Here is a 93942-nt window from a genome sequence, read left to right on the forward strand (position 1 = left end):
CATCTTCTGGTGGGCGAGGTCGGCGACGTTGCGGTGGGTGACCGCGACGCCCTTGGGGACACCGGTCGAGCCGGAGGTGAACATCGCGTACACCGGCTGATCGGCATGGACCCGCACCGCCGGATCGCTCGCGTCCGTGCCGTCGAGCAGCTCGGTGACGTGGAACAGGCGGGCGTCGGCCGGGAGTTGGAGGTCCGGGAGGTCGGTGTCGGTGAGAAAGTAGCCGATGCTCGACTGGGCGACGATCAGCTGGATGCGCTCGACGGGGTAGCGGGTGTCGAGCGGGACGTACACCGCGCCGGCCTTGACCACGGCGAGCGTGCTGACGACCGAGTGCACGGACCGCTCCTGGAAGAGGGCGACCCGGCTGCCGGGCCGCGCCCCCTCCGCGATCAGCCGGTGCGCCATCCGGTTCGCGCGCTCGTTCAGCTCGGTGTACGTCAGCTCCTCGCCGCCGTGGACGACGGCCACCGCGTCCGGGGTCCGGGCGGCCTGGGCGGCGAACAGCTCGCCGAGCCCCGCTGCCGCCGCCGTGTCGGTGACCGGGCCCGCCAGCTCCTCGAGAAGCAGCTTCCGCTCTACCGAGGACAGCAACTCCAGCTCGGCGACCGGCAGATCGGGCGCCTCGGCCGCCGCGACCAGCAGCCGTACGAGCCGCTCGGCGGTGGCCTCGACCGTGCGGGCGTCGTACAGGTCGGTGGCGTACTCGACCGTGATGTCCAGGCCGCCCGCCTCGCCGTCCGCCGTCCGGTGCTCGGCGAAGGAGAAGGTGAGGTCGAACTTGGCGGCCTGCAGCCAGGTGAACTCGGCGTGCGTGTCCAGGCCGTCCGAGACGAGGGTCGGCGTGGCCGCGTCCGTCAGCGTCAGCATGACCTGGAAGAGGGGGTGGCGGGCCGCCGACCGGTCCGGGTTGACGGCCTCGACCAGCCGGTCGAAGGGCAGGTCCTGGTGGGCCCAGGCGGCGAGGTCGGTCTCGCGCACCCGGGTCAGCAGCTCGCGGAAGCTCGGGGCACCGCTCAGATCGGTGCGCAGCACCAGGGTGTTGACGAAGAAGCCGACCAGGTCGTCGAGCTGCTGGTCCGTGCGGCCCGCTATCGGCGAGCCGAGCGGGATGTCCTGGCCGGCCCCGGAGCGCGAGAGCAGCGTCGACACGGCGGCCTGGGCGACCATGAACACCGAGGCGCCGGACTCGCGGGCCAGCCGCGCCAGCGCCGCGTGCACCTGGGGCGGGCAGTGCACGGTGTGGGTGGCGCCGCGGTAGGAGGCGACCGCCGGGCGCGGCCGGACCGCCGGCAGCGTGGCCTCCTCCGGGAGCTCCGCCAACGCCTGCTTCCAATAGGAGAGTTGAAGGGCGGCGACGCTCTGTTCGTCCGCCGCGTCGCCGAGCAGGTCGTGGTGCCACAGGGCGTAGTCGGCGTACTGGACCGGCAGCGGCTCCCAGGCCGGGCGCTGCCCGCGCGAGCGGGTGACGTAGGCGGTGCTCAGGTCGCGCATCAGCGGCTGGTAGGACCAGCCGTCGGAGACGATGTGGTGCATGACGACGAGCAGCACGTGGTCCTGTTCGTCGAGCTCGAACAGCCGGGCCCGCAGCGGGAGTTCGCCCGCCAGGTCGAAGGTCCGGGCGGCCTCGGCGGCGAGCAGGTCCGCCAGGGTCGCGTCGGTCGCGGGGGTGAGCGGCAGCTCGACGCGGACCGTGTCGGCGGGCAGCACCCGCTGCCAGGTCTGGCCCTCGGCCGTCCCGAAGACGGTGCGCAGGCTCTCGTGGCGGCCCGCCACATCGGTGAACGCGGTCGCCAGGGCGCCGGTGTCGAGGGAGCCGCGCACGCGCACGGCCAGCGGGATGTTGTACGTCGCCGACGGGCCCTCCAGCTGGTCCAGGAACCACAGCCGCTGCTGGGCCGCCGACAGCGGGAGCAGCCGCGGGCGCTCCTCGGTCGCCGTCAGCTCGGGGCGAGCCGACTCGCCGCCGTCCGCGGCGATGTACTCGGCGAGCAGGGCCGCGGTCGGGTACTTGAAGAACTCCCGCAGCGAGAGCTGGGCCTTCAGTGAGGTGCGGACGCGGCTGACCAGGCGGGTGGCGAGCAGCGAGTGGCCGCCGAGGGCGAAGAAGTCGTCGTCGATGCCGACCGAGGGCAGGCCGAGCGCGTGCGCGAACAGACCGCACAGCACCTCCTCGACGCCGTTGCGCGGTGCCCGGCCGTTCGCCGTCGCGCCGGCCCGGGGGGCGGGCAGCGCGCGCCGGTCCAGCTTGCCGTTCGGGGTCAGCGGCAGTGTGCCCAGCGGGACGAGCGCCGAGGGGACCATGTACTCGACGAGCTCCTGGCCGGCGTACCGCAGCAGTTCGGCGGCGTCGATGACACCCTCGACGGCCGGGACGACATAGGCGACCAGGCGCTTGTCGCCGGGGCGGTCCTCGCGGACGATCACGGCGGCCTGGGCGACCGAGGGATGGGAGGTGAGGACCGACTCGATCTCGCCGGGCTCGATGCGGTTGCCGCGCAGCTTGATCTGCTGGTCGGCGCGGCCCCCGAAGACGATCTCGCCGTGCTCGTTCCAGGCGGCCAGGTCGCCGGTGCGGTACATGCGGCTGCCGGCCGGGCCGTACGGGTCGGCGGTGAAGCGCTCGGCGGTCAGGTCGGGGCGGCGGCTGTAGCCCTGCGCCAAGTGCGGGCCCGCTACGTAGAGTTCGCCGGTCTCGCCGGGGGCGGTGTGGCGCAGCTCGCCGTCGAGGACGTACATCGCGGTGTTGGCCATCGGAATGCCCAGGTGCAGCCGCTCCAGGGTGCGCACCTCGGGGGTGAAGGCCTGGTAGCTGCAGAAGACGGTGGCCTCGGTGGGGCCGTAGACGTGCATGACCGTGGTGTCCGGGCACCGGTCGAGGACGTTCTGCAGGGCGGTCGCGGAGAGCACGTCGCCGCCGGTCCAGATCTCCCGCAGCCGGGCGAGGCCCTCGATGGCCTCGCTGGCCATGGCGTCGAAGAGGGCGGTGGTGAAGTACGCGGCGGTGATGTCGTGCCGGGCGATCGCCTCGCCCAGCTCACCGATGTCGATCTTCGGGGAGGACAGTACGACGGCGAGGCCGCCGCGCAGCAGCGGCACCCACAGCTCGTACGTCGAGGAGTCGAAGGCCAGCGGCGAGTAGGCGAGGACGCGTTCGTGGGCGGCGGTGCCGAAGCCGGGGTCGAGGGCCAGTTCGACGACGTTGCGGTGGGTGTTGACGACGCCCTTGGGGGTGCCGGTGGAGCCGGAGGTGAACATCACGTACAGCGCCTGGTCGGGGTGGACCGCGACGCCGGGCGCCTCGGCCGGGCCGTAGGCCGTGACGCTCTCGTCGTTCAGGCGGAGCGCGGGCAGGTGGGCCGCGAACTCCGTCTCGTCGGCCGGGCGGTCGGTGACCAGCAGTACGGCGGAGGTGTTGTCGAGGATCCACGACTGGCGCTCGGCACGCTGGCGCGGGTCCAGCGGCACGTACACGCCGCCGCTCTTGAGGACCGCGAGCACCGTGACGACGTAGGCGAGCGACCGGTCGAAGAGCAGCCCGACCGCGTCGCCGGGGCCGACGCCCGCGGCGATCAGCTCCCTCGCGAGGGCGTTGGCCGCGCCGTCGAGCTCCCGGTAGGTCAGCTCGCGCTCCCCGCGGACCAGGGCGGCCCTGTCGGGGGTGCGGGCGGCCTGGGCGGCGAACAGCTCGTGCAGCGGGCCGACGGGAAGGTCCACCGCCGTGTCGTTGTACGCGGTGACGCGGGCCGGCACGCCGTCGGCGCCGGGGGGCAGAGCGGGGCCGGCTTGCTGCTGGGACATCTCGACACCTTCTTGGAAGCTCGGTTGGCTGGTCTCGCGGCGTGCCGGGAGACCGACGGAGCCACGACGGGGAATGTGCGGGGTCTTGCCAAGTCGTAGGGAGCGGCCGGGAGTTCACCCGGCCTGGGCGGTCACCCGGCCCGCGCGGGCGGCGCCGCCTCCGGAGGGAGCAGCACGTCCTCGGCGTCCAGCGCGTCGACGCGGTACTTGCCGACGGCACTGATCAGCAGCCGCAGCTCCAGGGCGATGCTCTCGACGAGTCGGACGAGCCCGTCCTCGGCGTCCTCGTCGACGGCCAGCAGGGCGGCCCGGCCGAGCCCGACCGCATGGGCCCCCAGCGCGAGCGCCTTGACGGCCCGGGTGCCCTCCCAGATCCGCCCGCTGGCCAGCAGGCAGTTCCCGGTGCGGCCTATCCGGGTCAGGCACTCGCCGAGCTCCAGCCCGACCTGGCCGAGGAACCCGCTGGGCGCCCAGGCGGTGCCGCCCTCGGCGCCGTCGACCGTCACGGAGTCCGCGCCGGCCGCCCAGGCGGTGGCCGCCGCAAAGTCCACGTCCCGCCCGGGGTGGAGCTTCACCCACACCTTCACGCGCGGGAAGTTGTTGCGCATCAGCCGGATCTGCTGGCGCAGGATCTCCTCGGTGAACGTGCCGGGGCTGCTGATCCGCAGGACGCGGTCGCTGCCGGCGCCGAACACCGGGTCGGTGGCGTACTGTTCGGCGACCCGCGCGGCGGCGTCGCGGCCCAGCACGGTCAGTCCGCCGAGGCCCGGCTTGGCGCCCTGGCCGACCTTCAGCTCGAAGGCGAGGCGGCCGGAGGCCAGCAGCGGTTCGCAGACGGGGTCGCTGTAGAGGAGGTTCCACACCTCGGCGTCCGCGTCCTCGGTGGACTGCTGGACGACGACACCGCCGTACGCGTCCTTCGATGCCTGCGCGTACGCGGCGATCCGGCCCAGCAGCGGGGAGACACCGCCGTCGGAAGCGGCGCGGTAGCCGTTGACCGGCACCACGTTCTCGCCGATCACCATCGGGATGCCGAGCCGTCCCGCCTGCCGCCCGGCGGCCTCGCCGAGGTCGCGGCTGGCGACCTGGGTGGAGCCGAACGCCGACACGTACAGCGGCAGCCGGGAGGCGAACCCGCCCACCACGGTGTCGAGTTCGACGTCCGTGTAGAGCGGCTCGCGGGCCAGGTCGATGAGCTTCTTCAGCCGCTCCGGCATGAACACCGGCGGCACGATCCGGGCCCGCTCCAGCAGGTCGCCGGGGTCCGAGCCGGCGGGCTCGGCGCCCAGCAGGCCGCTGCCGTAGGCGTCCAGGGCGGGGAACGCGCCCGCCGCCCCGTGCCGGGCCCGGTGGCGCACCTGTTCCTCGGGGAACCCGGCGGCGCTCAGTACGGTGCTCACGCGGACACCACTCCCGGAAGCTTCGGGTAGGCGCTGGCCTCCCAGACGGCGGTGCGGCCGGTGACGTAGCGGGTGAGGCGCTCCAGGCCGATGCCGAAGCCGGAGCTGGCGGGGATGCCGCGGCGGGCCAGGTCCAGGTACCAGCCGTACTTGGCGGGGTTCTCGCCGGTCTCCCGCATCCGCGTCACGAGCGCCGCGTAGTCGTGCTCGCGCTCGCTGCCGCTGGCGAGTTCGCCGTAGCCCTCCGGGGCGATCAGGTCGAAGTTGCGCAGTACACCGGGCTGCTCGGGGTCCTCGCGGTCGTAGAAGCCGCGCGAGCCCTTCGGGTAGTCGGTGACGAAGAACGGGCGGCTGGTCTTGGCGGAGATGATCTCCTCGCCCTGCCAGTCGATCTCGGCGCCGGGGTCCTGCGGATGGCCGAGCGCGATCAGGTCGGCGGTGGCCTCCTTGTGGGTGGTGCGGGCGAACGCGCCCACCACCACCTCGCGGAAGGCGTCGCGGTCCCGGCCGAGCAGCTCCAGCTCGCCCGGCAGCTCCCGGACCACCTCGTCGACGACGTACGCCACCAGCCGCTCGGCGACCTCCATCGCGTCCTCGCGGCGGGCGTCGCGTATCTCCACGTCGATCTGGTGGAACTCGGCGAGATGGCGGTGCGTGACGGCCGTCTCCAGGGGCTCCAGACGGACGTTCGGCGCGATGTAGAAGATCTTGTCGAAGGCCAGCAGCGACGCCTGCTTGTAGAGGATCGCGCTGGTCATCAGCTTGTACTTGTGGCCGTAGAAGTCGACGTCGACCTGCTTGGAGCCGCGGATGCCCGGGTCGGTGACCGGCCCGATGACCGGCGGCAGCAGCTCCTGGAAGCCCTGCCCGGTCAGGAATGCGCGGGTGGCGGCCAGCATCCGGCTCTGCACACGCAGCGTGGCGCGCGTGCTCTCGTTCAGCAGGTGCTGGTCGGGCGAGGACGGGAACGAGGGCGGCGTGCGGCCGTCGAGTCCGGCGGACGTGCTGGTCATGGTGCTACCTCCTGGGTGTGCTGCCGTGAGTCCGACGGGCGCCGGGACGCCGCGGGAAGAGTGCTCCGGATGGGGGTCGAGGCGAGGGTGCGGTCGTGGCGGCGCTGCACGAACGACAGCGCGTCGTACAGCCCCGCCGCGGTCAGCCGACCCCCGCGCCGCGAGACATGGCCGATGGGCATCGCCCCGATCTCCGACCAGACGAGCCGGCCGGAGCGGTCGATACGGCTGCGGGTGCGGCCCGCGTTGTCGGGGTGAAGGCAGTAGGGGACATCGAGCAGACCGCGCGCGAACGCCTTCAAGAGCGCCTGCCCGATGTCCGCGTCGAGGGCGAGTACGGCCTCGACGAGCGCGCGGGCCTCGGCGTAGACGGGGTTGTCGGACACGTCGGCGAGCGCGGCGAGGCGGTCCGGTCCGGCGATCGGACGGGGGGCCGTGCCGCGTCGGACGAGCTGCGCCCGGTGCAGGGCCGCCGCCCGGGAGGCGGTGCGCAGGGCCTCGACGTTCTCCGCGACCGTCGGGATACGGTGCGACTCGGCGGTCGTCTTGACGATCAGCCGGGCCGCGCCGGTGTCCACGGCCAGCTCGGCGGAGCGTTCGAGGAGGTCCAGGGCGCCTTCGCGGGTCCGCGGGTACAGGCCCATGTAGGTGTAGAGGACGATGTGCCAGTCGGTGTCGGGGAGCAGGTCGCCGGCCAGCCGCCGCAGCGCGTGCACGGCCTCGCGGTCCTGCTCGGCATTGGTCTGCTGCGCGTAGCTGAGCGAGATGCTGCGCAGGCCCGCCCGGTGGAAGAACAGTGCTTCCAGCGCGCTGATCGCCACCAGCAGCCCCGGCGGGCACAGCTGGCCGAGCATGCAGCCGCCGAACGTCTCCAGGTGCGGTTCCGTGCCGTGGGCGCGCAGTGCGGCCAGTGCCTCGCAGCTCTCCTGCCAGTTGCGCACGGAGTCCAGCAGCGGGGTACGCCCGTAGGGCAGGCAGTACGAGACGGGGCCGCCCTCGGTGGCGTCGAGGCCGAGCTGCGCCAGTGCGGCGACGATGCCCTGGGGGCGCGCCGAGCCGTGCCGCACCTGCACCGGGAACCCTGCGTCGCGGACCCCGTCGAGGACCCAGCTCGCGGTGTGCGGGCTGTAGGAGGTGATCGGGAACCCGTTCAGCGGGACGCCCTCGTGCAGTGCCAGCACGGCTGACGGTTCGTCACCGACCCTGGTGTAGCTGTCGATCGTGACGGTGCCGACGACCGGGTCCGCCGCGTTCTTGGTGGCGACCAGGCCCGCCCGCATCAGCGAGGGGTCGGAGAATCCCATCCGCGGCTGCACCACGAGCGTGCCGCGTGCCTGCGCCTCGGCGACGAACCGGCCGAAGGACAGCGGGCGTCGGTGCACGGCGGTGCGCTCCGCGGGGCGGGGCTGGACCGGGGCGGTCATCGGGCCACCTCCTCGGCCAGGGCGCGGGCCCGGGGCAGCGGGGTCCGGGCCCCGGAGGTCCGCGGCAGTGAGCCGACGAAGGACTCGAAGGCGGCGAAGTCGACGCCCTCCTGGAAGACGGCGTCGAAGCCGGCCCGCATGAGCTCCGCGGCCTGCTCCTGCCGGCCACCACCCGACACCCCGAGCTTGCCGCCGATGACGGCGGGCAGGCCCGCCAGCTCCCAGCGCGACCGGACGGCCTCGATGAGCGGTCCCGCGTCGTTGAAGCCGTGCCCGTTGACACTGCTGACGACCAGCAGGTCGGGCTGGAACTTGCAGCAGGACTCGACGATTTCGTCCCGGGGAATGCACGGCCCCAGGTTGACGACGGTGTGCCCGAGGTCTTCGAGCAGCAACTGGATGAATACGAGGTTCCAGGTGTGCGCATCGGACGGCAGTCCCGTAACGACGACGTCCAGCGGCCCGGATCGAGGGCGAGCCGCCCATTCCACAGGCTTCATTGTTCGCTTCGTCCACATCATCGGATGACAGGGGAGAAGGAGTTTCCGGTGGGTCCGGAACTTCCTTTCGGACATCACCGTAGATTCGCGCCGTGGCCGTTTCCGGCGTCCCCGGCGGCAACCGGCAGGCAGGTAGGCAGCAGTTGTGCGCCGGCTGCCGCCGGGCCGCTCCTCGGCCGCGAATAGTGGGGTGCAGGAACCCGTCGGTGGGGTGCAGAACCCACCGGTACGACCGACCGAGGAGTCACGCCATGGCGGACACGGACACCCTGGAGTACGTGCTGGACCGGGCACGCGAGCGCATCGACCGCAACGAAGCGCTCGGCGAGGCTCAAGTAGCCGTCTTCGAAGCCGCGTTGACCCTCATACGGGCAGGTCAGCCGGGGCTCTCCGAGCTGCCTCAGGAGCGTACCGAGCTGCTGCGCGACGCGCTCGCGGCGGTCCGTGCGGCCACGGTGGCCACCGGTATCGCGGTCACCAGCGCCCATCGCGGCGGGGTTGCCGCCCAACTGCCTGGCTCGCTGCCCGGCGCGGCGGCCGTGCGGATCTAGCGTCTTCTCCACAACCCGACTTCGCACTTCGCAGAGGTGGACATCATGGCGACGAACCCGTTCGAGGACTCCAACGGCAGCTATGTCGTTCTGGTCAACGACGAGGGTCAGTACTCCCTTTGGCCGGCGCGGATCGAGCAGCCGGCGGGCTGGGAGACGGCCAAGGAGGAGAGCGGAAAGCAGGAGTGCATGGAATTCATCGAGGCGAACTGGACGGACATGCGCCCGCGTTCGGTGGTCGCCGCGCTGGCGGGCTGAATCCGCGCATTCACAAACGCCTGACGGGCTGGAGGAATCCAGCCCGTCAGGCGTTTGTGCGTGCTTTTGCTTCCTGCGTTTTCCGTCAGCCCTCGGAACCGACCACGCACCACTCCAGCACAGCCATCGCGGCCGTCATCTTGTGGTACGCCTGCCGCCAGGTGATGCTGCGCGGGCCGTCCAGCACCGCGTCGGTGACCTCCTGGCCGCGCACCGCGGGAAGGTCGTGCAGGAACACGGTGTCGGGGCCGCCGAAGCGGTCGAGGAACGCGTCGTCGATCCGGAACCCGGCGAAGTCGTCGAGCCAGTTCGGGTTCGCCTTGGGGACACCCATGGTCTGCCAGCGGCTGGTGTACACCGCGTCGGCCGTTCCCTCGACCTCGTCGAGGCTCGCGACCTGGGTCACCTGCGCCTTGCCGCCCGCGAGTTCGTCGGCGAGGTCCAGCTTGTCCTTGGGCACCTCGTAGCCGCTCGGGCACAGCAGGGTCAGGCGCAGGCCGGGGGTGAGGGCGGTGGCCAGCGCGAGGGCGGCGCCGGAGCTGTTGCCCTCGCCGACGGCGAGCAGATGCAGCCCGTCCAGCGAGCCGAACCGCTCGGTGAGCGTGGCGAGGTCGGCGATCGCCTGGGTGGGGTGCTCGTCCAGGCTCAGCGCGTTGACGACCGCGAGGTCCGGGCTGCTGCCCAGCCGGCGTATCTCCTCGACGTCGCCGTTGGTGCGCACCACGAGCGCGTCCAGGTACTGCCCGAGCACCCGCGAGGTGTCCTCCACGGTCTCGCCGGTGCTGAGCTGGAGCTCGTTCGGCCCGTACGTGATGGTGTCGGCGCCCAGCCGGGTGGCGCCGCTCCAGAAGGAACTGCGGGTGCGGGTGGAGGACTTGGCGAAGTAGATGCCGACCTGCTTGCCGTCGAGGGACCTGCGGTCGACGCCGTCCTTGCCGAAGGAGGCGGCCCGCCGCACGATCCGGTCCAGCTCGGCGGGCGTGAGGTCGGCCAGGGAGATCAGGTTGCGCATGGGTGAAGTGCCTTTCGTGGAGGAGGGGTTGAAGAGCTGGTGCGGTCTCTCAGTCGGCGGCGCCGACCAGGTCCGCCGTGGCGGGACGGTGGTCCTGGAGCAGTTCACGGACCAGGTTGAGGACGGCGAACCCGACGGGTCCGCCCGGCTCGGTGGGCAGTTGGCGTATCAGGCCGCGCAGCAGCAGGCAGTGCACGTCGCGGGCGGTCTCGGCGAGCGTCGCGGCGCTCGCGCGGGTGGCGGCGTCCACCGTCCACGGGTCGGGGAGCGCGGCGAGCCGGGTCAGCAGATCGGCCGCGCGGGGGTCCAGGCCGGCAAGGGCGGCGCCGAGCAGTTCGCTGAGCGCCGCGCCGCTCTCCGCGGTCTCCGGGGTGACCCCGTCGACCAGGAGGAGCGGGGTGGTCAGGGCGATGTCGAGGAGCTGCTCGGGGGAGTAGAGGAGCAGCCAGGAGGCGGCCGCCTCCAGTGCCTGCGGAATGCCGTCCAGGCAGTGGCAGATGTGGGCGAGGGTGGCGGTGACGGCGTCGGTGGGCAGGACGTCGGGGCGCATGTGGCTGACGTAGGACAGCATCAGCTCGGTGGCGGGGCGGCCCGGCAGGAGAGTGTCGCCCGGCCGGGCGGACGCGGTGTCGGGGAGCAGGGGCGCGGGCAGCGGGGCCAGCGGCAGCAGGCGTCCGCCCAGCGGCCGGCCGACCTGCCGGGTGGTGATGATGATCTTCAGCCGCTCGCAGGCGCGCAGCAGGTTCAGCAGCGCGGGTCCGGCGGCCGGTGACGCGTCGTGGCCGTCCAGCACGATCAGGGTGGGCTTGGAGCCGATGACGGAGGTCAGTTCCTCGTACCGCTCGCCGTCGCGGATCAGCGAGCGGACCCAGTCGGTCATCGTGGACTGCGGGCCGCGCTCGATGCCGGTGCCGGGTGCCTCGTCCAGGGCGACCCACAGGACGGGGATCCGGTCGCGGGTGTGCAGCAGCAGAGCCGCCTCCTGCGCGAGCCGGGACTTGCCCACGCCGGGCAGGCCGACCAGGGTCAGCAGCCGGTCGTGCTGTCCGTCCAACCGGCCGGTGAGCGCCTCCAGTTCGGCCCGCCGGCCGACCAGCGGGCGCAGCGGGGTGGGCGGCGCGGCCAGCTCCGCGCTGTAGAGGGACTGGAAGACGCGCCCCGCCGAGTGGGCGTCGGCGGCGAGTTCGAGTTCGACACGGCGGGCATCGCTCATGCGCATGGCATTTGCCAGCAATTTGAGAGTCTCTTTACGAGGGTTCCGCACCCGGCCCTGTTCCAGGTCGCGTATGGCGCGCACGCTGACCGTGGAAAGCCCGGCGAGCTGTTCCTGAGTGAGGCCCGCCCGCCGCCGTGCATTCTGCAGCAGTCCATCAAGAGCGAGACTGAGACCGGGCGCAGACTCGGAATTCATTGTTGTCTCCTTGGTCCCCAAATGTCGTGGAAATGTATGGGCAGGCGACCGAGCTGCCGGGACATCCGGAACGGATCGTGTCCGGCCGGAATTTTCCCGGCGTGCGCACCCTTTCGAGCCTGTCGGCGAGGTTGGTGGCCCGCTGACGGAGTTGAGCTTCCGGTAAGGGGTTCCCGAACGATTCCCGGTGCAGTACCGCACCGTTACGCATCCGGCTACCATCAGCTCCGACCAGGCCAGAGCTGTGTGGGGACGCGGCGTCGAAGGGGGAGCGGTCGGTGACGACGGCGGCAGGGGAACAACTTCGGTTCAATATCCTCGGTCCGATCGAGGGGTGGTCGAATGGGGCGAGGCTGAGACTCGGCGGAGTCATCCAGGAACGGGTTCTGGCCACTTTGCTACTGGAGCCGGGAAAGGTTCTTCCGGTTTCCCGGCTTGTCGAGGCCGCTTGGGACGACGAACCCCCGGCGACCGCATCGCATCAGGTCCGCAAGGCAGTTGCGGACCTGCGAAGACGTATCCCGGACGGTTCCGAAGTCCTGCAGACCGAGGGCCCCGGCTATCGCGTAGTGATCGAGGAATCCCAGAACGACCTGTCCGAATTCGGTCTTCTTGTGCGAGCGGCCAAGGCGGCCGTGGCCGAAAACCGTTTCACCGAAGCCGTTGAATCGCTGCGCGGTGCCCTCGCGTTGTGGCGCGGCCCGGTGCTTTCCGGCGTGGGCGGCCCGGTGATCGACGCCGCTGCCACCAGCATCGAGGAACGGCGGCTGACCGCCTCCGAACAGATGCTGGAGCTGCGCCTCGCGCTCGGTGAGGCCGTCGAGATCATTCCGGATCTCCGTGAGCTGGTCGGCCGGCACCCGCTGCGCGAGACCCTGCGCGGCCAGCTGATGATCGCCCTGTACCGCGCCGGGCGGCAGGCCGAGGCGCTGGAGGAGTACGGCAAGGTCCGTGAACTCCTCGTCGAGGAACTGGGCGTCGACCCCGGTCCGCAGCTCACCAAGCTGTACGAGGGGATCCTGCGCGAGAGCCCCGAACTGGCCGGACCCCCCGTGGCCGCGCCCGCCCCGCCACCGGCCCCGCTCCCGGCCGAGCCGCCCTGCACCCTGCCCTACGACCTCGCGGACTTCACCGGACGCGACCGCGAGCTGGGCGAACTGCTGCGCTGCGCCACGGAGAGAAGTGAGCAGGGGCCGCGGATCGTGGCCATCGACGGCATGGGCGGCAGCGGCAAGACCTCCCTCGCCGTACGGGCCGCGCACCGGCTCGCCGACGAGTACCCGGACGGTCAGCTCCACATCGACCTGCGCGGCTACACCCCGGGCGACCAGCCCGTCTCCGCCGGTACCGCGCTCGACAGCCTGCTGCGCGCGCTCGGTATCCCCGGGGACCGAATACCCGACGAGGTGGCCGGGCGCACCGCCCTGTGGCGTGCGACCTTGACCGGGAAGCGGCTCCTGATCCTCCTCGACAACGCGGCCGACGCGGACGGGATCCAGCCCCTGCTGCCCGTCTCCCCCGGCTGCCTGGTCCTGCTCACCAGCCGCGCCCGGCTGGTGGACCTCGACGGCGCGCAGTGGATCTCCATCGGCGTGATGCCCCCCGGGGAGAGCGCCGCGCTGGTCGCCGAGACGCTCGGCGCCGCCCGCGTCGCCGCCGAACCCGAGGCCGCCGCCGAACTCGCCCGGCTCTGCGACCACCTCCCGCTCGCCCTGCGGATCGCCACCGCCCGGCTGCGCAACCGGCCCCGCTGGACCCTGCAGTACCTGGCGGAACGTCTGCGCGACGAGACCCGCAGGCTCGACGAGCTCAGCTCCGGCGCCCGCAGCGTCTCCGCCACTCTCCGTCTGTCGTACCAGGCCCTGGACGAGGAGTGCCGTACGGCGTTCCGGACCCTCGCCCTGCATCCGGGCGGTGACATCAACGTCCACGCGGCGGGCGCCCTGCTCGGCTCCGGCATCTGGGACGCCGAGGACCTTCTCGAACGGCTGCTCGACGTCCATCTTGTCCAGCAGCCGGAGATCGGCCTCTACACCTTCCACGATCTGGTCCGCAGCTTCGCGCAGAGCCTCTTCGACCCGGCGGGCGACACCGCCGGCGAGGACGGCAGCGCGGTCGAGCGGCTGCTCGGCTACTACCTGACGGCGACCGAGACGGCCTGCGACGTCCTCTACCCCGGCCGCCGCCACCGCCCCACCGGCATCGACCTCTCCACCGCCGAACTGCCGGACCTGCGCGACGCCGAACGTGCTCAGGACTGGTTCACGCGGGAGCAGACGGCGTTGCTGGCGGCGGTCACCCTGGCGGAACGGCGAGGTCAGGACCGGTACGTGGTCTGCCTCGCCCGCAACCTCGTCTTCCAGCTCAACGCGCGTGGACAGCTGGAGGAGTTCGGGGCGCTCGGCCGGGTATCGGTGGCCGCGGCGCAACGACTCGGTGACCTCGCGTTGCTTGGCATGAGCCTGTCCAACCTGGGGGTCGCCTGCTGGCGGCTGGGCCGGTTCACCGAGGGGCTGGAGGCGGCCCGGGCCGGCCGCGACGTCGCCGCCCGGCTCGGCGACCGGCACACCGAGGCGCACAGCGAGAGCACGCTCGGCCAGTTCAACAGCCTGCTCGGCAACTTCCCCGAAGCCCTCGTCCACCTGGAACGGGCCACGGCCTACGAACGGGAGCTGGCCATTCCGCGCGCGGAGGCCGACAGTCTGACCCTCCTCAGCACGCTCTACGAACAGTGGGGGCGCTACGAGGAGGCCAAGGCGGCGGCCCTGCGCGCGGTGGAGCTGCGCAGCGGACTCGGCCAGTTCGAGAGCGTGTTCAGCGCACTCACCGACGTCGCCTTCGCGCAGATCGGCCTTGGTGAGTACGAGGACGCCGCCCGCAGCCTGGAGAAGGCCCGGGAACTGTCCGCGGACGAGGGCGACCCGGGCGACGTGGCGCTGATGCTGGCTCTGCTGGCCGACGTGGACGAGCATCTGGGCCGGCCGGTCCGCGTTCCCGACCTCGCCGAGCGAGCCCTCGGCCTGGTCGCGGCCAACGCCTCACCGCTGCGCCGGGCCAAGGTGGAGAACATCGTGGGCCGGCTGCGCCGCAGACAGGGCGACCGGCATGCCGCGCTCGCCCTGCACGCCCACGCCCACGAGCTCGCCTTCGGGATGAGCTACCGCATCGAGGAGGCCTACGCCCTGGCCGGTCTCGCCGACGGTACCGAGGATGCCGACGCCGCCGCCCGTCATCGTGCCGAGGCCGAGGAACTCTTCGCCAAGCTGGGGGTCGCGGCGGACCGCCGTCGGCGCTGACATCGCTCGCCGCATATGCCGGAACGATTCTGCACCGGCACTGTGCTGTGTGTCGGGAAGCGGAGCGCCGGAGGCGGTGTGCCGAGGCGGTGGGATCAGCCGGCGACGATGACCGTGGGGCCCTGGCTGTCGGCGAGGACGACGGTCGGACCCTGGCTGTCGGCGAGGACGCTCGTGGGGCCCTGGCTGTCGGCGAGCTGGTGCTGCATGCCCTGCTGGATCTGGGTGACGCCCGCCTCGACCGAACCGCCGAGACCGAGGACCAGCGTCGCCGCGACGAGACCGATGAACCCAGCAAGCTTGCGTCCCATGATGTCCGCCCCTAAGTGGTGTTTGTGGAGTTTGCGGTGTTTTCCGCTTCCCGACACCACTGATGTTGCTGGCGGCCGTTCCCGGGCCGTTCCCCGTGTGTTACCGCCCCGCGGGAACGCATGCGGGAACGGCCCGGGAACCCCCACGGGATCGCCCCAGGAACGCCTTTGACCTGCGGTTACTCGCCCAGGCTGCAGCCCACCACGCGCGGCCCCGCCGCGGTCATGACCACCCGGGTACGGGCCGGTCCCGACTCATGGCCCGCCAGATCGAGCAGGGATCTGACGAGGGAACGCACTGCGGCCCGCGCGGACTCGTCCAGCGCCACCGTGGCGCCCTCCTCGCCCGCCGCAGCGGCCTCCCCGCCCCCCGCGACGGCGTCCCCGTCCGCCGGATGCGCGGCGATACGGGCCACGCTGTGCATGCCGTTCACCGTCTCCGTCTCGACGCTGAACTCGGGCCCCTGCGGGGCCTCCTGATCCTGGGCGACGTCCGGCGGGGCCGGGACGTCACCGTTCGCACGCTCGGCCCACCGCTCCACGGTGGACAGGTCATGGAGCGCGTGCGACAGCTCCGCCCGGTCTTCCGCCCGATCCGGCGAACGGTCCCGTGTGTGCTTCACGGAAGTACTCCTTCTGCAGACAACGACCTCGCGACCGTGGCGCGCGAGCGTCCCGATCCCGTCCCGTTCCGTTCCCGCCGAATTCCCGTTCCGCCGTTCGCGATGGGAACGCGTCGGGAATCGACCGCCCCATCATGGCGCCCAATCGAACTCGGAAACGGACCACGACGGCCCGTATCCGACTGGCATGCGACCGTCCTGGGGGCAGCGCAGTGACAGCAACTCCACCCGTCGAACCTCCCGGCCGCTTCGCCGGCATGGGGCCGCTCATGCTGGTCTGGTCGGGGCAGGCGGTCTCGCTCGTGGGCAGCGCCGCGGTCCGGTTCGCCTTCGTCGTCGACGTCTGGTCCGCCGGTGAGCGGGCGAGCGCCGTCACCGTCCTGTCCCTGTGCGCCGTACTGCCGCAGGCCGTCCTCAGTCCCATTGCGGGTGCAATCGTCGATCGCATGCGCAAGCGGTCGGCGATGCAGTTGGCGGACGCCGGGGGCCTCCTCGTGGTGGGCCTGCTGGCGCTGCTCCACTACCTCGGTCAGCTGCAGTCGTGGCAGATCTACCCGGCCACCGTGCTGCTCGGCGCCTGCGCGGCCTTCCAGCTCCCGGCGCTCGCCTCGGCGGTGCCGCTGCTCGTTCGCAAGGACCAACTCGGCCGCGCCAACGGCCTGCTGGCCGGCGCCAAGAGCGCCGCGGGCATCTGCGGTCCCGCGCTCGGCGGGGTCCTGCTCGCCTTCTGCGGAATCGGCCCGACTCTCCTGATCGACCTGGTGAGTTACGCCTTCGCCCTGGTCGGCGTACGGCTGGTGCGGCTGACCGGGGACCGGCCCGCGCCGAAGCCGGAACCGGGCGCGCCGCGCCGCCGGATCACCGCCGAGGCCGGGGAAGGCCTGCGGTACCTCTTCCGGATGCCGAGCCTGCGCGACCTGATCGTCAACTTCTGCGTCGTCAACCTGGTCATGGTCTTCGGCTTCGCCCTCATCCAGCCCATGGTGCTGCTGCGCGCGGACAGCACGGCGCTCGCCGCGGTCAACACCGCGATCGGCGCCGGCGGGGTCGCGGGCGGTGTGCTGATGGCCGCCTGGGGAGGGCCGCGCAACCGGGGCCGCGGCATGATGCTCGGCATCGTCGGGATGTGCCTGTCCGCTCTGGTGGGCATGGCGTTCGCGGACGGTGTCGTCGCCTGGTCGATCGCGGTGCTGATCGGCGCGCTGCTGACGACCGTCGTCAACTCCCAGATGCACGCCATCGTGCAGACCAAGGTCCCCCAGGAGTGGCAGGGCCGGGTCTTCGGAGCGGTGATGTTCCTCGGGTACATCTCCGTCCCGCTCGCCACCGGCCTCGCGGGTCCGCTCGCCGACCACGTCTTCGAGCCGGCCGCAGCGCACGGCAGCGGACTGTTCACCGTCCTCGGCCCGCTCCTCGGCGACGGGCCCGGCAGCGGCATGGCGGGGATGTTCCTCCTCGCGGGCGTCGCCGGTATCGCGGTCGCCGTGTGGGGGCTGGCCAGCCGCTCGATCAGGGACATCGACGTGCTGCTGACGGACGCGGACACCCCCACGGATGACGAAGCCGAAGCCGCAACCGCCGCCGAAGCGACTCAGGAAGGAGACCGGCATGAAGTGCGTGCATGAGCTCGTCGAGGAGCGGGTGCGGGCCTTCCCGGACGCCACCGCCCTGATCGACGGCGACGACCACCTGAGCTACGCCGAACTCGACGTGCGGGCCGCCCGGTTCGCCGGTCTGCTCGCCGGGCACGGCGTACGGCACGGCGACACCGTCGGCGTGTACCTGGAACGCTCCGCCGAGCTGGTCGTGACCGTCCTCGGCATCCTCAAGGCGGGCGCCGCCTATGTGATCCTCGACCCCGGCTTCCCGGCGGCGCGGCTGCGCGCCATGGCGGCCGACGCGGCTGTCGGCGCGGTGGTGGCCCGCCGCGACACCCCCCTCGACGGGGTCGAGGCCCGCCCGGTGCACCCCGAGGACGCCCCGGCGGCGGCCCCGCTCCCGCCCGGCGCGGTACGGGTCCACCCCGACGACCTCGCCTGCGTGATGTTCACCTCCGGCTCGACCGGGCGCCCCAAGGGCATCGCCGCCCCGCACCGGGCGGTCGCCGCCACCCTCACCGGCCAGGACTTCGCCTCCTTCGGCCCCGGCGCCGTATGGCTCCAGTGCGCGCCGCTGTCCTGGGACGCGTTCGCCCTGGAGCTGTGGGGTCCCCTGATGAGCGGCGGCACCTGCGTCCTGCATCCCGGGCGCCGGCCCGAGCCGTTCGTGATGGCGCGGCTCGTCGCCGAGCACGGCGTCACGTCCATGTACCTGTCCTCGTCGCTGTTCAACGTGATCGTCGACGAGTACCCGACCGCCCTCGCCGGTCTGCGCGAACTCCTCGTCGGCGGCGAGGCATTGTCGCCCCCGCACGTGGCCCGCGCCCTCGAACGCCGCCCGGACCTGCGCCTCGGCAACGGCTACGGCCCCGTCGAGTGCATGGTCTTCCTCACCGTCCACCCGATCACCCCCGAGGACCTGCGCACCGGCGGCCCCCTGCCGATCGGCCGCCCGCTGGCCGGCAAGCGCCTGTACGTCCTCGACGAGAGCCTGCGCCCCGTCCCGGACGGCGAGCCGGGCGAGCTGTACGCGGCCGGCGCTGGCCTGGCCCGCGAGTACTGCGGCCGCCCCGGCCTGACGGCGGAACGCTTCGTCGCGGGAGGCGGTGAGACGCATCCGAGCTCGCCCCCGGCCTCCGCCTCGCCTGCGGCCTCCGCCTCCGCCTCCGCCTCCGCCTCCGCCTCGGCCGAGGGGCGTGGCGCGGCCACGGACTCCCGTTCGGCCTCCGTTCCGGATTCCGGACCCGGCTCGAGTTCGGGGTCGGGTTCGGGGTCGACTGGCGGCTCAGGTCGGGGCTCGGCCTCCCGCTCGGGCTCCGGCACCGGTCCGGCCCCCGCCCCGGCCTCGGCACGTGTCCCGGGCGAGCGCCTCTACCGCACCGGCGACCTCGTACGCCGGCGCCCCGACGGTGTGCTGGAGTATCTCGGCCGGGCCGACAGCCAGGTCAAGATCCGGGGCTTCCGGGTGGAGCCCGGTGAGGTGGAGAGTGTGCTCGCCCGGCACCCCGGCATCGACCGGGCCGCCGTCGTCGCGCACGACCACCCGGCCGGGGACCGCCAGCTCACGGCCTACGTCGTCCCGCGCGCCGACACCCAACGGCCGCCCACGGCCGACGAGTTGCGCACCTACGCGCAGACGGTCCTCGCCGACTACCTGGTCCCCGCCGCCTTCGTCGCCCTCGACGCGCTCCCGCTCACCCCGAGCGGCAAACTCGACCGCGCGGCCCTCCCCGCGCCCGTCGACACGGCACGCGGGCCTGGTGAGAAAGCCTCCGCCCCTGCCGTGGAGAGCGACACCGTACGCGCTCTGTGCGCCCTCTTCTCCCAGCTCCTGGACTCCGGCCGGGAGACAGACCCGGACGAGGACTTCTTCGAACTCGGCGGCCACTCCCTGCTGGCGGCCCGTCTGCTGGGCCGGGTCCGCTCGGTGTTCGGCGTCGAGATCGACATCCGTACGCTCTTCGAGGCGCGCACCCCCGCCCGGCTCGCCCCGCACGTCGACCGCGCACCCGCCGCCCTGCCCCCGCGGGCACCCGAGTCGGCGTCGGGCCCCCTGCCGGTCTCCGACGCCGAGCAGCGCCTGTGGTTCCTGGACCGGATCGGTGCGGGCGCCGCCTACAACCTGCCGATGCTGGTCCGGCTGCGCGGCGCCCTCGACCCGGTCGCCCTGAGTGACGCGCTGGCCGATGTCGCCGACCGCCACGAGGTCCTGCGCACGCTCTTCGACGAGGCCGACGGCGTGCCCGTACGGCGGGTGCTGACCGGGCCGGACGCCCGGCCGCCGTTCGCCCATCTGCACGTCGGGGTGGCCGAGTTGGACGACCGCGTCGAGCAGGCGGCACGCCGTCGTTTCGACCTGCGCACCGAACTCCCCCTGCGGGCCGTCCTCTTCACCGTCCGGGAACGCCCGGACGAGCACGCACTACTGGTGCTGGTGCACCACATCGCGGGCGACGGCTGGTCACTGCGCCCGCTGTTCGGCGACCTGTCACGCGCCTACGAGGCCCGGGCGCGGAGCAGCGGCCTCAGCGGCACCACTCTCGCGCCGCTCCCCGTCCCGTACGCAGAGCACGCTCGCCGCCGTCTCGACCGGCTCGGCTCACCGGCCGACCCCTACTCCCTGATCACCAGGCAACTCACCTACTGGAAAGACCAGTTGGCCAATCTGCCCGTCGACGGCCCGCTGCTGCCGCGCCGCCCGGAGCGGCCCGCCGTGCCCGGCCCGGACGCCGGCGTCGTCGTACGGCGGCTGGACGCGGCGGCCCACGCCCGGCTCGTGGACTTCGCCCGGACCCGCGGCGCCACGCTCTTCATGGCGCTGCACGCCGCGCTGGTCACCGCGCTGGTGAGGGCCGGGGCCGACCCGGACACGGCCATCGGCGCACCCGTCGCCGCCCGGGCCGCCGCGGAGAGCGGTGTGGAGGACGTGGTCGGGTTCTTCGTCAACCTGCTGACACTGCGCACCGACGCGTCCGGCGACCCCACCGCGGCCGAGCTGCTGCGCCGGGTCCGGGACGCCGACCTCGGCGCCTTCGCCCACCAGGACGTGCCGTTCGAGCACGTCGTCGGTGCGCTCAACCCGGTTCGGCTGCCCGGGCGGCAGCCGTTCACCGACGTGGTGCTCGCGCTGCAGAACAACGCCCGCGCCGAGGTCGCGCTGCCCGGCGCCGAGGGCGGCGTCGAGCTGGTGCGCACCGGCGCCGCACGCTTCGAACTCCTCGTGGACGTCTCGGAGTCGACAGGACCGGACGGTGCGCCCGGCGGTCTCACCCTCACCTTCGAGTACCGGGCCGACACCCTGGAGGAGTCCTTCGTCGACTGGCTGGCCGAGGCGCTTCCCCAGGCCCTGGAAGCCGCCGTCGCCGACCCTGACGCCCGTGTCTCCGGGCTGGCCCTGCCCGAGCCGCCCCGCCGGGCGGGCCCGGGCGACCGGATCACGGCCCGGGAGCGGCCCGCGCGGCCCGCCGCCCCCGGCGAGCCGCTCACCGCCCAGGAGAAGCGCACCGCCGCCGTGTGGTGCGACGTACTGGGCCTGCCGGAGGTCGGCCGGCACGACGACTTCTTCGCGCTCGGCGGCAACTCGCTGCGCGCGGTCCGGGTCGCGGCCCGGCTGAGCACCGACGGCCGGCCGGTCACCGCGGCGCAGATCTTCGCCGCGCCCACCGTCGCCGCCCTCGCCGCCGAACTGGAGCGGGCCGCCGCCGGCCCGGCACCCACCGCGGCCCCCATCCCCCGCCGGGCGCGCGTCCCGCGCAGGCCCGAGCAGCCGACACCCCACACGACACCCCACCGCGGCAACAGGAAGCAGGAGGACAGGCAGTGGACCTCAGCGTGATGTTCTTCGGTGCGGACAGCACCACCGCCGGGCAGACCAGCCACGAGCAGACCTACGAGGACATCCTCACCGTGGCCCGCGAGGCCGACCGGCTCGGTTTCCACGCCCTGTGGACGCCCGAACGGCACTTCCAGCAGGTCGGGCAGGTCTTCCCGAGCCCGCCGGTGCTCGGCGCGGCCCTCGCCGTCGCCACCGAGCGGATCGGTATCCGCGCGGGCAGCGTCGTCCTGCCGCTGCACCATCCGCTGAAGGTCGCCGAGGACTGGGCGGTCGTCGACAACCTCTCGCACGGCCGGGTCGGCCTGTCCGTCGCGACCGGCTGGCACTCCACCGACTTCACCCTCGCCCCCGGCACCTACGCCGACCGCCGCGCCCGCACCATGGACACCGTCCCCGCACTGCGGTCTCTGTGGGCGGGCGAGAGCGCCGAGTACCCGGACGGCACCGGGCGGCCCGTGAGCGTCGTGACGCAGCCGCGCCCCGTCCAGGACACCCTGCCGCTGTGGATCACCACCTCCGGCAACCCGGAGACCTGGGAGGCGGCCGGCCGGCTGCGCTGCGGGGTGCTCGGCGCGACCGTCGGACAGAGCCGCGACGAACTCGCCGACAAGATCGACCGCTACCGCGCGGCCTGTTCCGCCGCCCCCGACCAGCGGGGCACCGACGCGCACGGCCGCGTGACGCTCATGGCGCACACCTACGTCGGCGCCGACGACGCGGAGGTGCGCCGCCTGGCCGCCGCCCCCCTCAAGAGCTACCTCGCGTCCTACCTGCGCCAGACCGCCGCCAACCGCACCGCGGATGCCGGCACGGCCGCGCTCACCGAGGAGAAGACCGCGATGCTCGCCGAGTTCGCGTTCGAGCGCTATCTGAGCTGGGGCAGCCTGCTGGGCTCGCCCGGCCACTGCGCCAAGATGCTCGCCGACCTCGCCGAGCTGGGCGTCGACGAGATCGCCTGCTTCATCGACTTCGGCCTCGGCCGCGACGACGTACTCACCGGCCTGCGGCGGCTCGCCGAGCTGGCCGAGCTGAAAGAGGCCCTGCGATGACCGCCCCCGTTTCCACCGGCCCGCCCGCGTCCCTGCGCCCGCCGGCCCGCCCGTCCGCCGCCCCCTCCCTCGCCGACCGCTTCAGCGCGCTGGGCGGCGAGCAGCGCGTCCGGCTGCTGCGCCGCATGGTGGAGACCGGCCGCGTACGCGAGATACCCGCCGTCGTCCCGCCGCGCGACCCCGCCCGGCCCGTGCGGCTCAGCCCCGCGCAGCAGGACCTGTGGGTGTACGAGTCGCTGTATCCCGGCACCCCGGCGCTCAACCTGTGCTGCGCCTACCACTTCGACGAACCCGTCGATCCGGCCCACCTGGAGTCCGCGCTCTCCCTCATCCAGCGCCACCACGACATCCTGCGCACCCGCGTCACCGAAGGCCCGGACGACGAACTGCACGTCGACTTCCCCGACACCGGCGCGTTCGTCCTGGAACGCGAGGACCTGCGCGGCACCGGCACCACGGTCGGCCAGGCCTTCGACACCTTCCGGCGCCGTCCCTTCGACCTGGGGCAGGACCGGCTGATGCGCGGCCGCTTCGTGCGCGTCGACGAACGCCGTACGACGCTGATGCTGAGCGTGCACCACGTCATCGCCGACTGGTGGTCCTTCGACGTGCTCCAGACGGAGTTCGCCGAGGCCTACCGGGCCGTGCGCGAGGGCACCGCGCCGCGACTGACCCGGCCGGCCGTGCAGTACGCCGACTTCTCCTCCTGGCAGGGCGAGCTGGAGGAGGCCGGGGTCTTCCGCGAGCGGCTGGACTTCTGGCGCCGCTACCTGGCCGACCTGCCCGCACCGCTCACCGCCCCCGGCTACGGCGCCGCCGCGGACGACCCCGAGCGGGACCTCGACGGCATCGTGCACGTCGAGTTCGGCCTCGACGCGCCCACCGCGGCCGCGATCCGCGCCCTCGCCCGAAACTCGGGCACCACCGTCTACGTCGTCCTGATGGCCGCGTTCGCCGTGCTCGCGCACCGGGTGACCGGCGCCGAGGACATGGTCCTGGGCACGCCGGTCGCCAACCGTTCCGCCAAGGGTCTGGAACGGGTCATCGGGTACGTCATGAACGCCGTGCCGACCCGCTGGCGGGTGCGCCCCGACAGCGCGTTCGCCGATCTGCTCACGACGTTCGCCGCGGACTTCCCGGACCTCGTGGCCAACGCCGACCTGCCGGTCGGCCGGATCGTCGCGGCCACCGCTCCCGAGCGCAGCATCGGCCGTTCCCCGCTGTTCCAGTGGGTGTTCATGCACCTCAACCAGCAGCCGAGCGTGTCAGCGGTACGGGAGTTCGCCGAGCCGGAGCGCATCCACACCGGTGGCGAGCACGACCTCGTCGGCGTCGTGAAGGACGACGGCGACGTCATGATCGGCAGCTTCGAGATCCGTACCGACACCTTCTCGCCCGACGCGGTGACCCGCTGGGCCGAGTGCTACGTCGAACTTCTCCAGCGCATCACCGCCGAACCCGCCCTGCGCGTACGGGACATCGACCTGGTCCCGGCCGCACTGCGCGACCGTCTGCTCGACGCCTCGGCCGGACCCGCCGCCCCGGCACCCGCCTCCCTGCCCGAGCTGGTGGCCCGCCAGGCCGCCCGCACCCCCGACGCCCCGGCCCTCGACACCGGCACACAGATCCTCACGTACGCCCAACTGGCCGCCCGCGTCGACCGGTTGGCAGGCGAGCTCGCCCGGCGCGGCGCGGGACCCGGGCACCTCGTCGCGCTCGCGCTGCGCCGCGGCAGCGACTGGCCGGTGGCCGCGCTGGCCGTCCAGCGCACCGGCGCCGCCTATCTGCCGCTCGACCCCGACCATCCCGCGGAGCGGTTGCGCCGCGCCCTGGCCGACGCCGGGCCCGTGCTGCTGATCACCGAGGCCGGGTCCCCGCCTCCTGAGACGGATGTGCCGGTGCTGGTGCTGGACGACGCCGATGAGGGCGCTCCGTACGACGGCCCGTACCCGGACCCGGCCACCGCCGCCTACGTCATCCACACCTCCGGCTCGACCGGCGTACCCAAGGGCGTCGTCGTCCCGCACTCCGGGCTCGCCGCGCTCGCGGGGACCCTCGCCGGCCGCTTCGCCCTGGCGGCCGACAGCAGGGTGCTCCAACTCGGCCCGCCCACCTTCGACATCTCGGTCGCCGACCTGTGCATGGCCTTCGGCTCCGGCGGCACGCTGGTCCTGCCGCCCGACGGGGTCCTCGTCGGCGCCGACCTCGGGAGTGTGCTCACCCAGCGGCGCGTGTCCTGCGCGATGGTGACACCGTCCGTGCTGGCGACCGTGCCCGACGGGCCCTACCCCGACCTGCGGGTCCTCGCCGTCGGCGCGGAGGCCTGCCCGGCGGACCTGGTGGCCCGCTGGGCGGTCGGCGGACGCCGCTTCCACAACGCCTACGGGCCCACCGAGGCCACCGTCGCCGCCACCCTCTCCGGGCCGCTGGCCGCCGACGGCACACCCCCGCCGCTGGGCACCCCGGTGGCCGGCGCGGACGTACGCCTGCTCGACGCGCGGCTGCGCCCGGTGCCGCCCGGCGTGCGCGGCGAGCTCTACCTGTCGGGGCCGCTCGCCGACGGCTATCTGCACCGGCCCGGCCAGAGCGCCGAACGGTTCGTCGCCGACCCCTACGGGCCGCCCGGCAGCCGCATGTACCGCACCGGCGACCTCGCCTGGCGAGACGACGACGGCACCACCCACTACCTGGGCCGCACCGACGACCAGGTGAAACTGCGCGGCCTGCGCATCGAGCCCGCCGAGATCACCGCCGCGCTCGTCGAACACCCCGGCGTCAGCCGGGCGGTGGTCGTCGTCCGTGAGGGAGCGCGCGGCAGGCGCCGGCTCGTCGGGTACGTCGTCCCGGTCGCCGGGCACGTCCTGGACGCGGACGCGCTGCTCGGGTACGCCGCCGAACGGCTGCCCGCCGCGTTCGTCCCGGCCGACGTGGTGGTCCTCGGCGCCCTGCCGCTGACACCGCGCGGCAAGATCGACCGGGCCGCCCTGCCCGCACCCGCACCCCGGACCCCGGCCGCCGCGCCGAACGGTCGCAGCGCCTCCGCGGCCGCTCCCGCCGGTCCCGTGCGGACGCTGTGTGCGCTGTTCGCGGAGGTCCTCGGCGTCGAGCGGACCGACGCGGACGGCGACTTCTTCCGGCTCGGCGGCGACAGCATCATGGCCATCCAGCTCGCCGCCCGCGCCGCGGCCGCCGGTCTGGTCCTCGCCCCGCGCGACGTCTTCACCGCCCGCACCCCCGCCCGGCTGGCCGCCCTGGCCCGCCCGTCCGCCCCCGAACCGCACGCCGAACCCGACATCGCCGAGGGGCGCCTCCCGCTCACGCCGGTCATGCACTGGTGGCGCGAACAGGGCGGCCCGCTCGGCGCGTTCACCCAGTCCATGGTGGTTCCGGTCCCGGCGGGCACCGACCTGGAGCGGATCCGCTCCGCCGTGCGCGACCTCGCCGAACGGCATGCCGCCCTGCGCCTGCGGCTGCTGTGCCACGACCACGGCGGCTGGGAGCTGGAGGTGGGCCCCGGCGACGGCGGCGCGGCTGCTCGCACCTCGCGCCTGGCCGTCCCCGAAAGCGCGGAACCGGCCGTGACTGCCGCCGAGCTGGCGCGCACCGCCGTACTCGACCCGGAACAGGGGGAGATGCTGCGGGCGGTCTGGCTCGACGCCGGCCCCCGTCGTGCCGGGCTGCTGCTGCTCACCGTGCACCACCTGGCGGTGGACGGGGTGTCGTGGCGGGTGCTGGGGCCGGAGCTGGCCAAGGCGCTGGAGACCGGGGCCGGGGGGTCCGGCGCTTCGGCCGGGTCCTCGGCGGCCTCGTTCACCCGGTGGGCGCGGCTGCTGCCGGCCGAGGCGCACCGAGCGGTCGATGAACTGCCCTGGTGGAAGGAGCAGCTGGCCGACACAAGGGCAGGGATCGCCAAGGCGGTCGGGGCCGGTGCGCACCGGTCGACCGTCACCGTCGAGCTGGACGCCGAACTGACCAGGAACGCGCTCGTCACCCTTCCCGGAGCCTTCCACTGCGGTCCGGACGCCGTCCTGCTCACCGCGCTGGTGCGGGCGGCCGTCCGCCGGCGCGGGAACGGATCGGCGCTGCTCGTGCATCTGGAGGGCCACGGCCGCGAGGCGCTGTCGGCGCCCATTGACGTCTCCGGGACCGTCGGCTGGTTCACCACGCAGTACCCGGTGCGGCTCGACCCCGGTGCCGCGACGGACGGGCGCACGACGACCGACGCGCTCAAGCGGGTCAAGGAGCAGCTGCGGGCGGTACCGTCCGGCGGCCTCGGCTGGGGTCTGCTGCGCTACCTCCACCCCGAGGCGGGCCCCGAACTGGCCGCGCTCACCGCACCCGACGTCCGCTTCAACTACCTGGGCCGGTTCGCCGACGGAGACACCGCGGGCGGCCGGCTGCTCGACCCCGGCCCCGACGCGCTCCCGCTCGCGCACGCCCTGGAGATCGACGCCCTGGCCCGGGAGACGGACGGTGAACTCCGCCTGGAAGCCACCTTCTCCTACGCGGACGGCGTGTTCACCGAGGCGGCGGCGGGCGAACTGGCCCGGCTGTGGATCGAGGAACTCACCGCCCTGGCGGCGGACTCCGCGGACGGCGAGGGCTCCGGCCACACGCCCTCCGACTTCCCGCTCGTCGACCTGACCGTGGACCAACTCACGGCGCTGGAGGACGACTTCGGGTTCGACGGTGACGAAGGTTTCGAGTTCGACGCCGGGGACGGGGTGAGCGCCCGATGAGCGGCAACGTCGTGGACGTCCTGCCCCTCTCCCCGGCGCAGGAAGGACTGCTGTTCCACACCCTGAAGGACACCGCCGGACCCGACCCCTACCTGGTCCAGGCCCGGTTCCGGCTCGGTCCCGGCGTCGAGCCGGCAGCGGTACGGGCCGCGGTGACCCAGCTCCTCGGGCGCCACCCCAACCTGCGCGCCTGCTTCCGTCACGAACGGCTCGACCGGCCCGTGCAGATCATCCCGCGCTCCGTCAAAGTGCCGTGGCGGGAGACGGACCTGAGCGGTCTCGCCCCTGCCGAGTCGGCCGCACGGACCGAGGAACTGCTGCGCGAGGACGCGGCCCGGCGCTTCGACCCGGCCCGGCCGCCGCTGGTGCGCGCGGTGTTCGCCCGCCACGACACGGGCGCCGAACTCCTGCTGTCCTTCCACCACATCCTGCTCGACGGCTGGTCGATGCCGGTCCTGGAGGAGGACCTCGCCGCCCTGATCGCGGGCCGCCCGCTGCCGCCCGCCGCGCCCTACCGCGACTATCTGGCATGGCTGGGCCGAAAGGGCCAAGAGGGGCAGAACAAGGCGGAGACCGCGTGGGCCGAGGCGCTGGAGGGCCTGGAGCGGCCCGCGCTGCTCGCCCCGCCCGCGTCGTACGACGTCCCCGAGGGGGCGGATACCGCCTTCGACCGCGCCCAGGTGCGGCTGCCCGCCGACCTGACCGCGGCGCTCACCCGGCGGGCGGCCGACGTGGGCGTGACCCTCAACACCCTTGTGCAGGCCGCCTGGTCACTGGTGCTGGCCCGCATGACCGGCTCCCGAGACCTGGTCTTCGGCGCGGTCGTCTCCGGCCGCCCGCACGACCTGCCCGGCGTGGAGAGCATGATCGGGCTGTTCGTCAACACACTGCCGGTGCGCGTACGGCTGCGGCCGGACGAGACCGCGGGGGAGCTGCTCGTCCGCCTCCAGGGCGAGCAGTCCGGCCTGGTCGACCACCATCACGCGCGCCTCGCCGCGGTGCAGCGCGCGGTCGGCGCCGGGGAGCTGTTCGACTCGGTCCTCGCCTTCGAGAACTTCCCGCAGCGCGCCGAGGACGACACCGGCCCCGACGAACTGCACCTGGTCCGGGTCACCGACTCGACCCACTACCCCGTCACCCTCGCCGTCGTCGCCGGTGAGCGGATGCTGCTCTCGGTCGGCTGCCGCCGGGGCCCCGCCGCCTCGGCCGTCACCGCCCGCATGAGCCGGGCCCTGGAACAACTGGCGGGCGATCCCGGCCGGTTGGTCGACGACATCGACGTACTGCCGCCCGACGAGCGCCGACTGCTGCTCGACCTCGCCGCCGGACCGGCCCGACCCGTCGCCGAACCGGCCACCGTCACCGGCCGTTTCGCCGACCGGGTGGTTCTCACGCCGGACGCCCCCGCTGTCGAGTGGGACGGCGGGATCCTGACCTACGCCGGCCTGGACGCGGCGTCCGGCGTGCTTGCCGCCCGGCTGACCCGGGCGGGCGTGGCCCCCGGCGACACGGTGGCCCTGCTCCTGCCGCGCTCCGCGTCCGTCGTCGTGGCCCAGCTGGCGGTGCTCAAGGCGGGCGCCTGCTGGCTCCCGCTCGACCCGGCCCAGCCGCCCGCCCGGCTGGCCCGTACGGCGGCGGAGTCCGGGATCCGGGTGGCGCTCACACAGCGGGGGAGCGAGCCCCGGCCGGGGCAACTCCCGGAGCACATACGTCTCCTGGACGTCGCCGAGCCGGACCCGGTCCCCGCCGCCCCCGGCCCCGCGGAGCACACGCCGCCCCCCTCCCACCCCGAGTCACCCGCCTGCGTCCTCCACACCTCCGGCTCGACCGGCGAACCCAAGGGTGTCGTCGTCCCGCAGCGGGCCGTCGTCGAGCTGGCCGCCGACGCCCGCTTCCGGGGCGGTGCGCACGGGCGGGTGCTGCTGCACGCCCCGTACACCTTCGACTCCTCGACGTACGAGGTGTGGATACCGCTGCTGAACGGCGGCACGGTCGTCGTCGCCCCGCCCGGGCCCCTCACCCCCGCCGTCCTGCGCCGCGTGATCCCCGAGCGGCGGATCACCGCGCTGCTCCTCACCCCCGAACTGCTGCGCACCGTCGCCGAGATCGCGCCCGACGCACCGGCCGGGCTGCGCGAGGTGTGGGCCGGGGGCGACGTCCTCGCCCCCGAGGCCGTGGCCCGGATCCGGGAGCACTGCCCGGGCATCACCGTCGTCAACGGTTACGGCCCCACGGAGGCGACCGTGTTCGCCACCGCCCACACTGCCGGCGGAGCCCCGGGCAGGGTCCCCGTCGGGCGCCCGCTGGACAACACCCGCGCGCACGTCCTCGACGCCCGGCTGCGACCGGTGCCCGTCGGCGGCACGGGGGAGCTGTACCTCGCGGGCACCGGGCTCGCCCACGGCTACCTCGGGCGGCCCGCCGCGAGCGCCGAGCGGTTCGTCGCCGACCCGTACGGGCCGCCCGGCACCCGTATGTACCGAACCGGCGACCTGGCCCGCTGGACACCCGACGGCACCCTGGACTTCGCCGGTCGTGCCGACGATCAGTTCAAGGTCCGCGGCTTCCGCATCGAACCCGCCGAGGTCGAATCCGTTCTCACCGGCTGCCCCGGCATCCGCCGAGCCGTCGTGGCCCCCCGCCCGGACGCCACCGGCGGCAAGCGCCTGGCGGCGTGGCTCGTACCGGACGAGGCCGCCGGCCCAACCGACGACGTCTGGCCCCAAACCCTCGCCCGCGTACGGGAGTTCGCGGCCGACCACCTCCCCTCCCACCTCATCCCCTCCGTCTGGGCTCGCATCGACCACGTACCGCTCACCCGACACGGCAAGACCGACCGGGCCGCGCTGCCCGAGCCGGTGGCCATGGCCCGCCCCGCCGCTGCCCGGGCGCCGGGCAGTGCCCGTGAGCGGGAGCTGTGTGCCCTGTTCGGGGAGGTGCTCGGGATGCCTACGGTGGACCCGGACACCGACTTCTTCGCGGCCGGCGGGCATTCCCTGACCGCGCTGCGGCTGGTCTCGAAGGCGCAGAACGCGTTCGGGGTGCCCGTACCGCCTGCCGCGCTGTTCGCGGCGCCGACACCGGCGGCCCTCGCCGCCCGGCTCGACGAGACGGCCACCGTCACCCGCCCGGGGCCCGGCGGAACCGAGGCCGCCTCCGCGGACCACCTCGCCCCGCTCCTCACCCTGCGCGCGGAGGGCCACCGCATCCCCGTCTTCGGGGTGCACCCCGGGCTCGGACTCGGCTGGTCCTTCACCGGACTGCTGCCGCACCTCCACCGCGACCGGCCGCTGCACGTCCTGCAGAGCCAGGCGCTGACCGAGGGCGCGAGCGGGCTGCCGGACAGCGTCGGGGCGTTGGCCGAGGCATACGCCGAACGGATCCGCGCCGTACGGCCGCACGGTCCGTACGTCCTGGTCGGGCAGTCCTTCGGCGGCCCGATCGCACACGAGATCGCCGTACGCCTCCGCCGCGCCGGCCAGGAGGTACGCCTCCTGGCCGTCCTGGACTCCATGCCCCACCCACCCGGCACCCCCCGCCTCCCGGCGGACGTCGTCGAGCGAGAGGTACTACGAATCCTCCTCAACAGCCACGCCCCGACGACGGCTGCGCCGCCTGCCGGGTCGCGCACCGACGCGAAGGCGTCGTCGGCGGGGCTGCCTGCCGGGTCGCCCGCCCCGCCGCCCACCCGTGCCGAGGCCTTCGCCCTTGTGCGGCGGGCCGGGAGCCCGCTGGGTGTCTTCGGTGACCGGGTGCTGCATGCCATGGCCGACGCCGGTACCCATCACATCCATCTCTCGCGCAGCTGGCGCCCTTCGCCGTACGACGGGGGGCTGACCCTGTTCTCCGCGGCGCGCGACGCGTGGCCCGGCACCGAGGAGCTGACCGAGGCCTGGCGGCATTGCACCGCCGGGGTCGACACGCACGAACTGGACTGCACGCACAGCGACGTACTCCGACCGGACCCCGCGGCCCGCATCGCCGCCGTCCTCGAAACCGTCCTCCAGGGGGACTGACCGATGACCACCGAGACACTTGACCTCATCGACCCGGCCGTCGGCCCCGATCCGGCGTACGAGGCGACCGGCGAAGGCGGTGACGAGTACGAGTTCCCCGTCTCCGACGCCCAGGGCCGGCTGCTCGTCCTCGACCAGCTGAACCCGGGCACGGCCCAGTACAACGTGCCCGCCGCCTTCGCCGTACGCGGCCCCTTCGACCTCCCGGCGTTCGCCCGCGCCCTGGACGCGCTCGTGGCCCGCCACGAGTCGCTGCGCACGGTCTTCCGCACCGCCCCCGACGGCACCCAGACCCAGCTCGTCCGGGCCGCCGCACGGGCCGCGCTCACCGTGGAGCGCGGGGTGCCCGCGGACCGGGTGGACGCGCGGATGCGGGCCGAGGCGGCCCGCCCCTTCGACCCGGCGACCGGACCGCTGCTGCGCAGCACCGTGTACGCCGTCGCCGACGGCACCCACCGGGTGCTGCTCGTCGCCCACCACCTGGTCTGCGACGGCTGGTCGCTGGGCGTGATGCTGGACGACCTCTCCACCGGCTACCGGGAGGAGAAGGCGGGAGGACAGCTCGTCGCCCGCGAACTGCCTTTGCAGTTCCCGGACTTCGCCGTCTGGCAGCGCGAGCGGCTCGCCGAGGGGGCGTACGGCCCGGCGGTCGCGCACTGGGTGGGACGGCTGCGCGGCGCGCCCGCCACCGTGGAACTGCCCTCGGACCGCCCGCGGACCGGCGCGCGCTCGACGGCCGGCGGCAGCGAGCGGTTCCTGCTGGCGGCGGCCACCCGGGCCCGGCTCGCCGAGACGGCAACCGCCTGCGGCGCCACGCCGTTCATGGCGCTGTTCGCGGTCTACGCAGCCTTCCTGGCCCGCCTCACCGGCCGCGACGACCTCGTCGTCGGCTACCCGGCATCCGGCCGGGAGCGCCCCGAACTCCAGCAGACCGTCGGCATGCTCGCCAACACCCTCGCCCTGCGCGTGGACCTGCGCGGCGCCCCCTCCCTGCGCGAGCTGACCGGCCGGATCCGCGCCGCCCTGGCGGCCGCCGCCCCCTACCAGGACGCCCCGTTCGAGGCGGTCGTCGACGCACTCGCCCCGGACCGCGAGACGGGCCACGACCCCGTCGTCCAGGTCGTGTTCGCCTACGACGACGACACCGCGCTCACCCTTGACCTGGCCGGCGCCACCACCGAGCGCGTCGAACTCACCCTGGACACCGCGAAGTTCGACTTCCACCTGCACATGGAGCGGTGGGGCGAGGACCTGGCCGCCCAGTTCATCTACCGCAGCGACCTCTTCGAGGCGGCGACCGTACGACGATGGACGGGCACCTTCGCCACGCTCCTGGAGGGCCTCCTCGACGACCCGGACGCCCCGCTGTCCGCCGTGGAGGCGGTGGCGCACGACGAGCGGCGGCTGCTGATCGCCCAGAACGACCGCCTCGCCGACGCCGCCGCCCCCGACCGCCTGGTCCCCGACCTGATCGCCGACGTGGCGGCCGCCCGCCCCGACGCCACGGCGCTGGTGTGCGGCGACGTACGCCTCGGCTACCGCGAACTCCTCGCGCGGGCCGACGCGTTGGCCGCACGACTGCGCGCCGCAGGCGTACGGCCCGGCGTCCGCGTCGGGCTGCTGCTGCCTCGCTCCGCGGACCAGGGCATCGCCGCCCTCGCGGTACTGCGCGCGGGCGGCGCCTACGTCCCCCTCGACCAGGCCCACCCGCACGACCGCCTGCGCTACATGACCGAGTGCTCCGGCACCGCCCTGCTGGTGACCTCCGAGGCCACCGCCGACCGGGCCGCTGAACTCGGCGTGCCCTGCCTGCGCGTCGACCGACGCGACCCCGCCGAGGCGCCACCCGTCCCGCACGGCCCGGCACCCGGCGCCCGCGACCTCGCCTACGTGCTGTTCACCTCCGGCTCCACCGGCCGCCCCAAGGGAGTGGCCGTCGAGCACCGGGCGCTGGTCAACCTCACGATGGGCGCCCGCCACTCGTTCCCGGTGACCGCCGAGGACCGGGTGCTGCAGTTCGTGGCGTTCGGCTTCGACGTCGCGGTGTCCGACCTGTTCTTTCCCTGGGTCGCGGGCGCCGAACTGCACGTCCCGCTGGAGGACGAGCGGCTCGGCGAGGCGCTGCTGCACCGGCTGCGCGACTCCCGCATCACCTACGTGTTCCTGCCGCCGTCCGCCGCGATGCTGCTGCCCGACATCACCGGCCGACTCCCCGACCTGCGCACCCTCGCGGTCGGCGGTGAGGCCTGCCCGCCCGAACTCGTCGCGCGGCTGCACGAGCCCGGACGGCGGATCGTCAACGCCTACGGGCCCAGCGAGGTCACCGTCTACTCCCACACCGCCGACCTCGAACCCGGCGACCCCGTCGTCCTCGGCCGGTCCGTCGCCGGAGCCCGCTTCTACGTCCTGGACGAGCTGCTGCGCCCGGTCCCCGTCGGTGTCACCGGCGAGATCTACATCACCGGCGCCGGTCTCGCCCGCGGCTACATCGAGCAGCCCGGTCTGACCGCCGAACGGTTCGTCGCCGACCCGTACGGCGCCCCCGGCACCCGTATGTACCGCAGCGGCGACCTCGGCCGGATCGACGCGCACGGCGCGCTGGCCTACCTCGGCCGCAGCGACCTTCAGGTCAAGCTGCGCGGGGTCCGCCTGGAACTCGGCGAGATCGAGTCGCTGCTCGCCCGCCACCCGGACGTCGTCATCGCCGCGGCCGCCGTCCGCGGCACCGGCCCCGAACAGCGGCTGGTCGCCTACGTGGTGGGACGCGACGGGGCCGCGCCCGACGACACCGCGCTGCGCGCCCACCTCGGCGCGGGGCTCCCCGCTTTCATGGTGCCCGAGGTGTTCGTCCGCCTCGACGCGCTGCCGCTCAGCAGCAACGGCAAGATCGACCGCTCCCGGCTGCCCGAGCCCACCGTCACCCGGCGCACCCCGGACGCGACCTGGACCGAGGCCGGCACCGCCACCGAGCGGCTGGTGGCGGACGCCTGGGCGCGGGTGCTCACCGTCGACCGGGTCGGCGCCCACGACAACTTCTTCGAGCTGGGCGGCAATTCGACCCGGCTGCTGCGGGTGCTGGTCGCCCTGCGCGAGGCCGGCGCGGACGGCGGACTCTCGCTGATCGACCTGTTCCGCCACCCCACGGTCGCCGCGCTCGCCGCCCGCCTCGACCAGGCCACGAGCGCCCAGGACCCGCCCGACGACATCGACACCTCCGCCGTACGCGGCACCGAACGGCACGCCCGGCGCACCGCCGCCGCCCGACGACTCCGCTCCCGGAAAGGCACCCCCCGATGAACGAGACCACGACCGACACGTCAGAGACCCTCGACTCCGCCATCGCCGTGATCGGCATGAGCGGCCGCTTCCCCCGCGCCCCCGACCTCGACGCCTACTGGCGGAACCTGGTGGGCGGGGTCTGCTCGATCAGCGACTTCACCGAGGAGGAACTCCTCGCCGACGGCGCCGATCCGGCCGAGACCGGCGGCCGTGACTACGTCCCCTCCAAGGGATACCTGGCCGGCGCCGACCGCTTCGACCCCGCCCTGTTCGGCTTCAACCGCACCGAGGCCGCCGTCCTCGACCCGCAGCACCGGCTGCTCCTGGAGACCGCCTGGGCCGCACTGGAGGACGCCGGGCACGATCCGCTCGACGCGCCGCCCCGCACCGGCGTCTACGTCGGCGGCGGCGTCACCGAGCACATGCTCGCCGCCCAGACCGACCCGAAGCTGGCCGCGCAGATCGGCGCGCTCCAGGTGCGCATCCTCACCGACCGCGAGTTCCTCGCGCCCTGGGTCTCCTACCGCCTCGGCCTGGACGGCCCGAGCCTGAACGTGCAGACGGCCTGCTCGACCTCACTCACGGCGATACACCTCGCCGCGCAGGCCCTGCTGCTCGGCGACTGCGACACCGCACTGGCCGGGGGCGTCGCCGTGGACACCGTGCGCAAGCGCGGATACGTCCACTACCAGGGCGGGATCTTCGCGCCCGACGGCCGCTGCCGGCCCTTCGACGAGCGGTCGGGCGGCACCGTGCCCGGCAACGGCGTCGGCGTGGTCGTACTGCGCCGGCTGGCCGACGCGCTCGCCGACGGCGACCCGGTGCGCGCGGTCATCCGCGGCAGCGCCGTCACCAACGACGGCTCCGCCCGGGTCGGCTTCACCGCGCCCGGCGTCGACCAGCAGACCGCCGCCGTCGTCGAGGCCTGGACGGCGGCGGGCCTCGACCCGGCCGACGCCCAGTACGTGGAGGCGCACGGCACGGCCACCGAACTCGGCGACCGCATCGAGGCGAGCGCCGCGACCGCCGCGTTCAAGGGCGCGCTCGGCACCGGCTCCATCGGCCTCGGCTCGGTGAAGGCGAACATCGGCCACCTGGACGCGGCCGCGGGCGTCGCCGGACTCATCAAGACCGTCCTCATGCTGGAGCACGCCACCCTGGCCCCCACCGCCGGCGCCGGCCGCCCGCACCCCGAACTCGCCCTGGAGGACTCACCGTTCCACGTCGTCGACAGCGCCCGGCCGTGGCCGCAGCCCGAGCGCGGCCCCCGCCGGGCCGGCGTCAGCTCGGTCGGCATCGGCGGCACGAACGTCCACGTGGTCCTGGAGCAGGCCCCGCAGCGGCCGACGGCTCCCCGCCCCCCGGCCGCGTCGGGCCCGGAGATCCTGCTGCTGTCCGCCCGCACCCAGGAGGCCCTGCAGGCCGTCGCGGGCCGGCTCGCCACCGCGCTGCGCGCCCCCGGCGCCCCCTCCCTCGCCGACACCGCGCACACCCTGCGCTTCGGCCGCACCCCGCAGCCCGTACGCGCCTACGTCCTGGCCGCCGACCACGCGGAAGCGGCGTCCCGGCTGGCCGAACTGGCCGAAGGGCGCGCGATGTCGACCCCGGCCGGCGCCGACGAACTGAACGCTCTCGGCGAGGCCTGGCTGCGCGAGGAGCACAAGCCGTGGCCGGGCCAGGGCCGCCGGACCGCCCTGCCGACGTACCCCTTCGAGAGCGAGAGCTTCGGCGCCCTCGGCCTCGACACCCGCCGGCAGGAGCCCGCCGCCCCCGCGCAGCAGGAGGAGCCCGGCGACGACCTGGAGCAGTCCGTCCGCGCCCTCCTGGCCGACGCACTCGGCCTGGATCCCTCCCACGACCCGGAGTTGACGTACTTCGCCGCCGGTGGAGACTCCCTGACAGCCGTCCACCTGGTCGGCTGCCTCCGCGACGACTTCGACCTCGACGTCCCTCTCACCCTCTTCCTGGAACAGCTCACCCTCCACGAGATGGCCCGCCAGATCGTCGCCGGCCGTGACCCCGACGAGTCCCTGGACGCCCTGCTCAGCGAGTTCGAGGCGGAGTGAGCGGTTCTGCGCGGCACACGCGGGGGCCGGCGGTTCGCCCGAACCGCCGGCCCCCGCGCCGTACCCGGCCCGGTGCTACCGTCGCCCGATGTCAAAGATCGAGATCGACTCGGTGACCGCCGACTTCTTCGGTGCCTTCGACAACCGGGGCGGCAAGGCCGCCGACGTGGGACGCATCAGGCGGCTGATGCTTCCCACAGGGGTGATCGTCAGCGCCGGGCCCGCGTTCACGGTGTACGGCGTGGAGGAGTTCATCGAGCCCCGGCAGCGGCTGTTGAGCGACGGTCGGCTGGTGGAGTTCTCCGAGTGGGAGACGTCCGAGCGGACCGAGATATCGGGGGACATCGCGTCGCGCTTCGGCGAGTACCGCAAGTCCGGGATCCTGGACGGCGCCCCGTTCGAGGGCGGCGGGACCAAGACCATCCAGTTCGTGCGCACGCCTGAGGGCTGGCGCATCACGGCTTTCGCCTGGTACGACCAGCCCTGATCCCGCGCGCCGCCCGTATGTCAGCCGTGTGCGCCCGTCACGGCTCCCGACACGGCCGCCGTGATCACCTCGGTGACGTACGGCAGATGGTCGTCGAGGTAGAAGTGGCCGCCGGGCAGGACATGCGCGGTGAACGAGGCCGCGCTCTCGCGTTCCCAGGCCGCCACGCCCCCCACCGCGACCCGGGGATCGTCGTCGCCGGTCAGCGCCACCAGCGGGCAGCGCAGCCGGGGGCCGGGCCGGTGGGTGTGCGTGAACAGCATGCGGTAGTCCGCGCGCAGCGCCGGGAGGATCAGCTCCAGCAGCATCGGGTCGGTCAGCAGCTCGTCCACGGTGCCGGCCAGCAGCCGCATCTCCGCGATCAGTTCGGCGTCCGTGGGGTCCGACGGCCACCGCAGCGCGGCGGGCAGCGAGGGGCCCTCGCGGCCCGACACGAACAGCACGGCGGGCGTCTCGCCGCGCTCCTGGAGCCGTCGCGCGGCCTCGTACGCCATGACCGCGCCCATGCTGTGCCCGAACAGGGCCGTCGGCCGGCCCGCCGGGTCCGCGGGCAGTGCGTCCAGGACGGCGTCCACCACGTCGTCGATGCGCTCGGCGAACGGCTCCGTGAAACGGTCGTGGCGGCCCGGGTACTGCACGACCAACGGCTCCAGCGGGCCCGCGAGCGCGGCCGACAGGGCGTGGTAGGCGCCGGCCGCGCCGCCCGCGTGCGGGAACACCAGCAGCCGCGCCGGGGCCTGGGGCGCGGGGTGGAAGTCCCGTATCCAGTTGTCCATGTCCGCAGCGGTCCTTTCGTCACGGGTGTCGGGAGTTCTGTGGGGTATGGGCGCGGAGGGCAACGGGCAGTGCCCCGGTGCCGGATGGTCCGGCCCGGGGCCTGTGTCGCGCCCGCGCGAGGGGGTTCAGTCCTCGGCCGCGGCGATCCAGCTCTCCAACTGGTCCAGCGTGGTGTTCGGATCCGCGACCAGGGCGTTCAGCTCGTCCTCGTCCGAGCTGAGGGTGACGACGGCGGGGCAGCGGTGGCAGCCCTCGACGCCGACCTGGTTCCACCACTTGCAGTGCGGGCGCAGGTGGCACCGTGGTACGGCACCGGCCGCCGCCTTCGCCGGCACGGCCCGTATGCGCTCGATCAGACCACAGGCCGTACCCACCCGGTTCGCACAGTCCGACACGCAGTGCGAGGCGAACCGCAGGACCCGGTTCGGGGCGATGCCTTCCGGGATGCTGCCCAGGACGTCGGCGGCGGGTACCGGATCGGCGAGGTACACGACCTCACCGCCGTCCCCGGACCGCACGCCGAGGACCACGGACTCCGGGCGCTGCGCTTCGCCGCTGGGACACCAGTCGAGTGTCTGCTGACCCGTGCCCGGGGCCAGGTCGGTCGAGCTGTCCACGGTGCTCACCTCCGCGCCGTCAGCAGGGAGCCCGGAGCGGGCTCGCGCTGTTGGAGGCGGTCACCATTCCGGCGATGACGGGGCCGCCGGCGACGGTACCGCTGTCCTGCTCGGCGGCGACCGCCTTGGCGATGCTCGCCGCGAGCTGTTCCTGCGAGGTGATCCGCTCGGACCGGGGAGCGGCCGAGGCGGTCACGGTGCTGCCCGCGACGAGACCGGTGACCAGAGCCGCGGCCGCAGCCGCCTTACGAAGACCGTTGTTCATGCGTGTCCCTTCCGAAGTCGCCCAAGTGCTACGGGACTTGACGCTAGAAGCGCGGGACGGCCGCGATCGGCAGTAGGGGCGGCAGCTTCGCGGGGATCCCGGCCCGCCGCGCCCGGCCGGCACCCGCCCGCGCACCGGACCGGGCGTGCGGGCGGGAAACCGGACCCGGCTGCCGGACGCATCGCGATTCTGCGATGATGCTGCGCCTATGCTCGGCCAGACACGCGTGCAGGAGAGTGCCTTGACCCTTACCGAACCCGAGGCGCCGGCATCCCGGGACGAAGCGGCGCCCACGGCGGTGCCCGATACGGAGCCTGATACGGAGCCCGAGGCCGCGGCCCGGGAGTTCTCCCCCGCGCGGCTCTCGGCGGCCGACGTGCTGACGCTCGGCAACGCGGTCTGCGGATTCGCCTCCATCTACTTCATCACCACGGCAGTTCTCGTCCCGTACCTCACACACGGCCGGGGCGGCGACGGCTCGGTGCGGCAGGGCGCGGCGACCGCCGTCATGCTCATCCTGATGGCCTCGCTCTTCGACCTGTGCGACGGACTGGTCGCCCGCAGGTTCCGCAGCTCCGGCATGGGCGCGGAACTCGACAACCTCTCCGACCTGGTCAGTTTCGGACTCGCACCGGCGTACTTCGTCCTGGTGTGGGGGCTGGTCACCGAGGACGCGCAGCTGCGGCTGGTCGTCGCGGCCGCCGTCGCCGTGCTGCTGGGCGGGCTGCTGAGGCTCGCGCGGTTCTCCGTCACCACGATGCAGGACGGCATGTTCCAGGGCATGCCGATCCCGTTCGCCGCGCTCACCGTCGTCTCCGTCGTCCTGCTCGAACTGCCCTTCAAGGTCACCCTGATCGCGGTGGTCGGCGTCGCCTGGCTCATGGTCAGCCGCATCGAATACCCCAAGCCCACCGGCAGGCTCGCCACCGCCACCATCGGCTGGGCTGCGGTCAACATCGGCTGCCTGGTCGCCTGGGCCGCCGACGCCCCCGGCGCCGAGACCCTCCTCGTCACCGGCTGCGCCCTGCAACTCACCCTCGCCGCCGTGCTTCCGCTGTTCGCCGCGGCCCGCCGCCTCACCGGCGTGCGCGCGGGATCCGGCCTCAACTCGCCGCGGAAGCCTTCTTGATCGCCTCCCGGATGCGGGAGTAGGTCCCGCAGCGGCAGACGTTCTCGATGCGGTCGATGTCGGCGTCGGTCGGCTTCGGCGTCGAGCGCAGCAGCGCCGCGGCGGCCATGATCTGGCCGGGCTGGCAGAAGCCGCACTGGGCCACGTCGCAGTCCAGCCAGGCCTGCTGCACCGGGTGCAGGTCGTCGCCGTCGGCCAGCCCCTCGATCGTGGTGACCTTGCGGCCCGCGCAGTCCGCGACCGGGACGACACAGGGCTGGATCTCGGCGCCGTCCAGATGGCTCGTGCAGGCCCGGCAGACGCCCACCCCGCAGCCGTACTTGGGGCCGGTGACGCCGAGCTTGTCGCGCAGCACCCACAGCAGGGGCATGTCCGGCGGCGCGTCCACGGTGACGGGCGCTCCGTTGAGGACGAAGGTGTGGCGGGGCATGGGAATCCCTCCGGGTAGGAAGAGCGGGGAAGCGGGAGGCGTCAGAACGTGAGCGGGAAGCGGCGCGGACTCTTTCCGGTCGCCCGCGCGTAGGCGTTGGCGACCGCGCCCGCCGCCGCGGGAACGCCCAACTCGCCTGCTCCGCCCGGCTCCTCGGTGGACGGCATGAGGTGCGCCTCGAAGTGCCAGGGGCTGTGCCGCTGGCGCGCGTAGTGGAAGTCGGAGAAGCTGCCCTCGCGAACGGCACCCCGGTCGATGTGCAGGCCCGCCCGCAGGATCGTGGAGATGCCGTCGATCGCCGCGCCCATGAGCTGGGCATCGAGGCCGCGCGGATTGACGACCGTGCCGACGTCCGCCGCCATCACCACCCTCGTCACCCGGGGGTGGGCCGGATCGCTCGCGTCGATCTCGGCCAGCGCGGCCACACAGGAGCCGTACTCCTCGTGCACGGCGACCCCCTGGCCGTGCCCGGCGGGCAGCGCCCGGCCCCAGCGGCCCGCCGCGGCGACCTTGTCCAGTACCGCCCTGACGGACTTGCTGCGCAGCGTCGTACGGCGGAACGCGACCGGGTCCCTGCGCAGGATGCGCGCGACCTCGTCGACGACGATCTCCTCCGCCGTCCGTGACGTACCGGAGTCCACCGAACGCCAGGCCCCGAGGGGCATCGCCAGCTCGATGCCGCCCCAGTCGCCTTTGACGGAGCCGAAGTTGTAGAGGCCCTCGTTGCTCGGCAACGGGGCGGCCGCGCCGGGCCTGGGGGCTCGGGGGTGTTGGCGGGCTGTCGTTGCGACCCCGCCGCCGGCCGACTCGTTCACCGACGCCATGTGGTGGGCGAACGCCACCACCCGGCCGTCCTTGTGGCTGGCCCGGATGAGGTGGTGGCTCGCCGGGCGCATCCGGCCGTGCCGCATGTCGTCGTTGCGGCTCCACATCAGCTTGACCGGGAGGTGCGCCTTCTTCGATATGAGGGCGGCCTCGAGCGCGGCGTCGTGGTTCAGCCGCCGCCCGAACGAGCCGCCGCCGCGCACCACATGGACCTTGACCGCGGACTCCGGCAGCCCGACCGTCGCCGCGATCTCCGCCTGCGCGTACCCGGGGCTCTGCGAGGAGAACCACAGCTCGGCCCGGTGTTCGCGGACATCGGCGATCGCGGTGAGCACCTCCATCGGCGCATGGCTGACGAACGCGAACTCGAACTCGCCCTGCACCTGCCGCGAACCGTGCGGCGGGGCGGCGAGATCCGGCACGGCGGCCCGCAGCCTGGAGCGGATCGCGGTGTCCGACAGGGCGGCGAGCGGGCCCGGCGTCCAGGTGATCCGCAGCGCGTCCCTGGCCCGGAAGGCGTGGTGGAAGGACTCCGCCACCACGGCCACGCCTCCGGGAACCCGCACCACCGCGCGGACGCCGGGCAGCGCCCGGGCGGCCGCCGCGTCGAGGGCGGAGACCTTGCCGCCGAGCGTCGGCGGACGGGCCACCACGGTCGGCAGTGCTCCGGCGACGTGCAGGTCACCGGCGTACGTCGCCTTGCCGGTGACGATGTCCCGGGCGTCGATCCGGGTCGTCGGGTGTCCGATCACCGTGTGCCTGCTCGCCGGCTTCGGCCAGGCGGGCACGTCCGCGTGGCGGAGGCGGGCGGCGGCCGCGGACAGCGACCCGAAGGTGGCCGTACGGCCGTCCGGGGCGACCACCGTCGTGTCGTGGGTGCGCAGCGTCCGCGCAGGCACCTTCCACTCCCGGGCCGCCGCCGTGACGAGCCGGGCGCGTGCGGTGGCGGCCAGCCTGCGGGCCGGGTCGTACAGCGAACTGACCGAGCTCGAACCGCCGGTGAACTGGTTCTCCAGGCGCGGGTCGGCGTCGGCGAGCGGGATCTCGACGTCGGCCAGCCGGGCGTCCAGCTCCTCGGCGATCATCATGGCGACCGCGGTCGTGATGCCCTGCCCGACCTCGGCCCGCGGCAGCCGTACGACGACCTTGTTCGCCTCGGTGACCTCCAGGCCCAGCATCTCCCGGCCCCGGTTCGCGACGATCACGCCGGAGGAACCGCTGCTCGCCGCTGGAGTTTCCGCCGCTTGGGGCAGTGCGTCCGTGGGCAGCGCGTCCGCCGTCGCCGGGGTGGCCAGCGTCAGAGTGGTCGCCGCCAGCGCGTACACCATGACCCTCCTGCGGGAGAGTCCCTGGCCCTCGATGTCGATGTCGTCCTTGTCGTCGTTGTCGCTCAACGGACGCGCCCTTCGGCTGGGAACGGGTGTTCTGGTGCTCCGGTCGGCTCGTGAGACGGCTGGTGCGCGGGCTGGGTTGCGTGTCCGGGGCGGGTGCGTGCGCCACGGGAGAGGCGGGCGGGGGAGAGCGGGGTCAGGATGAGGCCATGAGCGGAGTCGACACAGCCAGAGGAGCGGGCGGCGGCGGGTACTCCGCAACGCCCCTCGCGAAGAAGATCGGCATCAAGCCCGGCCACCGCGTCGGCCTCCTGCACGCCCCGCCCCGCTGGGACATCCCGGGGCTGCCGGAGGGCTGCGAGGTCACCGGCTCGGGGCCGCGGGGCGAAGACGTCACCGTGGCCTTCTACCGCGAGCGGGAGGCGCTGGCCGCCGAGGCCCCCGCCCTGGTCGAGGGGCTCGACGACCGGGCCGTGCTCTGGATCGCCTGGCCCCGCAAGGCGGCCGGACACGTCAGCGACATCGCCGAGAACGACCTGCGGGACCTGTTCCTGCCGCTCGGCGTCGTCGACGTGAAGGTGGCCGCGCTGGGGGAGGACTGGTCGGGCCTGAAGTTCGTACGACGGAGGGAGAACCGGCGTACGTGAGGCGCCCACATGGTGAACGGCTAGCATCGCGGGCACAGTTGTTGGCCGGAATGGGGTGGGCGTTGTGTCGCAGGCGGAGCCGAGGGTCGCCGTAGCCGTGGTGACCATGGGGAACCGGCCCGCCGAGGTGGACGCGCTGCTCACCTCCGTGGCCAAGCAGGACGTCGCCCCCGCCCGGATCGTGATCATCGGGAACGGCTGCCCGCTGCCCGACTTCGCCGACCGGCTCGGCCTGCCCGGCGAGGTCACCACCATCGAGGTCGACGAGAACCTCGGCTGCCCGGGCGGACGCAACGTCGCCCTGCGGCGGCTGCGCGAGTTCGGGGACGTCGACGTCGTCGTCGAACTGGACGACGACGGGCTGCTCGTCGACGCCGATGTGCTGCGGCGGGTGCGGGACCTGTTCGCCGGGGACCCGCGGCTCGGCATCGTCGGCTTCCGGATCGCCGACGAGAGCGGCGAGACACAGCGCCGGCACGTGCCCCGGGTGGGCGCCAAGGACCCGATGCGCGGCGGCCCCGTGACCGGCTTCCTCGGCGGCGGCCACGCCTTCTCGCTGCCGATGCTCGCCGAAATCGGGGACTGGCCCGCCGAGTTCTTCTTCGCGCACGAGGAGACGGACATGGCCTGGCGCGCCGCCGACGCCGGCTGGACCGTCCTCTACGCGCCCGAGCTGCTCCTCCAGCACCCCAAGACCTCGCCCGCCCGGCACGCCATCTACTACCGGGTGACCGCACGCAACCGCGTCTGGCTGGTCCGCCGCCGGCTGCCGCTGCCGCTGATCCCGGTGCACCTGGCGGTCTGGATCGCCCTGACCCTGCTGCGGACACGGTCCGTCGGCGGGCTGCGCGCCTGGTTCGGCGGGTTCGTGGAAGGGCTGCGCACCTCGGGCGGGGAGCGGCGTCCGATGCGCTGGCGCACGGTGTGGCGGCTGACCCGGCTGGGGCGTCCGCCGGTGATCTGATCCCCACCGGTTTTGGCCGCCGCCCGTGGAGACACGTCCGCGGGGGCCGCTCGGGGACGTAGGGACGGACAAGGGCCCCGGTCGTTCACCTCCGACGACCGGGGCCCTCTTGCGTCCCCGGATCCGGCCGCGGCGGCGACACTCCCCCGAGTTACGCGTCATACGCGCGCACCGTCGGGCCAGATCCGATGAAGTGATCACATCAGGCCACACCAACGGATCGCTAACATGAGGCCAACGGTTTCGCGAGGAGTCGCGAGCCCGGCGGCAGAAAACCGCCGAAATGCGGCGTGAAGGTGCCGAACGGCGGCACCCGGTCGGCGTCCGATGGTCGCGCGAAGAGCGGAAAGGCAGTGGGCGGCACGATGCGGAACGAGCTGCGGTTCGGGCTGCTGGGTCCGCCGGTTCTGTACGACGCCGACGGCGAGATCCGGCCAATCCGCAGCGCCAAGGTGCGCGCCCTGTGCGTCGCGCTGCTCCTGGAGCCCGGCCGCGTCGTCTCCGTCGACGCGCTCAAGGACGCCCTGTGGGGCGGCACCCCGCCCGCCTCCGCACAGGCCTCCCTGCACAACCACGTGACCCGGCTGCGACGGCTGCTCGGCGAGGACGGCACGGAGCGGCTGCGGGCGGTGCCGCCGGGGTACCTCCTGCGGGTCGACGAGGGCGAGTTGGACGTCCGCGTCTTCGAGCGCCACGTCATGACCGCACGCGCCGCGCACGCCGACCGCGACCGGGAGCGGACGCTGCGCGCGTCCACGGCGGCGCTCGCCCTGTGGCGCGGAGCGCCGCTCAGCGGCGTCCCGGCCGAGCGCGGCGGACTCGCCCTCGTCCAGCGCCTGGAGGAGGCGCGGCTGCTCCTGCTGGAGTGGCGCTACGACGCCGAACTGCACCTCGCCGGGGCGGCGGCCGCCGCGGGCGAGGCGGCCGAACCCTCCGTCGGCGCCGGTCGACTGGCCGCTCTGGCACCCGGGTTGGCCGCCCTGGTCGCCGAGTATCCGCTCCGCGAGTCCTTCCACCGGCTGCTGATGCTCGTCCTGCACCGCACCGGCCGCCAGGCCGAGGCCCTCGCCGTCCACCGCGATCTGCGGGCCCGTCTCGTCGACGAACTCGGCGTCGAACCCGGGCCCGCCGTGCGCGAAGCACATCTGGAGATCCTCCGGGCGGGCGAGGAGGAGGACAGCGGGGAGTACGCGCGGCAGGCCGCACCCGGGGAGCTGGGGGGCGCCGCCGCCGAAGGCCGCGGACACCGGCAGCGCACTCCTCCCGAGCGCTCGCCCCGGCCCGCCCAACTCCCGCCGCCACCTGCCCACTTCACCGGCCGGGACGACCTGCGCGAGGAACTGCGACGGCTGGTGTCGACGGCGACGTCCGCCCCGGCCGTGGCTGTCCTCAGCGGCATGGCCGGCGTCGGCAAGAGCGCGCTGGCCCTGCATGTCGCCCACGGGCTGAGGGAACGCTTCGACGACGGCCAGCTGTACGTCAACCTGCACGGCGCCACGCCCGGCATGACCCCGCTCACCCCCGGCCAGGCGCTCGCCGCGCTGCTGCGCGACCTCGGTGCCGAGCCGCGCGGCATCCCCGAACACCCGGACGCCGCGGCCGCGTTGCTCCGCTCCATGCTCGCGCCCACCCGCACTCTGATGGTCCTCGACGACGCCGCGAACGCCGCGCAGGTGCGGCCACTGCTGCCCGCGGGCGCCGGGTGCGCGGTGATCGTCACGAGCCGCTCGCCGCTCACCGCCCTGGACGGCGCCCACCGCTTCCCGCTCGCTCCGCTGTCGGACGAGGACAGCGCGGCGCTGCTGCGCGCGGTCTCCGGGCGCCGTGAAGGCCTCGACGGCACCCACCCCCTCGTCGAACTGACGGGACGGCTGCCGCTCGCCCTGCGGGTCGTCGCGGCCCGGCTGGCCGCCCGCCAGGCACTCACACCGGACGTCCTCGCCGGTCAACTGACCGCCACGGAAGGCCGGTTGCACCACCTCGAATACGACGACCTGAGCGTGCGCAGATCCCTCGCCGTCGCGCACGACGCGTTGCACGCCTCCGAGCGCGAGGCCGACCGGGACGCAGCGCTCGCCCTGCGCCGGATCGGCACGCTCGACCTCCCCGCGTACGGGGCGCCCCTCCTCGCCCGCCTCACCGGCACCGGCGAACGCCGCGCCGAGGCCGCCCTCGACCGCCTCGTCGACGTCGCCCTCCTGGAGGAGACGGCATACGGCCGCTACGCACCCCACGACCTCGTCCGCGACTTCGCCCGGGAGATCGCGGGGAGCACAGAGGCGGAGGGCGCCGCGAACCCGGCGGAAGCCGGTCAGGAGACCCCGGCCCAAGGCGAGGGCGGGTGCGTCGCCGAGCAGGCCCTGCGCTGGTACACCGGTGTCGCCGCACGCGCGCTCGTGGCGATCGTCGAACCGGGCCTCGACCGCGAGGACCGCAGCCGCCCGACCACCACCCAGCCGTCGGCGCACGCGGCGGACGTCGCGGCCGCCCCGCCGTTCGCCTCCGCCGAGGAGGCCTTCGCCTGGGGCGACACGGAGCTGGAGAACGTGGTGGCGCTGGTCGAGCGGTACGCGGACTCGTCCGCCTATGTGCCCCTCCTGGTGCGCCTGCTCGGCCCCTACCTCCAGCGCCGGGGCCGTGTCGCCGAGACGGAGCTGCTCACACGGGCCGCGCTCGGGGCGGCACGTCGGCTCGGGGACGCCGCCGCCGAGGCGTACGCGCTGGGCGACCTGGCCGGGATGCACTTCATGACCGGCCGCGCGGGCGAGGCACTCGTGCTCAATGACGAGGCACTGCACATCTGGCAGCGGCTCGGCGTCCTGTCCTGGGTGCGCAGGGGGCTCAACAACCGGGGCATGCTCCTCGAAGGCCTCGGCCGCCACGCCGAGTCCAGCGAGGCGCTGCTGCAGAGCCTCGAACTCTCCCGGACGCTGGGCGACCCGCACACCGAGGCCATCACCTACAGCCATCTCGGCAACCTGTACGAGCACACCGACCCGCGGGTCGCCATCGACCACCACAAGCGGAGCCTCGCGCTCGGCGAACGGCTGGACGACGTGATCATCCGGCACTCCGCCCACTGCAACATCGGCTACGCCCACCTCACCCTCGGCGAACCGGTCGCCGCCGTACCGCACTTCGAGGAGAGCCTGCGCATCCTCGGCGCCCACGGCGACTGGCACGGCGAGACGCAGACCCGGCTCGGGCTGGTGCGGGCCCTGTCCGGCGTGGGGCAACGCGAGCAGGCCGCCCGCGAATGCGACCTGCTGCTGTGCCGTGCGAACCAGCGCGCCGACCGCTACACCGCGGGCCTCGCCCGCCACCAGCGGGGGCTGCTGCTGCACGCGGAGGGCCGGACGAAGGAGGCGTACGGGCTGTGGGAGTCGGCCCTCGCCGCACTGGACGGTACGGACAGCTCGGTGCTGGGGGAGCTGCGGGAACTGCTGGCGGGGACACCGGAGAAGTAGTCACTTGGCGTCCGCGTAGCACTCCACCACCGCGGTCGTGAACGGGAACCGGACCGGTGTCTCGCCGAACGTCAGCCGGCCCGCCAGGTCCGCGGCGTCGCGGATCGCGGCGACGACGGTCTCCGCCTCCTCGGCCGGACAGTGCACGATCACCTCGTCGTGCTGGAAGAAGACCAGCTCCGCTTCGAGGCCCGCGCAGGTGCGCCGGAGCGCGGCGAGCACGAGCAGCGCCCAGTCGGCGGCGCTGCCCTGGACGACGAAATTCCGGGCGAAACGGCCGCGGGCACGGGTGTTCGACGAGGCGTACCCGGGCACCCACCCCTGGTCGTCGCCGGTCCCGGATCCGGTGCCGGTTTCGGTGCCGTCGAGGGGGTCGTCCTGCGGGATGCCCGCCTCCTCCCCGGCGGCGTCGGACGCACCGGCCGCCGGTGGACACGTACGCCCGAGCCAGGTCCGCACGAGACGGCCCTCCTCACCGGCGCGGGCCGCGTCGTCGACGTAGGCGACGGCCCTGGGGAAGCGGCGGCGCAGCGCGGCCAGGTTCTTCAGCCCGTCCCCGGAGGTCTGTCCGTACACCGCGCCGAGCACGGCGAGCTTGGCCTGCGCGCGGTCGCCGGAGAACGCCTTGTCCGAGACGGACTGGTACAGGTCGCTTTCGCGGCCCGCGACCTCCATCAGGCCGGGGTCGCGCGAGATCGCGGCCAGCACGCGCGGCTCCATCTGGTCGGCGTCGGCCACCACGAGCCGCCAGCCGGGGTCGGCGACCACCGCGCGCCGGATCACCTTCGGGATCTGCAGCGCACCGCCACCGTTGGTCACCCATCGCCCGGTGACCGTCCCGCCCGCGAGGTACTCCGGCCGGAAGCGTCCGTCGCGCACCCAGTCCTGGAGCCACGACCACCCGTGGGCGACCCAGATCCGGTACAGCTTCTTGTACTCGATCAGGGGCTTCACGGCGGGGTGGTCGAGGGTCTCGATCTCCCATCTCCGGGTGGACTTGATCCGTATCCCGGCCTGGGTGAAGGCTTTTATGACGTCGGCGGGGAGGTCGGGGCGGACCCGGCGGCCGAACGCCTGCGACACCTCGTCGGCGAGCTCGGCCAGCCGCCGGGGCTCGCCGCCCGCGTACCGCTCGCCGAGCAGTTCGTGCAGCACCTCGCGGTGCACGTCCGCGCTCCAGGGCAGCCCCGACCGGTTCATCTCGGCGGCGAGAAGCATCCCCGCCGACTCGGAGGCGGTCAGCAGCCGCATGCGCTCGGGGTGCGCGGTGGCGTCGTGCCGGCGCTGCTGGTCCGCGTACACCTCCAGGAGATCTTCCAGGGGTACGTGGACGGGGCGCGGCTCGAACAGGGACGACTGGGAGCCGGGTTCGGCGGAGCGCTGGGGCGGGTCGGGCGGTACGGGGCCGCCGCGCAGCCGGGCGAGGGCGGCGGCCGCGGAGCGGGGTTCGCCGAGCCGCCCCTCGTGGCCGAGCAGCAGGGTCTCGGCGTCCTCCATGTCGTAGCACCGCTCGACGCGCACGCCCGCGGCGAGCAGCCGCGGATAGACCTCGGCCGTCGACCGCCAGACCCACCGGGTCACCTCGGGCCGGGACCGTACGGCCTCGGCGAGGTCGGCTTCCCGCAGGACCGGCCCGGCGGGCAGCCCGCCGAGGCCGAGGGGGGCGACCTGCGCACCACCGTCCTCGGCCGGGGCGAGAGCCCAGCGCTCGGTCATGGTTCCGAGTCTCGCAGGGGGGTCTGACAACGCCCCGCAACCGGAGGCCGAGGCCCCCTTCCTGCCCTCCTTCTTAGACCTCCTCGGTCTTCCCCGCGGCCACCACGGCCTTCAGCATCTCCACGACCCCGGCCTCCGCCGTGGACTTGTCGATGCCGAGGCCGCTCAGTACGCCCTCGCCGTTCTCGAGCTCCAGCAGGGCCAGCAGGATGTGCTCGGTGCCGATGTAGTTGTGGCCGAGGCGCAGCGCCTCGCGGAAGGTGAGCTCCAGGGCCTTCTTGGCGGCGGGACCGTACGGGACGAGTTCGGGGGCCTCGTCGGCAGCCGGGGGGAGCGCTGCGGTCGCGGCCTCGCGTACGGCGTCCAGGGTGACGTCCTGCGCGACGATCGCCTTCGCGGCGAGCGCCTCGGGGACGGCGAGGAGCCCGAGCACGAGGTGCTCGGGCAGGCCCTCGGCGTTGCGGGCGGCCTTCGCCTCGTTGTGCGCGGCCATGACGGCCTGGCGGGCGCGCGGGGTGTAGCGGCCGAAGCCCTGGCTGGGGTCGAGGTCCGACTCCGCCTTCGGGACGAAGCGCTTCTGGGCGGCCTGCCGGGTGACGCCCATGCTCTTGCCGATGTCCGTCCAGGACGCGCCCGAACGCCGGGCCTGGTCCACGAAGTGGCCGATCAGGTGGTCGGCCACGTCGCCCAGGTGGTCGGCGGCGATCACCGCGTCCTGGAGCTGGTCGAGCGCGTCGGTGTGCACTGTCTTGATGGCTTCGATGAGGTCGTCGAGGCGTACGCGTGCCGTGCCGGCTGAGTTCGAGGTCATGTGTCAACGTTAGGTTGACACTCATGGGGTGTCAACCCGAAGTTGACATCATCCGTTCTCTCTTCTTCTGCTGCTACTGGGGCGAGGCCGCCAGGCGCACGGCCAGCCCCGTGAACACGGTCCCGCTGAAGAGGTTCAGGCCCCTGGCCACCCGCCGACTGCGCCGCAGCAGCGCCGACAGCCGCCCGGAGAGCAGCCCGATCGACCCGTCGACCGCGAAGCCCATCACCACCATGGTGACGCCGAGGATCATGAACTGCCCGGCCACATGCCCCAGTTCGGGGTTCACGAACTGGGGCAGGAACGCGATGTTGAAGAGGATCACCTTGGGGTTGAGCAGATTGGTGACGGCCCCCTGCCAGAACGCCCGCCACCGCCCCGGCCCGGCCTCCCCGCCCGCCTCGACGGGCACCGCACGATCCCGGAACGCCTTCACCGCGAGGTAGAGGAGGTACGCGGCGCCCACCCAGCGCAGCACGTGATAGAGCGTCGGCAACGTCGTGAAGAGCGCCGACAGTCCGAGCATCGCGGCCACCGCGTGCACCAGCATCGCGGAGGCCACGCCCAGTGCGGCCATGACCCCCGCCCCGGGCCCTCCCCGCCCGCCCATCGCCACGATGAACATCATGTCGGGGCCCGGCGTGACACAGAGCGCAAAGCCGGCGACGAGAAACGCTGCGTACAGGGATGTGTCGACCATGGCCGCCATGCTCGACGCGACCGCCCTCCCCGGCGACCCAATTCCACAGCGTGAGACGCCTTCAGCCGCCTCACCCCACCCATCGACAGCCCACCCCGGTGCTGGTGCTGAGCGGGGGTGGGTCACGCAGCCCGGCGTTCACGGGGCGCCGCTGCGCCCACCCGTGCCGCCCCTGGCGGCACGATTGCCCGCAGTGACGCGGCTCCGCCGACCACCCGGCGTCACACGCACCGCCGCTGCCGGGTGGGCAGCCGCCCCCAGCTTCACCCGCGGTCGCGTACGTACGGACCCGACCCCCCAACACACCCGCACGAACCCGACCCACCCACCGGCACGGACCCGCCTCACCCCCGCCCCCGCCCCCGCCCCCAAGCCCCCACCCCCGAAGCCCCCGCCCCGATCACCACACACACCCCCACGCACCCACCCACCACCTCCCACGGCACCACCACCCTCACCGGTGCCGACAACCGCCCAAGCGCCGCCGCCACCCCCGCGAGGTTCACCCCGGTGACCACGCCCCCGAGCCCCGCCCCGACGCAGACCCCCAGCACCGCCTCCCCGGCCACCACCCGCAGCACCTGCCCCCGCGTGGCCCCCGCCAGCCGCAGCGAGCGCAGTTCGGACCCCCGCGCCGTCGTGGCCATCAACAGCGTTCCGGCGAGGGAGATCCCGGCGTACACGAGCGCGATGCCGAGCACCACGAAGAGCCCAAGGCGGGTCTGGGGACCGGTGCCCGGCCGGGTGGCGGCCAGCCACGCGGACGTGGTCCGGACCGTTCCGCCGGACGTACGCAGGGCAGCAGCGACGCCGGCCCGGTCCGTCCCGGGAGCGACCCGCACCTCCAGCCGGTCGACCCCGGCCCCGGCGCCGTTCGCGGCGGTGACATACGCTCCGTTGTCGCCCGTACCGCGCCCCAGCACCGCCGCGATCCGCAGCCGCGCGGGCCGCCCGTCGCCGAGCCATACGTCGACCCAGGAGCCGACCGTGTGTGCCTCCCACTCCTCGTTCACGACGATCGAGCGGTCGTCGAGATCGCGTACGTCGCCCGCGACCACCGGAAGCCGGGACACGGCGGCGAACGCCCCCACGTCACGTACCGCCCGCGCGTCGGACCGGATGAGCGCGGTCCCCTCCTCCCGTACGAAGACGGCGGTGGACGCGGTCGCGGACACCGTGGCCCCGCTCACCCGCGGCACCCCCAACGCGTCCCCGGTGACGACGAACTGACTGCGCGTCTGCTCACGTGCCTCCGTCGCCTTCGCCCCCGCCACGGTCGCCGCCGAGCCGAGCAGCGAGCCCGCCAGCGCGACGACCACGAGGGCGGGAGCGGCCACGGCGGCCGTACGCCGTACCGAGGCGGACGCGTTCGCACGGACCAGCAGCCCGCTCGCACCCGGCAGCCGCACCAGGCGTACGACGGGACGGACCAGGACCGGAGCGAGCGCGGCAACGGCCGTCACCAGGAGCATCGGCTGGGTCGTGTACGTCTTCCGCTTCAGCAGGTCGGCGGGCTGCGACCCCAACTTCCAGGCCAGCAGCCCGAGTCCGCCCGCAAGAAGGGCGCAGCCGATCGCGCGCCGCGACCACGGCATCACGTCCGTGTCGACGGACGCCTCGCGCAGCGCCTCCACGGGACCGATCCGCCCCGCCCGCCGCGAGGCCGCAAACGCTCCGGTGAACGCCACCGACACGCCTGTCCAGAAAGCGACTTGGTACGGCCAGGCCGCCGCCCCGCTCACGGCGAACCACGTCGGCGCCACCCCGCCGTCGACCAGCACGCGCCCGAGCCAGGGCGCCCCCCGGCCCCCCGCGGCGCACCCCGCCGCCGAGGCCACGACCCCCACCGCCAGGGCCTCCCCGAGCAAGAGCCGGCGCACCTGCCCGGGCGTCGCCCCCGCCATCCGCAGGAGCCCGAACTCCCGCCGCCGCAACGCCACCACGAAGGCGAACGTCGACGCCGTCACGAACACCGACACGAACGCCGACACCCCGGCGGCCGTGCCCAGCAGCGCATCGACCCCGACGAGCGCCTCGGCGTCCCGCTCGGTCGCCGGGTCGACGAGCCGACGGTCCGCGCCGGTGAGGACACGGGCGCGGTCACCGACGACCTCGCGCACGGCCGCGGCGGACGCGTCGACGCCGACCGCGTCCCGCCGCGGGCCGTCCAGCCGTACCGGGCCCAACTTCCGGAGCTCCCGTACGAGTTGGCTGTCCACAGGGTGTGGGCGGTCCAGCTTCTTCGACACGTGCGCGGTGCCCGGCCCCCGCCGTACCTCCACCGTGAGCGTGTCCCGCCCCGCCACCACGACCGGCGAGGAGGCGAACCGCTGCGGCTCGCGCACGGGCGGATCGAGGGCGGCGGCCAGCCCGAGCCCCATCGCCGCCATCACGGCGACCCCGAGCCCGACGGCCACGAACGCCCCGAGCAGAGAGGCCCAGCGCGCCCGCAGGGAGTAGAGGATCAGCACGGCACACGCTCCAGCGCCGTCATGCGCGCCGCGACGCGCTCCGCGGACGGTGCCGTCAGTTCCCCGTTGACCCGGCCGTCGACCAGGAAGACCACACGGTCCGCGTACGAGGCGGCCACCGGGTCGTGGGTGACCATGACCGTCGTCTGTCCTTCCCGGTCCACCAACTCGCGCAGCAGGAGCAGGACTTCGCGGCCCGTCGTGGTGTCCAGCGCCCCCGTGGGCTCGTCGCCGAAGAGCACGGCCGGGCGGGTGATCAGGGCTCGGGCGAGGGCCACTCGCTGCTGTTGTCCGCCCGACAGCTGCGAGGGCCGGTGCCCGGCGCGGTCGGCGAGACCCACGCGGGCCAGCGCCTCGCGCAGCTGCCCGCGGGACGGACGGCGTCCGGCGAGCCGCAGTGGCAGGGCCACGTTCTGGGCGGCGGTCAGTGACGGCAGCAGGTTGAAGGACTGGAACACGAACCCGATCCGCTCCCGCCGCAGCAGGGTCAGCCGCCGCTCGCCCAGCCCGGCCAGCTCGACCCCGTCCACGGCCACGGTCCCCGAACTCGGCCGATCGAGCCCTGCCGCGCACTGCAGCAGGGTCGACTTCCCCGACCCCGACGGCCCCATCACGGCGGTGAAGGTCCCGGCGGCGAAGTCCAGGTCGACGCCGTCGAGGGCGGCGACGGCACCGTAATGGCGGCGCAGGGACCGGATGCGTACGGCGGCTGAAACGGCCGCAACGGCCGTGGTGGTGGTCATGTCCCCAGCGAACCGTCCGGCGGCCGCCCGCACACGACCACCAGAGGGCGTCCCGGTGGTAGGGCAGGCCCTACCCGCGCGAGCCCCGCCAGGGCGCGTGGCACGATCGGGGAATGAGTACGCCCAGCACCGTCGAGCGCGCCTTCGAGGCCGCTCTCTACGCCGACTCCGACGCGGCCCTCGACACGGGCGCCTCGCTGCTCGCCGCCGACTCCTCGGCCGACGCCGAACTCGCCCGCCGAGGCGAGGAGTTCGTCGCCGGGGCCTGGCGGCGCGGCTGGCAGCCCGCCGACGTCGTACGGATCGTGCGGCGCGAGCTGGCGGACATCCACGTACAGCTGGCGTCGGCCCTGGTCGTGGCGCAGGCGAAGGACGACGGGCCGCGCGGCCCGCGCTGGGCGGTCCAGCTCGCGGAGCTGGACGCCGAGCCCCCGCGCACCGACCGCTTCTCCTACGCCACCGCCGTCCTGGAGCTCTACCGCCTGCTGCTCCGCCTCCCCTCCATCGAGCCCGTGGACGTACCGGGGAAGGCCCCCCAGGAGCCGCACAAGGACTCCCGCATGCTCGGCCGGATCCGCGCGCTGCTCGCCAAGGCGGAGGCGACCGGGTTCCCGGAGGAGGCGGAGGCGCTGAGTGCCAAGGCGCAGGAGCTGATGGCGCGGCACTCGATCGACGAGGCGCTGCTCGCCGCCCGCACACACGCGAAGGACGCGCCCGGCGCCTGCCGCATCGGCATCGACGCGCCGTACGAGACGGCGAAGGCGGTGCTGCTGGACGCGGTGGCCGGCGCGAACCGCTGCCGGGCGGTGTGGAACGAGGCGCTCGGCTTCTCGACCGTCGTCGGCTTCGAACCCGACCTGGAGGCCGTGGAACTGCTTTACACCTCGCTGCTCGTGCAGGCCACGGCCGCGATGACGAAGGCGGAGGCGCAGCAGCGGGCGGGCGGCCGCAAGCGTACGAAGACCTTCCGGCAGTCGTTCCTGGCCGCGTACGCGCACCGTATCGGGGACCGGCTCGCGGCGGTCGCCGAGGGCCAGGTGGATGTGTCCGGGGGCGAGTTGCTGCCGGTCCTCGCGGCCCGTGACGTGGCGGTCGCGGACCACATGGAGCAGATGTTCCCGGACACCGTCACCACCCGCCTGCGCGGGGTCACGGACGCGGCCGGATGGGAACAGGGCGCCGCCGCGGCGGACCGCGCCCAGGTCAGGGCGCGCCCGCCGCTGCGATGACCCGCGCGGTGGGTCAGTCGCCGGCCTGCTGGAAGGAGCTCACGGAGGCGTCGGGCTTCCCGCCGGACTTGAGCGAGACGTCGCCGTACTTCCACGAGTAGCCGGCCTGGGCGTCGCTGCCCGGCAGGCTGATGTTCATGTCCGTCACCGCGGCGCTGTTCTTGCCGCCCGAGGCGCCGCGCACGTACGTGACGGTGAAGGTCGCCGTCTCGCCCTTCTTCAGGGTCAGCTTCAGCGGCTTCGCCCGCTTGTCCCCGGCGACGTCGTAGGACGCGTCGCCGGTGGTCAGCTCGATGCCGGGGAAGTCCTGCAGGGTGCACGTGGCGCCGCGGTTGGTGAGGGTGACCGGGACGATGCCGGTGTCCCCGGCGGCCGGCGCCTCGCTGGCGGGGCCGACCTGCACGCCGACCCCGTCGAGACGGCAGCCGGTGCCGGACTTCGAGCCCGCCGTGCTTCCCGCGCCAGCTGTGCTCGTGGCGGTCTTGTCGCCACCTCCGTCACCGCCGCTGTCGTCGCAGGCGGTCAGGGCGAAGGCCACCGCGAGTGCGGTGACGGCGATGGGAACGACGCGCATGGGATCCCCCGTGAGGTTCGGCGATACGCACCGATCATCACGCACGCGTGCGGCACCCGTTCACGCGCCCCGCCCGTTCCGTTCGCGCCGGACCCACGACCGCGACCGAACCTCCCGTGGCACCCGTGACACAGACCCTACGCTGGCCGGATGAGCTGGCTCCGGGCGCTGAGGGAGACCACGCGCTCGGGTCTGACGGTCGAGCGGAAACGTCTCGAACCGCTGATCGCGGTGCGCGGCGCGGCAGGCCTCGCCCTCGTCATCGGCCTGAGCCTGTGGGCCTTCGGGCCGGGAGCCGCCGCGAGCTCGGCGTTCGGCGCGTTCCAGGCGGCGATCGCCACGTTCCAGCGCAGTTGGCGGCCCCGCCCGGAACTCGCCCTCGCCTCCGGCACCAGCCTCGCCGTCTCCACGTTCCTCGGCTACGTCACGATCTCCCACTTCGTCCTGTTCCTGGCCCTGCTGGTGGCGTGGACGTTCCTGGCCGGGATGAGCTGGGCCGCGGGCCCCACGATCGGCCTGATCGCCTCGTCCAACGTCGCGATCATGCTGGTGACGGTCACCCTGCCGACCTCCGTCGCCGAGGCGGCGGGCCACGGCGCCATGATGATCGTGGGCGGTCTGGTGCAGGCGGCGCTGATCGTCCTCTTCCCGGTACGGCGCTGGGGTGCCCACCGCGACGCCCTCGCCGACGCCCTGGCCGCCGAGGCCGACTACGCGCGCCGGCTGCGCCACGACCCGGTCGCCTCCTTCGACCCGCTCCCGCTGATGGAGGCCCGCAACGCGGCCGCCCTCACCCCGCGCCAGGCCCGCACCCGCCCCTCCGAACTGCACGGAGCCCGAGGCCTCGCCGAACGCATCCGGCCCGTCCTCGCCTCCCTCGCCGACCCCGCGATGGGCGTCCCCGAGGAAGGCCCGGCCCGCGACCGGGTCCGCGAACTCCTCTCCGCCGCGGCCACCCTCCTCGACGCCGCCGCCCGAGCCATCCGCCACGGCGCCCCGGTCACCCTCCCGCCCGGAGCGGTGGCCGCCTTCAGAACCCCGGACACGGGCACGATCCTGACGGGCCCACCGCACCGGGCGGCGATTCGCCTGGGCAGGCTCCTTGAGGACGTACTGGAGACGGCAGGAGGGGACGATTCCCAGCCCGTCCGGCACGTGGGGTCATTTCAGCCCGTCCGGCGTTTGAGGACGAGCGCGAAGCGCGACAGGGGGGAGAGGGGGCGAAGCCCCCAGGAGGACGGGACGGGAAGGGGCGGAGGGGGCGAAAACCCACAGCCCACGCCCACCCCACAGCCCACCCCGACCCCCCTCAGCCGCCCCACCCTCCTGGGCCTGATCCCCGTGGCCCTCCGCGCCATGCGCAAGGAGCTGCACAAGGGTTCCCAGATCACCCGCCACGCGACCCGGGTCGCCGCCGTGGCCGCCGCGGGCTACGTGATCGGCACCGCCCTCCCCCTGGGCCACGGCTACTGGGCCCCGCTGACCTCGGTCATGGTCATGCGCCCCGACTTCTCCCAGACCTACAGCCGCGCCGTCGCCCGCTTCGGCGGCACCCTCGTGGGCGTGGCCCTGGCCACCGGCATCGTGCGCGTCGCGACCCCGGGCACGTATCTCTCCGGCACCCTCGCCGTGCTCAGCGCGGCCCTGATGTACCTCCTGATGCGCACCGGCCAGATGGCGGCCCAGGCCTGCGTGGCGGCGTACGTCGTCTTCCTGCTCGGCATGGGCGGCGAGCAGTGGACGCAGACGGTTCCGGAACGGGTGGTCCTCACCCTGATCGGCGGGCTCCTGGCGATGCTGGCGTACGCCGTGTACCCGGCCTGGGAGACCCCACGGCTACGTTCCCGCCTCGCGGACTGGCTGACCACGCAGGGCCGTTACGCGGCGACGGTCGTCACCCACTATGCCGACCCCGCCGGCAGAACCGCCCCGGAGGTCCGCGAGGCCCTCCTCGCCGCGCGCGGCGCCCGCGCGGCCTGGCACACGGCGGTGGCCCGGGCGAAGGACGAGCCGGTACGCCACCGGGGCCTGTCCCGGACGGTCGCGGACGACGTCGAGGACGCCCTCGCACAGCTGGGCCGGGTCGCGATGCTGATGGAGGCCCACCTCCCGGACCGGGACGCGACGCCCGTTCCGGCGGCGGCCCGCTTCGCCGAGGCCCTGCGCACGGCCACCGAGCAGGGCGCGAAGGCGGTACGCGAGCGCCGTGTCCCGCGCTGGGACGCCGTACGTGCCGCCCTGGAGGCCTGGGACGGCGCCGAGGCCGTCCCCGACGCGGTCGTCCGCCGGGGCGCGGGCCTGCTGCTGGAGTCCCTGGTCGAGCTCTCCGAGGCGCTGGACACCGCCGTACCCCCGATGACGGTGGACGGAACCGGGGAACTCAGGAGCCGAGACTCGCCGTAGGCAGGCCGGTCGGCAGCGTCCCGGTCTCGGACTTGGTGTACGTCTCCTTGCCTGCGCCGCCCGACCACGTGATCTTGAGGGTCGTGGCGCTCACGGAGTCGACCATGCCGGTGGCGCGATCGTCGCTGCCGTCGGCGCACTTGAGGCGGATCATCTGCATGCCCGACTCCTTGCCGGCGGTGCCGCTGCACACCGTGCCGCCGGTGGTGAAGACGGCGGCCTTCTTGCCGGTGACCATCAGCGCGACGGCCTTGCCGTCGGTGGTGGCCAGCCAGCTGCCCTCCAGCGTGCCCTTGGCGCCGGAGGTCTCCCCGGAGCCGGAGCCGCCCCCGGTGGCGGCGGTCTCCGTCGCGGTGGGAGTGGCGGACGTGTTCCCGGAGTCACCGTCCCCGCCGCTGTCGCCGTCGCTGCTGCACCCGGTCAGCACGAGCGCGGCCACCACACCGGCGGCCGCGAGCGCGATACGGGCCGTACGGCGGCGCGAGCCGGACGAGAAGGTCGCCGAAGCCGAAGCCGAAGTCACTGGAAGCCCCCAAGGTGTGGCTGCTGAGGCCGTCCCGTCACCGGAACGACCGCAGCAAGCTACCAGGACAACCGATGAGCCCCGCCGGTCAGGACCGCCGGTCAGGACCCCGGCCCGGCCCGGGGGACTACCAGGACGACTTGCGCACGCCCGGCAGGAACCCGGCGTGCGCCTGCTGCCGCAGGTTCACCCGGGACAGCCCGAAGGTGCGCAGGTAGCCGCGCGGGCGGCCGTCGACGCTGTCCCGGTTGCGTACGCGGGTGGCGCTGGCGTCGCGTGGCTGCCGGGCCAGTTCCCGCCGGGCGGCGGCCCGTTCGGCCTCGCCCGACGGCGGGCGGCGGATGATCTCCTTCAGCTCGGCCCGTCGCGCCGCGTACCGCGCGACGGTCTCCTGACGCCGTTCGTTCTTCGCGATCTTGCTCTTCTTGGCCATCAGATCTTCACTCCCCGGGCACGGATCCGGGTCACGGCGGCCTCGACGCCGATCGTGTCGACGGTCTTGATCCCCTTCGTGCTCAGCCGCAGCCGTACGTGCCGGCCCTCGCTCGGCAGCCAGTAGCGCTTGCGCTGGACGTTCGGGTCGAAGCGGCGGGAGGTGCGCCGGTGGGAGTGGGAGATGGAGTTGCCGAAGCCCGGCCGGGCGCCGGTCAGCATGCAGTGCGCGGACAAGGTGACGCACCTCTCTCGGTCGCCGTTCCGACCGTGGTTGGTAATGGGATTCATTTTCAGTAAGGTACCAGCATGGCACGCAACGAACTCCGTCCCGTCATCAGGCTCCGGTCCACGGCCGGGACCGGCTTCACCTACGTCACCCGCAAGAACCGGCGCAACGACCCGGACCGGATGGTCCTGCGCAAGTACGACCCGGTCGCGGGCCGGCACGTCGACTTCCGAGAGGAGCGCTGACCGACATGCGCGAAGGAATCCACCCGCCGTACGGGCCCGTCGTCTTCCGGGACCGCGCCGCGCACCACGCCTTCCTCACTCGCTCCACGCTCGCCGCGTTGTCCGGGGGCAGGACCGTCGAGTGGGAGGACGGCAACGTCTACCCGGTGGTGGACGTCGAGATCTCGAACGTGAGCCACCCCTTCTACACCGGCACCGCACGCGTACTGGACGCCGCCGGGCGCGTCGAGCGCTTCGAGCGCCGGTTCGGGAAGCGGAGCTGACGGGATGAGCGCCCTCTGCGTGGCGATCGTCGGCGGTCTGCACACGGACGCGCGGCGGGCCACCGTCGAACGGCTCCTCGCCGAGGTGCCGGGCAGCGTCGCCCTCCACCACGACCTCGCCACCGCCGCGGCCGGCACGGTCGTGCGGACGGTCCGCGACGCCACCGGAATCCTCTCCGTCGGCGAGGCCCCGCTCGTCAACGACTGCGCGTGCTGCGCCCTGCGCGAGGACCTGGTGCCGGAGCTGGAGCGGCTGGCCGACGCCGGGCTCACCCGGCTCGCGGTCGTCGAGCTGTGGGACTCGGTCGAGCCCAAGGCGATGGCCGAGGTCGTCGCGTCGAGCGGACTGCGGCTGACCGGCGTGATCACCGCCGTCGACCCGGCCCTGCTGCTGCCCTACCTCGGCAACGGCGACGACCTCGCCGACGGCGGCCTCGCCGCGGCCGCCACCGACCAGCGCACGGTCGCCGACACCTTCGCGCGCCAGCTGGAGTACGCCCCCGTCCTCGCCGTGGCCGACTCGGCGGAGGCCGACGACGAGGACCGCGCCCTGCTCGCCCAACTGCACCCGACGGCCCGCCAAGTGCCCGTCCAGTACGGCGGCTCGACGCGCTCCCCGCTGGCCGCCGCCGCGTTCGCCGGGTTCGACGTCGAGGCCGCGGCCGCCGCCCAGCACCCGGCGTGCGCCCTGCTCCCGGCCGACGCCGACGCGCACGGCGTCGCCACCCTCGTATGGCATCGGTGCCGTCCCTTCCATCCGGAGCGGCTGTACGCGGCGCTGGAGGACCTGACCTGCGCGGCCGCCCGCAGCCGGGGGCGCTTCTGGCTCGCCGACCGGCCCGACACGCTGCTGCACTGGGACGCCGCGGGCGGTGCGCTGTGCGTGGAGAACGCGGGGCCGTGGCTCGCCTCGCTGCCGGACGCGGCCTGGGACATGGTCCCGCCGGTCCGCCGCGCGGCCGCCGCGCTCGACTGGCACCCGGAGCACGGCGACTGCTGCCAGCACCTTGTGTTCACCTCCCCGGGGCTCGACCGCGAGGGGCTCGAACTGCTCCTGGAGTCCTGCCTGCTGACCGACACCGAGTACGCCGCCGGGCGCGCCGCCTGGAAGCGGCTCCCGCCCGCCTTCGACACCGTCCTGGAGGTCTGACCCATGGCCCGCAAGCCCGAGCGCAGGACCGCGTCCAAGTCCCGTCCCAACCCCCTGGGCCGCGACAAGGTCACCTACATCGACTACAAGGACACCGACCTGCTGCGGAAGTTCATCTCGGACCGCGGGAAGATCCGCAGCCGCCGGGTCACCCGGGTGACCGCCCAGCAGCAGCGGATGCTGACACGTGCGATCAAGAACGCGAGCGAGATGGCGCTGCTGCCGTACGGGAGTCGCTGAGCAGACGATCACGCGGACGTTGGAACACGAAGGCCGCTCCATGCGTCTGTTCCTAGTAGACGAGGGAATTCAGGCTCTGGAGCGGGCGCGGAACGAGCTGTAGTCGTTCGGTCAACCGTCGGTAGTCAAAAGGCGGGTAAAAGCTGTAACCGCAGGAACACCCCGCGTGCACGTGCATCTGCACGCGCATCCGCCCATGCATCCGCACATGAACAGAGCTATGATCCGGGGCAGTTGACCAATGCATCAATGGCCACCTCAGCCACTGCACCACCGGGGAGCGACCTGTGGACCACGACGTGTACGACGTGGATGACGTGTACAACGGCATGGCTGCGACAGAGCTGGACGGGATGGCGGCCTGGCAGAAGAGCCGGCACAGCAACTCGCAGGGTTCCTGCGTGGAGTTCGCCAGGCTGCCGGGCGGCGAGGTGGCCGTGCGGAATTCACGGTTCCCCGAGGGGCCCGCGCTGGTCTACACGCGCGCCGAGATCGAGGCGATGCTCCTGGGCATCAAGGACGGCGAGTTCGACCACCTGATAGCGGGCTGACCATGGGCGCCCGGGGCGGGTGACCGAGCGTCCGTGCTTCTCGACAGTGGGTAACGCGCGTAGAACCGGGGCGCCGGAAGGCGCCGCGGTTCTTCATTCGGCGGAGGCCGGCTGGGGCAGCCGGAAGAGCGCCCACACGACCTTGCCGCTGAGCGTCCCCGCGAGCGGGTGCCAGCCCCAGCTGTCGGCGAACGAGTCGACCAGGAAGAGGCCGCGGCCCGACTCCGCCGAGAAGTCCTCCGAGTCGCCCGCGACGGGACTGTCGTGGCTGGGGTCGCGCACCGCGCACACCAGACGCGAGGTCCACCGCATCAAGTGCAGCCGCACGGGCGGACCCTGGTCGTCCGGACGTGGTGTGTCCGAGGGCAGGGCGTGGCGCAGCGCGTTGGTGACGAGTTCGGAGACCACCAGGCAGACGTCGTCGAAGCGCTCGCCTATGTCCCACTGGTCGAGCGTTCTTCGTGTGAACTGCCGCGCGTCGCGCACCGCTTCGTAGCGGGGCGGCAGAGCGCAGGAGGCAGCGTTGGACACGGCCGCGGGGTCGAGCGGCGGAAGCCCCTGCCGTAACGGCTCGAGCATGGTCGATCCATTCGTCCCCATGCGAGGCACTCCCGGGGTTCGCGGTCGTTGCGATGCAGCGGTGGCGCGAGACCATGGTTCCGAATGCGTACAGCAGATGCAAGGGCAGATGCACGTGCACGCGCCCGAATTGGACCTTCGAGTACCGCTTCTTGGGCATTTCTTCTGCCGTCTTCTCCCCTCTTTCTTTCCTTCTCCTGATCTGTTCCTGTGCCACTCCTTCAACTACTTTCCGTTTCTGTAACCGGACGAGTACAGCTCGAAGTGTTTTAGTGGCAGACTTCGGCGTCCGAGGACGGCTGGGGAGGCTGACGAACGTGAGCGCTGGGGAATCGAGCGGCTCGGTGGTGCGACGGATGCTGCTGGGATCGCACCTCAGGCGACTGCGTGAGGCACATGGCATCACCCGCGAAGCGGCCGGCTACTCGATCCGTGCCTCCGAATCGAAGATCAGCCGCATGGAGTTGGGACGGGTGAGCTTCAAGACGCGTGACGTCGAGGACCTGTTGACGCTGTACGGCATCACGGACGAGGCGGAGCGCACCTCGCTCGTGTCCCTCGCGAAGGAAGCCAACGTCGCGGGCTGGTGGCACAGTTACTCCGACGTCCTGCCCAGCTGGTTCCCGACCTATGTCGGCCTCGAAGGCGCCGCCCACCTCATCCGCTGCTACGAAGTGCAGTTCGTGCACGGCCTGTTGCAGACCGAGGCGTACGCCCACGCGGTCGTCCAGCGCGGCATGAGGGGCGCGAGCACCGCGGACATCGAGCGCCGGGTCGCGCTGCGCCTGGAGCGCCAGAAGTACCTCGTCTCCGAGCACGCCCCCGAGTTCCACATCGTCCTCGACGAGGCCGCGCTGCGCCGCCCGTACGGCGACCGCGAGGTGATGCGCGGCCAACTCCAGCATCTGATCGAGGTGTCGGAGCGTCCGAACGTACGCCTGCAGGTCATGCCGTTCAGCTTCGGCGGGCACTCGGGCGAGAGCGGCTCCTTCACGATCCTGAGCTTCCCGGAGTCCGACCTCTCCGACGTCGTCTATCTGGAGCAGCTCAGCAGCGCGCTCTATCTGGACAAGCGTGAGGACGTCGCGCAGTACGAGTCGGCGCTCAAGCAGCTCCAGCAGGACAGCCCCGGCCCGGACGAGAGCCGCGACCTGCTCAGGGGGCTTCTCCAGCTCTCCTGAGAGTCTTCACCGGGTGTCCCGTACTGTTCCCCAACTCCCTTGAAACACAAGTACGATGACGCGTGATCAGGGTGTGATCGCGGATGTCTGCTTCGGCAGCACAGGGATTGAGGGATCGAGGAGCTCATGTCGCCCTACTTCACGGACCTGGCCCAGCAGTACATCGACGGCGAGTGGCGTCCGGGCACCGGTTCCTGGGACATCATCGACTTCAACCCGTACGACGGCGAGAAGCTCGCATCGATCACCATAGCCACGGTGGACGAGGTCGATCAGGCGTACCGCGCTGCCTCGCGTGCCCAGAAGGAATGGGCGGCGACCAACGCGTACGCGCGCAGGGCGGTCTTCGAGAAGGCCCTGCGGATCATCGAGGACCGCGAGCAGGAGATCGCCGAGGCCATCATCGCCGAGCTCGGCGGCACGCACCTCAAGGCCGGCTTCGAACTGCACCTCGCCAAGGAGTTCCTGCGCGAGTCGATCAACCTGGTGCTGCGCCCCGAGGGAAGGATCATCCCCTCGCCGGTCGAAGGCAAGGAGAACCGCCTCTACCGCGTCCCGGTCGGCGTCGTCGGCGTGATCAGCCCCTTCAACTTCCCCTTCCTGCTCTCCATGAAGTCCGTCGCCCCGGCGCTGGCGCTGGGCAACGGCGTGGTCCTCAAGCCGCACCAGAACACGCCGATCGTCGGCGGCTCCCTGGTCGCGAAGATCTTCGAGGAGGCGGGTCTGCCGGGCGGCCTGCTGAACGTCGTGATCACCGACATCGCGGAGATCGGCGACGCCTTCCTGGAGCACCCGCTCGCGAAGGTCATCTCCTTCACCGGCTCCGACAAGGTCGGCCGGCACGTGGGCACCGTCTGCGCCTCGCACTTCAAGCGCTCCGTCCTCGAACTCGGCGGCAACAGCGCGCTCGTGGTGCTCGACGACGCGGACATCGACTACGCCGTGGACGCGGCCGTCTTCAGCCGGTTCGTCCACCAGGGCCAGGTCTGCATGGCCGCGAACCGCGTCCTGGTCGACCGCAGCATCGCCGAGGAGTTCACCCGGAAGTTCGTCGCCAAGGTCGGTTCGCTCAAGACGGGCGACCCCAACGACCCCGAGACGGTCATCGGCCCGGTCATCAACTCCTCCCAGGCGGACGCGATCACCAGCGCCGTCGACCAGGCGATCGCCGAGGGCGCCACCGCGCTCGTGCACGGCACCACGAGGGACACGCTGGTCGAGCCGAGCGTCCTGACGGACCTGCCCGCCGACGCCGCCATCCTCCGCCAGGAGGTCTTCGGCCCCGTCGCCCTGCTCGTCCCCTTCGACGGCGAGGAGGAGGCCGTCCGCATCGTCAACGACACCCCGTACGGCCTCAGCGGCGCCGTCCACACGGCGGACGTCGAGCGCGGCGTGAACTTCGCCAAGCAGATCGACACCGGCATGTTCCACGTCAACGACGGAACCGTCCACGACGAGCCGCAGGTCGCCTTCGGCGGCGAGAAGTCCTCCGGAGTCGGCCGCCTCAACGGCGACGCGACGGTGGAGTCCTTCACCACCCAGAAGTGGATCTCGGTCCAGCACGGGCGCAGCCGCTTCCCGTTCTGAGCCATTCCTGACGCGCCGGGCCCTTGAGGACAGAACCTGACCTAAAGGGCCCGTAGCTTCATCGGTGTCAGGCAAGAAGGCGACACGATGGAAGGCGGCCGGTCATGGTCACTCACGTTCCCGCAGAGGCGCACGGAGACGAGCGCGGCGCACTGCTGGCCTTTGTCGAGGCCCAGCGCGGCGGGCTGCGGCGCGCGGTTCTCGGCCTGAGCGACGAGCAGGCGACACAAACGCCGAGCGCCAGCGAGCTGTCCCTGTTCGGGCTCGTCAAGCACGTCGCCGAGTGCGAGCTCAACTGGCTGCGGCTGGCCCAGCAGAAGCCCAACGAGCGGGCGCGCACCCAGGAGACCTGGGGAGACGGCTTCCGGGTGGAGGGCGACGAGACCCTGGCCGGGGTCCTCGCGTTCTGGGACGGCGTGACGAGTGAGACCGAGGAGTTCATCCGGTCCGTGGACTCGATGGACGACACCTTCCCGCTGCCCGAGGCGCCCTGGTTCCCCAAGGGCGATGTGTCGATGCGCTGGCTGATGCTGCACCTCGTCGAGGAGATCGCCCGGCACGCCGGTCACGCCGACATCATCCGGGAGTCCCTGGACGGCGCGACCGCCTTCGAGCTTGTGGCCCGCGCACAGAAGGGTTGACGCCGGGGGCCTAATGTGGCCCGCATGTCAGCGATCCGTCTCCTCGTGCTCGGCGCCGTCCGCCAGCACGGGCGGGCCCACGGCTACCAGGTGCGGGGCGACCTGGAGTACTGGGGTGCGCACGAGTGGTCCAACGCCAAGCCCGGCTCGATCTACCACGCGCTCAAGCAGATGGCCAAGCAGGGTCTGCTGCACGCCCACGAGATCGCGCCGTCCACGGCGGGCGGGCCACCGCGCACCGAGTACGAGATCACGGACGCCGGCAACGAGGAGTACTTCGCTCTGCTGCGCGAGGCGTTGACCTCCTACGACCAGAAGATGGACGTGAAGACGGCGGCCATCGGGGCCGTCGTCGACCTGCCGCGCGAGGAGGCCCTGGCGCTCCTGAAGGAGCGGATCCGGCGGATCGAGCAGTGGCGGACCTCCGTCACCGAGCACTACATCCCCGAGGAAGGCCCCGAACAGCTCGGCCACATCGGCGAGATCATGAACCTCTGGCTGCACACGGCCGATGCGGACGCCGAGTGGACCCAGGGCCTCATCCAGCGCATCGAGGCCGGCGCCTACACCTTCGCCGGTGAGGGCGAGCCGTTCGTGGGCGTCCTCGCGGAGGGCGAGAAGAACCCGTACGCGACGGGGACGCCGCATCCGGGGGACCGCGACTGACCTCGACGGCGGAAGCCCCCGCTTCCCTGGGCCCGGGAAGCGGGTTCCGGGTCCCTACTGGACGTTGACGAAGTCGCCGGCCGATGTCGCGGCGTCGGTGGCCGTGGTGCCCGCGTACGAGAAGCGGTAGTACCCGTCGGTCGTCGCGGTGGTGGTCGCCGTCACCGCTCCGCCGGAGCCGCTGGTGACGGTCTTGAGGGTGGTGTAGGTGCTGCTGTCCACCTTGCGGAACTGGAGCTTCACCGACACGTTGCTCCGGCCCGCGTACGTGCCGCTCTCCCAGTCGGCGCGGGTGAGCGTGCCCTTGACCGTGACGGTCCGGCCGTGGGTCACCGGCTCGGGCGAGGCGTTCGCGGTCAGCGTGGTGTTGCGCTTGATCCGCACGCTGCCGGCGTATCCGTCGTTGGTGGAACCGCTCGGGCGGCCGTACGCGATGGCGTACGCGTGCCAGGTGCCCGCATAGGCGTTCTTGGTCAGGTCGGTCTTCGGGTCCACGGTGAAGTGGACCGTGCACGTCGAGGTCTGGGGGGTGTCTGCCACGCAGGAGCCCGTTCCCTCCTCCTCGGGCATCAGCACGGCGTCCCTTCCCTGATCGTCGAAGGAGGTGCCGTGCCACAGGGCGATCCAGCCGGCGGTGACGCCGTCCGGATCGGCCGCGGTCACCGTGGCGGTGAACGACTTCTTGGCGGTGGTGCCGAGGACGAGGTCCTTGCCGCCGTTGACGACGACCTTCGTGATCGTCGTGTCGTCACTGGTCATCGGCCCCGCGTGCGCCTGCGCGGCGGCGGGAGACACCAGAGCCGAAGAGAGAACCAGGGCGCCGGACAGAGCGGCGACCGAAGCGCGTATGCGCATATGCATCCCCACGGTGAGAAGAAGGGCCCTCGCGGGACATCTCCCGACAAGGGCCCAAGGGCGCACGCATCGTACAGACGCTTTCGAGCCACGAGAAGACACGGGGACCCCTCGTGAGAAGCCCGCCCTCAGTGATGGAACCCGGTCGCCGCACCCTTGTCGTGCGTGAACGGATGCGGCTGCCGGCGCAGTTCGGGCAGCAGGCGGCCGAGGTCCTCCATGAACAGCTCGGCGAGGTCGGAGGAGAACCCGTTGCGGCACACCACCCGCAGCACCGACAGGTCCTGGCGGTTCTCCGGGAAGGTGTACGCGGGCACCAGCCAGCCGCGTTCGCGCAGCCGCCGGGACACGTCGAAGACGTCGTACGCGGTGACGTCGGGCGCGGTCGTGAAGGCGAACACCGGCAACTCGTCGCCGCGCGTGAGGAGTCGGAAGTCACCGAGCGCCTCGACCCGGTCGGCGAGCCCCCGCGCCACGTCCCGGGTCGTCTGCTGCACCGCCCGGTAGCCCTCGCGGCCCAGCCGCAGGAACGTGTAGTACTGGGCGACGACCTGGGCGCCGGGCCGGGAGAAGTTGAGCGCGAAGGTCGGCATGTCGCCGCCCAGGTAGTTGACGCGGAACACGAGTTCCTCGGGAAGCGACTCCTTGTCGCGCCACAGCGCCCAGCCCACCCCCGGGTACACGAGCCCGTACTTGTGCCCCGAGGCGTTGATCGACGCCACCCGCGGCAGCCGGAAGTCCCAGACCAGGTCCTCGTCGAGGAAGGGCGCGACCATCGCCCCGGACGCGCCGTCCACGTGCACCGGGACGTCGAGCCCGGTCCGCTCCTGGAGCGCGTCGAGTGCCGCGCACAGCTCGGCGATCGGCTCGTAGGACCCGTCGAAGGTGGACCCGAGGATGCCCACGACCCCGATGGTGTTCTCGTCGCACAGCTCGGCGGCGGCCTGCGGGTCGAGGTGGAACCGGTCGCCCTCCATGGGCACCTGGCGTGCCTCGACCTCCCAGAAGTTGCAGAACTTCTCCCAGCACACCTGGACGTTGACGCCCATCACGAGGTTGGGCCGCGCGCCGGGGTACCGGTCCGCGTTGCGCTGCGCCCAGCGCCGCTTGAGCGCCATCCCCGCGAGCATGCACGCCTCGCTCGACCCGGTGGTCGAACAGCCCACGGCGGCCGAGGGATCGGGCGCGTTCCACAGGTCGGCGAGCATCGCCACGCACCGCTTCTCCAGCTCGGCGGTGCGCGGGTACTCGTCCTTGTCGATCATGTTCTTGTCCCGGCACTCCGCCATCAGCTGCGCGGCCTGCGGCTCCATCCAGGTCGTGACGAACGTGGCCAGGTTCAGCCGGGAGTTGCCGTCCAGCATCAGCTCGTCGTGGACCAGTTGGTACGCCGTCGCGGGCGGCAGCGGGTCCTTCGGGAGCCGGTGCTTGGCCGGGGCCTCGGTCATCCCGCCGACCGGATTCGCCTCCCCGAAGAAGGGGTTGACGGACAGCGGGCGCTCGTCGGGCTTCTCGGGTCCTTTGTGGAGCGGCACGGGCGGTTCTCCTCAAGGCGGTCGTGGGCGGTCACGGAGAGGTTCAGCGGATCGGGGTTCCGTCCTCGCGCAGTTGCATCTGCGGTCGGCCGGTCACCAGCAGCCAGGCCGGCAGCGAGGCGATGCAGAGCAGGGCGAGGATCGCGGGCGAGGCCACCAGCACGGCGGCCGTGAACAGGCTCACCCAGCCCTGCCGGGTGATGGCCAGGAGCATGCCCAGGACACCCGAGGCGACACCGACCGCGGGCTGCACGCCCGACACGAGCGCGTGCGCGCACAGCCCGAGGGCCGCCCCGATGAAGACCCCGGGGAAGATCCGCCCACCGCGGAACCCGCACGACGCGGCCACGAGCAGCGCGGTCAGCTTCACCACCGTCATCGTGGCGAACTCCCCGGCCGACCAGCCCTCCGGATCGTGCGCCAGCTCCGCGACCTCGTCCAGCCCCTTGAAGAGCGTCAGATGGCCGCCCAGGGCCCCCAGAAGGCCCAGTACGAGTCCGCCGACCGGAAGCGCCACCATGGGGTGGCGCAGGCGCGAGAAGCCGGCGTGGACGTAGGGGAAGGCGTACACGGCGACCATGCCGAGCACGGCCGCGACCGACGCGACCACCGGCGCCGCCAGCAGATCGGCCCAGCCGGGGTGCCCGATGGGCGGCAGATCGAGGTCGAAGGTGGGATGGGCCACCAGGGTGGTGGTCACCGCCCCGGCCGCGGCGGCGCCGAGCGGCGCGAAGACGTGGTCCCACAGCAACCCCTGGACCTTCCGCCCTGCGAGCGCCTCGGAGATGATCAGGGCCGCCGCCACCGGCGTACCGAAGAGGGCGCCGATCGTCGCCGCCTCGGCCAGCATCACCCACAGCCCGCCCGGCAGCCGCGGCAGCAGCCTGCGGCCCAGCCAGAACGTCAGCCCGATGTTGACCGCGATGATCGGGTTCTCCGGGCCGAGGCTCGGCCCGCCCGCCAGCATCAGCGCGGTCGCGAGGAGCAGCCCCGGCAGCACCCCGAGGGGAAGTGCGGGAGCCTCCAGCCCGGTGGTGGCCGGATCGGGCCCCGCGTGCCCCGGCGCCTTCCACACCACGAGCCCGACCAGCACGCCCGTCGCGATGAGCATGACGAGCATCCAGAGCACCGAGTACCGGCCGATCCCCAGCGCGTCGGGCAGGTCCTGCCACAGCACGTCCTGGAGCCGCTCCGCGAGCGCGCTCACCGCCAGGAAGAGGAGGCTCGCGCCCACGCCGACGGCGAGCGCGGGGAGGATCAGGGGGAGCAGGGCGCGCGCGGGGGCCTTCGGGGTCGATTCCTGCCGTGTCGTGTCCTGGGCCACGCGCTCACCATAAACGGGCGAAACGGACACGACATCCCGGAGATGCCACCCGGCCGACAAAGGGACTTGCACCTCACGCGACGTGAGGACCCAGTCTGAAGCGCGTACCGAGAAGCGGGAGGGAACGGAAGTGAGCTACTCAGTCGGCCAGGTCGCCGGTTTCGCCGGAATCACGGTGCGCACGCTGCACCACTACGACGAGATCGGCCTGCTCGCCCCGGGCGGGCGCAGCCACGCGGGCCATCGGCGCTACGACGACGCCGACCTCGACCGGCTGCAGCAGATCCTGTTCTACCGGGAGCTCGGCTTCCCGCTCGACGAGGTCGCCGCCCTGCTGGACGATCCGGCCGCGGACCCGCGCGCACACCTGCGCCGGCAGCACGAACTGCTGACCGCCCGGATCGAGAGACTGCAGAAGATGGCCGCGGCCGTGGAGAACGCCATGGAGGCACGCAGAATGGGCATCAACCTCACGCCCGAGGAGAAGTTCGAGGTCTTCGGGGACAAGGATCCGGAGCAGTACGCCGACGAGGCGGAACAGCGCTGGGGCGGTACCGAGGCGTACGCCGAGTCGCAGCGCCGCGCGGCCGCCTACACCAAGGACGACTGGAAGCGGATGCAGGCCGAGGTGGCCTCCTGGGGCGAGCGTTACGACGCGCTCATGGCCGCGGGCGAGCCGCCGACCGGCGAAGCGGCCATGGACATGGCCGAGGAACACCGCCGGCACATCACCACCTGGTTCTACGACTGCCCCTACGACGTCCACCAGGGCCTCGGCGGGATGTACGTGTCCGACGAGCGGTTCAAGGAGTTCTACGACTCCATGCGCCCGGGCCTCGCCGAGCACCTGAGGGACGCGATCGAGGCGAACGCCGCACGCCACGGCGCGTAGGCCCCGAGCCGGGCCGGGCGGTGGCCGGAGGGCTCACAGCTTTGTCCCAGTGATTACACAGGGCATCCTGGAGGCATCGGTGGAACCTGGTGCGGACCCACAGCGTTGATAGCTTTGGGCGGCCGTACCAGGACCCCGTCCTTCCTCCACCCCTCAGGAGCCCCCGACCGTGACGACGCTTGCCCTTGGTCCAAGCTGGCTGGATCCGAACACGCTCCTGGACAACTTCGGCATCTGGGGCCTGCTGCTCATCGTCTTCGCCGAGTCCGGCCTGCTCATCGGCTTCTTCCTGCCGGGCGACTCGCTGCTGTTCACCTGCGGTCTGCTGATCACGTCGCACAAGCTGGACTTCCCGCTCTGGGCGGCCATCGCGCTGATCTGCCTCGCCGCGATCCTCGGTGACCAGGCGGGTTACATGTTCGGCAAGAAGGTCGGCCCCTCGCTCTTCACCCGCCCGAACTCCCGCCTCTTCAAGCAGGAGAACGTGGTCAAGGCCCACGAGTTCTTCGAGAAGTACGGGCCCAAGTCCCTGGTCCTGGCCCGCTTCGTGCCGATCGTGCGCACGTTCACGCCGATCATCGCCGGCGTCAGCGGCATGAAGTACCGCTCGTTCCTCACCTTCAACGTCATCGGTGGCGTCCTGTGGGGCGCGGGCGTCACCCTGCTCGGCTCCTGGCTCGGCAACATCGACTTCGTGCACAAGAACATCGAGGCGATCCTCATCCTGATCGTCCTCGTCTCGGTGGTGCCGATCGCCATCGAGTTCCTGCGGGCGCGCTCCAAGTCCAAGAAGAACCCGCAGCAGCCCGCGGCGCCGCAGCAGTCCTCGGCCCCGCAGCAGCAGTACCAGCAGCCGCCGGTCATGGACGACGCGACGACCCAGCTGCGCGCCGTACCGCCGACCCAGCACAACCACCACCAGCAGCAACAGCAGCAACAGCAGCAACAGCAGCCGTACGGCGACCAGAACTACACGCAGAACCCGCAGCAGCCGTACGACCCGCAGCAGGGCCACCAGCAGCCCTACGGCTCGGACCAGGGCTACGACCAGTACTACGCCGAGCCGCAGCCCCAGCAGCCGTACGCGCCGCAGCAGCCCTACCCGCAGCAGTACCCGCAGCAGCCGTACGACCCGCAGTACCCGTACGACCAGGGCCAGGGGCAGGGCTACCGCGCCCCCTGAGGGGCGGGGCGGCTCAGAACCCCCGGGTCCGCTTGGCGGCCCGGCGTGCCCCGGCGGAGCCGCCCGGCACCCGCAGGAACAGACGGGAGATCTCCGACCCCAGGTTCACGCCGATCGCGATGGCCATCGCGAGGGCGGCGGCCTTGGTGAGGGACACCAGCCCCGCGTCGACCTCGTTCTTGGCGATGGACAGCAGCCCGAAGTACGTCGAGGAGCCGGGCAGCAGGGGCCCGATCGCGGCGGTTGTGTACGGCAGCGCGGACGCGAACCGGTAGCGGGACAGCAACTGCCCGAACAGCCCGACCAGCCCCGCCGCCACCGCCGTGGAGGCCACCGGTGAGATGTCGCCCGCGTAGTGCATCGCCCCGTACACGCTCCAGGCGACGCCCCCGTTGAGCGTCACCGCCAGCACGGTGGACCGTTCCTGCTGGAGCAGCACCGCGAAGGTGAGCGACAGCAGCATGGACGCGGCGATCTGCAGCAGCGGCCGCTCGGAGATGCCGAGCGTTGCGTCGGGGTTGAGCTCGGCGCCCAGTTTCACGCCGAAGTAGAGCACCAGCAGCACGCCCACGACGATGCCCACGAAGAAGTACATGACCTCCAGCAGGCGGGCGGAGGCGGTGATGTAGAAGCCGGTGAGACCGTCCTGCACGCCCGCGACGAGCGCCCGCCCCGGCAGCAGCGCGAACAGCCCACCGGTGATCACCGCGGACGCCTTCACATCGACGTCCGCCAGCGTGAGCGCGACCCCGATCGCGGCGGGCGGCATGGCGGCCGCGGTGAACTGGTAGAACTCCGGCAGCCCGCGCCCCGCGCACAGCCACGCGAGCCGGTCGCCGAGCATCGCGCCGAGCGCGGCGGCGACGAAGACGACCGCGTCACCGCCGACCAGGATCGAGGCCGCACCCGCGAGCAGCCCGCTGGAGGCGGTCAGCACCCAGCCGGGGTAGGGGTGCCGGTTGCGGCGCATCTCCGCGAGGCGCCGGTAGGCCTCCTCCAGGGAGATCGCGGTGTCCGGGTCGCTCAGATCGTCCACGAGCCGGAACACGGCCGCGAGCCGCGTGTAGTCGGTGACCCGCCGCCGTACCGTCCGCGACGCCGTCACCGGGTCCTCGACCAGCGACGGCTGGTGCGAGATCGACAGCAGGGTGAAGGTGACGTTCGGCTCGCAGCGGTCGAGGCCGTAGGAGCGGCACACGGCGAACATCGCCGCCTCCACGTCCTCGGCGCCCTCACCGCCCGCGAGCAGCAGCTCGCCGATACGCAGCGTCAGGTCGAGCACGCGCGGGACGGCGGGCCCCGCCTCGTCCTCCTTGTGCACCGCCTCCGGCGCGGGCCGCTCGGCCACCGGCATGCGCAGCATCGTGCGCATCCGGTCCTGCCAGGGCGCGTCCTTGGTCAGGCTGACCACCGGGATGCCGGCGGCCGGCGTGAAGGCGGGCGGCGCGTGCTTGGCGCTGTAGGTGCGCGGGGTGCTGAAGGCCGAGCCCTCGGAGTCGGCGGCGGGCGGCTGGGGGACGTCCAGCCCCTTCGGCAGCGCGAACTCGGACGTCGTCGACGACTCGTCGTCGACGACAGCGGCAACCGGCGGCACCACCCCCGCCGGCTGGCTGAACGCACTCCTCGCCTCGTCCGACTGCGGCTTACGGTCTTCCGCGTCCGGCTCTGTCACCCCACCGCTCCCGACTCGCACCTCCAGTACGCCCAGTATGCGCACGTATACGCGAACGGGCCGCGCGGCCCCCCGGGGGAGGACCGCACGGCCCGCTGCTCACTGGGTCACGGGGTTCAGTGACCGCCGGACTCCTTGAAACGCTTGTAGGACCGCTCGATCTCGATCTCGGCGTCCGTACGGCCCACCCAGTTGGCGCCCTCGACGGACTTGCCGGGCTCCAGGTCCTTGTAGACCTCGAAGAAGTGCTGGATCTCCAGACGGTCGAACTCCGACACGTGGTGGATGTCGCGCAGGTGCTCCACGCGCGGGTCGTGCGCCGGGACGCACAGCAGCTTGTCGTCGCCGCCGGCCTCGTCCGTCATGCGGAACATGCCGATCGTGCGGCACTGGATGAGGCAGCCCGGGAAGGTCGGCTCGTCCAGGATGACCAGCGCGTCCAGCGGGTCGCCGTCCTCGCCGAGGGTGTTCTCGACGAAGCCGTAGTCGGCCGGGTAGCTGGTCGAGGTGAAGAGTCGACGGTCCAAACGGATCCGACCGGTCTCGTGGTCCACCTCGTACTTGTTCCGCGAACCCTTCGGAATCTCGATCGTGACGTCGAACTCCACCGGTGGCTCCTCCATGATCAGCACATAGTTCTGGTGGTTAAGTGTCCCTCACGCAGGTGTGTGATCGCGAAAGGGGCTGGTGGTCGTGCCAGAGCTGAAGGCCTGGCGGGCCGCGAGACCGCATGTGGTGCGGGTCGCGCGGACCGTGAAACCACAGGTGGTACGGGTCGCCCGCGCCGTCCGGCCGCGTCCCGTGAGGTTCACGACTCCCCAGCTCACAGCCGTTGCCGCCACCGTGGGCCTGGCACTCGCGGCCGGGGCGGTGGCCGCGGCCGGTCCCTGGGACTCCTCCGGTCAGCGTACGGCCGAGCGCGACTGGGCCGCATCGCAGGGCCCCGAGGGTGGCACAGATCACGGCCGTACGTCCGATACGTCCGCCAGGGCGCCGCGGCCCGCGCCCAGCGCCGCAACCGTGCTCACCGGCCTCGGCGGCGCCGCGAACTCCCTCCCGGCGCCGGCCGGCCGGGCCCTCGCCGACGTCCTCGACCCGCTCCTCGCCGACCCCTCACTGGGCAGGCAGCGGGCGGCCGTCGTCGTCGACGTGGCGACGGGCAAGCGGCTGTACGGCAAGGGGGCGGGCCAGTCGCTGACCCCGGCCTCCACCACGAAGATCGCCACCGCCGCCGCCGCGCTCTCCGCGGCCGGCGCCGACCACCGCATCAGGACCCGCGCAGTCCTGGAGCCCGGCACGAAGGAGGTCGTGCTCGTCGGCGGCGGCGACCCCACCCTGACCGCGCGCAGGGACGCGGAAGGCTGGGCGAGCCTGCGCACCCTCGCGGACAGGACGGCCGCGGCCCTGAAGAAGCGCCACCTGGACGAGGTGACGCTCTCCTACGACACCTCGCTGTACGACGGCTCCGAGCTCCACCCCATCGGCAGGGACGCCAACCTCGCGCCGGTCGTCGCCCTGATGACCGACGAGGCCCGCACCGACGACTCCACCAGCGGCACGGCGATCCGCAGCCTCGACCCCGCCGCGGACGCCGCCGCGAAGTTCGCGGACCTCCTCAAGGACCACGGCATCAAGACGACCTCGCCCGGCCTCTCCAAGGCCGGCGACCACGCCGAGGCGCTCGCCTCGGTCTCCTCCCCGCCGCTGTCCGCCCTGGTCGAGCGCATGCTGACGAACAGTGACAACGACATCGCGGAGGCCCTGGCCCGCCAGACGGCCCTCGCCTCGGGCGGCAGGGCCAGCTTCCAGGGCGGCGCCGCGGCCATCCACGCCCAGCTGAAGAAGCTCGAAGTCCCCTTGAACGGAGCCGACTTCCACGACGGCAGCGGCCTCGACCGCGCCGACAAGCTGACCGCGGGACTGCTCACCGCGCTGCTCGCCGAGGCCGGCGACCCGGCCCACCCCGAACTCCGCCCGATCCTGACCGGCCTCCCGGTCGCCGGCTTCACCGGCACCCTGCGCGACCGCTACGGCAACGACATCTCCGGCACCGGTGTCGTCCGCGCCAAGACCGGCACCCTCACCGGCGTCAACACCCTCGCCGGAACCGTCGTCGACACCGACGGCCGCCTCCTGGCCTTCGCCTTCCTGGCGTCCGACACCACCAACCGGCTCACGGCCCAATCGGCCCTGGACCACACGGCTTCGGCCCTGGCGGCCTGCGGCTGCAGGTGACCGCCGCGACCGGGCCGGCCCCGCGGGCACCAGCGGCATCGCCGGCCCCAGGTCGAGGGGGCGAGCCGAGCCGCACCCCTAACCGCAGCCGGACGCGCTCACGTACGGTTGACGCATGACGAGCATCGGTGGTGCCGAGATGGTCGACTGGAATCTCGCGGTGGCGACCGCGACCCGGCTCGTGAGGCCGGGCCCTGAGGTGAGTCGTGACGAGGCCAGGACCATCGTCGCGGAACTGCGCCGGCATGCGAAGGCCTCGGAGGAGCACGTCCGGGGCTTCACCCGGCTGGGCACGGAGGGTGTTCACGACACCCCGGTCCTCGTGGTCGACCGCCCCGGCTGGGTGCGGGCGAACGTCGCCGGGTTCCGGGAGATCCTCAAGCCCCTCCTGGACAAGATGCAGGAACGTCGCGGCAGCACCCCCGGCGGAGCCGTCCTCGGCGCCGTCGGCGGCAAGGTGACCGGCGTCGAACTGGGCATGCTGCTGTCGTTCCTGTCCTCCAGGGTCCTCGGGCAGTACGAGACGTTCGCCCCGGCGACCCGCGAACTCCCCGCGGGGGAGAACGGCGGTGGCCGACTCCTGCTGGTCGCGCCGAACATCGTCCACGTGGAGCGCGAACTCGACGTACAGCCCCACGACTTCCGCCTCTGGGTCTGCCTGCACGAGGAGACGCACCGGACACAGTTCACGGCCGTGCCCTGGCTGCGCGACCACCTGGAGGGCGAAATCCAGTCTTTCTTGGGGGAGACCGAAGTCGACCCCATGACCGTCCTGGAGCGCATCAGGGAGGCCGCCCAGTCACTCGCGGGCGGGCGCCCCGAGGGCGAGGAGGACGAGGGCCGCTCCCTCGTGGAGATCGTGCAGACCCCCGCCCAGCGGGAGATCCTCGGCCGCCTCACCGCCGTGATGTCGCTGCTCGAAGGGCATGCGGACTTCGTCATGGACGGCGTCGGCCCGGCCGTCGTCCCCTCCGTGGCGGAGATCCGCGAGAAGTTCCAGCAGCGCCGCGCCAAGGGGGCCTCCCGCCTGGACATGGCCCTGCGCAAGCTGCTCGGTCTGGACGCCAAGCTCCGGCAGTACCGCGACGGCGAGCGGTTCGTGCGCGCGGTCGTCGATCAGGTCGGCATGGACGGGTTCAACCGCGTATGGACTTCGCCGAACACACTCCCGACCAAGACGGAGATCGCCAAACCGGCGGACTGGGTCGCGCGGGTGCACCGCAAGGCCGAGTCGTGAACCCTACGGGAAGGTCGTGAAACGAATCCGGCCGACGGCAGGTGAACGCCCCTCCAATCACCCGTCCGAGGGACCGTGAGGCCTGGGTAGGCGTGCAATGCTCGGGGAACGGCCCGGTTCTGTCACCATCTACACACTCTGAGTGACCGACACCGGGTTCACCCCCGAAAACTTCATGAAGGGAACCGGACATGGGTCCCCATCCTGCGGTCGCGGCGATACGCCTGGCGGTTCGCCGCGTACTCCACGACGTCCTGACCGAACTCACCCCCGTACCCGCCCTCGACAGCGGGCGCGTTCCCGCGCCCACCCCCCACGAGCCGCCGCCTCCGCCGCTCGTGCTCGTCGCATGCTCCGGAGGCGCCGACTCCATGGCGCTCGCCTCCGCCCTCGCCTTCGAAGCCCCCAAACTCGGCATCCGCGCCGGCGGCATCACCGTGGACCACGGTCTGCAGTCCGGCTCCGACCAGCGCGGGGAAGAAGTCGTCGGCCGCCTCGTAGAGCTGGGCCTCACCCCGGTCGAGTCCCTCGCCGTCACCGTCGGCCGCGACGGCGGACCCGAAGCCGCCGCCCGCGACGCCCGCTACGCCGCCCTGGACGCCGCCGCCGAACGCCACGGCGCCGCCGCGATCCTCCTCGGCCACACCCGCGACGACCAAGCGGAAACCGTCCTGCTCGGCCTCGCCCGCGGCTCCGGCATCCGCTCCCTGTCCGGCATGGCCGCCGTCTCCGGCGGACCCGGCGCCGCCCGCCGCTACCGGCGTCCCTTCCTGCACCTCGACCGGCAGACCGCCCGCAAGGCCTGCATGGTCCAGTCGCTGCCCGTCTGGGACGACCCGCACAACGCCGACCCGGCCTACACCCGCTCCCGGCTGCGCCACGAGGGCCTGCCCGCCCTGGAGAAGGCGCTCGGCAAAGGAGTCGTCGAGGCGCTCGCCCGAACGGCCCAGCTCTCCCGCGACGACGCCGACGCCCTCGACGCCTGGGCCAGCCAGGCCGAAGCCTCCGTACGCGACGCGGCGGGCCTCCTGGAGTGCGCCAAGCTCTACGCCCTGCCGCCCGCCGTACGCCGCCGCATCCTGCGCCGCGCCGCCATCGAGGCGGGCGCCCCGGCCGGTTCGCTGTTCGCCCGACACATCGAGGAAGTCGACCGGCTGATCACCGGCTGGCGCGGCCAGGGAGCCATCAATCTCCCGGGCAAAGTCGTCGCTCAGCGCCAGGGTGGCAGACTGGTGATTCGGCAAGGCTGAAACCTGCCCCCCTCGGGAGGGTCTGGTCAGCCGCGGTGGGACGACCGAAAGTGATGCGGGTGGACGCGAAAGACATGGGCACCGACCTCAAGTCGGTGCTCATCACCAAGGAAGAGATCGACGCGAAGCTCACCGAGCTCGCCGCGAAGATCGACGCGGAGTACGCGGGCAAGGACCTGCTGATCGTCGGAGTCCTCAAGGGCGCCGTGATGGTCATGGCGGACCTGGCGCGCGCGCTGTCCACCCCGGTCACCATGGACTGGATGGCCGTGTCCTCGTACGGCGCGGGCACCCAGTCCTCCGGTGTGGTGCGGATCCTCAAGGACCTCGACACCGACATCAAGGGCAAGCACGTCCTCATCGTCGAGGACATCATCGACTCGGGGCTCACACTGTCCTGGCTGCTGTCCAACCTCGGCTCCCGCGAGCCCGAGTCGCTCAAGGTGTGCACGCTGCTGCGCAAGCCGGAGGCCGCCAAGGTCGCGATCGACGTCGAGTGGGTCGGCTTCGACATCCCGAACGAGTTCGTGATCGGCTACGGCCTCGACTACGCCGAGAAGTACCGCAACCTCCCGTTCGTCGGTACGCTCGCGCCTCACGTCTACGGCGGCTAGCCCGATCCTGTAAGACGTCCGGGAACCCCAGCGGGTTTCGCGCCGTTGGAGCATGCGTGGGCGGGATTGCCAGTCGTCCCCTGCGGCTTCGGGTGACAATGCTGGGGTACCGTCCGAAGAACAGTCTTTATAAGTCTTTATCAAACTCACTATGGCAGGAGGGACGGGGCGACACCGCTCCGTATGGATGGACGTGAAGCGATACTTCCGTGGGCCGGTCATGTGGATCGTGCTGGCCGTCCTTGCCGTGGTCGTGTTGATGCAGGTCGTCGGCTCGTCCGGCGGCTACAAGACAGTGGACACCGGCCAGGTCGTCCAGGCGATCAATGAGAACAAGGTCAAAGAGGCCAAGCTCACCACCGGCGACGAGCAGACCATCAAGGTCCAGCTCAAGGATGGCGAGAAGGTAGACGGCAGCTCGAAGATCCAGGCGAGCTACATCGGCGACCAGGGTGTGACCCTCGCGGGCACCCTCCAGGACAAGTTCCAGAACAAGCAGATCCCGGACGGGTACACCGTCTCGCCGACGAAGCAGAACGCCTTCGTCGGGATCCTGCTCTCCCTGCTCCCCTTCGTCCTCATCGTGGTTGTCTTCCTGTTCCTGATGAACCAGATGCAGGGCGGCGGCTCCCGGGTCATGAACTTCGGGAAGTCCAAGGCGAAGCTCATCACCAAGGACACCCCGAAGACGACGTTCGCGGACGTCGCGGGCTCGGACGAGGCGGTCGAGGAGCTCCAGGAGATCAAGGAGTTCCTCCAGGAACCGGCGAAGTTCCAGGCCGTCGGGGCGAAGATCCCCAAGGGCGTGCTCCTGTACGGGCCGCCCGGAACCGGTAAGACGCTGCTCGCGCGCGCTGTCGCGGGTGAGGCCGGCGTCCCCTTCTACTCGATCTCCGGCTCCGACTTCGTCGAGATGTTCGTCGGTGTGGGTGCCTCCCGCGTCCGCGACCTCTTCGAGCAGGCCAAGGCGAACGCCCCGGCGATCGTCTTCGTCGACGAGATCGACGCGGTCGGCCGTCACCGCGGCGCCGGCCTCGGCGGCGGTCACGACGAGCGCGAGCAGACGCTCAACCAGCTGCTCGTCGAGATGGACGGCTTCGACGTGAAGGGCGGCGTCATCCTGATCGCCGCCACGAACCGGCCCGACATCCTCGACCCGGCCCTGCTGCGCCCCGGCCGTTTCGACCGCCAGATCGCGGTCGACCGCCCGGACATGCTGGGCCGTCTGGAGATCCTCAAGGTTCACCAGAAGGGCAAGCCGGTCGCACCGGACGTCGACCTGTCGGCGGTGGCGCGGCGTACGCCGGGCTTCACCGGCGCGGACCTGTCGAACGTGCTGAACGAAGCGGCGCTCCTCACCGCGCGCAGCAACGGCAAGCTGATCGACAACTCCATGCTGGACGAGGCGATCGACCGTGTGGTCGCGGGCCCGCAGAAGCGGACCCGGATCATGTCGGACAAGGAGAAGAAGATCACCGCGTACCACGAGGGCGGACACGCCCTGGTCGCGGCTGCTTCCCCGAACTCCGACCCGGTCCACAAGATCACGATCCTGTCTCGCGGCCGTGCCCTCGGTTACACGATGGTCCTGCCGGACGAGGACAAGTACTCCACGACGCGCAACGAGATGCTGGACCAGCTGGCGTACATGCTGGGCGGCCGCGCGGCCGAGGAGCTCGTCTTCCACGACCCGACGACAGGCGCTGCGAACGACATCGAGAAGGCCACCGCAACGGCCCGCGCGATGGTCACGCAGTACGGCATGACCGAGCGCCTCGGCGCGATCAAGTTCGGCGGCGACAACACCGAGCCGTTCCTCGGCCGGGAGATGTCGCACCCGCGTGACTACTCGGAAGAGGTCGCCGCGCTCGTCGACGAAGAGGTCAAGAAGCTCATCGAGAACGCACACAACGAGGCCTGGGAAATCCTGGTCGAGAACCGTGACGTCCTCGACGCGCTGGTGCTCCAGCTGCTGGAGAAGGAGACGCTGAGCAAGGAGCAGATCGCCGAGGTCTTCGCTCCCATCGTCAAGCGCCCGGCCCGCCCCGCGTGGACCGGCTCCTCCCGGCGTACGCCGTCCACCCGCCCGCCGGTGCTCTCCCCCAAGGAGCTGTCACTGACGAACGGGGCGAACGGTTCGACGCCGGCCATCGCGCAGGCCACCGAGTCCGTCCCGGCGACGGAGCCGGCCTCGGAGGACCGCCCGGAGAGCTGACCCACCGCTCTCCGACGGCCTCACCAGGCCCGGAATGGATGCCGCGCCCCTCAGGTTCTAGCCTGGGGGGCGCGGCATTTCCGTATGCCCATAAGCGAGACGCGTGATCCATGCACGCGAGAGGCACAGGAACGAGGACCAGATGACCGACCCCGTGACGCTGGACGGCGAGGGCTCTATCGGCGAGTTCGACGAGAAGCGCGCCGAGAACGCCGTACGCGAACTGCTCATCGCGGTCGGCGAGGACCCGGACCGCGAGGGCCTCCGGGAGACGCCGGGCCGGGTGGCCCGGGCGTACAGGGAGATATTCGCGGGCCTGTGGCAACAGCCCGAGGACGTCCTCACGACGACGTTCGACCTGGGACACGACGAAATGGTCCTGGTGAAGGACATCGAAGTCCTGAGCTCCTGCGAACATCACTTGGTGCCATTTGTCGGTGTTGCCCATGTTGGGTACATCCCGTCCTCCGATGGCAAGATCACTGGCCTCTCGAAGCTCGCTCGGCTCGTGGATGTCTTCGCTCGCCGCCCTCAGGTGCAGGAGCGGCTGACGACTCAGATCGCCGACTCGCTGATGGAAATACTGGAGCCCCGCGGCGTGATTGTCGTCGTCCAGTGCGAGCACATGTGCATGTCCATGCGGGGTGTGCGCAAGCCCGGCGCCAAGACCATCACCTCGGCGGTACGCGGTCAGCTGCGTGACCCGGCCACCCGTAATGAGGCAATGAGTCTGATCATGGCGCGCTAGGGGGTGTTTTGAAAGTCCTGTGCGGTGCCCGCGGTGTTCGGTGCGTGCCCTCGGCGTGCCGGACGAAGGCCCTCGTACTGGACGTACTTGGGGCTTCGGCCGGTGCGGCGAGGGTGCGTGCCGGGCGCCGTGGGTGCTGTGCGGGACTTTCAAAACACCCCCTAGACCGCCGACCGATTGCCGCTGACCGATGGGCCGTGTCCAGGAGCGCCGCCTCAGGCAGCCGGAGCCGCCCCCGTGCCGTCGTTCGTGTCGTCGTTGTCCGGGAGTTTGCAGACGCGCTCCAGGAAGAAGGCGGCCGCTATGACGGCGATGCCTGCGACGACGGAGAAGCCGGCGTAGATGGCCTGGTCGCGGCGGGCGGGGATGTCGAGGGACTCCAGCAGGAAGGCGCCCGTGCCGCCGTACATGCCGGAGACCAGGGCGGCGACGAGGGCGCTGGCCTGGCCGAAGACGACCGCGCGGGCGGCCATCAGGGGGTCGACGCCCTTGGCGCCGGGGCGGCGCTCCCGCTGGGCCTTGAGGCGGGCGCGCAGTGAGAGCGCGGTGGCCAGCAGCACCACGGCGATCAGGGCCAGGACGATGGGCGCGGCCAGCGGGACCCGGGGGAGGGTGCCCACCGCGTTCCACAGCCGGGCGCCCGCCCAGGACAGCACGCCGGCCACGACGAACACGGCGGCCAGCGTCCTGATGCGCAGCTCTTTCACTTTGCCCCTTCGATAGCCCGCCGCGAGGCGGTCGCCCGGCCCGGCGGTCGTTGTCCGGCCTCTGGCGTCCGGCCTCTGGTCGTCTTGACCTTAACGACTATTCGGGGAGCCGGAGTTCCAGGTCGGCGCGGGGCGCGACGCCTTCCTGGGTGACGGTGGCGAGGAGCTGGGCGACGGACCCGCGGCCGGGGAGCTGGGCCTCCGGATCCACGTCGTGCCAGGGGGCCAGCACGAAGGCCCGCTCGTGGGCGCGTGGGTGGGGGAGCGTGAGCACCGGATCGTCGGAGACGACGTCGGCGTAGGCAACGATGTCGACGTCGATCGTGCGCGGGCCCCAGCGTTCGTCGCGTACCCGGTTGAAGGCCTCCTCGACCGCGTGCGCCCGCTCCAGCAGGGAGGAGGGCGGGAGGGTGGTCTTGAGGACCACGACCGCGTTGAAGTACGTGGGCTGGCTGCCGGGTTCGACGCCCCACGGCTCCGTCTCGTAGACGGGGGAGACCGCCTTGATGCGGACGCCCGGGGTGTCCTCCAGGGCGTCGATGGCGCCCTGGAGCGTCTCCAGGCGGTTGCCCAGGTTCGAGCCGAGGGAGATCACCGCGCGTTTGGGGTTGTGGAGGGTCGTGTCGGCGGCGTCCACGCGCTCCACGACGGAGGCGGGCACCGGCTGGACTGTCGGATCGCTCTGACCTTCGGTGAAGGACGTCGTCATACTCGGCTCCGGGTGATGGTGACGGTCACGTCGTCGAAGGGGACCGTGATCGGCGCGTCCGGCTTGTGGACGCAGACCTCGACCTCCTGGACCCCGTCGTGCTTCAGACACGCCTGGGCGATGCGCTCGGCGAGCGTCTCGATGAGGTCGACGGGCTCGCCCTCGACCACGGCCACGACCTCCTCGGCCACGATGCCGTAGTGCACGGTCTTCGCCAGGTCGTCGTCGGCCGCGGCCGGCCGGGTGTCCAGACCCAGCGTCAGGTCCACGATGAAGGTCTGGCCCTCTTCGCGTTCCTTGGGGAAGACACCGTGGTGCCCGCGGGCCTTGAGGCCGCGCAGCGCGACACGATCCACGCGAATCACTCCTGCAATCGTCGGTAGCGGCGGGTCCCTGCCGAGTGCGGTCGGCGCACCAGCCTCGGACGAATCTACCTGCGGGCACTGACAGCGCCCGTCCACGGGGGCTCGTGCCCCCGCGGAGACCAGGAGGGTTCATGGGGTGTTTCCCCTGGGGAACACGACGGCTCACGGGCTGGTAGCCGCCCCTACCCAGGGTGCGTGATTCCAACCACTTCTTGGTGCGTCCGCAGGACGCCCACCCACTCAGGAGGGCGTGTCGTCGCCTTCCTCGTCACCGGATTCGGCCAGTACGGGAGAGGCGTGGTGGGACCAGAGTTTCCAGCCGTCCGGCGTGCGCCGGAACACGTTCGTCGCGACGACGAGCTGGCCGACGAGGGGGCCCAGCTCGTCGCTGTCGTCGGGGGCCGGGCCGCCGCTGAGGATGTTCTCGGTGCATGTCACCAGGGCGGTGTCGCCGGTGACCGAGACATGCACATCAGTGAGGAAGAACTGGATGTACTCGGTGTTCGCCATGATGAGCGCGTACGACCGCAGGACCTCGCCGCGCCCGAAGAGCACCGGCCAGCCGGGGTGGACGCAGGAGATCACGCCGGCGGACGCGGGGTCGTGGAACTCCTCGTCCACACCCAGGTCGGCCGGGGTGAGCCAGAGCGAGGACACCGTTTCGAAGTCGCCCCGCTCCATCGCCTCGTAGAAGGCGGTGTTGGCGAGTTCGACCTCCTCGACGTCGGTGTCGGCGGCGCTCATCGGGCTCCCTCGACGGCCCGGGCGACGCGCACCGCGTCGGCGGTGGCCCGTACCTCGTGCACGCGGACCGCCCAGGCACCCTGGTGGGCGGCGAGCGCGGAGACGGCGGCGGTGGCGGCGTCGCGTTCGCGGGCGGGCGGGGGTGCGCCCTCGGGTCCGGCCAGGACGCGGCCGAGGAACCGCTTGCGGGAGGCGGCGACCAGCAGCGGGTGGCCGAGCGCGTGCAGACGGTCGAGGTGGGCCAGCAGCGAGAGGTCGTGCTCGGCCTCCTTGGAGAAGCCGAGGCCGGGGTCGACGACGATCCGGTCGGCGGCGATGCCGCCCGCGAGAACGGCCTGCACGCGCGCGTACAGCTCGTCGACGACTTCGGAGACGACGTCCTCGTACGACCCCTTCACGTTGCCGCCCTCCAGGAAGCCGCGCCAGTGCATGACGACGAAGGGGGCGCCCGCGGCGGCGACGGCCGGGATCATCGCGGGGTCGGCGAGACCACCGCTGACGTCGTTGACGAGGGCGGCGCCCGCGGCGAGCGCCTGTTGGGCGACGGAGGCGCGCACGGTGTCCACGGAGACGGTGACGCCCTCGGCGGCGAGGCCCCGTACGACGGGCAGGACGCGCTTGAGTTCCTCGGCCTCGTCGACGCGGGTGGCGCCGGGGCGGGTCGACTCGCCGCCCACGTCGACGAGGTCCGCGCCCTCCTCGACCAGGGCGAGACCGTGCTTGACGGCGGCCGTCGTGTCGAACCAGCGGCCGCCGTCGGAGAAGGAATCGGGCGTCACGTTGACTACCCCCATGACCGCGCAGCGGTCCCACGCCGGCAGTCCCACCACATGGCCGCGCCCGCTCTTCTTGCTCATGTGTCCAGCCTAGGCCTCCCGAAGAGGGCCGTTCGGCCCCGGTGGGGGTGGGCTCCCGCACCCCCACCGGTCATTGCCGCTGCTCGGGCTATGCGACGTGGACCCCGTGTTCCGCGACCGTGCGGTGCGCGCACACCGGTGCGGCCACCGCCCGGCGGCGGAGCAGACGCGGCAGTGCGAGGTTCACGAAGCCCTCGGCCTGCATGGCGGCGAGGCCGATGCGGGGGAGGTCCCGTGAGGAGCGGTAGACGACGAAGCGGGGCTCCCAGCGGGGCCGGAACTTCGCGTTGAACTTGTACAGCGACTCGATCTGGAACCAGCGGGACAGGAAGACCAACAGGCCTCGCCAGGCGCGCAGCACCGGGCCGGCGCCGATCTTCTCGCCGCGGGCGAGCGCGGCGCGGAACATCGCGAAGTTGAGGGACACGCGCGTGATGCCGAGGCGCGGGGCCGCCTCCAGTGCCGCGACGATGAGGAGTTCGTTCATGCCGGGGTCGGCCGAGCGGTCGCGGCGCATCAGGTCCAGCGACACGCCGTCGGTGCCCCAGGGGACGAAGTGCAGGACGGCCTTGAGGTCGCCGTACGCACCGGGGTGGTCGTCGGTCTTGTGGGCGGTGGCGATCAGGCAGTCCCCGTCGTCGGGATCGCCGATGCGGCCGAGTGCCATGGAGAAGCCGCGTTCGGTGTCGGTGCCGCGCCAGTCCTCCGCCGCACGCCGTATCCGGTCCAGCTCGCCCTCGCCGAGGTCACGGATGCGCCGTACCCGGGTCTCGTAACCAGCCCTCTCGATGCGCTTGACCATCTGACGCACGTTGCGCATCGCGCGCCCGGCCAGGGAGAAATCCGCGACGTCCACCACCGCCTCGTCGCCCAGTTCGAGGGCGTCGAGGCCGGTCTCGCGGGTCCACACCTCGCCGCCCGTCTCCGAGCAGCCCATGACGGCGGGGGTCCAGGAGTGGGCCTTGGCCTCGTCCATGAAGCGTTCGATGGCGCCGGGCCAGGCCTCGACGTCGCCGATGGGGTCGCCGCTGGCGAGCATCACGCCGGACACGACGCGGTAGGTGACGGCAGCCTTGCCGCTGGGCGAGAAGACGACGGCCTTGTCGCGGCGCAGCGCGAAGTGGCCGAGCGAGTCGCGGCCGCCGTGCTTGTCCAGCAGGATGCGCAGCCGGCTCTCGTCGTCCGAGGTGAGGCGGGCGGCGGGGTGTTCGGGCCGGAAGGCCAGGTAGATCGTGGTGATCGCGGTGAGCAGGCCGAGGGCGCCGAGGGAGAAGCCCACGGTCCAGGAGGTGTCGCCCTGGTAGTCGACCGGTCCCTCGAAGCCGAACAGGCCGTACAGCACGTGCGAGATGCGGTCGGCGAGGCTCGGGTCGCCGACCATGCGGTTGGGGTGGACGCTGACGATGACCAGCCCGAGGGCCAGGGAACCGGCGCCCATGAGGACGAAGTTGGCGAGCGCGCGCCAGCGGCTGCGCGGGTCGGGCAGCGCCGCGAACTCACTCCGGTGGCGCAGCAGCGGCACCAGCAGCGCGACGGAGATGACGAGACCGACGAGCGAGTGGCGGTACGCCAGCTGTGCGACGGCGCCGGCCGGCAGCAGGACGACGGCGGCTCGCCACGCCCGGCGTTTGTGGCGGCGCAGACCGTGGGCGAGCAGCAGCAGAAGCACCCCCGCGCTGAGGGACAGCGCCGCCGCGAACGGGCCGAGCGCGCCCGGCAGGACCTCGGCCATGGCGTGCATACGGCTGTGCCGGAAGCGCGGGAAGACCCCGGCTGCGATGTCCAGGAGCCCCACGAGTGTGCAGGCCCTGGCGACCAGGGCGGGGACGGCTTCAGGGCGCGGACCGCGGACTATGCGCCGCGTCCGGCCTGTTCGACCAGGAACCTCGCCCGACATTTCCCCATCTATCCTGACAGACATCGCATCCCGTAGTTCCGCGAGAGACCTTGGACCCGGCGCCAATTCCGGCATCCGGCGACATTGCGCCCTCTAGGACGGTGTCTTGGGGGAAGAGGTTCACTCCCCACCGGAAAGCCGGTTCAAAGGTCAGGGAAAGCCCGGGGCAAGCTCTCGCGAAGATGCGGCGGGCGAGCGGCGGGAAGGACTGGTTCAGAGTCAGACAGAAAGCGCAGGCGGAAACGGACCATGGGTCTCACGAGCAACAAGGTGCTGGTGGTGGCGGTGCTGTGCGCCGTGCTGCTGTTCGTCGGCACGGTGTGGCTGTGGCCGCGGCTGGCACGGCGCAGCTGGCGGGCCGTCACCGGACGGGTCGGCCTGCTGCTGGCCACCCAGCTGGCGATCTTCGTCTCGGTCGGCGTGTCCGCCAACCAGGCGTTCGGGTTCTACGCCAGCTGGGCGGACCTGTTCGGTCAGGAGAACGGCGAGGGCATCGTCATCGACCACAACAACGCCGGCACCGGCGGCCCCCTCCAGGTGGTCGACACGCAGCGGGTGGTGAAGGGGGCGGGCGGATCGCGCCCCCAGATCAGCGGCCAGATCCAGAAGGTGGACATAGTGGGCCGGACGACCCACATCGCCACTCCGGCGTACGTCTATCTGCCGCCGGAGTACTTCCAGCCGCAGTACCGCACCCGCACCTTCCCGGCCGTCACGGTGCTCACCGGATACCCGGGCACCGCCGAGGCGCTCTACAAGAAGCTGCACTACCCGCGGACCGCCCAGGAACTGGCCAAGAACGGCACGGCCCAGCCGATGATCATCGTCATGCTCCGGCCGACCGTGGCGCCGCCGCGGGACACCGAGTGCGTGGACATCCCGGGCGGCCCGCAGTCCGAGTCGTTCTTCGCCAGGGACCTCCCCGACGCCGTGTCGGCCCACTACAGGGTGGGCAAGAAGCCCGGCAGCTGGGGGATCATCGGTGACTCCACGGGCGGCTACTGCGCGCTGAAGCTCGCACTGCACCACCCCGAGGTCTACGCCGCAGGAGCGGGCCTGTCGCCGTACTACAAGGCGCCGATCGACCCCACGACCGGCGATCTGTTCCACGGGAACAAGACGCTGCAGAACGACGCCGACCTGCGCTGGTACCTGGATCACCACCGGGCGCCCGACACCTCGCTGCTGGTGACCAGCAGCAAGATCGGCGAGGCCAACTACAAGGACACGCTCAAGTTCATAGAGCAGGTGAAGGCCAACGGTGTGACAAGGATCTCCTCGATCATCCTCGACAGCGGCGGCCACAACTTCAACACCTGGCGGCGCGAGATCCCGCCGACGCTGCAGTGGATCAGCGGGCGGCTCAGCGACCGCTGACCACCGGGGCGCTCAGCTGACGGTGTCCAGCTCGACGTCCGCGCGCGCGATGTCCCGCGCGTCCGCGGCCGTCGAGCGGCGCAGCGCCTCGTGCAGCCGCGCGGGGGTGAGGACGCCGAGGAAGCGGCCCTCGCTCTCCTCGTCGATCACGGCGATCCAGCCCGCGTCGTGCTGCAGCATCGTCGCGAACGCCTGCTTCAGGGAGGCGCCGACGGGCAGCCAGGCCTCCATGCGGCGCGCCTGCTCGCGGACGGTGCCGCCCCCCGCGCGCGCGTGCTCCTCGGAGATCCAGCCGTGCAGGTCGCCGTTCGCGTCCAGGACGACGGCCCAGCGGGCGTCCAGCTTCCGGGGCAGCGGGTCGTCCAGGCGCACCACGGGCGGCTGTTCGAGGTCGCTCTCCTCGATGGGCGTCACGGACAGGCGCTTCAGGCCCCGGTCCGCGCCCACGAAGTCGGCCACGTAGTCGTTCGCGGGCGTGCCGAGGACGGCCGACGGGGTGTCGAACTGCTCGATGCGGCCCTGCCCGTAGACGGCGATGCGGTCGCCGAGGCGTACGGCCTCCTCGATGTCGTGCGTGACGAACAGGACCGTCTTGTGCACGGCCTGCTGGAGCCGCAGGAACTCGTTCTGCAGGTGCTCGCGCACCACCGGGTCGACCGCGCCGAACGGCTCGTCCATCAGCAGGACGGGCGGGTCGGCGGCGAGCGCACGGGCCACGCCGACGCGCTGACGCTGACCGCCGGAGAGCTGCTCCGGGTAGCGGTCGCCGTACACCGAGGGGTCGAGGCCGACGAGGTCGAGGAGTTCGGCGGCGCGCTCGCGGGCCTTGGCGCGCTTGACGCCGAGGAGGTGCGGGACGGTCGCGGTGTTGTCGAGGACCGTCTTGTGCGGGAAGAGGCCGACCTGCTGGATGACATAGCCGATACGGCGGCGCAGCCGGACCGGGTCGATGGCCGCTATGTCGTCGCCGTCCAGGAATAGCCGGCCGCCCGACGGTTCGATGAGCCGGTTCACCATCTTCATCGTGGTGGTCTTGCCGCAGCCCGACGGGCCGACCAGGGTGACCAGTTCGCCCTCGGCGACCTCGAAGGACAGGTCGTCGACGGCGATGGTGCCGTCCGCGTACCGCTTGGTGACGTTCTCGAACCGGATCATGGCTCCCCATTGTGGCGGTCGGCGGCGGGGTTTGTGTGAAGGCAATGTTGCGCCTGTACGGCGGCCCTCGGCGATTGTCAGTGGTGGGGTTTAGGGTCGCCAGCAAGTCAAGAACATGTGCGGGCGTGCGGTCCAGCCACATATGTTCGGGGATTCAGGGAATCGGGGACCCGGGGGAGGTGGGGCGGGTGAGCAAGCAGAACTGCCTGGTGGCCAACGACTGGATCTGCGGGGAGTACGTCCGCTCCCGCAGCCAGGAGCTCATCGACGCGACGGTCCAGCACGTCTGGATCACGGCGGTTTCGGTGGCGATCGGCGTGGCCGTCGCCTTCCCCCTCGCCCTGCTCGCCCGGCGGTATCGCGCCCTGGCGGGCCCGATCCTCGGCCTGACGACCGTCCTCTACTCGGTTCCCTCCCTCGCGATGTTCTCGCTGCTGCTGCCCCTGTTCGGGCTGTCGGCCGCGCTGGTCGTCACCGGTCTCGTGCTGTACTCGCTGACGATCCTCGTGCGCAACATCCTCGCGGGTCTGCAGGCCGTCCCCGAGGAGGCCGTCGAGGCGGCCCGCGGGATGGGGTACGGACCGCTGCGGCTGCTGTGGGAGGTCGAACTGCCGCTGGCGCTGCCCGCGCTGCTCGCCGGTGTCCGCATCGCCACGGTCTCCACGGTCGCCCTGACGACGGTCGGCGCGATCGTGGACTACGGAGGACTGGGGACGCTGATCCTCGACGGCCTGGACAGCGCCTTCAAGGCACAGGTCCTCACCGCCTCCGTGCTGTGCGTGCTGCTCGCCACCGCGGCCGACCTGCTGCTGCTCGGCCTCCAGCGCCTGCTGACGCCCTGGACCCGGGCGGCCCGCGCTCCCCGAATACGCAGACGCGCGGCGTCGGTGAAGGTGGCTGAACCTGTATGAACGCGATATCGGGTGCGTACGACTGGCTGACGACGGATGCCAACTGGCAAGGGGAGAAGGGGGTCTGGCACCGGCTCGCCGAGCACCTCTACTTCAGCGGGGTCACGCTCGCCGTCGCCTGTCTGATCGCGCTGCCGCTCGCGCTGTGGCTCGGGCACATCGGCAAGGGGGGTGCGCTCGCCGTCAACCTCTCCAACGTGGGGCGGGCGGTGCCCACGCTGGCCGTGCTGATCCTGCTCACGCTCACCCCGCTCGGCGAGCACGGGGATCTGCCGACGCTGATCGCGCTGGTGCTGTTCGCGGTGCCGCCGCTGCTGACCAACGCGTACATCGGGATGCGCGAGGTGGACCGGTCGGTGGTGGAGGCCGCGCGGGGCATGGGCATGAGCGGCGGACAGTTGTTCCGCCGCGTCGAACTTCCGCTGGCGTACCCGCTGGTGATGACCGGGCTGCGGTCGGCCGCCGTGCAGGTGGTCGCCACGGCGACGCTCGCCGCGATGGCCGGCGAGGGCGGGCTCGGCCGGATCATCACGGCCGGCTTCAGCCTGCAGAACACACCGCAGGTGGTCGCCGGGGCCCTGCTCGTGGCGGTGCTGGCCCTCCTGGTGGAGGCCGTGCTGATGGTGGCGGGACGGGTCTTCGACCCCATGCGTGGACGTACTACTTCTTGATCTTGCGAGGGATGACGATGAACAGCAGGGCGATGAACAGCAGGACGCGCCGGATGGCGATCGCGATCACGGCCGTGGGCGCGCTCACCGGGGTGCTCGCCGCGTGCGGCGGGGACGACCTGGAGGACAAGGGCTCGGACAAGGCGTCCGGCGGCGGCAAGAAGGGCTCGCTCGTCGTGGGCGCGGCCGGCTTCACCGAGGCGAAGGTCCTCGGCGAGCTCTACAAGCAGGTGCTCGACAACGCCGGTTACAGCGTGACGGTCAAGACGGTCAAGACCCGCGAGCTCTACGAGCCCCAGCTGGAGAAGGGGGCCATCGACATCGTCCCCGAATACGCGGCGACACTCGCGGAATTCCTCAACCTGAAGGAGAACGGCCCGAACGCGAAGCCGGTCGCCTCCGGAGATGTCGACGCGACGGTCACGGCGCTGAAGAAGCTCGCCGAGCCGAAGGGGCTGAAGGTGCTTCCGGCCAGCAAGGCGGTCGACCAGAACGCCTTCGCGGTGAGCTCCGAATTCGCGAAGAAGCACAACCTCAAGACCCTTTCGGATCTCGGCAAGTCGGGTGTCAAGGTCAAGATCGCCGCCGGTGACGAATGCGAGACGCGGCCCTTCTGCGCGCCGGGTCTGAAGAAGACGTACGGCATCGACGTCGCCGGGATCGACCCCAAGGGCGTCGGTACGACACAGGCCAAGCAGGCCGTGAAGAACGGCACGGACCAGCTGGTGCTGACCACGACCACGGACGCGACGCTGAAGAACTTCGACCTCGTTCTCCTGGAGGACGACAAGAAGCTGCAGAACGCGGACAACGTGCTTCCGGTGGTGAACGCGAAGGACGCCGGTTCCCAGGAGATAGCCGACGCGCTCGGCAAGTTGACCGAGACGCTCAGCACGGATGATCTCGTGGAACTCAACCGGAAGGTCGACGCGGAGCGCGCCAAGGAGGCCGACGTGGCCAAGGAGTATCTGGAGTCGAAGGGCCTGATCAAGTAAGTCGGGGTCCTGTAGACGCCTGGGGCGGGGTGAAGGCTTCGGGGTGGCTGTGTTTTTACCGGGTGGGGCACCATCATTCGCCTACGCGCGGTAAGTTTCTGGCCATGCCACGTGGACGTCACCGCCATTCCCCGCCCCTGCACAGGCTGCTGCCTCCCTCGGCGATCGCCGGCGTCTCGCTCGTCTGTGCCGTGGGGCCCTGGCTGTTCACGGAGCCGGTGGTGCTCCGTGTGCTGGCCGCGGGCGCCGCGGCAACGGCCGTTGTGGGCGCCGTCGTACTGCGCCGCTGGGACACCGCGGCGGGCAAGCGTGTCGCGGACCTCACGCGCGCGCGGGCGAGCGACGAGTGGCGGTTCGAGGAGCGCGTCGCCGAACTGGAGACCGACCTCGACGAGTCCCGCGAGCTGCGCACCAAGCTGGAGCAGAAGCTGCGCGCGAAGCGCAAGGAGTTGGCGGGCCTGCGCAACGAACACGCCGCGCTGCTGCGGCGGTACGCGACGGCGGAGACCGAGCGGGCGAGTGTCCTGGAGACGCGCCGCCTGCTCGCGATAGAGGCGTCCGCCCCGGCCAACGCCCTTCCGGCGGGGCTCGAACAGGTCCCCGCCTCCGCGGCGACGCGCGGCGTGCCGGTGCCGGTACCCGCGCCCCGACAGGAGTCCGACCCCGAGCCCGGGTCCGACGCGGAGGCCGAGTCCGAGGCCGGCCCGGCCGCCCCGGCCGCTGAAACCGAGTCCACCGAGCCGGCGGACACGACGACGGGCGCGGACGCGGACGAAGCCACGGACGCTGACGAAACCGCGGACGTGGACGCGAGCGTCGAGGAGCCGTCGGCCCCCGAGGTCTTCTCCCCGGCGGGTTCCTCGCTGTTCCTGCGGGCGAACGCGGCGCTGAACCGTTTCGCGAACGGCGCGCCGACGGCAGAAGCCAAGGCCGTCGCTGTCGCCGCGATGCCGACGGACGCCGACGCCACGGCTGAGCCCGTTGCGGGCCCGTCCGAGGACGCCGTGGCGGAGGAGGGGGAGGCGCAGGGGAAGCCCGAGGCGGTCGACGGGCATGAGCGCGCGGCCGCCGAAGACGCCGCGCCCGCAGACGCCCGGACCTCCAAGACCGACAGCGCCCCGGCCGCCGAGCCGGGCAACACGCCGGCCGCCGAGGCGGACAGCACCCCTTCCGCCGAGCCCGACAACGCTCCGGCCGCCGTAGACGCCGCACCCCAGGATGCCCCTGCCGCCGAGGCCCCCGCCGCGAAGCCCTCGCACCCCGCCGAGTCCGTCCGGCCCTCCGGGCACTTCACCGTGCCGACCGCCGTGGCCGTCGTACCGGCGACTCCCGCGCGGCGCCCGTCCGTGGAGGGCGGCTTCGACTTCTTCGGTACGCAGAAGGAGGCGTCCACCCAGGCGCTGGAGGCCGTGCAGAACGAGGACCTCGCGGACGTGGTGGGCCAGGAGGCGCTCGCGCTGCACAAGGCCGAGGCCGAGGCCGTGTTCAAGCCCGCCGGCGAGGAGTCGCGCGGCATCGGCCAGGTCATCGACCTGACCGCGCACGACGAGACCGAGCAGATCAACGTGTCGCAGCTGCGGAGCGCGGTTTCCTGAAGGCCTGAACCCCTGCCTCCTGAACCCCTGCCTCCTGAACCACGGCGGGGGGGGGGGGGGGGGGGGGGGGGGGGGGGGGGGGGGGGGGGGGGGGGGGGGGGGGGGGGGGGGGGGGGGGGGGGGGGGGGGGGGGGGGGGGGGGGG

75 protein-coding genes are annotated in these 93942 nt (G+C 72.5%); 39 read left to right on the top strand and 36 right to left on the bottom strand.

Features of this window, described 5'->3' with window-relative positions; genetic code table 11:
* The 5 genes from ACN6LB_RS23695 to ACN6LB_RS23715 form a co-directional block, all read right to left on the bottom strand.
* Nucleotides 1-3801 (bottom strand): amino acid adenylation domain-containing protein (locus tag ACN6LB_RS23695; protein ID WP_445027677.1); only part of this gene is annotated, 3801 nt, incomplete at its 3' end.
* Nucleotides 3802-3932: 131 nt separating this feature from the next.
* Nucleotides 3933-5201 (bottom strand): glutamate synthase-related protein, encoded by a 1269-nt coding sequence (locus tag ACN6LB_RS23700; RefSeq protein ID WP_445027678.1) that lies wholly within the window; start codon nucleotides 5199-5201, stop codon nucleotides 3933-3935.
* Entirely contained in the window at nucleotides 5198-6214 is a 1017-nt protein-coding gene (locus ACN6LB_RS23705; RefSeq protein ID WP_356138295.1) for an asparagine synthetase A, read from the bottom strand. The genes ACN6LB_RS23700 and ACN6LB_RS23705 overlap by 4 nt, the downstream gene beginning before the upstream one ends.
* A complete protein-coding gene (locus ACN6LB_RS23710) occupies nucleotides 6211-7638 on the bottom strand; it encodes a methylaspartate mutase (RefSeq protein ID WP_445027679.1) in 1428 nt (475 codons plus the stop codon). Before ACN6LB_RS23710 ends, ACN6LB_RS23705 begins: the two co-directional genes overlap by 4 nt.
* Nucleotides 7635-8138 (bottom strand): cobalamin B12-binding domain-containing protein, encoded by a 504-nt coding sequence (locus ACN6LB_RS23715; protein ID WP_445027680.1) that lies wholly within the window; start codon nucleotides 8136-8138, stop codon nucleotides 7635-7637. The genes ACN6LB_RS23710 and ACN6LB_RS23715 overlap by 4 nt, the downstream gene beginning before the upstream one ends.
* Before the next feature lie 251 nt (nucleotides 8139-8389).
* On the opposite strand from ACN6LB_RS23715, the gene ACN6LB_RS23720 reads away from it, so the two are divergent.
* Both ACN6LB_RS23720 and ACN6LB_RS23725 read left to right on the top strand, forming a co-directional pair.
* Nucleotides 8390-8689 (top strand): hypothetical protein, encoded by a 300-nt coding sequence (locus ACN6LB_RS23720; protein ID WP_445027681.1) that lies wholly within the window; start codon nucleotides 8390-8392, stop codon nucleotides 8687-8689.
* 45 nt (nucleotides 8690-8734) lie between these two features.
* Nucleotides 8735-8947 carry an MbtH family protein gene (locus ACN6LB_RS23725; protein ID WP_356138288.1) on the top strand — a complete coding sequence of 71 codons (213 nt, stop codon included), beginning with the start codon at nucleotides 8735-8737 and terminating at the stop codon, nucleotides 8945-8947.
* An 85-nt stretch (nucleotides 8948-9032) separates the two neighbouring features.
* Here the strand turns inward: ACN6LB_RS23725 and ACN6LB_RS23730 are convergent, their stop codons facing one another.
* Both ACN6LB_RS23730 and ACN6LB_RS23735 read right to left on the bottom strand, forming a co-directional pair.
* On the bottom strand, nucleotides 9033-9959 hold the full coding sequence (locus ACN6LB_RS23730) for an ornithine carbamoyltransferase (RefSeq protein ID WP_445027682.1): 927 nt from the start codon (nucleotides 9957-9959) through the stop codon (nucleotides 9033-9035).
* Nucleotides 9960-10008: 49 nt separating this feature from the next.
* The gene (locus tag ACN6LB_RS23735) at nucleotides 10009-11592 is read right to left on the bottom strand and encodes a helix-turn-helix domain-containing protein (RefSeq protein WP_445027683.1); all 1584 of its coding nucleotides are present in this window, start codon (nucleotides 11590-11592) and stop codon (nucleotides 10009-10011) included.
* A 56-nt stretch (nucleotides 11593-11648) separates the two neighbouring features.
* On the opposite strand from ACN6LB_RS23735, the gene ACN6LB_RS23740 reads away from it, so the two are divergent.
* Nucleotides 11649-14666: a BTAD domain-containing putative transcriptional regulator gene (locus ACN6LB_RS23740; protein WP_445027684.1), complete on the top strand. Its 3018-nt coding sequence runs from the start codon at nucleotides 11649-11651 to the stop codon at nucleotides 14664-14666.
* Nucleotides 14667-14761: 95 nt separating this feature from the next.
* On the opposite strand, the gene ACN6LB_RS23745 is transcribed toward ACN6LB_RS23740, so the two are convergent.
* Together ACN6LB_RS23745 and ACN6LB_RS23750 are read right to left on the bottom strand one after the other, a co-directional pair.
* Entirely contained in the window at nucleotides 14762-14977 is a 216-nt protein-coding gene (locus ACN6LB_RS23745) for a hypothetical protein (protein WP_356139676.1), read from the bottom strand.
* 179 nt (nucleotides 14978-15156) lie between these two features.
* Nucleotides 15157-15600 carry a hypothetical protein gene (locus ACN6LB_RS23750; protein ID WP_445027685.1) on the bottom strand — a complete coding sequence of 148 codons (444 nt, stop codon included), beginning with the start codon at nucleotides 15598-15600 and terminating at the stop codon, nucleotides 15157-15159.
* Nucleotides 15601-15812: 212 nt separating this feature from the next.
* On the opposite strand from ACN6LB_RS23750, the gene ACN6LB_RS23755 reads away from it, so the two are divergent.
* The 8 genes from ACN6LB_RS23755 (at nucleotide 15813) to ACN6LB_RS23790 (ending at nucleotide 36669) form a co-directional block, all read left to right on the top strand.
* Nucleotides 15813-17225: an MFS transporter gene (locus tag ACN6LB_RS23755; RefSeq protein ID WP_445027686.1), complete on the top strand. Its 1413-nt coding sequence runs from the start codon at nucleotides 15813-15815 to the stop codon at nucleotides 17223-17225.
* Nucleotides 17209-21033, top strand: a complete 3825-nt coding sequence (locus ACN6LB_RS23760) for an amino acid adenylation domain-containing protein (RefSeq protein ID WP_445027687.1) — start codon at nucleotides 17209-17211, stop codon at nucleotides 21031-21033. Before ACN6LB_RS23755 ends, ACN6LB_RS23760 begins: the two co-directional genes overlap by 17 nt.
* Nucleotides 21018-22082, top strand: a complete 1065-nt coding sequence (locus tag ACN6LB_RS23765) for a MupA/Atu3671 family FMN-dependent luciferase-like monooxygenase (protein ID WP_445027688.1) — start codon at nucleotides 21018-21020, stop codon at nucleotides 22080-22082. Before ACN6LB_RS23760 ends, ACN6LB_RS23765 begins: the two co-directional genes overlap by 16 nt.
* Nucleotides 22079-26821 (top strand): amino acid adenylation domain-containing protein, encoded by a 4743-nt coding sequence (locus ACN6LB_RS23770; protein WP_445027689.1) that lies wholly within the window; start codon nucleotides 22079-22081, stop codon nucleotides 26819-26821. The genes ACN6LB_RS23765 and ACN6LB_RS23770 overlap by 4 nt, the downstream gene beginning before the upstream one ends.
* Nucleotides 26818-30837 carry a non-ribosomal peptide synthetase gene (locus ACN6LB_RS23775; protein WP_445027690.1) on the top strand — a complete coding sequence of 1340 codons (4020 nt, stop codon included), beginning with the start codon at nucleotides 26818-26820 and terminating at the stop codon, nucleotides 30835-30837. Before ACN6LB_RS23770 ends, ACN6LB_RS23775 begins: the two co-directional genes overlap by 4 nt.
* Before the next feature lie 3 nt (nucleotides 30838-30840).
* Complete coding sequence (locus ACN6LB_RS23780; protein WP_445027691.1) at nucleotides 30841-34134, top strand: non-ribosomal peptide synthetase; 3294 nt, start codon at nucleotides 30841-30843, stop codon at nucleotides 34132-34134.
* The gene (locus tag ACN6LB_RS23785) at nucleotides 34131-36182 is read left to right on the top strand and encodes a beta-ketoacyl synthase N-terminal-like domain-containing protein (RefSeq protein ID WP_445027692.1); all 2052 of its coding nucleotides are present in this window, start codon (nucleotides 34131-34133) and stop codon (nucleotides 36180-36182) included. The genes ACN6LB_RS23780 and ACN6LB_RS23785 overlap by 4 nt, the downstream gene beginning before the upstream one ends.
* Before the next feature lie 88 nt (nucleotides 36183-36270).
* Nucleotides 36271-36669 carry a Cif family virulence factor gene (locus ACN6LB_RS23790; RefSeq protein WP_356139667.1) on the top strand — a complete coding sequence of 133 codons (399 nt, stop codon included), beginning with the start codon at nucleotides 36271-36273 and terminating at the stop codon, nucleotides 36667-36669.
* A 20-nt stretch (nucleotides 36670-36689) separates the two neighbouring features.
* On the opposite strand, the gene ACN6LB_RS23795 is transcribed toward ACN6LB_RS23790, so the two are convergent.
* From ACN6LB_RS23795 to ACN6LB_RS23805, 3 genes are all read right to left on the bottom strand, one after another.
* On the bottom strand, nucleotides 36690-37445 hold the full coding sequence (locus ACN6LB_RS23795; protein WP_356139666.1) for a thioesterase II family protein: 756 nt from the start codon (nucleotides 37443-37445) through the stop codon (nucleotides 36690-36692).
* Nucleotides 37446-37571: 126 nt separating this feature from the next.
* A complete protein-coding gene (locus ACN6LB_RS23800; RefSeq protein ID WP_356139665.1) occupies nucleotides 37572-38063 on the bottom strand; it encodes a hypothetical protein in 492 nt (163 codons plus the stop codon).
* Between the two features lie 19 nt (nucleotides 38064-38082).
* A complete protein-coding gene (locus ACN6LB_RS23805) occupies nucleotides 38083-38328 on the bottom strand; it encodes a hypothetical protein (RefSeq protein ID WP_356139664.1) in 246 nt (81 codons plus the stop codon).
* Nucleotides 38329-38569: 241 nt separating this feature from the next.
* Between ACN6LB_RS23805 and pssA the strand changes: the two genes are divergently transcribed.
* Nucleotides 38570-39457, top strand: a complete 888-nt coding sequence (gene pssA, locus ACN6LB_RS23810) for a CDP-diacylglycerol--serine O-phosphatidyltransferase (RefSeq protein WP_445027693.1) — start codon at nucleotides 38570-38572, stop codon at nucleotides 39455-39457.
* On the opposite strand, the gene ACN6LB_RS23815 is transcribed toward pssA, so the two are convergent.
* Both ACN6LB_RS23815 and ACN6LB_RS23820 read right to left on the bottom strand, forming a co-directional pair.
* Nucleotides 39432-39887, bottom strand: coding sequence for a (2Fe-2S)-binding protein (locus ACN6LB_RS23815; RefSeq protein ID WP_356139663.1), 456 nt, complete (start codon nucleotides 39885-39887; stop codon nucleotides 39432-39434). The two genes, pssA and ACN6LB_RS23815, sit on opposite strands and share 26 nt — an antisense overlap.
* 41 nt (nucleotides 39888-39928) lie before the next feature.
* Nucleotides 39929-42040, bottom strand: a complete 2112-nt coding sequence (locus tag ACN6LB_RS23820) for a molybdopterin cofactor-binding domain-containing protein (RefSeq protein WP_445027725.1) — start codon at nucleotides 42038-42040, stop codon at nucleotides 39929-39931.
* Between the two features lie 212 nt (nucleotides 42041-42252).
* Between ACN6LB_RS23820 and ACN6LB_RS23825 the strand changes: the two genes are divergently transcribed.
* The 3 genes from ACN6LB_RS23825 (at nucleotide 42253) to ACN6LB_RS23835 (ending at nucleotide 47121) form a co-directional block, all read left to right on the top strand.
* The gene (locus ACN6LB_RS23825; RefSeq protein ID WP_356139662.1) at nucleotides 42253-42690 is read left to right on the top strand and encodes a DUF3052 domain-containing protein; all 438 of its coding nucleotides are present in this window, start codon (nucleotides 42253-42255) and stop codon (nucleotides 42688-42690) included.
* Between the two features lie 55 nt (nucleotides 42691-42745).
* On the top strand, nucleotides 42746-43654 hold the full coding sequence (locus ACN6LB_RS23830) for a glycosyltransferase family 2 protein (protein WP_356139661.1): 909 nt from the start codon (nucleotides 42746-42748) through the stop codon (nucleotides 43652-43654).
* Between the two features lie 365 nt (nucleotides 43655-44019).
* On the top strand, nucleotides 44020-47121 hold the full coding sequence (locus tag ACN6LB_RS23835) for a BTAD domain-containing putative transcriptional regulator (protein ID WP_445027726.1): 3102 nt from the start codon (nucleotides 44020-44022) through the stop codon (nucleotides 47119-47121).
* Here the strand turns inward: ACN6LB_RS23835 and ACN6LB_RS23840 are convergent, their stop codons facing one another.
* The 5 genes from ACN6LB_RS23840 to ACN6LB_RS23860 all read right to left on the bottom strand — a co-directional run bounded on the left by ACN6LB_RS23840 (nucleotide 47122) and on the right by ACN6LB_RS23860 (nucleotide 53562).
* On the bottom strand, nucleotides 47122-48837 hold the full coding sequence (locus ACN6LB_RS23840) for a bifunctional 3'-5' exonuclease/DNA polymerase (protein WP_445027694.1): 1716 nt from the start codon (nucleotides 48835-48837) through the stop codon (nucleotides 47122-47124).
* Nucleotides 48838-48910: 73 nt separating this feature from the next.
* On the bottom strand, nucleotides 48911-49648 hold the full coding sequence (locus ACN6LB_RS23845) for a Clp protease N-terminal domain-containing protein (RefSeq protein ID WP_445027695.1): 738 nt from the start codon (nucleotides 49646-49648) through the stop codon (nucleotides 48911-48913).
* A gap of 73 nt (nucleotides 49649-49721) precedes the next feature.
* Nucleotides 49722-50348 carry a LysE family translocator gene (locus ACN6LB_RS23850; protein WP_356139658.1) on the bottom strand — a complete coding sequence of 209 codons (627 nt, stop codon included), beginning with the start codon at nucleotides 50346-50348 and terminating at the stop codon, nucleotides 49722-49724.
* Nucleotides 50349-50692: 344 nt separating this feature from the next.
* Complete coding sequence (locus tag ACN6LB_RS23855; protein WP_445027696.1) at nucleotides 50693-52819, bottom strand: FtsX-like permease family protein; 2127 nt, start codon at nucleotides 52817-52819, stop codon at nucleotides 50693-50695.
* The gene (locus ACN6LB_RS23860) at nucleotides 52813-53562 is read right to left on the bottom strand and encodes an ABC transporter ATP-binding protein (RefSeq protein WP_445027697.1); all 750 of its coding nucleotides are present in this window, start codon (nucleotides 53560-53562) and stop codon (nucleotides 52813-52815) included. The genes ACN6LB_RS23855 and ACN6LB_RS23860 overlap by 7 nt, the downstream gene beginning before the upstream one ends.
* A 113-nt stretch (nucleotides 53563-53675) precedes the next feature.
* Between ACN6LB_RS23860 and ACN6LB_RS23865 the strand changes: the two genes are divergently transcribed.
* Nucleotides 53676-54791 (top strand): DUF2786 domain-containing protein, encoded by a 1116-nt coding sequence (locus tag ACN6LB_RS23865; RefSeq protein ID WP_445027698.1) that lies wholly within the window; start codon nucleotides 53676-53678, stop codon nucleotides 54789-54791.
* 13 nt (nucleotides 54792-54804) lie between these two features.
* Here the strand turns inward: ACN6LB_RS23865 and ACN6LB_RS23870 are convergent, their stop codons facing one another.
* Entirely contained in the window at nucleotides 54805-55365 is a 561-nt protein-coding gene (locus ACN6LB_RS23870; RefSeq protein WP_445027699.1) for a DUF4232 domain-containing protein, read from the bottom strand.
* A 150-nt stretch (nucleotides 55366-55515) separates the two neighbouring features.
* Between ACN6LB_RS23870 and ACN6LB_RS23875 the strand changes: the two genes are divergently transcribed.
* Nucleotides 55516-57768, top strand: coding sequence for an FUSC family protein (locus tag ACN6LB_RS23875; RefSeq protein ID WP_445027700.1), 2253 nt, complete (start codon nucleotides 55516-55518; stop codon nucleotides 57766-57768).
* On the opposite strand, the gene ACN6LB_RS23880 is transcribed toward ACN6LB_RS23875, so the two are convergent.
* From ACN6LB_RS23880 to rpmB, 3 genes are all read right to left on the bottom strand, one after another.
* Nucleotides 57746-58291 (bottom strand): hypothetical protein, encoded by a 546-nt coding sequence (locus ACN6LB_RS23880; RefSeq protein WP_445027701.1) that lies wholly within the window; start codon nucleotides 58289-58291, stop codon nucleotides 57746-57748. The two genes, ACN6LB_RS23875 and ACN6LB_RS23880, sit on opposite strands and share 23 nt — an antisense overlap.
* A 127-nt stretch (nucleotides 58292-58418) precedes the next feature.
* Complete coding sequence (rpsN, locus tag ACN6LB_RS23885) at nucleotides 58419-58724, bottom strand: 30S ribosomal protein S14 (protein WP_445027702.1); 306 nt, start codon at nucleotides 58722-58724, stop codon at nucleotides 58419-58421.
* A complete protein-coding gene (rpmB, locus tag ACN6LB_RS23890; protein WP_445027703.1) occupies nucleotides 58724-58960 on the bottom strand; it encodes a 50S ribosomal protein L28 in 237 nt (78 codons plus the stop codon). Before rpmB ends, rpsN begins: the two co-directional genes overlap by 1 nt.
* A 72-nt stretch (nucleotides 58961-59032) precedes the next feature.
* Between rpmB and rpmG the strand changes: the two genes are divergently transcribed.
* The 5 genes from rpmG (at nucleotide 59033) to ACN6LB_RS23915 (ending at nucleotide 61401) form a co-directional block, all read left to right on the top strand.
* Entirely contained in the window at nucleotides 59033-59197 is a 165-nt protein-coding gene (rpmG, locus tag ACN6LB_RS23895; protein WP_445027704.1) for a 50S ribosomal protein L33, read from the top strand.
* Nucleotides 59198-59202: 5 nt separating this feature from the next.
* Complete coding sequence (locus tag ACN6LB_RS23900; RefSeq protein ID WP_445027705.1) at nucleotides 59203-59460, top strand: type B 50S ribosomal protein L31; 258 nt, start codon at nucleotides 59203-59205, stop codon at nucleotides 59458-59460.
* A gap of 4 nt (nucleotides 59461-59464) precedes the next feature.
* The gene (locus ACN6LB_RS23905; RefSeq protein WP_445027706.1) at nucleotides 59465-60610 is read left to right on the top strand and encodes a CobW family GTP-binding protein; all 1146 of its coding nucleotides are present in this window, start codon (nucleotides 59465-59467) and stop codon (nucleotides 60608-60610) included.
* Between the two features lie 3 nt (nucleotides 60611-60613).
* On the top strand, nucleotides 60614-60850 hold the full coding sequence (rpsR, locus tag ACN6LB_RS23910) for a 30S ribosomal protein S18 (protein ID WP_445027707.1): 237 nt from the start codon (nucleotides 60614-60616) through the stop codon (nucleotides 60848-60850).
* A gap of 287 nt (nucleotides 60851-61137) precedes the next feature.
* Nucleotides 61138-61401, top strand: coding sequence for a DUF397 domain-containing protein (locus ACN6LB_RS23915; RefSeq protein ID WP_356139646.1), 264 nt, complete (start codon nucleotides 61138-61140; stop codon nucleotides 61399-61401).
* A gap of 93 nt (nucleotides 61402-61494) precedes the next feature.
* Here the strand turns inward: ACN6LB_RS23915 and ACN6LB_RS23920 are convergent, their stop codons facing one another.
* The gene (locus ACN6LB_RS23920; RefSeq protein ID WP_356146455.1) at nucleotides 61495-61980 is read right to left on the bottom strand and encodes an ATP-binding protein; all 486 of its coding nucleotides are present in this window, start codon (nucleotides 61978-61980) and stop codon (nucleotides 61495-61497) included.
* Between the two features lie 356 nt (nucleotides 61981-62336).
* On the opposite strand from ACN6LB_RS23920, the gene ACN6LB_RS23925 reads away from it, so the two are divergent.
* The 4 genes from ACN6LB_RS23925 to ACN6LB_RS23940 all read left to right on the top strand — a co-directional run bounded on the left by ACN6LB_RS23925 (nucleotide 62337) and on the right by ACN6LB_RS23940 (nucleotide 66055).
* The gene (locus tag ACN6LB_RS23925) at nucleotides 62337-63161 is read left to right on the top strand and encodes a helix-turn-helix domain-containing protein (RefSeq protein WP_445027727.1); all 825 of its coding nucleotides are present in this window, start codon (nucleotides 62337-62339) and stop codon (nucleotides 63159-63161) included.
* Between the two features lie 126 nt (nucleotides 63162-63287).
* Entirely contained in the window at nucleotides 63288-64748 is a 1461-nt protein-coding gene (locus ACN6LB_RS23930; RefSeq protein ID WP_445027708.1) for an aldehyde dehydrogenase family protein, read from the top strand.
* A gap of 104 nt (nucleotides 64749-64852) precedes the next feature.
* Nucleotides 64853-65389 (top strand): DinB family protein, encoded by a 537-nt coding sequence (locus tag ACN6LB_RS23935; protein ID WP_445027709.1) that lies wholly within the window; start codon nucleotides 64853-64855, stop codon nucleotides 65387-65389.
* Between the two features lie 24 nt (nucleotides 65390-65413).
* A complete protein-coding gene (locus ACN6LB_RS23940; protein WP_356146464.1) occupies nucleotides 65414-66055 on the top strand; it encodes a PadR family transcriptional regulator in 642 nt (213 codons plus the stop codon).
* Nucleotides 66056-66109: 54 nt separating this feature from the next.
* On the opposite strand, the gene ACN6LB_RS23945 is transcribed toward ACN6LB_RS23940, so the two are convergent.
* The 3 genes from ACN6LB_RS23945 to ACN6LB_RS23955 form a co-directional block, all read right to left on the bottom strand.
* The gene (locus ACN6LB_RS23945) at nucleotides 66110-66910 is read right to left on the bottom strand and encodes a hypothetical protein (RefSeq protein ID WP_445027710.1); all 801 of its coding nucleotides are present in this window, start codon (nucleotides 66908-66910) and stop codon (nucleotides 66110-66112) included.
* Between the two features lie 128 nt (nucleotides 66911-67038).
* Nucleotides 67039-68445: a glutamate decarboxylase gene (locus tag ACN6LB_RS23950; protein ID WP_445027711.1), complete on the bottom strand. Its 1407-nt coding sequence runs from the start codon at nucleotides 68443-68445 to the stop codon at nucleotides 67039-67041.
* A gap of 43 nt (nucleotides 68446-68488) precedes the next feature.
* Nucleotides 68489-69769: an ion channel protein gene (locus ACN6LB_RS23955; protein WP_445027712.1), complete on the bottom strand. Its 1281-nt coding sequence runs from the start codon at nucleotides 69767-69769 to the stop codon at nucleotides 68489-68491.
* A 130-nt stretch (nucleotides 69770-69899) separates the two neighbouring features.
* Here ACN6LB_RS23955 and ACN6LB_RS23960 point away from each other — a divergent pair, with 130 nt between their 5' ends.
* Nucleotides 69900-70661: a MerR family transcriptional regulator gene (locus tag ACN6LB_RS23960; protein ID WP_445027713.1), complete on the top strand. Its 762-nt coding sequence runs from the start codon at nucleotides 69900-69902 to the stop codon at nucleotides 70659-70661.
* 169 nt (nucleotides 70662-70830) lie between these two features.
* A complete protein-coding gene (locus tag ACN6LB_RS23965) occupies nucleotides 70831-71844 on the top strand; it encodes a DedA family protein (protein WP_445027714.1) in 1014 nt (337 codons plus the stop codon).
* A gap of 13 nt (nucleotides 71845-71857) precedes the next feature.
* Here ACN6LB_RS23965 and ACN6LB_RS23970 read toward each other — a convergent pair whose 3' ends face one another.
* Nucleotides 71858-73516 carry a threonine/serine ThrE exporter family protein gene (locus ACN6LB_RS23970; RefSeq protein ID WP_445027715.1) on the bottom strand — a complete coding sequence of 553 codons (1659 nt, stop codon included), beginning with the start codon at nucleotides 73514-73516 and terminating at the stop codon, nucleotides 71858-71860.
* A gap of 116 nt (nucleotides 73517-73632) precedes the next feature.
* Nucleotides 73633-74124: an inorganic diphosphatase gene (locus ACN6LB_RS23975; RefSeq protein ID WP_356146508.1), complete on the bottom strand. Its 492-nt coding sequence runs from the start codon at nucleotides 74122-74124 to the stop codon at nucleotides 73633-73635.
* A gap of 79 nt (nucleotides 74125-74203) precedes the next feature.
* On the opposite strand from ACN6LB_RS23975, the gene dacB reads away from it, so the two are divergent.
* The 6 genes from dacB (at nucleotide 74204) to folE (ending at nucleotide 81815) form a co-directional block, all read left to right on the top strand.
* The gene (dacB, locus tag ACN6LB_RS23980; protein ID WP_445027716.1) at nucleotides 74204-75751 is read left to right on the top strand and encodes a D-alanyl-D-alanine carboxypeptidase/D-alanyl-D-alanine endopeptidase; all 1548 of its coding nucleotides are present in this window, start codon (nucleotides 74204-74206) and stop codon (nucleotides 75749-75751) included.
* A gap of 115 nt (nucleotides 75752-75866) precedes the next feature.
* Nucleotides 75867-76988, top strand: coding sequence for a zinc-dependent metalloprotease (locus ACN6LB_RS23985; RefSeq protein WP_356146494.1), 1122 nt, complete (start codon nucleotides 75867-75869; stop codon nucleotides 76986-76988).
* Between the two features lie 191 nt (nucleotides 76989-77179).
* Nucleotides 77180-78238: a tRNA lysidine(34) synthetase TilS gene (tilS, locus tag ACN6LB_RS23990; protein WP_445027717.1), complete on the top strand. Its 1059-nt coding sequence runs from the start codon at nucleotides 77180-77182 to the stop codon at nucleotides 78236-78238.
* 53 nt (nucleotides 78239-78291) lie between these two features.
* Nucleotides 78292-78852 carry a hypoxanthine phosphoribosyltransferase gene (gene hpt / locus ACN6LB_RS23995; protein WP_356146282.1) on the top strand — a complete coding sequence of 187 codons (561 nt, stop codon included), beginning with the start codon at nucleotides 78292-78294 and terminating at the stop codon, nucleotides 78850-78852.
* Nucleotides 78853-79039: 187 nt separating this feature from the next.
* Entirely contained in the window at nucleotides 79040-81067 is a 2028-nt protein-coding gene (ftsH, locus tag ACN6LB_RS24000) for an ATP-dependent zinc metalloprotease FtsH (RefSeq protein WP_356146270.1), read from the top strand.
* A gap of 142 nt (nucleotides 81068-81209) precedes the next feature.
* Entirely contained in the window at nucleotides 81210-81815 is a 606-nt protein-coding gene (gene folE, locus ACN6LB_RS24005) for a GTP cyclohydrolase I FolE (protein ID WP_445027718.1), read from the top strand.
* A 215-nt stretch (nucleotides 81816-82030) separates the two neighbouring features.
* On the opposite strand, the gene ACN6LB_RS24010 is transcribed toward folE, so the two are convergent.
* From ACN6LB_RS24010 to ACN6LB_RS24035, 6 genes are all read right to left on the bottom strand, one after another.
* Nucleotides 82031-82522, bottom strand: coding sequence for a DUF3180 domain-containing protein (locus ACN6LB_RS24010; protein WP_445027719.1), 492 nt, complete (start codon nucleotides 82520-82522; stop codon nucleotides 82031-82033).
* A gap of 97 nt (nucleotides 82523-82619) precedes the next feature.
* Entirely contained in the window at nucleotides 82620-83231 is a 612-nt protein-coding gene (gene folK, locus ACN6LB_RS24015) for a 2-amino-4-hydroxy-6-hydroxymethyldihydropteridine diphosphokinase (protein WP_445027720.1), read from the bottom strand.
* On the bottom strand, nucleotides 83228-83587 hold the full coding sequence (gene folB, locus ACN6LB_RS24020) for a dihydroneopterin aldolase (RefSeq protein WP_356146258.1): 360 nt from the start codon (nucleotides 83585-83587) through the stop codon (nucleotides 83228-83230). The genes folK and folB overlap by 4 nt, the downstream gene beginning before the upstream one ends.
* Nucleotides 83588-83836: 249 nt before the next feature.
* Nucleotides 83837-84340: a nuclear transport factor 2 family protein gene (locus ACN6LB_RS24025; protein WP_445027721.1), complete on the bottom strand. Its 504-nt coding sequence runs from the start codon at nucleotides 84338-84340 to the stop codon at nucleotides 83837-83839.
* Complete coding sequence (gene folP / locus ACN6LB_RS24030; protein ID WP_445027722.1) at nucleotides 84337-85197, bottom strand: dihydropteroate synthase; 861 nt, start codon at nucleotides 85195-85197, stop codon at nucleotides 84337-84339. The genes ACN6LB_RS24025 and folP overlap by 4 nt, the downstream gene beginning before the upstream one ends.
* An 88-nt stretch (nucleotides 85198-85285) precedes the next feature.
* Nucleotides 85286-87094: a phosphatidylglycerol lysyltransferase domain-containing protein gene (locus ACN6LB_RS24035; protein ID WP_356146249.1), complete on the bottom strand. Its 1809-nt coding sequence runs from the start codon at nucleotides 87092-87094 to the stop codon at nucleotides 85286-85288.
* Between the two features lie 249 nt (nucleotides 87095-87343).
* Between ACN6LB_RS24035 and ACN6LB_RS24040 the strand changes: the two genes are divergently transcribed.
* Nucleotides 87344-88471 carry an alpha/beta hydrolase gene (locus ACN6LB_RS24040; RefSeq protein ID WP_356146246.1) on the top strand — a complete coding sequence of 376 codons (1128 nt, stop codon included), beginning with the start codon at nucleotides 87344-87346 and terminating at the stop codon, nucleotides 88469-88471.
* Between the two features lie 12 nt (nucleotides 88472-88483).
* Here the strand turns inward: ACN6LB_RS24040 and ACN6LB_RS24045 are convergent, their stop codons facing one another.
* A complete protein-coding gene (locus ACN6LB_RS24045; RefSeq protein WP_445027723.1) occupies nucleotides 88484-89626 on the bottom strand; it encodes an ABC transporter ATP-binding protein in 1143 nt (380 codons plus the stop codon).
* A 188-nt stretch (nucleotides 89627-89814) separates the two neighbouring features.
* Here ACN6LB_RS24045 and ACN6LB_RS24050 point away from each other — a divergent pair, with 188 nt between their 5' ends.
* The 4 genes from ACN6LB_RS24050 (at nucleotide 89815) to ACN6LB_RS24065 (ending at nucleotide 93798) form a co-directional block, all read left to right on the top strand.
* Nucleotides 89815-90537: an ABC transporter permease gene (locus tag ACN6LB_RS24050; protein WP_356146240.1), complete on the top strand. Its 723-nt coding sequence runs from the start codon at nucleotides 89815-89817 to the stop codon at nucleotides 90535-90537.
* Nucleotides 90534-91208 carry an ABC transporter permease gene (locus tag ACN6LB_RS24055; protein WP_356146237.1) on the top strand — a complete coding sequence of 225 codons (675 nt, stop codon included), beginning with the start codon at nucleotides 90534-90536 and terminating at the stop codon, nucleotides 91206-91208. The genes ACN6LB_RS24050 and ACN6LB_RS24055 overlap by 4 nt, the downstream gene beginning before the upstream one ends.
* 32 nt (nucleotides 91209-91240) lie before the next feature.
* Entirely contained in the window at nucleotides 91241-92203 is a 963-nt protein-coding gene (locus ACN6LB_RS24060; protein WP_445027728.1) for a glycine betaine ABC transporter substrate-binding protein, read from the top strand.
* 104 nt (nucleotides 92204-92307) lie between these two features.
* Entirely contained in the window at nucleotides 92308-93798 is a 1491-nt protein-coding gene (locus ACN6LB_RS24065; RefSeq protein ID WP_445027724.1) for a hypothetical protein, read from the top strand.
* The last annotated feature ends 144 nt before the right edge of the window (nucleotides 93799-93942 follow it).

The organism is Streptomyces sp. SAS_270, assembly GCF_052543295.1.

Bases quoted from the DNA above. Each gene is read 5' to 3' on its own strand.
- ACN6LB_RS23705 (WP_356138295.1), bottom strand. From the start codon at position 6,214: ATGACCAGCACGTCCGCCGGACTCGACGGCCGCACGCCGCCCTCGTTC.
- ACN6LB_RS23710 (WP_445027679.1), bottom strand. From the start codon at position 7,638: ATGACCGCCCCGGTCCAGCCCCGCCCCGCGGAGCGCACCGCCGTGCAC.
- ACN6LB_RS23715 (WP_445027680.1), bottom strand. From the start codon at position 8,138: ATGAAGCCTGTGGAATGGGCGGCTCGCCCTCGATCCGGGCCGCTGGAC.
- ACN6LB_RS23720 (WP_445027681.1), top strand. From the start codon at position 8,390: ATGGCGGACACGGACACCCTGGAGTACGTGCTGGACCGGGCACGCGAG.
- ACN6LB_RS23725 (WP_356138288.1), top strand. From the start codon at position 8,735: ATGGCGACGAACCCGTTCGAGGACTCCAACGGCAGCTATGTCGTTCTG.
- ACN6LB_RS23730 (WP_445027682.1), bottom strand. From the start codon at position 9,959: ATGCGCAACCTGATCTCCCTGGCCGACCTCACGCCCGCCGAGCTGGAC.
- ACN6LB_RS23735 (WP_445027683.1), bottom strand. From the start codon at position 11,592: ATGGTAGCCGGATGCGTAACGGTGCGGTACTGCACCGGGAATCGTTCG.
- ACN6LB_RS23745 (WP_356139676.1), bottom strand. From the start codon at position 14,977: ATGGGACGCAAGCTTGCTGGGTTCATCGGTCTCGTCGCGGCGACGCTG.
- ACN6LB_RS23760 (WP_445027687.1), top strand. From the start codon at position 17,209: ATGAAGTGCGTGCATGAGCTCGTCGAGGAGCGGGTGCGGGCCTTCCCG.
- ACN6LB_RS23770 (WP_445027689.1), top strand. From the start codon at position 22,079: ATGACCGCCCCCGTTTCCACCGGCCCGCCCGCGTCCCTGCGCCCGCCG.
- ACN6LB_RS23775 (WP_445027690.1), top strand. From the start codon at position 26,818: ATGAGCGGCAACGTCGTGGACGTCCTGCCCCTCTCCCCGGCGCAGGAA.
- ACN6LB_RS23780 (WP_445027691.1), top strand. From the start codon at position 30,841: ATGACCACCGAGACACTTGACCTCATCGACCCGGCCGTCGGCCCCGAT.
- ACN6LB_RS23785 (WP_445027692.1), top strand. From the start codon at position 34,131: ATGAACGAGACCACGACCGACACGTCAGAGACCCTCGACTCCGCCATC.
- ACN6LB_RS23790 (WP_356139667.1), top strand. From the start codon at position 36,271: ATGTCAAAGATCGAGATCGACTCGGTGACCGCCGACTTCTTCGGTGCC.
- ACN6LB_RS23795 (WP_356139666.1), bottom strand. From the start codon at position 37,445: ATGGACAACTGGATACGGGACTTCCACCCCGCGCCCCAGGCCCCGGCG.
- ACN6LB_RS23805 (WP_356139664.1), bottom strand. From the start codon at position 38,328: ATGAACAACGGTCTTCGTAAGGCGGCTGCGGCCGCGGCTCTGGTCACC.
- ACN6LB_RS23815 (WP_356139663.1), bottom strand. From the start codon at position 39,887: ATGCCCCGCCACACCTTCGTCCTCAACGGAGCGCCCGTCACCGTGGAC.
- ACN6LB_RS23820 (WP_445027725.1), bottom strand. From the start codon at position 42,040: ATGGTGTACGCGCTGGCGGCGACCACTCTGACGCTGGCCACCCCGGCG.
- ACN6LB_RS23825 (WP_356139662.1), top strand. From the start codon at position 42,253: ATGAGCGGAGTCGACACAGCCAGAGGAGCGGGCGGCGGCGGGTACTCC.
- ACN6LB_RS23835 (WP_445027726.1), top strand. From the start codon at position 44,020: ATGCGGAACGAGCTGCGGTTCGGGCTGCTGGGTCCGCCGGTTCTGTAC.
- ACN6LB_RS23840 (WP_445027694.1), bottom strand. From the start codon at position 48,837: ATGACCGAGCGCTGGGCTCTCGCCCCGGCCGAGGACGGTGGTGCGCAG.
- ACN6LB_RS23845 (WP_445027695.1), bottom strand. From the start codon at position 49,648: ATGACCTCGAACTCAGCCGGCACGGCACGCGTACGCCTCGACGACCTC.
- ACN6LB_RS23850 (WP_356139658.1), bottom strand. From the start codon at position 50,348: ATGGTCGACACATCCCTGTACGCAGCGTTTCTCGTCGCCGGCTTTGCG.
- ACN6LB_RS23860 (WP_445027697.1), bottom strand. From the start codon at position 53,562: ATGACCACCACCACGGCCGTTGCGGCCGTTTCAGCCGCCGTACGCATC.
- ACN6LB_RS23865 (WP_445027698.1), top strand. From the start codon at position 53,676: ATGAGTACGCCCAGCACCGTCGAGCGCGCCTTCGAGGCCGCTCTCTAC.
- ACN6LB_RS23870 (WP_445027699.1), bottom strand. From the start codon at position 55,365: ATGCGCGTCGTTCCCATCGCCGTCACCGCACTCGCGGTGGCCTTCGCC.
- ACN6LB_RS23875 (WP_445027700.1), top strand. From the start codon at position 55,516: ATGAGCTGGCTCCGGGCGCTGAGGGAGACCACGCGCTCGGGTCTGACG.
- rpsN (WP_445027702.1), bottom strand. From the start codon at position 58,724: ATGGCCAAGAAGAGCAAGATCGCGAAGAACGAACGGCGTCAGGAGACC.
- rpmG (WP_445027704.1), top strand. From the start codon at position 59,033: ATGGCACGCAACGAACTCCGTCCCGTCATCAGGCTCCGGTCCACGGCC.
- ACN6LB_RS23900 (WP_445027705.1), top strand. From the start codon at position 59,203: ATGCGCGAAGGAATCCACCCGCCGTACGGGCCCGTCGTCTTCCGGGAC.
- ACN6LB_RS23905 (WP_445027706.1), top strand. From the start codon at position 59,465: ATGAGCGCCCTCTGCGTGGCGATCGTCGGCGGTCTGCACACGGACGCG.
- rpsR (WP_445027707.1), top strand. From the start codon at position 60,614: ATGGCCCGCAAGCCCGAGCGCAGGACCGCGTCCAAGTCCCGTCCCAAC.
- ACN6LB_RS23920 (WP_356146455.1), bottom strand. From the start codon at position 61,980: ATGCTCGAGCCGTTACGGCAGGGGCTTCCGCCGCTCGACCCCGCGGCC.
- ACN6LB_RS23925 (WP_445027727.1), top strand. From the start codon at position 62,337: ATGCTGCTGGGATCGCACCTCAGGCGACTGCGTGAGGCACATGGCATC.
- ACN6LB_RS23930 (WP_445027708.1), top strand. From the start codon at position 63,288: ATGTCGCCCTACTTCACGGACCTGGCCCAGCAGTACATCGACGGCGAG.
- ACN6LB_RS23935 (WP_445027709.1), top strand. From the start codon at position 64,853: ATGGTCACTCACGTTCCCGCAGAGGCGCACGGAGACGAGCGCGGCGCA.
- ACN6LB_RS23940 (WP_356146464.1), top strand. From the start codon at position 65,414: ATGTCAGCGATCCGTCTCCTCGTGCTCGGCGCCGTCCGCCAGCACGGG.
- ACN6LB_RS23945 (WP_445027710.1), bottom strand. From the start codon at position 66,910: ATGCGCATACGCGCTTCGGTCGCCGCTCTGTCCGGCGCCCTGGTTCTC.
- ACN6LB_RS23985 (WP_356146494.1), top strand. From the start codon at position 75,867: ATGACGAGCATCGGTGGTGCCGAGATGGTCGACTGGAATCTCGCGGTG.
- tilS (WP_445027717.1), top strand. From the start codon at position 77,180: ATGGGTCCCCATCCTGCGGTCGCGGCGATACGCCTGGCGGTTCGCCGC.
- hpt (WP_356146282.1), top strand. From the start codon at position 78,292: ATGCGGGTGGACGCGAAAGACATGGGCACCGACCTCAAGTCGGTGCTC.
- ftsH (WP_356146270.1), top strand. From the start codon at position 79,040: ATGGACGTGAAGCGATACTTCCGTGGGCCGGTCATGTGGATCGTGCTG.
- folE (WP_445027718.1), top strand. From the start codon at position 81,210: ATGACCGACCCCGTGACGCTGGACGGCGAGGGCTCTATCGGCGAGTTC.
- folK (WP_445027720.1), bottom strand. From the start codon at position 83,231: ATGACGACGTCCTTCACCGAAGGTCAGAGCGATCCGACAGTCCAGCCG.
- ACN6LB_RS24025 (WP_445027721.1), bottom strand. From the start codon at position 84,340: ATGAGCGCCGCCGACACCGACGTCGAGGAGGTCGAACTCGCCAACACC.
- folP (WP_445027722.1), bottom strand. From the start codon at position 85,197: ATGAGCAAGAAGAGCGGGCGCGGCCATGTGGTGGGACTGCCGGCGTGG.
- ACN6LB_RS24035 (WP_356146249.1), bottom strand. From the start codon at position 87,094: ATGTCGGGCGAGGTTCCTGGTCGAACAGGCCGGACGCGGCGCATAGTC.
- ACN6LB_RS24040 (WP_356146246.1), top strand. From the start codon at position 87,344: ATGGGTCTCACGAGCAACAAGGTGCTGGTGGTGGCGGTGCTGTGCGCC.
- ACN6LB_RS24045 (WP_445027723.1), bottom strand. From the start codon at position 89,626: ATGATCCGGTTCGAGAACGTCACCAAGCGGTACGCGGACGGCACCATC.
- ACN6LB_RS24055 (WP_356146237.1), top strand. From the start codon at position 90,534: ATGAACGCGATATCGGGTGCGTACGACTGGCTGACGACGGATGCCAAC.
- ACN6LB_RS24060 (WP_445027728.1), top strand. From the start codon at position 91,241: ATGAACAGCAGGACGCGCCGGATGGCGATCGCGATCACGGCCGTGGGC.
- ACN6LB_RS24065 (WP_445027724.1), top strand. From the start codon at position 92,308: ATGCCACGTGGACGTCACCGCCATTCCCCGCCCCTGCACAGGCTGCTG.